The 115343-nt window shown below is 36.0% G+C and carries 100 protein-coding genes (2 of these 100 only partly in view); 41 read left to right on the top strand and 59 right to left on the bottom strand.

The window, feature by feature from the left end:
• A protein-coding gene (gene tsaD, locus DHU68_RS06220) for a tRNA (adenosine(37)-N6)-threonylcarbamoyltransferase complex transferase subunit TsaD (RefSeq protein WP_108822106.1) crosses the window boundary here: on the bottom strand, positions 1–601 show its 5' portion. The gene continues 416 nt to the left of window position 1, outside the view; the window shows 601 of its 1017 coding nt (coding positions 1–601); its start codon is at positions 599–601; the stop codon falls past the left edge of the window.
• 180 nt (positions 602–781) lie between these two features.
• Between tsaD and DHU68_RS06215 the strand changes: the two genes are divergently transcribed.
• Together DHU68_RS06215 and dnaB are read left to right on the top strand one after the other, a co-directional pair.
• Entirely contained in the window at positions 782–1762 is a 981-nt protein-coding gene (locus DHU68_RS06215; RefSeq protein ID WP_108822105.1) for a hypothetical protein, read from the top strand.
• A 111-nt stretch (positions 1763–1873) separates the two neighbouring features.
• A complete protein-coding gene (dnaB, locus tag DHU68_RS06210) occupies positions 1874–3391 on the top strand; it encodes a replicative DNA helicase (RefSeq protein WP_108822104.1) in 1518 nt (505 codons plus the stop codon).
• A gap of 131 nt (positions 3392–3522) precedes the next feature.
• Here the strand turns inward: dnaB and secDF are convergent, their stop codons facing one another.
• From secDF to DHU68_RS06190, 4 genes are all read right to left on the bottom strand, one after another.
• On the bottom strand, positions 3523–6483 hold the full coding sequence (gene secDF / locus DHU68_RS06205; RefSeq protein WP_108822103.1) for a protein translocase subunit SecDF: 2961 nt from the start codon (positions 6481–6483) through the stop codon (positions 3523–3525).
• A 240-nt stretch (positions 6484–6723) separates the two neighbouring features.
• Positions 6724–8373, bottom strand: coding sequence for an AMP-binding protein (locus tag DHU68_RS06200; RefSeq protein WP_108822102.1), 1650 nt, complete (start codon positions 8371–8373; stop codon positions 6724–6726).
• A gap of 50 nt (positions 8374–8423) precedes the next feature.
• The gene (locus DHU68_RS06195) at positions 8424–8978 is read right to left on the bottom strand and encodes a helix-turn-helix domain-containing protein (protein WP_108822101.1); all 555 of its coding nucleotides are present in this window, start codon (positions 8976–8978) and stop codon (positions 8424–8426) included.
• Positions 8971–9912, bottom strand: a complete 942-nt coding sequence (locus tag DHU68_RS06190) for an RluA family pseudouridine synthase (protein ID WP_108822100.1) — start codon at positions 9910–9912, stop codon at positions 8971–8973. Before DHU68_RS06190 ends, DHU68_RS06195 begins: the two co-directional genes overlap by 8 nt.
• 244 nt (positions 9913–10156) lie before the next feature.
• Here DHU68_RS06190 and fabD point away from each other — a divergent pair, with 244 nt between their 5' ends.
• The 5 genes from fabD to DHU68_RS06165 all read left to right on the top strand — a co-directional run bounded on the left by fabD (position 10157) and on the right by DHU68_RS06165 (position 15645).
• Positions 10157–11038, top strand: coding sequence for an ACP S-malonyltransferase (gene fabD, locus DHU68_RS06185; RefSeq protein WP_108822099.1), 882 nt, complete (start codon positions 10157–10159; stop codon positions 11036–11038).
• Between the two features lie 87 nt (positions 11039–11125).
• Positions 11126–12082, top strand: a complete 957-nt coding sequence (gene rfbD / locus DHU68_RS06180) for a dTDP-4-dehydrorhamnose reductase (RefSeq protein WP_108822098.1) — start codon at positions 11126–11128, stop codon at positions 12080–12082.
• Between the two features lie 106 nt (positions 12083–12188).
• Positions 12189–13769: a peptide chain release factor 3 gene (locus DHU68_RS06175; protein WP_108822097.1), complete on the top strand. Its 1581-nt coding sequence runs from the start codon at positions 12189–12191 to the stop codon at positions 13767–13769.
• A 2-nt stretch (positions 13770–13771) separates the two neighbouring features.
• Positions 13772–14527, top strand: coding sequence for a lipopolysaccharide kinase InaA family protein (locus DHU68_RS06170; RefSeq protein WP_108822096.1), 756 nt, complete (start codon positions 13772–13774; stop codon positions 14525–14527).
• 11 nt (positions 14528–14538) lie between these two features.
• Positions 14539–15645: a glycosyltransferase family 1 protein gene (locus DHU68_RS06165; protein ID WP_108822095.1), complete on the top strand. Its 1107-nt coding sequence runs from the start codon at positions 14539–14541 to the stop codon at positions 15643–15645.
• Here DHU68_RS06165 and DHU68_RS06160 read toward each other — a convergent pair.
• The 6 genes from DHU68_RS06160 to ileS form a co-directional block, all read right to left on the bottom strand.
• A complete protein-coding gene (locus tag DHU68_RS06160) occupies positions 15634–16680 on the bottom strand; it encodes a glycosyltransferase family 1 protein (RefSeq protein ID WP_108822094.1) in 1047 nt (348 codons plus the stop codon). The two genes, DHU68_RS06165 and DHU68_RS06160, sit on opposite strands and share 12 nt — an antisense overlap.
• Before the next feature lie 51 nt (positions 16681–16731).
• Positions 16732–17022 (bottom strand): hypothetical protein, encoded by a 291-nt coding sequence (locus tag DHU68_RS06155; RefSeq protein WP_160111087.1) that lies wholly within the window; start codon positions 17020–17022, stop codon positions 16732–16734.
• Between the two features lie 2 nt (positions 17023–17024).
• Entirely contained in the window at positions 17025–17981 is a 957-nt protein-coding gene (locus DHU68_RS06150) for a DUF4296 domain-containing protein (RefSeq protein ID WP_108822092.1), read from the bottom strand.
• 5 nt (positions 17982–17986) lie between these two features.
• Positions 17987–18631: a lipoprotein signal peptidase gene (locus tag DHU68_RS06145; protein ID WP_108822091.1), complete on the bottom strand. Its 645-nt coding sequence runs from the start codon at positions 18629–18631 to the stop codon at positions 17987–17989.
• Between the two features lie 86 nt (positions 18632–18717).
• Positions 18718–19098, bottom strand: a complete 381-nt coding sequence (locus DHU68_RS06140; RefSeq protein ID WP_108822090.1) for a TraR/DksA C4-type zinc finger protein — start codon at positions 19096–19098, stop codon at positions 18718–18720.
• Between the two features lie 60 nt (positions 19099–19158).
• Positions 19159–22569 (bottom strand): isoleucine--tRNA ligase, encoded by a 3411-nt coding sequence (gene ileS, locus DHU68_RS06135; protein WP_108822089.1) that lies wholly within the window; start codon positions 22567–22569, stop codon positions 19159–19161.
• Positions 22570–22843: 274 nt separating this feature from the next.
• Here ileS and DHU68_RS06130 point away from each other — a divergent pair, with 274 nt between their 5' ends.
• The 3 genes from DHU68_RS06130 to DHU68_RS06115 all read left to right on the top strand — a co-directional run bounded on the left by DHU68_RS06130 (position 22844) and on the right by DHU68_RS06115 (position 29028).
• Positions 22844–25174, top strand: a complete 2331-nt coding sequence (locus DHU68_RS06130) for a carboxypeptidase-like regulatory domain-containing protein (RefSeq protein ID WP_108822088.1) — start codon at positions 22844–22846, stop codon at positions 25172–25174.
• Between the two features lie 322 nt (positions 25175–25496).
• Positions 25497–27800 carry a glycoside hydrolase N-terminal domain-containing protein gene (locus DHU68_RS06125; RefSeq protein WP_160111085.1) on the top strand — a complete coding sequence of 768 codons (2304 nt, stop codon included), beginning with the start codon at positions 25497–25499 and terminating at the stop codon, positions 27798–27800.
• Positions 27801–28554: 754 nt separating this feature from the next.
• On the top strand, positions 28555–29028 hold the full coding sequence (locus DHU68_RS06115; RefSeq protein ID WP_108822085.1) for a bacteriophage terminase small subunit: 474 nt from the start codon (positions 28555–28557) through the stop codon (positions 29026–29028).
• Positions 29029–29073: 45 nt separating this feature from the next.
• Here DHU68_RS06115 and pflA read toward each other — a convergent pair whose 3' ends face one another.
• Positions 29074–29796 carry a pyruvate formate-lyase-activating protein gene (pflA, locus tag DHU68_RS06110; protein WP_108822084.1) on the bottom strand — a complete coding sequence of 241 codons (723 nt, stop codon included), beginning with the start codon at positions 29794–29796 and terminating at the stop codon, positions 29074–29076.
• A 91-nt stretch (positions 29797–29887) separates the two neighbouring features.
• Positions 29888–32119, bottom strand: a complete 2232-nt coding sequence (gene pflB / locus DHU68_RS06105; RefSeq protein ID WP_108822083.1) for a formate C-acetyltransferase — start codon at positions 32117–32119, stop codon at positions 29888–29890.
• Positions 32120–32610: 491 nt separating this feature from the next.
• Here pflB and topA point away from each other — a divergent pair, with 491 nt between their 5' ends.
• The 6 genes from topA to DHU68_RS06075 are packed head-to-tail and all read left to right on the top strand — an operon-like array spanning position 32611 to position 38565.
• On the top strand, positions 32611–34953 hold the full coding sequence (topA, locus tag DHU68_RS06100) for a type I DNA topoisomerase (protein ID WP_108822082.1): 2343 nt from the start codon (positions 32611–32613) through the stop codon (positions 34951–34953).
• Between the two features lie 37 nt (positions 34954–34990).
• Positions 34991–36370 carry a sugar transferase gene (locus tag DHU68_RS06095; protein ID WP_108822081.1) on the top strand — a complete coding sequence of 460 codons (1380 nt, stop codon included), beginning with the start codon at positions 34991–34993 and terminating at the stop codon, positions 36368–36370.
• A gap of 10 nt (positions 36371–36380) precedes the next feature.
• Positions 36381–36929: a nitroreductase family protein gene (locus DHU68_RS06090; RefSeq protein WP_108822080.1), complete on the top strand. Its 549-nt coding sequence runs from the start codon at positions 36381–36383 to the stop codon at positions 36927–36929.
• A gap of 5 nt (positions 36930–36934) precedes the next feature.
• On the top strand, positions 36935–37276 hold the full coding sequence (locus DHU68_RS06085) for a hypothetical protein (RefSeq protein WP_108822079.1): 342 nt from the start codon (positions 36935–36937) through the stop codon (positions 37274–37276).
• A gap of 3 nt (positions 37277–37279) precedes the next feature.
• The gene (locus DHU68_RS06080; RefSeq protein ID WP_108822078.1) at positions 37280–38047 is read left to right on the top strand and encodes a Rossmann-like and DUF2520 domain-containing protein; all 768 of its coding nucleotides are present in this window, start codon (positions 37280–37282) and stop codon (positions 38045–38047) included.
• Positions 38044–38565 (top strand): HAD family hydrolase, encoded by a 522-nt coding sequence (locus tag DHU68_RS06075; protein ID WP_108822077.1) that lies wholly within the window; start codon positions 38044–38046, stop codon positions 38563–38565. The genes DHU68_RS06080 and DHU68_RS06075 overlap by 4 nt, the downstream gene beginning before the upstream one ends.
• Positions 38566–38614: 49 nt before the next feature.
• On the opposite strand, the gene DHU68_RS06070 is transcribed toward DHU68_RS06075, so the two are convergent.
• From DHU68_RS06070 to proC, 6 genes are all read right to left on the bottom strand, one after another.
• Positions 38615–39706: an LptF/LptG family permease gene (locus DHU68_RS06070; protein ID WP_185117492.1), complete on the bottom strand. Its 1092-nt coding sequence runs from the start codon at positions 39704–39706 to the stop codon at positions 38615–38617.
• Positions 39707–39725: 19 nt separating this feature from the next.
• On the bottom strand, positions 39726–40856 hold the full coding sequence (tgt, locus tag DHU68_RS06065; RefSeq protein ID WP_108822075.1) for a tRNA guanosine(34) transglycosylase Tgt: 1131 nt from the start codon (positions 40854–40856) through the stop codon (positions 39726–39728).
• Between the two features lie 13 nt (positions 40857–40869).
• A complete protein-coding gene (locus DHU68_RS06060; protein WP_108822074.1) occupies positions 40870–42213 on the bottom strand; it encodes a hemolysin family protein in 1344 nt (447 codons plus the stop codon).
• Positions 42214–42311: 98 nt separating this feature from the next.
• Entirely contained in the window at positions 42312–44213 is a 1902-nt protein-coding gene (locus tag DHU68_RS06055; protein ID WP_108822073.1) for an ATP-dependent DNA helicase RecQ, read from the bottom strand.
• 43 nt (positions 44214–44256) lie between these two features.
• Positions 44257–45984, bottom strand: a complete 1728-nt coding sequence (gene recJ, locus DHU68_RS06050) for a single-stranded-DNA-specific exonuclease RecJ (protein WP_108822072.1) — start codon at positions 45982–45984, stop codon at positions 44257–44259.
• Positions 45985–46275: 291 nt separating this feature from the next.
• A complete protein-coding gene (proC, locus tag DHU68_RS06045; RefSeq protein ID WP_108822071.1) occupies positions 46276–47061 on the bottom strand; it encodes a pyrroline-5-carboxylate reductase in 786 nt (261 codons plus the stop codon).
• Positions 47062–47305: 244 nt separating this feature from the next.
• Here proC and DHU68_RS06040 point away from each other — a divergent pair, with 244 nt between their 5' ends.
• The gene (locus DHU68_RS06040) at positions 47306–48760 is read left to right on the top strand and encodes an amino acid permease (protein ID WP_108822070.1); all 1455 of its coding nucleotides are present in this window, start codon (positions 47306–47308) and stop codon (positions 48758–48760) included.
• 74 nt (positions 48761–48834) lie between these two features.
• Here the strand turns inward: DHU68_RS06040 and DHU68_RS06035 are convergent, their stop codons facing one another.
• Both DHU68_RS06035 and DHU68_RS06030 read right to left on the bottom strand, forming a co-directional pair.
• Positions 48835–50370, bottom strand: a complete 1536-nt coding sequence (locus DHU68_RS06035) for a family 43 glycosylhydrolase (RefSeq protein ID WP_369831332.1) — start codon at positions 50368–50370, stop codon at positions 48835–48837.
• 113 nt (positions 50371–50483) lie between these two features.
• Positions 50484–51833: a DUF1080 domain-containing protein gene (locus DHU68_RS06030; protein WP_108822068.1), complete on the bottom strand. Its 1350-nt coding sequence runs from the start codon at positions 51831–51833 to the stop codon at positions 50484–50486.
• Positions 51834–52142: 309 nt separating this feature from the next.
• Here DHU68_RS06030 and DHU68_RS06025 point away from each other — a divergent pair, with 309 nt between their 5' ends.
• Positions 52143–52862 (top strand): MBL fold metallo-hydrolase, encoded by a 720-nt coding sequence (locus DHU68_RS06025; RefSeq protein ID WP_108822067.1) that lies wholly within the window; start codon positions 52143–52145, stop codon positions 52860–52862.
• Positions 52863–52894: 32 nt separating this feature from the next.
• The gene (locus DHU68_RS06020) at positions 52895–53275 is read left to right on the top strand and encodes a VOC family protein (RefSeq protein ID WP_108822066.1); all 381 of its coding nucleotides are present in this window, start codon (positions 52895–52897) and stop codon (positions 53273–53275) included.
• Positions 53276–53279: 4 nt separating this feature from the next.
• On the opposite strand, the gene aroB is transcribed toward DHU68_RS06020, so the two are convergent.
• The 11 genes from aroB to DHU68_RS05965 form a co-directional block, all read right to left on the bottom strand.
• Positions 53280–54335: a 3-dehydroquinate synthase gene (gene aroB / locus DHU68_RS06015; RefSeq protein ID WP_108822065.1), complete on the bottom strand. Its 1056-nt coding sequence runs from the start codon at positions 54333–54335 to the stop codon at positions 53280–53282.
• 107 nt (positions 54336–54442) lie between these two features.
• Entirely contained in the window at positions 54443–55411 is a 969-nt protein-coding gene (gene fmt, locus DHU68_RS06010; RefSeq protein ID WP_108822064.1) for a methionyl-tRNA formyltransferase, read from the bottom strand.
• Between the two features lie 50 nt (positions 55412–55461).
• Complete coding sequence (locus DHU68_RS06005; RefSeq protein WP_108822063.1) at positions 55462–56754, bottom strand: hypothetical protein; 1293 nt, start codon at positions 56752–56754, stop codon at positions 55462–55464.
• Positions 56755–56782: 28 nt separating this feature from the next.
• Positions 56783–58582 carry a chloride channel protein gene (locus DHU68_RS06000; RefSeq protein ID WP_108822149.1) on the bottom strand — a complete coding sequence of 600 codons (1800 nt, stop codon included), beginning with the start codon at positions 58580–58582 and terminating at the stop codon, positions 56783–56785.
• Positions 58583–58733: 151 nt separating this feature from the next.
• Entirely contained in the window at positions 58734–59807 is a 1074-nt protein-coding gene (gene leuB, locus DHU68_RS05995) for a 3-isopropylmalate dehydrogenase (RefSeq protein ID WP_108822062.1), read from the bottom strand.
• 4 nt (positions 59808–59811) lie between these two features.
• Positions 59812–61827 (bottom strand): LTA synthase family protein, encoded by a 2016-nt coding sequence (locus tag DHU68_RS05990; RefSeq protein WP_108822061.1) that lies wholly within the window; start codon positions 61825–61827, stop codon positions 59812–59814.
• Positions 61828–61858: 31 nt separating this feature from the next.
• Entirely contained in the window at positions 61859–63367 is a 1509-nt protein-coding gene (locus tag DHU68_RS05985; protein ID WP_108822060.1) for an alpha-isopropylmalate synthase regulatory domain-containing protein, read from the bottom strand.
• Between the two features lie 30 nt (positions 63368–63397).
• Positions 63398–65863 carry a glycoside hydrolase family 127 protein gene (locus tag DHU68_RS05980; protein ID WP_108822059.1) on the bottom strand — a complete coding sequence of 822 codons (2466 nt, stop codon included), beginning with the start codon at positions 65861–65863 and terminating at the stop codon, positions 63398–63400.
• A 14-nt stretch (positions 65864–65877) separates the two neighbouring features.
• Positions 65878–66471, bottom strand: a complete 594-nt coding sequence (leuD, locus tag DHU68_RS05975) for a 3-isopropylmalate dehydratase small subunit (protein ID WP_108822058.1) — start codon at positions 66469–66471, stop codon at positions 65878–65880.
• 19 nt (positions 66472–66490) lie between these two features.
• Positions 66491–67885 carry a 3-isopropylmalate dehydratase large subunit gene (leuC, locus tag DHU68_RS05970; protein WP_108822057.1) on the bottom strand — a complete coding sequence of 465 codons (1395 nt, stop codon included), beginning with the start codon at positions 67883–67885 and terminating at the stop codon, positions 66491–66493.
• 34 nt (positions 67886–67919) lie between these two features.
• A complete protein-coding gene (locus tag DHU68_RS05965) occupies positions 67920–69410 on the bottom strand; it encodes a 2-isopropylmalate synthase (RefSeq protein ID WP_108822056.1) in 1491 nt (496 codons plus the stop codon).
• Positions 69411–69742: 332 nt separating this feature from the next.
• Here DHU68_RS05965 and DHU68_RS05960 point away from each other — a divergent pair, with 332 nt between their 5' ends.
• Together DHU68_RS05960 and DHU68_RS05955 are read left to right on the top strand one after the other, a co-directional pair.
• Entirely contained in the window at positions 69743–70477 is a 735-nt protein-coding gene (locus DHU68_RS05960; protein WP_108822055.1) for an HAD family phosphatase, read from the top strand.
• A gap of 76 nt (positions 70478–70553) precedes the next feature.
• Positions 70554–70991: a DUF937 domain-containing protein gene (locus tag DHU68_RS05955; RefSeq protein WP_108822054.1), complete on the top strand. Its 438-nt coding sequence runs from the start codon at positions 70554–70556 to the stop codon at positions 70989–70991.
• A 41-nt stretch (positions 70992–71032) separates the two neighbouring features.
• Here the strand turns inward: DHU68_RS05955 and DHU68_RS05950 are convergent, their stop codons facing one another.
• From DHU68_RS05950 to alaS, 5 genes are all read right to left on the bottom strand, one after another.
• The gene (locus tag DHU68_RS05950) at positions 71033–71911 is read right to left on the bottom strand and encodes a glycerophosphodiester phosphodiesterase family protein (protein WP_108822053.1); all 879 of its coding nucleotides are present in this window, start codon (positions 71909–71911) and stop codon (positions 71033–71035) included.
• Positions 71912–72001: 90 nt separating this feature from the next.
• Complete coding sequence (locus DHU68_RS05945; protein ID WP_108822052.1) at positions 72002–73114, bottom strand: Gfo/Idh/MocA family protein; 1113 nt, start codon at positions 73112–73114, stop codon at positions 72002–72004.
• Positions 73115–73119: 5 nt separating this feature from the next.
• The gene (locus tag DHU68_RS05940) at positions 73120–74343 is read right to left on the bottom strand and encodes an MFS transporter (RefSeq protein WP_108822051.1); all 1224 of its coding nucleotides are present in this window, start codon (positions 74341–74343) and stop codon (positions 73120–73122) included.
• A gap of 162 nt (positions 74344–74505) precedes the next feature.
• Entirely contained in the window at positions 74506–76191 is a 1686-nt protein-coding gene (locus DHU68_RS05935) for a B12-binding domain-containing radical SAM protein (protein ID WP_108822050.1), read from the bottom strand.
• Positions 76192–76298: 107 nt separating this feature from the next.
• Positions 76299–78917, bottom strand: a complete 2619-nt coding sequence (alaS, locus tag DHU68_RS05930) for an alanine--tRNA ligase (RefSeq protein ID WP_108822049.1) — start codon at positions 78915–78917, stop codon at positions 76299–76301.
• Between the two features lie 179 nt (positions 78918–79096).
• Between alaS and DHU68_RS05925 the strand changes: the two genes are divergently transcribed.
• Together DHU68_RS05925 and DHU68_RS05920 are read left to right on the top strand one after the other, a co-directional pair.
• A complete protein-coding gene (locus DHU68_RS05925) occupies positions 79097–80068 on the top strand; it encodes a M23 family metallopeptidase (protein WP_108822048.1) in 972 nt (323 codons plus the stop codon).
• 8 nt (positions 80069–80076) lie between these two features.
• Entirely contained in the window at positions 80077–80427 is a 351-nt protein-coding gene (locus DHU68_RS05920; protein ID WP_108822047.1) for a MerR family transcriptional regulator, read from the top strand.
• Between the two features lie 39 nt (positions 80428–80466).
• Here the strand turns inward: DHU68_RS05920 and DHU68_RS05915 are convergent, their stop codons facing one another.
• The 6 genes from DHU68_RS05915 to DHU68_RS05890 all read right to left on the bottom strand — a co-directional run bounded on the left by DHU68_RS05915 (position 80467) and on the right by DHU68_RS05890 (position 89102).
• A complete protein-coding gene (locus DHU68_RS05915; protein ID WP_108822046.1) occupies positions 80467–82017 on the bottom strand; it encodes an MBOAT family protein in 1551 nt (516 codons plus the stop codon).
• Positions 82017–83456: a LysM peptidoglycan-binding domain-containing protein gene (locus DHU68_RS05910; protein WP_108822045.1), complete on the bottom strand. Its 1440-nt coding sequence runs from the start codon at positions 83454–83456 to the stop codon at positions 82017–82019. The genes DHU68_RS05915 and DHU68_RS05910 overlap by 1 nt, the downstream gene beginning before the upstream one ends.
• Before the next feature lie 7 nt (positions 83457–83463).
• Positions 83464–84903, bottom strand: a complete 1440-nt coding sequence (locus tag DHU68_RS05905) for a GDSL-type esterase/lipase family protein (protein WP_255412459.1) — start codon at positions 84901–84903, stop codon at positions 83464–83466.
• Positions 84904–85054: 151 nt separating this feature from the next.
• The gene (locus DHU68_RS05900) at positions 85055–85444 is read right to left on the bottom strand and encodes a hypothetical protein (protein WP_108822044.1); all 390 of its coding nucleotides are present in this window, start codon (positions 85442–85444) and stop codon (positions 85055–85057) included.
• Between the two features lie 48 nt (positions 85445–85492).
• Positions 85493–86401, bottom strand: a complete 909-nt coding sequence (locus DHU68_RS05895) for a DUF3316 domain-containing protein (RefSeq protein WP_108822043.1) — start codon at positions 86399–86401, stop codon at positions 85493–85495.
• Positions 86379–89102, bottom strand: coding sequence for a DNA gyrase/topoisomerase IV subunit A (locus DHU68_RS05890; RefSeq protein WP_108822042.1), 2724 nt, complete (start codon positions 89100–89102; stop codon positions 86379–86381). Before DHU68_RS05890 ends, DHU68_RS05895 begins: the two co-directional genes overlap by 23 nt.
• Positions 89103–89513: 411 nt before the next feature.
• Between DHU68_RS05890 and DHU68_RS05885 the strand changes: the two genes are divergently transcribed.
• A complete protein-coding gene (locus tag DHU68_RS05885; RefSeq protein WP_160111084.1) occupies positions 89514–90455 on the top strand; it encodes an FkbM family methyltransferase in 942 nt (313 codons plus the stop codon).
• A 214-nt stretch (positions 90456–90669) separates the two neighbouring features.
• Here the strand turns inward: DHU68_RS05885 and DHU68_RS05880 are convergent, their stop codons facing one another.
• The 8 genes from DHU68_RS05880 to DHU68_RS05845 all read right to left on the bottom strand — a co-directional run bounded on the left by DHU68_RS05880 (position 90670) and on the right by DHU68_RS05845 (position 99247).
• The gene (locus DHU68_RS05880) at positions 90670–91413 is read right to left on the bottom strand and encodes a hypothetical protein (RefSeq protein WP_108822040.1); all 744 of its coding nucleotides are present in this window, start codon (positions 91411–91413) and stop codon (positions 90670–90672) included.
• Between the two features lie 27 nt (positions 91414–91440).
• Positions 91441–91623, bottom strand: coding sequence for a hypothetical protein (locus tag DHU68_RS05875; RefSeq protein WP_108822039.1), 183 nt, complete (start codon positions 91621–91623; stop codon positions 91441–91443).
• 646 nt (positions 91624–92269) lie between these two features.
• Positions 92270–93301 (bottom strand): DUF3871 family protein, encoded by a 1032-nt coding sequence (locus tag DHU68_RS05870; RefSeq protein ID WP_108822038.1) that lies wholly within the window; start codon positions 93299–93301, stop codon positions 92270–92272.
• 130 nt (positions 93302–93431) lie between these two features.
• Positions 93432–93701, bottom strand: coding sequence for a hypothetical protein (locus DHU68_RS05865; RefSeq protein ID WP_108822037.1), 270 nt, complete (start codon positions 93699–93701; stop codon positions 93432–93434).
• A 192-nt stretch (positions 93702–93893) separates the two neighbouring features.
• Positions 93894–94520, bottom strand: a complete 627-nt coding sequence (locus tag DHU68_RS05860) for a helix-turn-helix domain-containing protein (RefSeq protein WP_108822036.1) — start codon at positions 94518–94520, stop codon at positions 93894–93896.
• Positions 94521–94785: 265 nt separating this feature from the next.
• Positions 94786–96948, bottom strand: coding sequence for a DEAD/DEAH box helicase (locus tag DHU68_RS05855; RefSeq protein WP_108822035.1), 2163 nt, complete (start codon positions 96946–96948; stop codon positions 94786–94788).
• A 44-nt stretch (positions 96949–96992) separates the two neighbouring features.
• Positions 96993–97733, bottom strand: coding sequence for a hypothetical protein (locus DHU68_RS05850; RefSeq protein WP_160111083.1), 741 nt, complete (start codon positions 97731–97733; stop codon positions 96993–96995).
• Between the two features lie 692 nt (positions 97734–98425).
• Positions 98426–99247 carry a S24 family peptidase gene (locus DHU68_RS05845; protein ID WP_108822033.1) on the bottom strand — a complete coding sequence of 274 codons (822 nt, stop codon included), beginning with the start codon at positions 99245–99247 and terminating at the stop codon, positions 98426–98428.
• 98 nt (positions 99248–99345) lie between these two features.
• Between DHU68_RS05845 and DHU68_RS05840 the strand changes: the two genes are divergently transcribed.
• From DHU68_RS05840 to DHU68_RS05770, 16 genes are all read left to right on the top strand, one after another.
• The gene (locus DHU68_RS05840) at positions 99346–99543 is read left to right on the top strand and encodes a hypothetical protein (protein ID WP_108822032.1); all 198 of its coding nucleotides are present in this window, start codon (positions 99346–99348) and stop codon (positions 99541–99543) included.
• The gene (locus DHU68_RS05835; RefSeq protein ID WP_108822031.1) at positions 99540–99728 is read left to right on the top strand and encodes a hypothetical protein; all 189 of its coding nucleotides are present in this window, start codon (positions 99540–99542) and stop codon (positions 99726–99728) included. The genes DHU68_RS05840 and DHU68_RS05835 overlap by 4 nt, the downstream gene beginning before the upstream one ends.
• Positions 99725–99874 carry a hypothetical protein gene (locus DHU68_RS14160; RefSeq protein WP_160111082.1) on the top strand — a complete coding sequence of 50 codons (150 nt, stop codon included), beginning with the start codon at positions 99725–99727 and terminating at the stop codon, positions 99872–99874. Before DHU68_RS05835 ends, DHU68_RS14160 begins: the two co-directional genes overlap by 4 nt.
• 103 nt (positions 99875–99977) lie before the next feature.
• A complete protein-coding gene (locus DHU68_RS05830) occupies positions 99978–102113 on the top strand; it encodes a DDE-type integrase/transposase/recombinase (protein WP_108822030.1) in 2136 nt (711 codons plus the stop codon).
• Positions 102114–102124: 11 nt separating this feature from the next.
• Complete coding sequence (locus DHU68_RS05825; RefSeq protein WP_108822029.1) at positions 102125–103048, top strand: AAA family ATPase; 924 nt, start codon at positions 102125–102127, stop codon at positions 103046–103048.
• Positions 103049–103077: 29 nt separating this feature from the next.
• A complete protein-coding gene (locus tag DHU68_RS05820; protein ID WP_108822028.1) occupies positions 103078–103722 on the top strand; it encodes an ATP-dependent serine protease in 645 nt (214 codons plus the stop codon).
• A 13-nt stretch (positions 103723–103735) separates the two neighbouring features.
• The gene (locus DHU68_RS05815; RefSeq protein WP_108822027.1) at positions 103736–103924 is read left to right on the top strand and encodes a hypothetical protein; all 189 of its coding nucleotides are present in this window, start codon (positions 103736–103738) and stop codon (positions 103922–103924) included.
• Positions 103905–104354, top strand: a complete 450-nt coding sequence (locus tag DHU68_RS05810) for a hypothetical protein (protein WP_108822026.1) — start codon at positions 103905–103907, stop codon at positions 104352–104354. The genes DHU68_RS05815 and DHU68_RS05810 overlap by 20 nt, the downstream gene beginning before the upstream one ends.
• Complete coding sequence (locus tag DHU68_RS05805; RefSeq protein ID WP_108822025.1) at positions 104351–104545, top strand: hypothetical protein; 195 nt, start codon at positions 104351–104353, stop codon at positions 104543–104545. The genes DHU68_RS05810 and DHU68_RS05805 overlap by 4 nt, the downstream gene beginning before the upstream one ends.
• Positions 104546–104553: 8 nt before the next feature.
• The gene (locus DHU68_RS05800) at positions 104554–105075 is read left to right on the top strand and encodes a host-nuclease inhibitor Gam family protein (RefSeq protein ID WP_108822024.1); all 522 of its coding nucleotides are present in this window, start codon (positions 104554–104556) and stop codon (positions 105073–105075) included.
• A gap of 142 nt (positions 105076–105217) precedes the next feature.
• Complete coding sequence (locus DHU68_RS05795) at positions 105218–105445, top strand: hypothetical protein (RefSeq protein WP_108822023.1); 228 nt, start codon at positions 105218–105220, stop codon at positions 105443–105445.
• Positions 105442–105909: a helix-turn-helix domain-containing protein gene (locus tag DHU68_RS05790; protein ID WP_108822022.1), complete on the top strand. Its 468-nt coding sequence runs from the start codon at positions 105442–105444 to the stop codon at positions 105907–105909. The genes DHU68_RS05795 and DHU68_RS05790 overlap by 4 nt, the downstream gene beginning before the upstream one ends.
• Before the next feature lie 3 nt (positions 105910–105912).
• On the top strand, positions 105913–106509 hold the full coding sequence (locus tag DHU68_RS05785; protein ID WP_185117491.1) for a hypothetical protein: 597 nt from the start codon (positions 105913–105915) through the stop codon (positions 106507–106509).
• Positions 106493–106678 (top strand): hypothetical protein, encoded by a 186-nt coding sequence (locus DHU68_RS05780; RefSeq protein WP_108822021.1) that lies wholly within the window; start codon positions 106493–106495, stop codon positions 106676–106678. The genes DHU68_RS05785 and DHU68_RS05780 overlap by 17 nt, the downstream gene beginning before the upstream one ends.
• 11 nt (positions 106679–106689) lie before the next feature.
• The gene (locus DHU68_RS05775) at positions 106690–106971 is read left to right on the top strand and encodes a hypothetical protein (RefSeq protein WP_108822020.1); all 282 of its coding nucleotides are present in this window, start codon (positions 106690–106692) and stop codon (positions 106969–106971) included.
• A 73-nt stretch (positions 106972–107044) separates the two neighbouring features.
• Entirely contained in the window at positions 107045–107329 is a 285-nt protein-coding gene (locus DHU68_RS05770) for a hypothetical protein (RefSeq protein ID WP_108822019.1), read from the top strand.
• A gap of 37 nt (positions 107330–107366) precedes the next feature.
• Here DHU68_RS05770 and DHU68_RS05765 read toward each other — a convergent pair whose 3' ends face one another.
• From DHU68_RS05765 to DHU68_RS05730, 8 genes are all read right to left on the bottom strand, one after another.
• A complete protein-coding gene (locus DHU68_RS05765; protein WP_108822018.1) occupies positions 107367–108203 on the bottom strand; it encodes a DNA adenine methylase in 837 nt (278 codons plus the stop codon).
• Positions 108204–108387: 184 nt separating this feature from the next.
• Complete coding sequence (locus tag DHU68_RS05760) at positions 108388–108846, bottom strand: hypothetical protein (RefSeq protein ID WP_108822017.1); 459 nt, start codon at positions 108844–108846, stop codon at positions 108388–108390.
• Positions 108843–109340, bottom strand: a complete 498-nt coding sequence (locus DHU68_RS05755; RefSeq protein ID WP_108822016.1) for a phage virion morphogenesis protein — start codon at positions 109338–109340, stop codon at positions 108843–108845. Before DHU68_RS05755 ends, DHU68_RS05760 begins: the two co-directional genes overlap by 4 nt.
• Positions 109341–109463: 123 nt before the next feature.
• Positions 109464–112064: a DUF935 family protein gene (locus DHU68_RS05750; protein WP_108822015.1), complete on the bottom strand. Its 2601-nt coding sequence runs from the start codon at positions 112062–112064 to the stop codon at positions 109464–109466.
• 42 nt (positions 112065–112106) lie between these two features.
• Positions 112107–112523, bottom strand: coding sequence for a phage protein Gp36 family protein (locus tag DHU68_RS05745; RefSeq protein ID WP_108822014.1), 417 nt, complete (start codon positions 112521–112523; stop codon positions 112107–112109).
• A complete protein-coding gene (locus tag DHU68_RS05740; protein ID WP_108822013.1) occupies positions 112507–112794 on the bottom strand; it encodes a hypothetical protein in 288 nt (95 codons plus the stop codon). The genes DHU68_RS05745 and DHU68_RS05740 overlap by 17 nt, the downstream gene beginning before the upstream one ends.
• Before the next feature lie 5 nt (positions 112795–112799).
• Positions 112800–114422 carry a hypothetical protein gene (locus DHU68_RS05735; protein WP_108822012.1) on the bottom strand — a complete coding sequence of 541 codons (1623 nt, stop codon included), beginning with the start codon at positions 114420–114422 and terminating at the stop codon, positions 112800–112802.
• Entirely contained in the window at positions 114422–114874 is a 453-nt protein-coding gene (locus DHU68_RS05730; protein WP_108822011.1) for a DDE transposase family protein, read from the bottom strand. Before DHU68_RS05730 ends, DHU68_RS05735 begins: the two co-directional genes overlap by 1 nt.
• A gap of 140 nt (positions 114875–115014) precedes the next feature.
• On the opposite strand from DHU68_RS05730, the gene DHU68_RS05725 reads away from it, so the two are divergent.
• A protein-coding gene (locus tag DHU68_RS05725; RefSeq protein WP_160111081.1) for a hypothetical protein crosses the window boundary here: on the top strand, positions 115015–115343 show its beginning. The gene runs 694 nt beyond the window's last position; only the first 329 of its 1023 coding nucleotides appear in the window; it begins with the start codon at positions 115015–115017; its stop codon lies off the right edge, out of view.

The raw sequence follows: 115343 nt of genomic DNA, 5'->3' as shown, positions 1-115343 counted from the left end.
ATTTAAATTTAGTAGGGTCTCCTTCTTTTGCCAATCGATCGACAACCGGTCCTCCAGGATAACCCAAGCCCATCACTTTTGCACATTTGTCAAAAGCTTCACCTGCAGCATCATCAATTGTCTGTCCTATAATTTCCATTTCGTTATATGCCTTCACAAGGATAATCTGAGAATTTCCTCCTGAGACTAACAAGCATAAAAAAGGATATTTAGGTTGATTATCATCATCCTTACTTTCCTTTATGAAATGAGCCAACACATGTGCATGAAGGTGATTCACTTCTATCATAGGGACATTCATAGCAGTAGAAAAGCCTTTTGCAAAGGAAGTTCCAACAAGTAAAGAGCCCATCAAACCGGGACCACGGGTAAAAGCCACAGCTGTAATATCTTCTTTAGATACTCCTGCTTTTTTCAGAGCCTGATCTACTACGGGAATTATATTCTGTTGGTGTGCACGTGATGCAAGTTCCGGCACTACCCCTCCATAACTTTCATGAACTTTTTGACTCGAAATTACATTGGAGAGTAATACTTCATCTTGAATAACCGCTGCTGCTGTATCGTCACACGACGATTCTATACCTAATATTGTTATCATATTTTCAATCTTTACAAATAAATGAACCCATCAATATTTTTATAGATAAGTATATTATTTATACTGTCTCCTTCTTAAAATAATACATATCTTTATTCGTTATTAACAGGTACTCAAAAGTGATACAAAATTATAAAATATATATCTTCTTAGCAAAGAAGAAATCTTAAAACGGACGAAATGAAACATTTTACTTATCTATTGACATTCATCATCATATCTACCATTGCCTGTACTGGAATAAACAAGCAAATACAACACGAAAGTAATCCTCCCAAAGAGATTCTAAGACTAGATAAAGACTTGTATAATTACATACAAGCACCATCTAGCATTAAGGAGGATTCTCTGATAAAGAAATATCCGGAGTTAATACCCGCTCTTGAAACTATTATCAGTAGCGACAACTCTGAAACACCTTTCAGAACCATGAAGGAGTATTTCTCACATCCGATGCTAATGAAGATATACAGTGATGCTATTGATACATTTGACAATGTTTCAATTTATGAAGAGCAACTAGGTAGAGCAGAAGGACTCGTTATACAACATCTTCCCAATAGACAATTGCCTCAATTTGCAATGCATATCTCCGGATTTAAGGAGAATGTAATTGTATTAGATAATCTGATTTCTATTTCGATTGATAAATACTTAGGCAAGGATTATACGGGCTATAACGATTTTTTCAGGCAATATGAAAGACAACAAATGCAACCTATATATATAACCCGAGATTATCTCAGAGCATGGCTTATGAGTGATGTTGTAAAAATAGAGAATAAAAATCTTCTTTCGGCAATTATAACAGAAGGGAAAATATTATATGCAATATCTCAACTTCTTCCGGATATGAGCGATGAAAATATTATAGGATATACAAAAGAACAATACCAATGGTGCGAACAGAATAAAAAAGATATCTGGAAGAAAATAATCAATCAGGAGCATTTGTATTCTGAAGATCCTCTCCTTATTTCATATTATTTAAATAATGCTCCGTCAAGTAGTTCTATATCTCCCGAGTCACCAGGTAGAGCTGCTGCCTGGATTGGATGGCAAATTGTAAAAGAATATACGAAAAAGAAAAACAGTAGTTTACAAGAGATCATAGAAGCCAATCCTCTTACCTTATTCAAGGATAGTAAATTCAATCCATAAAAGATTAATTGGCTCAGCATCTTAGTTATTAACAATACTGTTGATAAATAAAGTAGCCAAATAAAGCAGATTTAGCTTATCTTTGAAAGAAAAATAGAGAAGGAGTAAATAATGGCTGGTAATACAACAAATAAAAATCAAGGGAAGAGAAATACAAAGGAGACTATCCTTGTTCCTGACATAGGAAAAGTACAACCACAAGCAAGAGAATTAGAAGAAGCTGTATTGGGCGCACTTATGCTCGAAAAGGATGCTTATTCACTAATTAGTGAGATTCTAAAACCTGATAGCTTCTACGATCCTATACATCAGACTATATACAGAGCAATAGTGAATCTTGTTTCGCGACAAGCCCCTGTAGATATGTTAACTGTAGTGGAACAACTTAAAAAAGAAGGTGAGCTAGAAGCTGTTGGCGGACCTGTATATATAGCGCAATTGACAGATAAAGTTGCTTCTGCTGCACACATAGAGTTTCATGCCCGAATCATTGCTCAAAAATATCTGGCTCGGGAATTAATCGCTTTTTCCTCTACTGTAACGAATAAAGCTTTTGACGAAACTTCTGATGTTGACGATTTGATGCAGGAAGCAGAAAGTAAGCTTTTCGAAATTTCGCAACGAAATGTAAAGAAAGATGTTACTCAGATTAATCCCGTTATTAAAGAAGCGCTACACCTTCTAGAAATTGCAGCAAACAGACCTGAAGGTTTAAGTGGTCTGCAAACAGGATTTACTGATCTGGATAAAATAACATCGGGATGGCAGAACTCTGACTTAATTATTATTGCTGCTCGTCCTGCGATGGGTAAAACCGCATTCGTACTCTCGATGGCTAAGAATATGGCTATTTCATATGGTTATCCGGTAGCCCTCTTTTCACTCGAGATGGCCAATGTACAGTTAGTAAACCGTCTTATTGTAAATACCTGCGAGATTGCAGGGGAGAAAATTAAGAACGGGCAGTTACTGCCTTATGAGTGGGAACAACTAGACTTTAAAATAAAAGAGTTATATGATGCTCCTCTATATATTGATGATACTCCAAGTTTATCGGTATTTGAACTTAGAACTAAAGCAAGGCGGCTGGTTCGTGAACATGGCATCAAGATGATAATAATCGACTATTTGCAGCTGATGAACGCTAGTGGTATGAATTATGGAAGTCGTGAGCAAGAGGTAAGTATGATTTCCCGTTCGTTAAAAGGATTGGCTAAAGAGCTTAACATCCCTATTATTGCACTATCTCAGTTGAATCGTGGTGTAGAAGGCCGTGCCGGAGCAGAAGGAAAGAGACCGCAATTATCCGACCTTCGTGAGTCCGGAGCTATTGAGCAGGATGCCGATATGGTTTGTTTCATACACCGACCTGAATATTATAAAATCTTGGAAGATGATAGAGGAAACTCTCTTATCGGGTTGGCTGAGATCATTATAGCCAAGCATCGTAATGGTGCTACAGGCGATGTATTATTACGATTCAAGAGTGAATTTGCCCGTTTTCAGAATGTTGATGATGACTTTAATTTTGGTCCTGGTCAGAACTTCTCATCAAAAATAAATGAGCCAAGCTCATCTCCGGCAGATCTCCCTCCTATGCAAGGAGGAAATGATTTCGTACCTTTTTAGAATAAGATCTTCCTTACAATAGAAGCAGGCTAGCGAAGTAGGTAGCCTGCTATTTTTTTATAGATGAGCTATATTTATATAAAAAAGGCCACTCAAATAGACTGGCCTTTATATTTTAGATATTCTGTATATTATTTAGCAGAATCTCCTTTAAGTTGTTTTTTCTTCAACATTATCCACGCAATAGGTGAAGCAACGAACAATGAAGAATATGTACCTAGTAATACTCCAATTAGGATAGCAAATGTAAAGCTACGAATAGTATCGCCACCTAGTAAGAATATGATAAATACTCCCAACATAGTACTTAATGAAGTATTGATAGTACGACCTAATGTTGAGTTCAATGCCTCATTGATAACTTCTGTAATAGAACGTTTAGGATAAGTTGTTCTAATCTCACGGATACGGTCAAAGATAACAACCTTATCATTGATAGAGTAACCAACAACAGTTAGTACCGCAGCAATAAACGATTGGTCAACTTCCATTGAGAATGGTAAGATCTTGTACAAGATCGAATATAACAAGATAACCATGATTGCGTCATGAGCAACAGCAATTAAAGTACCAACAGAGAATGCTACATCGCGGAAACGAATCAATATATATAATCCCATACAGATTACAGCAAATAAGACTGCAATAGTCGCATCTTTTTGCATATCTTCTGCAATGCTCGGTCCTACTGTTTGAGAACTTAGAATATATTGATCAATAGTAGCTCCAGGAGCCATATAATCTTTCAACGCTGTTGTCATCTTTCCTAAGATCTCAGCTTCTGCTTCATCAGATGTATTCTCAATCAGGTAGTTTGTAGTAATACGCATTTGAGACGATCCTGCAGCCTGAGAAGCTGATCCACTAGTAAGAACACGTACTGTTGATCCATCAAACACAGCTAATAAAGCTTCTTCAACATCCGAAGTTTTCACTTCTTGGTCAAATTTAACCAAATAGTTACGTCCTCCTGTAAAGTCGATTCCTCTATTCAGTCCGTTAAAGAACATTGAAACTGCACCTGCAACTAAAACAAAAGCTGTGAAAATTACAATTTTTTTAGTTAATCCCAAGAAATCAATTTTAGGACTAATAAATAGATTTTTAGTGATAGATGTTGTAAATGTAAGATTTCTGAACTTACCTCTGTTCAACATGAAATCGTAGAATATACGAGTAAGGAATACTGCTGTAATAAATGATGCAACGATACCGATGATCAATGTAGTAGCAAATCCTTGAATAGCACCTGTTCCGAATGCGATCAAGATAGCCGCTGTGATTACAGATGTTACGTTAGCATCGAAGATAGCAGAGAATGCATGTTTATATCCATCCATGATGGCTACTTTCGTATTCTTACCTGCACGTAATTCTTCTTTCGCTCTTTCATAAATCAGTACGTTCGCATCCACTGCCATACCTAACGAGAGCACAAGCCCCGCTATACCCGGAAGTGTCAACACCGCCCCAAAGGAAGCCAGTATACCTAGAGTAAAGAACAAGTTTATCAATAGAGCTGCGTCTGCAATTAGACCAGGAATTAGTCCATAAGCCAGACACATATATAGAAGGATGATAACTAATGCAAGCGCGAAAGAGATCAAACCTGCTTTAATCGCTTCTTGTCCTAATGAAGGACCTACAACGTCTTCTTGAACGATACGAACTCCGGCTTTCATTTTACCAGATTTCAATACGTTTTCTAAGTCTTTTGCATCCTCTACAGTAAAGTTACCTGTAATCTGAGAACGTCCTCCTTCAATTTTTTGATTAACGTTTGGAGCAGAGTATACATGACCATCTAGAACGATAGCGATGCTCTTTCCAATTTCCGCACCTGTAATAGCAGCCCAACGTTGAGTACCTACAGAGTTCATCTGCATGTCTACTTCCCAAGCTACACTGTTTTGAGATTGGTCAGCTTTAGCCGAAACAACCACTTCTCCATCCAGAGCCGGTCCTTTTTTGATACCATCTCCACGAAGAGCATATAAGCTGATTTGAGTTTCTCTTTGGTCTTCAGCTTTGAAGCCCCATGCAAATTTCAAATCGCTTGGGTAAACGTCTTTGTATTTATTTAAAATAGTATTAACGGCAGCTGTGTCATTTTTGTGTACCAATCCTACAACAGCTCCCATTCCTCCTGTTATGAAGTTTTCATAAAGTGGTTTTGTAAATCCTAGGTTAGAGATTGGTGCTACAGCGACAGAGTCAACTGTTACAGCAGTAGAATCTATAGTAGAAGAATTAGATGAAACTAAAGCTTCTCTTGAACGCTCATTTAAAGCACTCAAATAACCACTTATTTCATTAACACTATATGTTTTCCAGAATTCTAGGTTTGCACTACCTTGCAATAGTTTGCGAACACGATCCGGTTCTTTAATACCTGGTAGTTCGATCATGATACGTTCAGCACGATTATCTAATTTTTGAACGTTAGGAGCAACAACTCCAAAACGGTCGATACGCTGACGTAATACATTGAATGAGTTATCTGCTACACTTTGTAATTCTGCTCTAAGTACAGTAACAACCTTATTATCGTTATCTGTTGGAGCAATTTGATCTCTTAATTTTGTACTGAAAACACCAGCTAATTTATCGTTCCCGTTAGCCGATTTGAATTTATCAACGAATATAGAGATATAGTCACGATTACTTCCTTTTGTGTTTTCTTCAGAAGCTTGTTTCAACGCAGTATTGAAAGCCTCATTGTCAGGATCACCTAACGAATAAAGCACTTCAGCAGCATCTACTTCAACTATTACACTCATCCCTCCTTTTAGGTCGAGACCTAAACCGATTTCTTTCTCACGGCACTGTTTAAGGGTATAACCCATATTGTCAGATCCGAATGTCAACCAGACTCTCTCTGTAGACATTGAATCTAAGTAATGGTTATATTCTCGGTTGTACAACTCACTGTACAAATCATCGTTGTCATTCGCATTCGCCGAAGCGTAGGCAGTCGCATATTCTACAGCCTTATTTTCGTAACTTCTGGTAACGAAAGTAAAGGACAAGTAAAAAAGACATACCAACGTAAGGAGAATGGCAAACGTCATTACAAAGCCTTTGTTTTGCATCTTAGATTTTACTTTTTTATTATTTAACTTATTCTTATTTTATTTCTTACAAACACAAAGAAAACGGGAAATATTCTGCATGGTCATTAAAACACTTAAGGCCAAGCAAAGACATATACACATTTTCAGGCGTGCAAATATAATCTTTTATTCTTTACTATTCATATAATATATAAAGATTTTATCCTATTAAAACAATTAGGATATCAAGCAAAAAGACCATTTTATCAACCAACAAGATTAATGTTGTTTGCGAATTTCCGCTCTTTTTATTTTCCCGCTAATCGTTTTAGGCAACTCGTCCACAAATTCGATAATACGTGGATATTTATACGGAGCGGTAACCTTTTTAACATGATTCTGAATTTCATGTTTAAGATGATCATCCGCCTTATCTTTATAATTCTGAGACAAAACGATTGTGGCTTTCACCACTTGTCCTCTAATATCATCAGGAACTCCTGTTATAGCGCATTCTACAACAGCCGGATGAGTCATCAGTGCACTTTCAACTTCAAAAGGTCCGATACGGTAACCCGAACTTTTGATCACATCATCGATACGACCTACAAACCAATAGTAACCGTCTTCGTCTCTCCAAGCCATGTCACCCGTATGGTATATATTATCCTTATAGACTTGCTTTGTCAGATTTTCATCTTTATAATATCCCATAAACAAGCCCAAAGGTTTCCATCTGTCCGTTTTGAGAACAACCTCTCCTACTTCACCATCCTCTACAGGATGCCCATCGGCTGCAATCAGACTCATGTCATAAGCCGGATTAGGGACACCCATAGCTCCAGGTTTAGGATCCATCCAAGGGAATGTTACTATCGTAGGCGTCGTTTCTGTTTGCCCGAAAGCTTCCATCATTTTTATTCCCGTAGCTTTATAGAAAGCTTCGTAAACCGATGGATTAAGTGCTTCACCTGCTGTTGTCGCATATTTCAAAGAAGATAAATCATACAAAGACATATCTTCACGTATCATAAAACGATAGATAGTAGGAGGTGCACAGAATGATGTTATTTTATAGTCTTGTATTAGTTCTAACATGGTAGCAGGGTGGAACTTCTCATGATCGTAAACCATTACACACGCACCAACGATCCATTGCCCATACAATTTCCCCCATACAGCCTTTCCCCAACCGGTATCTGCAACAGTAAGGTGCAGACTATCTTCGTTCAGGTTATGCCAATATTTAGCTGTCACAATATGTCCTAGAGGATAAGTAAAATTATGGATCACCATTTTAGGATCGCCCGTAGTACCTGAAGTGAAATAAAGCAATGATATATCTTCATTTGAGTTTACTCTCTCAGGTCTGATAAATGGTTTTGCATTATCCAATCCTTCTTTAAAGCTCAACCAACCTTCACGCAATCCCTCTCCGCATGCAATACGATGTTTAACAGATGGCGATTCGTTCATTGCATCATCTACATGCTGCATTATTTCTTTATCTGCAACACACACAATTGCTTTTATATCAGCAGCATTGTTCCGATAGACAATATCTTTCTTGGTCAGTAAATGTGTAGCAGGGATAGCTACAGCGCCAATTTTATGCAGTGCTATGATCGAAAACCAAAATTCGTAACGACGTTTAAGGATAAGCATCACCATATCACCTTTACCAATGCCCAATGACTGGAAATACGATGCAGCTTTATCACTTTCGTCTTTTATCTCTTTGAATGTAAAATCAATGTGTTCACCTTGGTCATTAACCCAACACATTGCTCTTTTTTCAGGGTTTATTTTAGCCCATTCATCTACTATATCGTATCCAAAATTGAAGTTTTCAGGTATTTCGACATGGAAATTTTCTTTAAAATCTTGAGTAGATGTAAAATGAGTTTGTTTTAAAAATTTCTCTAACATGAGTTAGTATTTAGTATTATATTAGTTCTATATCTTTGGTTGCTCAACAATTACAACACAACTGCTATAAATCGGACTTTCTTTCCGTCCAAGGCTTTCATTCCATGAGGCAATTCCGAGTTGAAATAGATACTATCACCTTCCTCCAGAATCAAGTCTTTTCCATTTATTTGTAGAAGCATACGTCCTTCGAGCACCAGATTAAATTCTTGTCCGACATGGCTATTCTTATTAATTTTAACGGTTTCGTCTTTAGGTTCTACCGTTACTTCAAAAATTTCTGCTTTTTTCTTATTAAAGCCTCCTGCCAATGATTGATATTTATAAGCTTCCACACGATTTACAGCAGGCCCTCTTCCCTTGCGGGTCAAGAAATAACTACTCATACGCGGCTCGTCAGCAAACATTAGTTCAGACACATCTATATTATGCTTAGAAGCTATAGATTTCAGCAAACTAATCGTCAAATCTTTTTCACCAGCTTCATACATCAAATACTCAGACAAGGGAATATCGCACGATTGAGCAAATTCCTCTACAGACATATCCAAAGCTTCGCGAAGACCTTTCAGTCGTTGGCCTATTTCTTCTATATCCTTACTCATTATTTATTGTTTTATTCGTCTCTTCATTTTTCACTACAGGCGTAGTCACCAATTGTTGCATCATCTTTGGCAAAGTCGTTTTGAATTCGAGTATTTCACCTGTAGTAGGATGCTTCAACACGATCTCTTTAGCATGAAGTGCAATACGCTTTATAGGATTATTGCTTGCTCCATATTTTTTATCTCCGACAATGGGATGTCCTATCGATTGCATTTGTACACGCAACTGGTTTTTCCTCCTAGTTTCCAGCTCAAAATCAACCATTGTATATCTTCCAATAGTTTTCACTGCGCGGTAATGTGTTATCGCCTCTAATCCTCCATTATCTGTAGAAGACGCAAACATTACAAAGTTTTTATTTTCGGTCAACCAAGACACAACAGTTCCCTTATTTTCTCTTAGTTTCCCTTCTACAACACCTGTATAAATAAATTTTTGAACTAGCAATCCCCAGTTTTTCTGGAACATTTCTTGTAATTCTGCACTCTTGGCAAAAATCATCAATCCCGAAATTTCTCTATCTAAACGATGAAGGACAAAAACACGTGAATTCTTATTTCTTCTTTTCACGTACTCATTCAGTACACCATAAACTGTACGCTGCTTCTCTTTATCTGTAGAAACAGATAGAAATCCTACTTCTTTATCTATTACGATTAAATCATCGTCTTCAAAGATTATTTTCAGACCTGTTAGTTTCTTTTCTTTTCTGGTCTGATCAAATTTCATCACAGCAACCCAATCTCCTGGTTTCAGTTCTTGATCAAACTGAGTTACCAACTTTCCATTAACTTTTATTTGTTTGTGGCTTAATAGAGATTTAATTGCATTTCTGCTTTTTCTTACTTGTTTATCGATAAGGAAGTCTAGCAATACAGCCGGACTTGACACTTTAATTTCCTGTAAAACTTTATCTTTAGGTAATCTTCCCATTGGTTTCAATATAGTATAATATACAGCGACAAAGGTAAGTGTTTTTATTTGAAGCTTATTGCCATTTTTGTTTTAAATATAAAAGCATGTATAAAATAATAGACCATTTTTTACAATAAAACGGACGATATGCTGATAAAAAGTTTTGAACGAAAACAGATAGAATAGACAATAGTCTGCTTTTTTTTACTAATTTTGCAGGCTGAAATTTATTGCTTATTAAACTATATAATAAATATAAGAAATGAAAGCATTTGTATTTCCAGGGCAAGGAGCTCAATTTGTAGGAATGGGAAAAGACCTTTACGAAACGTCTCCTCTAGCCAAAGAAATGTTTGAAAAGGCAAACGAAATTCTTGGATTTCGTATCACAGACTTAATGTTTGCCGGCACTGATGAAGATCTTCGCCAAACAAAAGTTACACAACCTGCAATATTCCTTCACTCTGTTATTTTAGCTAAAACGATGGGTGAAGAGTTTAAGCCAGATATGGTTGCCGGACACTCGCTTGGTGAATTTTCGGCTCTAGTTGCAGCAAACGCATTATCTTTCGAAGATGGTCTAAAGCTTGTATATAAGAGAGCATTAGCAATGCAAAAAGCATGTGAAATGAACCCGTCAACAATGGCTGCGGTTCTTGCTCTTCCAGACGAAAAGGTAGAGGAAGTATGCGCTACTATTACAGACGAAGTAGTAGTTCCTGCCAACTACAACTGTCCGGGACAAATCGTAATTTCAGGTTCTAATGCGGGTATTGACAGAGCTTGTGAGTTATTACTTGAGGCTGGTGCCAAACGTGCATTAAAGCTAAAAGTAGGTGGAGCATTCCACTCTCCTCTTATGGAACCTGCAAAAGTAGAGTTATCCGAAGCTATCAATGCTACAACAATATCTACACCAACATGTCCTGTTTACCAGAACGTATCAACTGTAGGCGAAACTGATCCGGATACAATCAAAGCAAACTTAATAGCTCAGTTAACAGCTCCTGTAAAATGGACTCAATCGGTAGAACATATGGTAGCCGATGGTGCTAATGAATTTATTGAATTAGGACCAGGAAACGTATTACAAGGATTAGTTAAGAAAATAGCATCTAACGTTATTACAAGCGGAAAGCAATAACACTAATATACTAGATAAATTTAATGAGCTATAAGGTTAGTTATCTCAATAACTTACTTATAGCTCATTGTCATAAAAATAACAGATATGGCTTTTTTTACAGGGAACAAACCAAGCGATACACAAGACAACAAGTCTAAGAATGTATTTCTATTCGAACTGACACCTAAGAATATCCTTATCACCGGAGCAAATGGTCAATTAGGCAACGAGATAAGAAGAAATGTAGCAAATCATGAAAACAACTTTCGTTTCTTTTTCACTGATGTTGCAGAATTAGACATTACTAATCTTGAAGCGGTTGAACGTTTCATCAAAGAAAACAATATTAGCTATATCGTGAATTGTGCTGCTTATACAGCGGTTGACAAAGCTGAAGATGACATAGAACTTTGCTATAAAATCAATAAAGACGCTGTCATCAACCTCGGTGTTGCAGCTTCTAACAACAATGCTAAGGTAATACATGTATCGACTGATTACGTGTACGACGGAACAGCAACAGCGCCTTACTCAGAAAATGATGCTGTTAATCCACAGTCTGTATATGGTAAATCAAAATACGAGGGAGAAGTAGGATTACTCCGAGTTTGCCCAGAAAGTATCATCATGCGTACGGCATGGCTGTATTCCATATTTGGGAATAACTTTGTGAAAACAATGATTAAATATGGCAAAGAAAGAGATTCTTTAAATGTTGTTGCAGACCAAAAAGGAAGCCCTACGAATGCAGGTGACTTAGCTAAGGCTATCATTCAAATACTAGATTACAGCGAAGCTAAAACCTTCGAGAAAGGAGTTTACCATTACTCTAACGAAGGAGCTACTACTTGGTACGATTTCACAGTAATGATACACAAGTATGCCGGTATTACAGATTGTAGGGTAAACCCGATCACAACAGATCAATACCCTACAAAAGCTACAAGACCCCAATATAGTGTATTGGATAAAAGTAAGATAAAAGATACGTTCAAAATTAGTATACCCAAATGGGAAGATAGCTTGGCGATTTGCATTAAAGAGCTATCTGAAATAAATTGAATAGAAAGTTTAAGATAAAATAAGGAAGCATACCCTATTGCATGAAGATAAGGTTGTGCTTTCTTTATTTTTTTTAGTATTTTTGCGTCTCCATTAAAAATCAACAATGAGCGAACTAAAGAAAGAGATTCTTAAAAGGCGAACTTTTGCCATTATAAGCCACCCCGATGCGGGTAAAACTACTCTTACAGAGAAATTATTATTATTTGGAGGTGCTATACACGTAGCAGGAGCTGTAAAATCGAATAAGATAAAGAAAACAGCAACATCCGACTGGATGGAAATAGAAAAGCAACGTGGAATTTCCGTAGCAACCTCTGTTATGGGATTCGAATATAACGATCACAAAATAAACATTCTGGACACACCCGGTCACCAAGACTTTGCGGAAGATACATACAGAACACTTACTGCTGTAGATAGCGTTATTATCGTCGTAGACTCAGCCAAAGGGGTGGAAATGCAAACCCGAAAGCTGATGGAGGTATGTCGTATGCGTCGTACTCCTGTTATGATATTTGTCAACAAGATGGACAGGGACGGTAGAGATCCGTTTGAGCTACTTGATGAACTGGAAGAGGAATTAAAAATTAATGTTCGCCCTTTAAGCTGGCCTATCGATCGTGGTCAAAGCTTTAAAGGAGTTTACAATATATATGAAGAATGCCTAGATCTATACACCCCTAACAAACAAAAGGTGACAGAATCTATCGCATTTAAAGATATAAGCAGCCCCGATCTCGAAGGACATATAGGGAATAAACTTGCAGCTAAACTGAGAGAAGACATTGAGCTTATCGAAGGTGTGTATCCGGAACTGGATATAGAAACGTACCTCAAAGGAGAGATTGCTCCTGTATTCTTCGGCTCTGCTCTAAATAACTTTGGAGTAAAGGAACTTCTTGATTGTTTTATTGAAATAGCTCCATCGCCAAGACCAATAGAAGCAATAGAACGCGTAGTAAGACCAGAAGAAAATGCTTTTACAGGATTTATTTTCAAAATACATGCGAATATGGATCCAAATCACCGCTCATGTATTGCCTTTGTAAAAATATGCTCCGGTAAGTTTGAACGTAATATGAACTATAAACATATACGCTTGAACAGGCTGATGAAATTCTCGTCTCCTACAGCCTTTATGGCGCAGAAAAAAGAAACTGTGGATGAGGCTTTTGCCGGCGACATTATCGGACTTCCAGATACGGGGAACTTCAAGATTGGAGATACGCTTACTGCCGGAGAAGACTTACATTTCAAAGGTTTACCTAGCTTCTCTCCTGAAATGTTTAAATACATCGAGAATGCAGATCCGATGAAAGCGAAGCAACTTCAAAAAGGAATCGACCAGCTTATGGACGAAGGGGTAGCACAGTTATTTGTCAATCAGTTTAATGGTAGAAAGATCATTGGTACAGTTGGTCAACTACAGTTTGAGGTTATTCAATATCGTCTGCTACATGAATATGGAGCACAATGTCGTTGGGAACCTATAAGCCTTTACAAGGCTTGCTGGATAGAAAGTGATAACTACGAGCAACTTCAGGACTTCAAAAAAAGAAAGGCTCAATACATGGCTGTTGACAAAGAAGGACGTGATGTGTTCTTAGCCGACTCTGGCTACGTACTATCAATGGCTCAACAAGACTATAGTGATATTAAGTTCCATTTTACATCTGAATTTTAACAATGACAAGCTATAACCTGATATTGAACGAAAAATATAAACATCTCGAAGGTTTTATTAAAGACCTTCCTTCCTTGTTTATGGAATCAGGTGAGATAATTTATTCAGGTCGTAATCTGATCAAAATATTTGAAATAAAAGGCTTGACTGTAAATGTAAAAGCTTTTAAGAAGCCTTTCCTCATTAATCAGATAGCCTATTCTACCTTCAGAAAATCAAAAGCCAAACGATCTTTTATTTATGCTTCGATGCTGAAAGAAAAGGACTTTGAAACTCCTGACCCGATTGCATTCATTGAGTTTAGAAAATTTGGTCTTCTCAAAGAAGCTTACTATATATCATTGCATGAAGAGTTTGATGGTATGCTAAGAGAACTTGTAAGAGGATCTCTGAGCGATCATCAGGAACTTATTCAACAATTTGCCAACTATACAGCACAACTACACGAAAGCCAGATACTTCATCTTGACTACTCTCCTGGAAACATTCTTTATAAAAAAGAGAATAATAAATATATATTCTACCTCGTTGACTTAAATAGAATGCGATTTAACAAATCGGTTGGGCTAGACAAAGCTTGCTTCAATTTCAGGAGGCTATGGGGCAGCGATGAAATGCTCACTCTTTTTGCTAAAGAATATGCAAAAGCCAGAAGGATGGATGAAGCTAAATGTATAGAGAAAACATTGAAGTATCACAAAAAGTTTTGGGACGACTATCGTAAAAAACGCTCTGACGCAAGTCCGTACAGAGGTTAAACTACAAGGATATGAAAATAGGATTTGATGCGAAACGAGCTGTGTCTAATTTTACAGGATTGGGCAATTATAGCCGCTTTGTAATATCTAATCTTTTAAAGTTTAACCCGACCAATACATATGTGCTTTTTACCGAAAAACTTCCCAAAGTTCCTATAAAGCATATACCTCAAAACAGTGTAAAATTTGCTATAAAAACGACGCGTAAACCTTTCTGGAGATCATGGGGAATTATTAATAGTATCAAAAAGAATGATATTGAAATTTATCACGGGCTAAGTAATGAGTTACCTTTTAGTATTAAGCGAACCAGTCTAAAAAGTGTTGTTACAATACATGACCTAATCTTCATTAAATACCCGAAATTTTACCCTGCTATAGATCGATTTATTTACAATATAAAAGCAAAGTATGCCTGCAAAGTTGCTGACAAAATTATTGCTGTCAGCGAATGTACCAAAAGAGATATTATAAAACACTATAAAATTCCTGCACCAAATATTGAGGTTGTTTACCAAGGTTGTGCTTCTGTTTTCAAAGAAAAAGTCAGAGATGAGCAGAAAATCAAAACCAGGAACAAATATAATCTTCCAGATGAATTTTTACTTTCTGTTGGGAGTATCGAAGAACGAAAGAATATATTACTAATCGTAAAAGCACTTAAACTAATTCCTGACATTCACTTTGTAGCTATTGGAAAGCAAAGAAAATATGCTCAGGAAGTCATTAAGTACGCAAAAGAACATAATCTATCTGATCGATTACATATAATAAGTGATGTTCCTTTCGAAGATCTTCCTGTTATAATGCAATCTGCTACCATGTTCATATATCCGTCATTGTATGAAGGTTTTGGCATCCCTATCATAGAGGCATTACATTCAGGTATCCCTGTTATAGGAGCTACTGGATCGTGCTTAGAAGAAGCCGGAGGCCCCCACTCTATCTATGTAAATCCTCATAACGAGGAGGAACTAGCATATGAAGTCAATCAATTGCTAAAAGATGAAGACAAAAGAAAAACGATGGTAGAAAAGGGACTAGAGTATGTACAACGTTTTTCGGATGAAGCTTGCACAAAAGATATGATCGAAGTCTATAATAAGTTATTTTCCTAGCACCTTTTTATAAACATTGTAATAATCGTCTGCACATCTATCCCAACTAAAGAAAGATGCATGCTCTTTTATCGCAGCATACCTATCATTAGCTGTATAATCGCTCATCCCTCCTTTAAAGATCTGACGCATGTGGTCAATATCGAAATTATCAAAGAAATAAGCATATTTCCCTCCAACTTCGGGCAATGAAGTCAACGAAGAAAGAAAAACTGGTTTACCAAAATACATGGCCTCAATAACAGGTATTCCAAATCCTTCGGCTAGGGATGGGAACATAAATGCAGTACAGTTTTTAAAGTACCAGCATTTGTCTCTATATGGTATTGTTCCTACTATTTTCACCCGATCTTCAACATTAAAAGACTTCGCAATATCTAGTATTTTTTCTTTATAGTCTTTATTCGTTTTACCTGCTATAATTAATTCAAAGTCTTTACCAACAAGTAGCCCCGGCAATACATGGAAATTCTTTTTTGGAATAACTGTTCCTATAGAAAACAGAAACTTTTTAGTTGGTTTATAAGATGGATTATCAAAATTCTCAAAATCGAGTATCTGGCAACCATTGTAAATAACATCAATAGGCTTATCTCCTACTGACAGATTTTCTAAAATATCTTTCTTTACATAGTTAGATATAGTTACAATGCGGTCTACTCTATCAATATTTTTTTGTACGAGCTTCAAATAATCTTTAATCCGACTATTTCTTCCTTGTTTTTCATAAAGGAAATTCAGATCATGGATTGTCAGCAGCCTTTTTATTTTTTTATTACCGGAAATATATTGAGAAAGCTGATCTGTTGTATGCATCAAATCTGCATTCAGTCTCGCAGGAAAAAACTTATGTAATTCTTTTTGAGTAATCTCTTTCCTATCGTCTCCAAAAACACCACTACAAGACGATGGCAGATAATAAATTAAATTTTCTTTATTTATCTTTTTTTGTAAAGCAAAACCTAGTTGATAACAATATTCATAAAGCCCTGTGTAAGGATGCTTCATTCGTTCACAATCTAAAATAATATTCATATCTACAAAGGTTATATACTAAAAAATAGTATCAGGTAAATATTCGGATTCTTACTTTATAAAATCCTCAATATGAAACATTTTATATTTTTTATTCGAGGATATTTCTACATATTCCTGCTTTAAAGTAAGTTCTTTTATTTTATCCAATGAGATTTCGGTAAAAGCTATATTCACTCCGACAAAGAGTAAAATACCGGAATAAAATTCAGTCCGCTCTATTTCTTTTTCAAAGGGAAAAACATCTGTAATATGATGTTCCTCATCCATTTCTACAATGTAGTTCTTGAGTAAAATGTCTGGTTCGATATAGACATAATGTGAAAAATAACGGGTTCTCACGATTAATTTCTTTTTATTCTTTCACTATCTCTACTACGCTTCAATATAGGACTTTTATTTACATCATCTCTTGATAGTACAGGAATATCGTCTTCGCTTTTAGAAGTATCAAGACTCTTAGTTTCTGTACTATTTATATCTTTCCTTACGGACTCTATTGAACCCTGATTGGGTCTAATCCGTTCTCTTCTTACAGGCTCTTTAATGACAGAAGGAGCCATTATATCATCATCGTAAAAAATAGAATCTGAATAAGAGACATTATAGAATAAGACATTGGAGGTAGCTCCTTCTACCTTGTTTCTCATATATATATATCCTGACACTTCTTTCAGTAAGCTATCCGGAAGTTCGGGCTTCTTTAATACAGTTCTTGCATTCTCGTCTATAGAGAATGTATTTCTGATTAATGTATCTTTGTATGTATAATATATTGCAGCTTCAACATCCTGAAGCTTATTTATCCCCTGAACATTGAAAGCAATATTAAAACTTTTCATATCCAAAGTCTTTCTTTTAACAGAGTCTATCTCAAAAGAAATTAAAGGTGAAGATTCTGTCAGATAGAAAAACGGAGGAATTATATATTTACTCCAATCGCGAACATTCTTATTTAGGTGATTGCGACGGGCTTCAACAGTATCATAGTCTGTTTTAAGTCTTTCGGCAACCTCATCGTTTATATCAATGTAAATATTGATATTATCAGAATACCATATTAAAGATGAATCTAAGTCCGCCTGAGATATTTTATGCTTTTTTAGAATACCTTCTATTACCTGATCTTTCTTATCGTCTGAAGTAAAATCAGTATTCATTTTAAAAACAGCTTGTGCTAATTGAATATCATATAATACGTCTGTCATTTTTTCCTCCGACAAGACATAGCTAGGTCTCCGACTGCATGCAGTCAGTAATATGAAAGAAAAAATTATCGTATATATGAGATAGCGTTGCATTACAATTAAGCTTGTTCTTTTTTCTCTAAAGATAGAGCCAATGTCTTACGATAAAATATTAATAATAAAGCAATCCCTACAGTAATTGCAGAATCAGCTATATTAAATATCGGGCTGAAGAATATAAAGTCTTCTCCACCCCATTTAGGAAACCAATCGGGGAAAGTTCCTTCTATTAAAGGGAAATACAACATATCTACCACTTTACCATGCAACCAGCTTGAATACCCTTCTCCTAGAGGCACAAAAGATGCTACATGTCCTTGATAGCTTGCTGAAAATATTTCTCCATAAAAAACACTATCAATTATGTTGCCGAAAGCTCCGGCTAAAATGAGTGCAATACAAGCAACATACCCTTTCTGGTATCCTTGCTTAACCAATAGATGAAGATAATATCCGATAAAACCGATAGCTACAATACGAAACAGTGTCAAAAAGAGTTTTCCTGCCGATTTAGCTTCTCCGCTTCCCAGTTCCAAGCCAAAAGCCATCCCCGGATTTTCTACAAAGTAAATTTTAAACCAACTAAACACCTCTATACTTTCATAGAGAGACATATTCGTTTTTACCCAAATTTTTGATACTTGATCTATAACTATAACCAATACTATAACCAATATAGCAATCAGTCCTCGATTATCTTTCATACTTAGTTTATATCCTCAAAGAAAGCGAAGAAAAAACAGTACTACATTCAGACTATTTTTTCTTCCTTTCTCAATTTTTATTTTAATTATCTTACTCCGCTATTTTTAGCTTCAATACTTAATGTAGCATGCGGTACTGCTCGTAAGCGCTCTTTAGGAATTAGCTTACCTGTTTCGCGACAAATGCCATAAGTTTTATTTTCGATACGAATAAGAGCAGACTGTAAGTTTTGTATAAACTTCATTTGACGTTGAGCCAAACGACCTGCTTCTTCTTTCGATAGCGTAGATGCTCCTTCTTCCAATACTTTAAAAGTCGGAGATGTATCCGCAACATCATTACCGTCAGCATTAGTCATTGCTGCTCTTAGCTCTTCATATTCCTTTTTAGCTTTGTTGAGTTTTTCAAGGATAATGTCACGGAATTCAACCAGTTCCTCATCTGAGTATCTTGTTTTTTCTGCCATAACTTCAATTTTTTAATACGTTAACACCCTGTTTTATTTTTACTAAGATAATTCTTTTTATCAGACTTTCTCAATATTGATCTGTAAAATATAATCATCCATGTCTATATCTTGACCATTTTTCACATCTGTCAAGATAATCTCGTCAGCAAGAACTTGCGACGATATGTAGTATTTAAAGTCTGCAACTGTTTCTCTGATTTGTTCTTTATCTGATATTTGTATTTTTATTCTGTCTACAATATCAAAACCACTCGATTTTCTAATATTCTGTATACGGTTTACCAATTCACGGGCAATACCTTCTTTTCTCAAATCGTCTGTAATAGTAACGTCTAGCGCAACTGTCAGTTTTCCAGCATTTGCAACCAACCAACCCGGAATATCTTCTGATATGATCTCAACATCTGCCAATTCTATTACAGCAGATTGTCCATCAATATCAAACTTGAATGTTCCTTCTTTTTCGAATTGAACGATATTTTCTTGAGTCATATTCTGAACCTCAGCTGCAAGCTGTTTCATTATCTTACCATAACGAGGTCCTAGCTTTTTAAAGTCCGGTTTAACTTTCTTCACCAAGATACCGGCTGCACTATCCACATAGTTCAATTCTTTAACATTCACCTCCCCAAGAATCAAATCGCGGACAGCTTCTATATCGTCACGTTGTTGTTCGTTCAATATAGGCACCATTATTTGAGTAAGCGGTTGGCGAACTTTGATGCTCTCCTTACGACGCAATGCTAATACAGCTGAGGAGATATCCTGAGCTATCTGCATACGCTCTTCTAGTGTTTTATCAATCACACTTGCATCATATTTAGGAAAATCGGCTAAATGAACTGACGAAGCCTTATCTCTTCCTGTAACAGAAACTAGATCTGTGAATAGCTTATCTGCATAGAAAGGAGCGATAGGCGCCATTAGTTTAGCTACTGTTTCCAAGCAAGTATATAGTGTTTGATATGCTGACAATTTATCTGGAGTCATTCCCCCACCCCAGAAACGTTTTCTGTTCAGGCGAACATACCAGTTACTCAAGTTGTCGTTTACAAAATCTGAAATCGCACGACCTGCTTTTGTTGGTTCATACGCCTCGTAATACTCATCTACATCTTTTACCAATGTATTCAATAAAGAAATAATCCAACGATCGATTTCTGGCCGTTGCGACATAGGTATTTCATCTTCTGCAAATGCGAATTTATCTACATTGGCATACAATGAGAAGAATGAATATGTATTATACAGTGTTCCGAAGAATTTACGACGAACTTCTTCAACCCCTTCTATATCAAATTTCAGGTTATCCCAAGGCGAAGCATTTGTAATCATATACCAGCGCAATGGGTCTGAACCATATTGTTCGATAGTGGAGAATGGATCAATTGCATTACCTAAACGTTTAGACATCTTCATACCATTCTTATCTAAAACAAGACCATTAGAGATCACATTTTTGAATGATATGCTATCTTTAAACATGGTAGATATAGCATGCAACGTGAAGAACCATCCACGAGTTTGGTCTACTCCTTCTGCTATAAAATCCGCAGGGTAAACCTTATTAAATTCCTCCTCGCTTATGTTCGGATAGAACACTTGCGCAAATGGCATTGCCCCTGAGTCGAACCAAACATCGATCAGGTCAGTTTCACGTTTCATTGGCTGACCAGAGTCTGACACTAATATAATATCATCTACATACGGACGATGTAGGTCTATTTTCTCATAATTAGCTTTATCCAAATTTCCTATTTCGAAGCCTTTCCAAGGTATTTCTTTCATGAAGCCGGCATCAACAGCTTTCTGCATTTCTTCGTACAGTTCTTTTACCGAACCAATACATTTCTCTTCTTTTCCATCTTCTGTTCGCCAGATTGGAAGAGGTGTTCCCCAATAACGACTACGGCTTAGGTTCCAGTCCTGAAGGTTTTCTAACCATTTTCCGAAACGACCTGTTCCTGTCGATTGAGGCTTCCAGTTGATTGTATTATTCAGCTCAATCAAACGTTCACGAGCCGCTGTTGTACGTATAAACCAGCTATCCAAAGGATAGTAAAGAATTGGTTTATCGGTACGCCAACAGTGCGGATAGTTATGCACATGACGTTCTATTTTAAATGCTCTGTTTTGCAGTTTCAACATTACACTAAGATCTACATCCAGTGTGGCTGCATCAAAAGGCAATGTTTCATCGTATTCATTTTTCACATAGCGTCCTGCAAATTCTTTGTATAGATCAACGTTTACTTTTTCTTTTACAAAATCAGCATCCAGTTCTTCTATAGGGAAGAATTTACCCGTAAGGTCAACCATAGGGCGAATATTACCGTCCTTATCGATTAACAACATAGCAGGCACATCATTAATTTTAGCTACTTTAGCATCATCTGCTCCGAATGTAGGAGCAATATGAACTATCCCTGTACCATCTTCAGTAGTTACAAAGTCTCCAGGTATCACACGGAAAGCTCCTTCACCCGGATTTACCCAAGGGATTAGTTGCTCATACTCCATACCTACCAGATCTTTTCCTTTATACTCTGCTACAATCTTGTAAGGGACAAGTTTATCCCCCTCTTTATAATCTTCCAAAGCAATATCTTTTGCTTTTTCGTTAAACAGACTATAGAAAAGAGATTTAGCCAGTACTACCGTTATTGGCTTAGCTGTATATGGATTATATGTTTGTACAGACACATATTCAATCTCTGGTCCTACAGCCAATGCTGTATTGGAAGGTAATGTCCAAGGTGTAGTAGTCCATGCCAAGAAGAAAGCTTCTCCAAACTGAGCCATTTCTTCTTTCGGATTCTTCATCTTGAACTGAGCCACACAAGTCGTGTCTTTTACATCACGATATGCACCGGGTTGGTTTAGTTCGTGTGTACTAAGTCCTGTTCCCGCAGCAGGAGAATATGGCTGTATAGTATATCCTTTGTACAGATATCCTTTTTTGTATAATTCTTTTAGCAAGAACCAAAGTGTTTCTATATAGCGGCTATCGTAAGTGATATAAGGGTCTTTCATATCTACCCAGTATCCCATCATACGAGTAAGGTTTTCCCATTCTCCCGTATACTTCATCACTTCCTTGCGACAAGCATCGTTATATTCCTGAACAGATATTTTTTTACCAATATCTTCTTTGGTTATACCAAGCATTTTTTCTACTCCCAGTTCTACGGGTAGACCGTGAGTATCCCATCCCGCTTTACGGTTAACAAGAAAGCCTTTCATCGTTTTGTAACGACAGAAAATATCCTTTACCGAACGAGCCATTACATGGTGAATACCCGGCATTCCATTTGCTGAAGGCGGACCTTCGTAAAAAACAAATGACGGTGCGCCTGCACGTAAATCAAGACTTTGTTGGAATACATTTTCTTTATCCCATTTCTCTAATATTTCTTTATTAATATCAGATAGATTGAACTTGTTATATTCTGAAAACTGTTTAGTCATAATGAGTATAAAACATGCTTTTAAAAATTGAGGACAAATATAGTGAAAAGTTACGAGTTATATAATAACTGTATTAAGTTTATTACCACTGTATAGCTACCCTTCAGGTCTGAAAACACTACTATATATAGCTTATAGCAATCGAGGTTAAAATAAAACGAAAATAAGTTACTTTTTTTGTAACGTTTATTAAGACTTCTTCGTCATACTTAATGAATGTTGCAATATCATACACTTTATTTTCATTATTTCTTAATCAATAAAAAACACAAATATGTATTTCAGATTAGTCATATTATCTATTCTTTGTATTGTTTCAGGAACTACTTTTTCTCAAAGTGAGATAAAAGGAATTGTAATAGACGATACTACCCAAAAAGAAATTGAGTTTGCCAATATAGCATTGCTAAAACAAGATTCTACTTTTATAGCCGGAGTGTTGTCTGATGAGCAAGGTGTATTCTCGATAGATAACATCGACAAAGAACAATATATCTTATCCATTACCTATGTTGGTTACGAAAAAAAATACAACCCCATACAAGTTACAGGCGAAAATGTAGATCTAGGAAAGATAAAACTAAAAACATCAGATGTTGCTCTAAAAGATGTTACCGTAACAGGAAATGCAATCGTACAAAAAGCTGACCGCAAACTCATAGTCCCTACCGAATCACAGATTAAAGCTTCAAACAATGGTGTATCTCTTTTACGCAATCTCCAACTCTCTCGTATTATCATCAACCCAATAAACAATACAATAACAGTGCCAAATGGCGATGCAGTCCAACTTAGGATGAATGGTCGTGAAATTTCGATAGAAGAAATAATGGCTTTAAATCCTTCAGAGATTATCCGTATAGAATATCATGACGATCCTGGGATGAGATATGGCAATGCTCCTGCTGTGATAGATTATATCACCCGTAGAAATGAGTCGGGTGGAAATGTATCTGCCAATCTTGCAAATGTACCTTTCTACAAAATGGACTTTGGAGAAAACTTCGCTTCTGCTAAACTTAACAACAAGAAATCAGAGTTCAGTGTTAATGGCTATTGGAGAAGAAGAGGGATTAAATGGAATCGCGAAAATCTGGAAACTTATAATTATCCAAACAAAACATTAGAACGAACAGAAGAGGGACAACCGACAAAATACAGAGAATACAATCTAAATCTGGCGCTTAACTACAATCTGACCGAAACAGATAAATATATGTTCAATGCTAAATTAAAGAATAATAACAATGATATTCCAAGCCAATTTTCGGACAGAGAAAGTAAGATGTATTCACTCGAAAACGAAGATCCGATTCATATTTCAGACCATTCTACATGGCGAAGTAATGCTCCTTCGTTAGATTTGTATTATCAGCATAATTTAAAAAGTGAACAATTGCTTATATTCAATGTAGTAGGAACCTATATAGATTCTAAATCGGAACGTTTTTATTTAGAAAAGAGACATGATATACCAACTACTGATATAACTTCTATCGTAAATGGAGATAAATATTCTTTGATATCAGAAGGAATATACGAAAAAGGACTAAAAAACGGTAAAATATCAGGAGGTCTGAAACATACTCAAAGTTATACGAAGAACATATATGAGGGTAATGTATCTTCCGATGTTAATCTGAAATTTGCAGAAACGTACGGATATGTAGAATATCAGCTTCGTAAAGGAAAATTCAACTATACTTTTGGTGTAGGTGGTACTCGCACTTACAATAGCCAAGGAGGCAGCAGTAATGAAGATTATACTTTCCGCCCTACATTACGAGTGAGTTACAATATCAATGACAATGCATATATACGCTACAACGGATTTATCTCAAGTTACTCGCCTTCTTTATCCGACCTCAACAATGTGGTACAAGATATAGACTCTTTGCAAATAAGAAGGGGAAGCCCTAATCTGAGAACTGTAAAATACTTCTCGAACAGTATAAATGCAGGATACAGTAAAGGAATGATCGGATTAGAGTTTATGATGCGTTATTCGTACGATCATAGACCTATAATGGAAAGTATTTCGTTAGAAAACATCAATGGAGTTGATAAATTTGTTCGTACCAATATGAACCAGAAAGGTTTTCACCGTTTATACTCTCAGTTGAACATAAAATTGAAACCCTTAGGTGATTATATTTCCTTATCTGTTGCCCCTAGCGTAAACCGCTTTATCAGTTATGGAAACGAATACACACATACATTCACCAACTGGCGCATTTATGCATCTTTAACTGCAAACTATAAGAAATGGTTCTTAAACGTAGAAGGTTATGGACGCTGGAGAAGTTTATGGGGCGAAACATTAATGAGTGGAGAACGATTCCATACCGTAATGGCTGGATATAATACCGACAAATGGAGCTTAGGAGTAATGGAGATGAATCCATTCACCAAAGAATATACACAAAACACGCGTAATTTATCTGCACTGACTCCTAATATTTCGAAGCTACATACTGATAATTTACGCCAATTGTTTGCTATCAATTTTTCAATCAACTTAAACTTTGGGCGTCAATACAAAGCAGGTAATAAGCGATTGGATAATGACGACTCTAATGCAGGAATTATGTCGGGTACAAAATAGTTAGTTACTATTTCTAATAACGTTACCTCTCCTAGTATTTTTTATTTGGAGAGGTTATTTTTTGTAGTATTTGCCTGAAAATAGGTATATTTATCCAATCAATTTAACCTTTCATATTTATACTATTAAAAATCACGCATGATGAAATATCCTTTTTTTCAGAATATCCTTTCTATTTATATCAAGTTTCTTTTACTCATTTTCTCTTTCAATACAAGCATCCGACTCTATTCCAGCTTCGGTACGCACAAGTGAAATTACTGCAGAATGGATTGACAGAGCAGAAATAACAAGTACAGCATCTAAATCTCGAGGACAAGACTTGCTTTGGTATCAACAGCCGGCTAGAATATGGGAAGAAGCTCTTCCTCTTGGAAACAGCAAACTAGGGGCTATGGTTTTCGGAGGTGTAGCTGATGAAAGAATACAACTAAACGAAGCTTCTCTTTGGGATAGATACCCTTTCGAGAGAAACAATCCTACTGCATTAGAAAACCTACCAGAAGTACAACGCTTACTTTTCGCTGGAGAGAACAACAAAGCTGTAGAATTAGCCTCTAAGCATATGATGGGAATACCTGAAAGAATAAAACCCTACCAATCGCTTGGAGAAATATGGTTCGACACTCCACATATGAAGGTACAAAGTTATGTAAGAGGTCTTGATCTATCCACAGCCATATCAACTACAAACTATTCCTTTAATGGGAGAAAATATACACGAGAAAGCTTTATATCGCCAATCGATGACATATTGATTATAAAATTCACGACAGAAAAAGGAGGAAAAATAGACTTTTCCTTAACAATGAGAAGGGCACAGGATGCTCAATGTATTGCGGATCCTAATAATAATTCGATTCTACTAACTGGGCAAATAGACTGCAAAGACAATAATAGAGAACAAAGAGGGATGAAATTCGCTGCTCAGGTAAAAGCTTTTGTCAAAAAAGGGAAAATTGATATAGATAACGGGATTATGCACATTAGTAATGCGGAAGAAGTAACCTTATACGTTAGCGGAGCAACAAACTATCCCGGATTAAAAAATATGCTTAACGGATCTGATCCATCTATAGACCCTGTAATAGTATGTTCTCATAAAATAGATAAAGCAACAAAGAAATCATACGCACAACTAAGAGATGATCACATAAAAGAACATCAAAAATATTACAATCGTGTTGATCTGAATTTAGGGAATGTTGATAAGAATATTCTAAACCTACCTACAGATAAAAGAATACAGCTAGCCAAAGAAAAAGGTAACCCAGACAATGACCTGATTGCTACTTATTTCAAATTCGGACGTTATTTACTTATATGCAGTTCGAGACCAGAGACAATGCCTGCTAATCTACAAGGAATGTGGGCATGGCAAATGAATCCGCCTTGGAGTGCCGACTATCATACGAATATCAACTTACAAATGAATTACTGGCCTGCTGAAATAACCAATCTCTCGGAAATGCATTTACCTCTATTCGACCTGTGTGAAGCCTTAACAATACCAGGAAATAGAACCGCCAAAACTCTTTATGGAGCCAATGGTTGGGTAGTTCACCATCTGACCGATATATGGGGTTTTACTGTTCCGGCCGATGGACCGCAAGGAATATGGCCTATGGGGGCAGCATGGCTTGCCCAGCATCCTTGGATTCATTACACCTATACAGGAGATAAAAAGTTTCTGAAAGAAAGAGGCTATCCACTGATGAAAGGGGCAGCAGAATTTATTTTAGACTTTTTGGTTGAAGCCCCTGAGGGTACAGCAAATGCAGGTAAATTGGTAACTAACCCCTCCTACTCTCCCGAGAATGCTTACTTTCTGCCAGATGGTACACAATCGGTATTTACCTATGGGGCAACTATGGACTTACAGATTATAAACGATTTATTGACTCACTGTATTGAATCGTGTGAAATACTCGATACCGATCATGCTTTTAAAACCCGTTGCCTAGAGACTCTTTCACGTTTGGCTCCTATACAAATAAGTCCCAAAACCGGACGTATTATGGAATGGGCTGAAGATTACAAAGAAGTGGAGCCTCATCATCGCCACACATCCCATTTATTCGGATTGCATCCCGGAAATCAGATTACAACTCTAGCCACTCCTGAATTAGCTGAAGCCGCCCGCAAAACACTAGAGGGGCGCGGCGACGGTGGTACAGGCTGGGGGCTTGCATGGAAGATTAATATGTGGAATCGCCTACAAAACGGAAATAGAGCATATAAACTCTTATCTACTTTATTGACAGACAAGACCTATCCTAACCTATTTGACGCACACCCTCCTTTTCAGATTGATGGCAACTTCGGGGCAACAGCTGCCATTGCCGAAATGCTACTACAAAGCCAATCAAAAGGAAAAGACGGGGTGTACACGTTGCAATTACTACCTGCATTGCCTGATACTTTTTCTGATGGAGAAGTAAAAGGTTTATGTGCTCGAGGTGGGTTTGTTGTTGATATCAAGTGGACCAACAAGCAAGTTAGTGAAGTAACTATCGTTTCCCGAAACGGTGGAAAATTACATATTACTGATGGAGTAAATAATTACTCTGTGATGACTAAAAAAGGAGAAAAAATCAATTTAAATCATCAACTTAAGAGGGAATAAAAGAGAATAAGCAAGCTTTCAATATATTTCTTACGATTTCCTTAAAACCTCGTAAGGTATATTATGAACTTCAAGTATAATTCATTTATAAATAAAATACACGAATCATAGAAATAGTTATAATTATAGCAAGGACTACAGCCGCAATTATAGCTATGCATTTAGCAGACTTTTTTCTATTCGAAATCATCATTATAACAAATAAAACCATAAGACATACAAATAAAATATGGCTAGCTATTGTAATGGGAAATAATTGTTCATCTGAAATCATTTGATAAATGTATAGAAAATAAATAATATGAACGATATAAGGAAAACTATAATTAAAATAGTAAAGCCCGCAAAATCACTTCGCAGACTCACTAAAGTTTGAAAATTTCACACACAATAACACTATATTCAAACCATCATTTACTAAACATCATATATCTAAAACTTATAGCTGAAACAAAAATATAATAACAAGATGAATACGAAACATCAATATAGTGCCTAATGCTGTCAATAATTAATATATTTGTGTCTATATCTGAAAACACCAATAAATTTAAAAGTCTATAAAAATAAATTTCAACCAACAGATAAATGACGGATTTGTAAAACCTACTAACGTAGTTAATGAAGACACAAGAGCTTCAAAGACATCTTTTCTGAAAAGGACTTTAGATATTTAAACCATAGCTGTATTCAAATAACCTACAAGACACTTCTTACGATTTCCCCACATCTTTATCTATACAATAAAAACCTTATGGCAAAGTATAGCGAAAGATTGGTCATGAAGATCGTAAGATTGATAGAAGAAGATGTGTATACAATAACAGAGATTTGTAATGCTCTGAACATTTCGAGAAAAACCTTTTACGAATGGCGCAGCGAAAAAGCAGAATTTGCACAAGCGATTGACGAAGCAATGGAGATCAGAGACGAAAGGCTGGTTGAGATGGCTCACTCAGCGCTGAAAGAACGACTAAAAGAGACGACCATACAAGAAGAGATCATTAGCTACGAAGTAGACAATGATAATCCTTCCGAGTTTAAGGTTAAATCTAAATTGGCAAAAATACGCAAGGTATTGCCAAGTATAGCTGTCATTCGATTTGTATTGGACAAAGATCAAAGGCGAAGAGAGGAAAAAGCAAGAATACGCCGAATAGAAGCAAGTAAAAAGCCGTCCGGCTTCAGAGGGTTCTCTTCTCCTTTTTTAGAGATGTATTCGGAATAAAGAAAAACACCAGAATCTGTCACCTTTGTCACTTTTTAGTTAAAATCAGACGGGAAGATTGTATTTTTTGAAGATATTTTCGGCGATTTCAATTTCTTCTCTTGTGGGCGGTTTAACCTCTTTTAGTTTGTAGTCCTCTCCTATCTCTTCCCATTTGTGAATACCCATTTGGTGGAAAGGAAGAATATCTACACGCTCTATAATGGTGCTGTATTGCGATACATATTTAGCCCAGTTATCTAAATCCTCTTCATCATTGGTAAATCTGGGAACCAGTACATATCTGAGCCATACGGGTTTATTTATAGAAGATAGATAGTTAAGAAAATCAAGAGTTGGTTCCAAAGGCTTAGCCGTTAGCTCTTTGTATGTATTAGGATTTATATGTTTTATGTCTAACAACACAAGGTCTGTAAATTCCAGTACACTCTTTACCTTATCGTTGAGAATAAAACCCGAAGTATCTACAGTGGTATGAATCCCTTCTTGCTTGCTGAGCTTAAACAATTCGAGTACAAACTCAGGCTGCAAAAGAGGTTCTCCTCCCGAAACGGTTATACCACCCGTTCGAATGAAGTTCTTTACTTTCTGCACCTCACTAAAGGCTTCTTCAGCTGTAAGCTCATGTGTTGTATTCTTCATACTCCATGTATCGGGATTGTGGCAATAAAGGCAACGCAGCGGACAACCTTGCAAAAAGAATACAAAGCGGATACCCGGACCATCTTTAGTACCAAAAGACTCGAAGGAGTGAATACGACCTTTCATTGTTCGATTGTTTAAGTAAAAAATAAAGACAGACAAAGATACAATGAAATCATTTATCTCTGCCTGCCCCGATATTATTATTGATGAAATATTAGAATGAAGTTGTAATCGTTCTGTTTATAACATCCAATTGTTGCTCTTTAGTTAGCTTAACGAAGTTAACTGCATAGCCCGATACACGGATAGTCAACTGAGGATATTTTTCAGGATGATCCATAGCATCGATCAACAGATTGCGGTCAAATACATTTATATTCAAGTGGTGACCGGTTTGCAAGAAGTAGCCGTCCATCAACCCTACAAGGTTTTTAGCTTCTTCTTCTCTGTTCTTACCTAGCGTATTTGGTGTAATGGCAAATGTATAAGAAATACCATCATTAGCATGTTCGAAAGGAAGTTTAGCTACTGACGAAAGCGATGCAACAGCACCTTTGGTATCGCGTCCGTGCATAGGGTTTGCACCCGGAGCAAACGGAGTACCACCACGACGTCCGTCAGGAGTATTTCCTGTTTTCTTACCGTAAACTACATTTGATGTAATAGTCAATACCGACTGTGTAGGAATAGCTCCCTTATACATCTTACGTTTACGTATTTTGCTCATGAATTTCTCAACGATTTCTACAGCAAATTTATCGGTCCTTTCGTCGTTGTTACCAAATGGAATGTATTCGCCTTCAACAATGTAGTCTACTGCATCTCCGTCAGCATCTCTCACTACGCGTACTTTGCCGTATTTGATAGCTGCAAACGAGTCGGCAATAATAGACAGACCTGAAATACCGAATGCTTGTGTACGAACGATATCAACATCATGCAAAGCCATTTCAAGTGCTTCGTACGAATATTTATCGTGCATATAGTGAATAATATTCAGAGCTTTAACGTAAGTCTCTGCAACCCAGTCCAGCGTGCGATCAAACTTCTCCCACACTTCTTCGAAGTCAAGATATTCGCCAGAAACTTTTTCGACCCAATGTCTAGGAAGGACTTGCGCTTTTGTTATCTCATCCTTACCTCCGTTGATTGTATACAACAAAGCTTTAGGAAGATTTGCTCTAGCACCGAAGAATTGCATTTGATGACCGATACGCATTGGAGATACACAACAAGCGATACCATAGTCGTCACCTAATTGAGGGCGCATGATATCATCATTCTCGTATTGCAGCGAAGATGTATCGATTGAAACTTTGGCACAATAACGTTTCCATGTTTCAGGCAGGCGCTCACTCCACAGGATTGTAAGATTTGGTTCCGGAGCCGGTCCTAGATTGTATAGTGTATGAAGCATACGATAACTGTTTTTAGTTACCATAGACTTGCCGTTGTTTGTCATACCACCGATTGACTCTGTTACCCATACAGGATCGCCAGAGAACAATTCGTTGTATTCGTTGGTACGCAAGAAACGTACAATACGCAGCTTCATGATGAAATGGTCGATCATCTCCTGAGCATCTTGCTCTGTGATAACACCTTCCTGCAAGTCTCTTTCGATAAAGATATCAAGGAAAGTGGTTACACGACCAAGGCTCATAGCAGCACCATTCTGGTCTTTGATAGCACCAAGGTAAGCGAAGTAAGTCCATTGAATAGCTTCTTGAGCATTTTTAGCAGGTTGCGAAATATCGAAACCATAGCTAGCAGCCATACGCTTCAATGCTTTCAGAGCTTCAATCTGAGAACTTAATTCTTCACGCAGACGAATAAGATCATCTGTCATCACAATAGGATCACATTCCTTAAATCTTCTTTGACGTTCTGAAATTAAGCGGTCAACACCATAAAGTGCTACACGACGATAGTCTCCAATAATACGACCACGTCCGTAAGCGTCAGGAAGCCCTGTTAATAAACCGTTACTTCTTGCACGACGGATACTGTCGGTATAAGCAGCAAAAACACCTTCGTTGTGAGTACGTCTATATTTAGTGAATATTTCTTCAGTAGTTTTATCTAAGTCATAGCCATATTCAGCAAGGCTTTGTTTCACCATACGAAGACCTCCGTTCGGAAAAATTGCTCTTTTAAGAGGTTTATCAGTCTGAACTCCGACTATTTTTTCTAAATCTTTATCTATATATCCAGCTCCATAAGCATCAATCTGAGAAGGAATACGAGTTTCGGCATCATAAACACCTCTTTCCTTCTCTTCTAGAAACATTTTACTTAGCTTATTCCAAAGTGTGGTTGTTGCTTGAGTAGGGCCTTGTAGGAAACTTTCGTCCCCTGTGTACTCTTTGTAGTTTTGCAAAATGAAATCATTTATATTGATTTCTTCTTGCCATTTTGTACCTTTAAAACCTTTATACGCGTCCATTTTTTGTATTTTAAGTTATACCTTTTTCAATTAATAATTAGAGCAAGACTCTCACTATCCATAAAACAGGAGTGTCATCTCATCTAACAATGTTATTTTTCAGGTATTTCGTTAAGGCCTGCAAAAATACAATAACACAAGCGTATAAACAATAGCAACCGAATCTTCTTACCATGAAAGTCTGAATAAAGAATAGGTACCGCACCTATCACCCATAAATTTTATCTATCAATCAAAGAGAAACAAGAAGCAATATAGAATTTAAAAGAAATAGAAAAGTTAGATCTATATCTTATTTATATTTCACAGAAACTAGATATCATTAAATAGAAATACTTTAAATTACACATATAATAGATATAAACCATAGCAGAAATAAATTTTATTTTAGTTATTTAAAACAAAATCATTACTTTTGCCGTTCATGAGAGTATTCTGTCAAGTAGATTTAAACTATTTGAGTAGCTCTAACCAAGATAAGTAAAAGATATATGCAAAAAAATTTAGTAATTGTCGAATCTCCAGCGAAAGCCAAAACCATTGAGAAATTTTTAGGGAAAGATTATAAAGTCATGTCTAGTTATGGACATATACGAGACCTTAAAAAGAAAGACTTAGGCATAGATATGGAGGATAATTATACTCCTATATATGAAGTTCCGGCTGACAAGAAGAAAATTGTAGACGAGCTCAAAAAAGCGGCAAAAGAAGCTGATATTGTATGGCTCGCTTCCGATGAAGACCGTGAAGGAGAGGCTATTTCTTGGCATCTTTTCAAAACATTGAAACTGGATGAAAACAAAACTCGAAGAATCGCATTTCATGAGATTACTAAAGAAGCCATTTTGCATGCTATAGAAAACCCAAGAAAGATAGACATCAATTTAGTTGATGCACAACAAGCCAGACGAGTATTAGACCGTATAGTAGGATTTGAGTTATCGCCTGTTTTATGGAAAAAAGTTAAGCCAGCACTGTCTGCAGGACGAGTACAATCTGTAGCTGTGCGCCTGATCGTGGAAAGAGAGCGTGAGATTCAGGCTTTTCAGACCGAAGCATCATATAAGATTACTGCCGTTTTCATAAAAGAAGAAAATGGTATTAAATCTGAAATAAAAACAGAATTAAATAAACGATTAAAGACAAAAGAAGAGGCTTTAAAATTTCTTGAAAGCTTAAAAGATGCTAACTTCAGCATAGAAGACATAGAGACTAAACCTGTTAAGAAATCTCCGGCTGCACCGTTTACAACTTCAACATTACAGCAAGAGGCTTCCAGAAAACTAGGCTTTCCTGTATCTATGACTATGATGGTTGCCCAAAAACTATATGAATCCGGAAAGATTACATATATGCGTACAGACTCTGTCAATCTATCTGGTCTTGCCATTAATTCGGCGAAAAAAGAAATTGAATCTGCTTATGGAGAGAAATACTCTAAGGTCAGAAAATTCTCAACAAAATCTAAAGGGGCGCAAGAGGCTCACGAGGCTATCAGACCAACTTATATGTCTGAGCATACTATATCTGGCACTGCGCAAGAAAAGAAACTATACGATTTAATTTGGAAAAGAACGATCGCCTCACAAATGGCTGATGCTGAACTAGAAAAAACAACCATATCGATAAACATATCGAATAGTAAAGAATTTAGATTTACTGCCGTAGGTGAAGTAATTAAATTTGATGGGTTTCTTCATGTCTACCTAGAAGGTACAGACGACGAAACAATTGATTCGGAGACAAGCTTGTTGCCTTCTGTTGTTAAGGGAGAAAGTGTTGACATGCAAGAGACTAATGCTACTGAGCGTTTCACTCAACGTCCTAGTCGTTATAGTGAAGCTGCATTAGTTAGAAAGTTGGAGGAGTTAGGAATCGGACGTCCATCTACTTATGCTCCGACAATATCGACTATACAAAATCGTGAGTATGTTGAAAAAAGTAATATAGAAGGAACTAAACGAGAATACAATGTCTTGTCTTTGAAAAAAGGTAAGATAACAGATACAAAAAAGTCAGAAATAACAGGAGCTGATAAAGGGAAATTAATACCTACTGATATAGGAATTGTTGTAAATGATTTTCTTACTGAATATTTCCCCGGTATTTTGAATTATAACTTTACAGCTAACGTTGAAAAAGAATTTGACCTTATTGCTGAAGGGGAAATAAACTGGAGTAAACTTATTGATAACTTTTACAAAGTATTCCATCCTGTTGTAGAAGCTGCAACAAATATGCAGACAGACCATAAGATAGGGGAACGTATACTTGGTACAGATCCTAAATCGGGCAAGCAAGTTTCTGTGAAAATCGGTAGATTTGGCCCTATGGTTCAGATAGGAGTACAAGAAGATGATGACAAACCACAGTTTGCCGGACTTCAAAAAAATCAATCGATAGCAACAATTACACTAGAAGAAGCGCTCAAACTGTTTGACTTACCCCGATCAATCGGAGAATTTGAAGGAAAGGAAGTCAGCGTTAGCTCAGGGAGATTTGGCCCTTATATCAAACATGATGGCAAGTTTGTTTCTTTACCAAAGGAATATGATCCTTACAGTGTAGATTTAGAAGCTGCGATTCCTTTAATTCTGGAAAAAAGAAAGAAGGAAGCAGAGAAACTAATAAAAACTTTTTCAGAAGAACCTGATTTGCAAATACTAAATGGTCGTTACGGTCCTTATATCTCTTACAACAAGAGTAACTACAAGATTCCTAAAGGCACTGTTCCTGAAGATATAGACTACAAAACAGCGATGGAAATTGTAAATTCGACCGAAACCAAGACTAAAGGGAAGTCAAAAACCAAGAGTAAAGCAAAAAAGAAATAGCCCTTACTGTTTATAAACACAAATTACAATACAGTAGATGAATAAGTTCTTAGAAAATATATTCGGATATAGAGGATTCAAGATTTTGACTCCTCTATTCGATTTAGTTATAATATATGGCGCAATTATCTTATCGTTTGACCTGTTCAAAGACTCTTTGGATAATTTCTCTGAGAACTGGTTTGCTTTCGTTGCCATCTCCCCATATATTGGATTAAGTTATATTATTATTAGTCATATATTTGAGCTTGATAAACCTAAGGATTTTACGTTCTTTGGTATTGGCTATACGGTTGTTTTAGCTATTATAACTCAACTATTTGTTACGATGGCTATAAGCTTCCTTGCCAGAGAATTTGCTTTCCCTAGAAGTATATTATTAACAAGCTCTGCAATTCAAGCTTTCTTAATCACACTCTGGCACCTCTTTGCCAGCAAAATGTATTTTAAGGTCAACAAGAGTAAATCCGTCTTGGTCGTTGGTTATGAAAAATCACAGCCACTTGCTTATAAGTTATTAGAATCTAGAGGTATGTGGTCACACATAAAACATGTATGTGCGCCTAATTATCCTAATGTTTATGAATTAATCAAAGAGTGTGATATTACATTCCTAACTGAAGATGTAGAAGAAGAATACAAGCAAAAGATTATTCTCTACTGTATAGAAAATAATTATACTGTTTTCTACCAACCTAAAAGTTCAGAAATATTACAGTTTAATGCTAACTTTCTACAGATAGACGATTCTCCCGTATTGGATGTAAGAGAGTTAAATATCTCTCCTAGCAGTGAATCTTTAAAACGGTTTATTGATGTTGTTTTAGCAGGTATAGCATTTATTATTTTCCTTATTCCGGCAACAATAATATATTTAATTCTAAAGATTGGAGGAGGAACTGCTTTCTATGTACAAGAAAGGGTAACTCGTAACAATAAAATATTTAAGATTTATAAGTTCAGGACAATGATAGAAAATGCTGAAGCGAAATCAGGTCCTGTTTTAGCTCAAGATACAGACAAACGCATCACTAAGATTGGTCGTATTTTAAGAGCAACCCGTCTAGATGAAATTCCTCAAATATTCAATATCCTTATTGGAGATATGAGTATTGTTGGCCCACGCCCTGAAAGGCCTTTCTTTGTAGAGCAATTTCAAAAAGAAATGCCTGAATACAATCTTAGACATAGAGTAAAAGCAGGATTAACCGGATTAGCTCAAGTACAGGGGAAATACAATACTTCTGTTCAGGATAAATTAAAATATGACCTTTTGTATATCAATGGCTATTCGCTTGCCTTAGATATTAAACTCGTAATGCAAACAATGAATATACTTCTTCGAAAAAGCAGTACAGAAGGATTAAAAACAGTTACAGAACTCGAAGAAGAGGTAGAGAGTCTTACCAGAAGATAATCATACTAAAATGAAAGATTTTAAACAACTTATAATAACGAGACGCAGCACGCGAAAATTTACTGATGAACCGCTAGAAGCAGGACAAGTAGAACTAATTCTTAAGTCAGCATTAATGTCTCCTGCATCCAAGAGTTCCAATCCTTGGCAATTTGTTTTGGTTGAAGATAAAGAAATGTTAGAAAAATTATCTTTAGCTAAGAAGCATGGCAGTAAACTTATAGCCGGATGTACGTTGGCTGTAATAGTGCTAGCTGATCCAACAAGAAGTGATGTCTGGATCGAAGATGCGTCAATAGCATCAATAATGATGCAATTACAGGCTGAAGATTTAGGAATTGGCAGTTGTTGGGTTCAAATAAGGGAACGTTTTACCGATGCTGATACTCCATCTGACGACTATATTCGTAATCTGCTCGATATTCCAGCTCAATTGCAAGTGTTATCTGTCATTGCTTTTGGAAACAAAGCTCAAGATCGTCCTCCTTTCGATGAAGAAAAACTACAGTGGGAAAAAGTCCATGTAGGAAAATTTAATATAAATCAACTAATTGATTAAAATATATGTCTACTTCTTCTAAAAGCAAATCAAATGATAGATTATCTTACGGAATATCTATTTTGATTTTTGGTATATTATTTCTTCTTGATAAAATAGGGATACTTGCAAAGATTCCATACAGTGAAAAATTTATAAGTATTGGCTCTTTTCTTCTGATCGGAGGAATAGTATTCCTTGCAACTCAACCTAAAAAAATTCTAGGCTGGATATTCTTAATTGTCGGCATTTTGCTGAATGCTGATTTATTCTTTGGTTGGATGGCCAATTATTCCAATCTCATTGTACCTATAGCTCTTATCGCAGTCGGTATAGCTATGGTTATAACTTCGAAGAAAAGTAACTAATAAATGAAAATTGTCTTTATAGGTGCAGGAAATGTGGCAACACATCTAGCGACAGAACTCTATAAAAAATCTTTTAATATAGTTCAAATATACAGTCGCACACTAGAGTCTGCATCCGAATTGGCACTGAAAGTAGAAGCCGAAGCAATTACTGATATACATTCGGTTACAAATAATGCTGATTTGTACATCTACTCGGTCAAAGACTCTATTCTAGAAGAAATTATTGCAAAAACACCTAAGCATCAAGGTATAGCTATACATACTGCAGGAAGCGTGCCTTTAGATATTTTCAGTAAATACACTACTGATTATGGAGTGCTATATCCTTTTCAGACATTTAGTAAAAATAGAGATATTGAATGGAATACTATTCCTCTTTTTGTAGAAGCATCTAATAAAGACGCTTTAGACAAAATAAAAGGACTAGCCTCTACCCTATCTTCAAAAGTATCAGAATTAAACTCTGAGGATAGAAAATATATACACTTAACCGGTGTATTTGCGTGTAACTTTACCAACCATATGTATGCGCTATCTGAGCTATTCTTAAAGAAGATTAATCTACCTTTCGATATTGCATTACCTCTCATTAATGAGACTGCATCGAAAGTAAAAGAGTTATCTCCTAAAGATGCTCAAACGGGTCCTGCCATCCGATTTGATGAGAATATTATCAATAATCATTTATCTCTTATAGAAGACCAAGACATCAAGGATATATATAAGCTGGTGAGTGAGAATATACATAAAATCAATAATAAATCATGAGTTCTATAAACTACGATCTTACCAAAATAAAGTCATTCATTTTCGATGTGGATGGAGTTCTCTCTCCTAGTACTATCCCATTATCCAAAGAAGGAGAGCCAATGCGTATGGTCAATATAAAAGATGGATACGCAATTAATCTGGCAATAAAGAATGGTTTTGATGTAGCTATCATCACAGGAGCAGACACTGAAAACATACGAGTTCGCTTCAGTAAATTAGGAGTTAAGGAAATATACATGAAGTCGAGAATAAAAATTAATGATCTGAACGACTACATGCAGAAAACAGGTTATAAAGCTGAAGAAATTCTATACTCAGGTGATGATATACCTGATTATCAAGTTATGAAGGCTGTGGGTTTATCTGTTGCTCCGGCTGACGCTGCCTTTGAAATTAGAGGCATTGCTAAATACATATCTCACTTAAAAGGTGGAGATGGCATAGCTCGCGATGTTATAGAACAAGTGATGAAAGCCCAAGGTAAATGGATGGGTGAAGAAGCTTTTGGTTGGTAACATCTTAGTTGTATAAAATAAAGAATTACAGAAGCATCTAGTTTATATCTTAATTAGGTGCTTTTGTATATAGGAAGCCTGCTATAAAAGCAAAAACAACATTTGGTATCCAAACAGCAACCCATGGCGCCATAGCACCTGAAACTGCAAAAGAAGAGCTTACTGTTTGAAATAGAATATAAGAAACACTCAATCCAAGACCTATACCAATATTAAGCCCCATTCCTCCTTTTACTTTTCGGGCAGAAAGGGAAGCTCCGATCAATGTCAGTATAAATGCAGATAATACAGAAGCAAAGCGTTTATGAAACTCTATTTCATATTGAGTCAGACTCACATTACCAATATTAGCTTGCCCTTTGGACTTCTGTCTCTCGATATATTTATACAACTGAGGAGAAGTCATCTGTTCAATATCTTTCACCGATGCAAGGAAATCGCTCGGAATAACATTTATAGTAGTATCAAGTTCTGTACCTGTAGTTATAACTTCTCTCATCCCTTTGAACTCCCTAATCATATAATCTTTGATAGTCCATTGGTAGGCGCTATCATATTCTACTCTAGAGGCAATTAACCTGGATACTAATTCTTTACCTTCAAATTTATCCAAAGACAAGTTCTTTCCCAAGCGAGTTGTATTGTCATAGCTATCCATGTATAAAATGACATCTTCCTCTACTTGCATTTGAACACTGGAAATACGTACAACACTCTTATCCTTTACATATTTATTTTCAAATTGTATACGTGTTGTATTAGCCGGAGGTATAATAAAACTATTAAGTCCAAAAGAAAACAGAGCAATTATTCCTGCCGAAATCATATATGGTTTCATCAAGCGCTTAAAGCTCATACCATTCGACAGCATAGCTATAATTTCTGAATTATCAGCGAGTTTGGATGTGAAGAATATAACGGCAATGAATACGAACAAAGCACTGAACAAGTTCGTATAATAAGGAATAAAATTTAGATAATATTCAAATATAATGGCTTGTAAAGGAGCTTTATTATTAAGGAACTTATCTAGTTTTTCGTTAATATCAAAAACAACAGCGATCGAAATGATAAGCATAATGGAGAAGATGTATGTCCCCAAAAATTTCTTTATTATATACCTATCTAATATCGATAACATACTCAATCTCTATTAATTCTTAAATACGACGTGAAACATCCTCTATAATAGAGTTTTTCCATGCAGTAAAGTCTCCCGCTATAATATGTTTTCTAGCTTCTTTTACCAACCATAAATAAAATGACAGATTATGTATAGAGGCTATTTGAAGAGCAAGAATTTCGTTTGTAATAAACAGATGACGAAGATATGCTTTTGAATATAAAGTATCAACAAAAGAGGTTCCATTCTCATCTATAGGAGAGAAATCATTTGCCCATTTTCTATTCCTCATATTCATGATACCATTACGAGTAAATAGCTGACCGTTACGTCCATTACGCGTTGGCATAATACAATCAAACATATCTACACCTCGTTCTATAGCTTCCAGAATATTAGCCGGAGTACCTACTCCCATCAAATAACGGGGTTTATCTTTTGGCAAGATTTCGTTCACCACCTCTATCATTTCATACATCTTCTCTGTAGGTTCACCTACAGCCAACCCACCAATGGCATTTCCTTCAGCACCTTTAGAAGCTACATTCTCTGCAGCTCTCTTGCGTAAATCAGGATATACACAACCTTGTACAATCGGAAATAGTGCTTGTTTATAGCCATAAGGACATTCTGTTTCCGAGAATCTTTTTATACAACGATCCAACCATCTTTCGGTCAGCTCCAATGATTTCTTTGCATATCTATAATCTGCATCACCTGGAGTACATTCATCGAAAGCCATCATTATATCAGCGCCAATAACTCTTTCTATATCCATTACAGACTCTGGAGTAAAGAAATGCTTTGAACCATCGATATGAGACCTAAATATAGCTCCTTCTTCTGTCAGTTTTCTATTCTCAGCTAGAGAAAAGACCTGAAAACCTCCACTATCGGTCAGGATAGGTTTAGACCAACTGTTAAATTTATGTAGTCCTCCTGCCTGCTTCAGAATATCTAATCCTGGACGCAAGTATAAATGATATGTATTTCCTAAGATTATTTGAGCTTGGATATCTGTCTCGAGTTCGGTCATATGTACAGCTTTTACGGCTCCTTGTGTGCCTACAGGCATGAAAATAGGAGTTTCAATCTGTCCATGGTCCGTGGTAATAAGTCCTGCTCTAGCCTTTGATTGGCTATCAGTATACTGTAATTCAAAATTCATTGTATATTATCTCCTAGATCTGCTCTGTTTTGGGTTGATCAAGATTTTCTTCCTCTGCTCTTTCAACCAAATCTCTTATTTGTACAACAACTATTGACGTTTTATTTTTCTTCAGAATTTTAAATTCATACCCTTCTGCTTCAAGCATATCATGAATATTTGGAATTCTCCCGAATTTATCAATCAGATATCCAGCAAGGGTATCATATTGTTTCTCTCTATCAATAGGATGTGGTAATTCGTCATTTATATCCGATATAGCAGCTGTAGCTATTACAGAATAGGTGTCATTTCCTGTCTGTTCAACAAATGGAATTTCATTATCATATTCGTCTTGTATCTCTCCTACAAGCTCTTCTAAGATATCTTCCATTGTTATTACCCCCTCAACACCACCATATTCGTTCAACACCATAGCTATTTGTTGATGTTTCACTTGAAATTCTTTTAATAATTGACCAATACGTTTTGTCTCGGGTGTAAATGATACAGGACGTACTATAGCACGGATATCAACTGTCCCATTAATACGCATTTTCTTCAAAATATCCTTCAGATGTACAACTCCAATAGTATTATCAATATTATCTTCGTAACAAGGAATACGAGAGTACCCTTCTTCAATTACAAACTCCAGTGTTTTTTCATCATAGTCGTTAACATCTATTGCCACAACCTGAGTGCGAGGAACCATTATCTGACGAGCAGTACGCTCTGAGAAATCAAATGCATTTTGAATAATATCAAATTCGGTCTCATCTACATTGCCACTCTCCTTAGCCTGATCAACAAGATATCGGAGTTCGTCACTAGAATAAGCTTCTTGTTCCGTTACGGCATGTAGTCCTATTAGCTTTAATATAAAATTGGCTATTCCGTTCAATGCCCATATAAAAGGACGACAAATCCAGTAGAAAGCATGAAGAGGATATGCAATAACCAAAGTTGTTTGTTCTGATCGTTGAATTGCCAATGATTTAGGAGCTAACTCTCCTAATACAATATGTAACATCGTAATTATAATAAAGGCTACCGCCAAAGAAATTGTAGATAACAAAGCAGGTGCCAATGACAAATCGAACAATCCTAATAATTGTCCAATCATTTTAGATACAATAGGCTCTCCAATCCACCCTAAAGCTAGGCTGGATAAGGTTATACCAAACTGAGTAGCTGCAAGATATGCATCAAGATGTGTTACTATATGCTTAGATAAGGTTGCAGATTTATTACCTGCCTGAGCTTTTAACTCTAATTGAGAAGACCTTACTTTAACGATGGCAAATTCTGCCGCAACAAAGAATCCATTTAAAAATACAAAAAAGAAGGTAATAAATATACCGAGAAATATGTCCATATTTTTGTGTAAATGATAATGCTACAAAGATAATATAATTGTCTATTTATTAACAAAAAAGAATTTAAACAATCATTTCATTATGCCGCTTTTTTATTCTATTTAAGTTTTATTTTATTAAACGTGATCTCTATTTCACTTTTATCGACCATAAAACGAATCACTTCGATCACAATTTCAGATGGATATTCCTTTAGCGCATTTACTATATACTCTACCTCTTTAGCCTCTCCACCTTGGATCAGATCTCTGATACGACCAGAAATCTTATCAAACTCAATATTATTTATGCCTTTTTTATTTCTTGATCGGCACACATCACAGTGCCCACATTCTGAAGAAGACTCTTCTCCAAAGTAAGATAGTAACAAGCGACTTCTGCAATAGATTGTTTGCTCTGCATAATTACTCATAGAAGCAATCCGTTTTTCAAAACGCTCCTTTCTGTCTTCATTTACAGCTTTAGGAATCAAGACAAATTTTGTATCTATTCTAGGTTGTTTATAAGCTACAAGTGGTGTTTTTTTATGTGGGATATAATCGATAATTCTACGCTTAGAAAGAGATTTAAACATTTCATACACATCACCCCTACTCGTTTCCAATCGTTGAGCGATTTCCTCTTCATTTATAGTCGCATAATTAGTAAAAATACCAGTATATAAACGAAGAGTAGTATTTACAAGACGTTCGTATTGTTTATCAAACTTATAGCTATAAAGATCATCTCTATAAACAAGAAACATTAGACGCGAACGATTATCTATTTCGTCTGTATATTCTATATACCCCGCCAAATCCAAGATCTTCATTGCATTATGTGTAGGCAAAATTGGCAGTTTATATATTTTACAGAACTGATGAAGATTGAAATCAAATATACTCCCTACTCCATACCCTTCTGCTACTTGAAAAAAATAAGCTAGAGAATCATAAACATGCAAAATAAAATCTCTTTCCGGAAATTCGTTTTTTATTCGTCTTTTTAGTTTTGCACTATCTTGCTTATTGTATAATATAATTGCATACGATTTATTCCCATCTCGCCCCGCACGTCCGGCTTCCTGAAAATATTCCTCAATAGAGTTAGGCAAATCCATATGAATAACGAATCGAACATCAGGCTTGTCAATTCCCATCCCAAAGGCATTTGTACAGACAATAACCCGTATTGCATTTTCTTTCCAAGATATCAATTTTCTATTCTTTTCGGTATTTGTTAGTCCTGCATGAAAATAATCGACCGACACATTTTGCTGTGAAAGAAAATCTGACAATTCCTTTGTTTTCTGCCGACTTCTAACATATACTATCCCTGAACCTTTTACACGTTTTATCAGGTTAACAAGCTCCTCTTCTTTATTTTCTGTATTGTGAACTACGTATGCTAAATTATTTCTTTCAAAGCTTTTCTTAAAAACATTTTTCTCTTTAAAATGAAGTTGATTTTGAATATCGTCTATCACCTCCGGAGTGGCTGTGGCTGTTAACGCTAAGGCCGGAACCCCAGGAATATATTGACGAATATCGGCTATTTTCAGATAGGAAGGGCGGAAGTCATATCCCCACTGAGAGATACAATGCGACTCGTCAACTACAAGCAGACTAATAGTCATCTTATCCAACCTACTCAAAAACAGTTGTGTCGCCAATCGTTCAGGAGAAACATACAAAAATTTATAATCTCCAAAAATTGCATTATCCAATGTGGTCTGAATCTCCTGCCGAGTCATCCCTGAATATATAGAAAGTGCCTTAATGCCTCTATCTTTTAGATTCTCCACCTGATCTTTCATCAAAGCAATAAGCGGAGTTACGACAAGACAAAGACCTTCCATTGCCATAGCCGGCACCTGAAAGGTCAGTGATTTACCTCCACCTGTAGGCATAAGCCCTAGGGTGTCTCTTTTCTGAAAAACAGAATGAATTATATCTTCTTGCAGGGGACGAAATTCATCATACCCCCAATATTGTTTTAGTATTTTATGAAAAATATCCATTCAGTCAAACCATAAGTTCTTTACATGGCTATATAGTCATGCGTTAGTGCATCTGGCCTGTATCAATATCTTTTATATATAACTGTATATTTGTTTTCCCATTATGAGTATTCTCCTCCAATGTATAACAAATATCAAATGATTTTCCATTCTTTACCATGTCATAGCTATCACTCTGACGAAAAGCAATACCATTTGCTGGAGTAGAAGATGTATCATCTATCATTTCCAACTTGAGATGAACATTATTTTTACCTACGAGTTTACTTGTACCATAGTCTTTTACACTACGAGTTACAAAAATTGGATTCAAATTTTCCGGACCAAATGGAGCAAAGCTTGCCAAATCTACCATAAACTTTGCATTTATATCCTTAAATCTCAATTCGGCATCGATATTTATTTGCGGTCTCATCATTTCCGGAGCTATCATATCAATAGACAAGGTTTCAAAACGTTTTTGAAACTCATTCAAATTATCTTCTTTCAATGATAATCCGGCTGCATATGTATGCCCACCAAAGTTTTCAAGAATATCCTTACATGATTCTATTGCTTTGTAAACATCAAACCCCATCACTGATCGAGCCGACCCTGTAATCAAACCTTGAGATTTTGTCAGAACAATGGCCGGACGTAAGTATTTCTCTGTCAACCGGGAAGCGACAATTCCAATTACTCCCTTGTGCCAACTTTCGTTATAAATGACAATACTTTTCTTCTTCTTCATGTCTATATTTTCATCTATAAACTGTATTGCCTCTTCGGTTATTCTTTTATCTAACTCTCTACGATCATCGTTATAATGGTCGATATTCGCACTTTTCTCGCGAGCATCTTCTATCGTATTAGCTAACAGCAAGTCTACAGCCTCTTTACCTTTCATCATACGACCAGAAGCATTGATGCGAGGCCCTATTTTAAAGATAATATCATTAACTGTTATGCCTTTATAAGTTAGTCCACAAATATCTATTATACCCTTCAGCCCTAGACTTGGATTTGAATTGATTTGTTTTAGACCATAATATGTCAAAATCCTATTCTCTCCTGTAATAGGTACAATATCAGATGCAACACTTACAGCAACTAAATCAAGCAAGTCCGTTATTTCAGAAAAATCTAGCCTATTGTTTTGAGCCAAAGCTTGTACTAGCTTAAACCCAACTCCACAGCCCGACAAGTGTTCATAAGGATAAGTCGAATCCTCACGCTTTGCATCAATAACAGCTACCGCATCAGGCAACACATCATCTGGCATATGATGGTCTCCGATAATGAAATCTATTCCTTTTTCTTTGGCATAAGCAATTTTTTCAATCGCCTTTATACCACAGTCTAAAGCTATAATTAGTTTCACCCCTGTTTCTTCTGCATAATCTATTCCTTGCTCAGAGATACCATATCCCTCATCATAACGATCGGGGATATAATAATCTAGATTAGTCGTAAATTTTCTTAGAAACTTATACACCAAGGCTACTGCTGTAGTACCATCTACATCATAGTCTCCGTATATCAAAATGCGTTGTTTGTCTCCCAGAGCTTTTTCTATTCTCTTTACTGCCTTATCCATATCAGGCAATAAGAAAGGATCGTGAAGATCTTTTAAGCTTGGGTGAAAAAACTTAAATGCATCTTCTTCTGTTGATATTCCTCTCTGTATCAATAGTCGGCAAAGCTCAGGACTTATGCCTAATTTCTTAGCGAGCTTATCTTTTTGCTCTTTTTGCTGGGATGTTAGGTCTTCGTAATTCCATTTGTAAATCATTATATATAGTTTTTCTTTCTTCTATCTCAAAGGGGAGCCTACAACAACCTTACGTGTATCAAGCAAAGTCTAATCTAATCAGCACAATGAGCTAAAAGCCCCCTATACAGAACAATCCACCTTCTCAAAAAAGCGGATTATTACCAATATGTAAAGATAATACATATGAACGAAATTATTACACTCAGTATCTTTTTTTATTAATTTCGATATTATAATAATCTATAAAATAAAGATGTATATAACTTCATTCTATAGCTATCATGAAAATGCGAGTCTTATTCTTTACATTTATTTTACATGACTTGCCTTAAGCCCTTTTATTACGGAAGAGCTAAAGCCTGAATGCTCCATTTCGTTTAACCCCTTTATTGTAATACCTCCAGGTGTTGTTACTTTATCGATTTCTACTTCCGGGTTTGTACCATTGGCCTCCAATAAATCAATTGCCCCTCTCAAAGTTTGAAGCACTGCACTTTTTGCATCTTCTGGATAAATACCCATTTCAACACCACCTTCCATCGCTGCTCTTATATAGCGGAAAGCAAAAGCTATTCCACACGAAGTTAAAGACGTCAGAGCCGGCATCATTTTTTCCTCCACAAATTCAACTTTACCTAACTGGCTAAAAAGCTCAAATATCCAGTGACATTTTTCTTCATCTGCATTTTTAGATGCTATATATGTCATACTTTGGCGAACAGCGATAGCCGTATTGGGCATTACCCGAAAAACAGGTTGTCCTTGCCTAGTCCATTTTTCCAGATCATCCAAAGATACGTTTGCTGCAACAGAGGCGATCAATTGCTCTGGATTAGTTAAATATTTTTTATAGGTATGAAGAATCTCCTCAACCAACCATGGTTTTACTGCAACAATGACTATATCAGCATAGGATAATGAGGTGTAATCAGCAACTACAACATTCAACTTCTCGCTTACTTTTTTTAATCGATCAAGATTTCTCCCCCTATGATCGATAACTGTAATAGATACAGGATCTATACTATCACTCATTGCAAGACCACAAGCTATAGCTCCCCCCATATTTCCGGCTCCAATAATAGAAATCTTCATGCTTTTACTCTTTATATATTACAAACGAAATTAATAATTTCAGAAAAAGAAACCTAGAATAATTAGATAATTTTTGTCATCCGACTCACACTAAATATGATAAATATGAGACAATATTTTCTATTCAATTTAGTAATTGAACAAGACTAAGTTCTATTTTAAACAAGACTTTTGTTACAAATAAAACACTTTTGCATAGAGAATCATTCTATTTTCTTTACTTTTGCATAAATTTTTCAAAATTATGATAGAACGATTATTCAAAAAGAAAGATATCTCCGCTATTTTAAGTGAATCTACTGAAAATATAAGCGGACTAAAAAGGAATCTTTCTTCTGCAAATCTCATTACTTTAGGAATTGGAGCTATAGTTGGTACTGGGATTTTTGTAATTACAGGACAGGCTGCAGCCATGTATGCAGGACCTGCATTAACAATTTCCTTTCTTATCTCTGCAATAGGCTGTGTTTTAGCCGGATTATGTTATGCTGAGTATGCTGCAATGATTCCTGTATCTGGGGGAGTATATTCCTATAGTTACACCACAATGGGCGAAATGTTAGCATGGTTTGTTGGTTGGATATTAGTTCTAGAATACCTTTTTGCGTGCTCGAGTGTTGCCGTTGGCTGGTCTGGCTATATGTTGAGTCTACTTGATGGGTGGGGAATTGCTTTCCCCAAACAAATATCAGGTGCAACATTTGACCACCTTGTAGATGGTAGTTGGGTATGGACTGGTAAGATCATCAATTTTCCTGCAGTATTCATTGTTGGGGTGGTTTCGTCATTTCTTCTTGGAGGCATTAAGCAATCGGCTCTAGTAAACAATATTATAGTTGTCATTAAAGTTTCAGTTATATTACTATTCATTGGCTTCGGATTATCATACATAGACACAAGCAACTGGACACCATATATACCTGAAAACACTGGTGAATATGGACATTTTGGATGGACTGGTATCTTAAGAGGTGCAGCCGTTGTATTCTATGCATATCTTGGTTTCGATGCTCTTTCGACTGCTGCCGGAGAAGCTAAAAATCCTCAGAGAGATATGCCTAAAGGTATATTAATATCATTACTCATATGTGCTCTACTTTATATAGCTGTAACTTTAGTTCTAACAGGAATGGTTAACTATACAGAATTGAATGTAGATGCACCTATCGCTTTAGCAATCGATCGTGCCGGATCGGGATTAGCATGGCTAAGTCCTTTCATCAAACTGGGAGCCATTGCAGGTCTGAGTTCGGTTATTTTAGTAATGATGCTCGGTCAATCACGAATATACTATTCTATATCAAAGGATGGGTTACTTCCTAAAGTTTTCTCGAAAGTACATAGCAAACATGGAGTTCCTCAAAATGCAACGATATTCGCAAGTGTGATAACAGCTATTATTGCAGGACTATTTCCTCTGCATGTATTAAGCGAACTTGTCTCTATAGGAACATTGATGGCCTTTACAATAGTATGTATTTCTATCGTTATACTACGCAGAACTCAACCAGACTTGAACCGCCCATTTAAAACTCCTTTTGTTCCATTTATTCCTCTTTTGGGTGCTGCAATCTGTATCATACAAATGTTATCCCTTCCTTGGAGTACATGGCAAAGACTTATAGGATGGTCTATATTAGGCTTTATCATATATTTCACCTATGGTATAAAACATAGTAAGCTAAACAACAAACAATAACCCTTTAGGTATTATTATAAAGAAGCTCTATCTTGATTAGATAGAGCTTCTTTTATTTATATTATCCGAAGAGATTAATTCATATTTCTCAATTTAAAATAAGAAAACTCAGCAGGACTTTCAGATATTCCATTATGAATTAAACCTGGGCGAGCAACTCTATCCCATCTAACCAAATAATTGAAATCTTTTGCTTCAGCATTTACTTTTACCCAATTCTGACCATCACTACTCTTATAAAAATTAAGCTTACAGCCATTTTGAACTTCTATTCTCAAGAAACAATCTGAGCCCAGAGTAGATTCGTAAAGCAATTCTTCTTTTCCATCTCTAATTGCTTTCAACATGAACTTATCCCCTTCACAGCCCCACATGACTAGATTCTTATCATCTCCATACATTGTCAACCCCTTAAAACTTTCATTCATATTAGCCACCTGAGTTTCATAAGTATAATTAGGCGTAATCGGACGTACACACAATGCAGAACCGAAATCATTGCCCAATTTGCATTCACCACTCAACAAAAGTTTTCCAGCATTTATTTTAGTTTTAACATCAGAATAAACATAATTCCATGTCCAGTTCAGATGTAATTGTTCACCCTCAAAATAGTCTTCAAAGTCTGATATCAGACTTTGTTTTACTCCATCAAAAGGAATCTCTTGCTTAACTTTAGTTATATTTCCCGTGCGAAAGTGTACCCATTCATCAGCATCGACATACATTTCTTGTAAAATAGGTTGCCGCCCCATATAGAAATCATCTCCGCCAAGATAGGCATGACACATATAAAACATACGTCCATCGGGTGTGACAACAGCCGTCCCATGACCTGAAGATATAAATTCTCCTCCTCCACCATGAAGAATTGGATTTCCTTCGTATTTCACATAAGGACCTTTAAAGCTTTTCGATCGAGCGACACATACATCATAATCACTACCTGGACCACAACAACTACGAGAAGCATAAACAATATAGTAATAATCTCCCTGTTTGAAGTGACACTGTCCTTCCATACCTATTCCCTCATCATCTTTCAGTAGTGAAAATATTTCTCCCTCTAACCTTAATCCATCTGCAGATAGTTTACTTCCCACAATCTCGATAGGACGTTTATCCAATCCATAAGCTTTCCAAGTTATATACAATTGTCCTTCATCATCATAGACAAAGGCATCAATAGCTTCAGTTCCATGTTCGATAATAAGACCATGATCAACGTATTCGCTCGTTGGAGTATCTGCTACAGCTACACCTATATAAGAAACATTATCTGATTTTCTACGAGCTGTATAATAACAGTATATTTTGCCATTTTTATGATGATACAACTCAGGAGCCCAAAAGGAATTCACTGTCCACTCCGGCTTTTTGTTAAATATATGTCCGGTCTGTGTCCAATTCACCAAGTCTTTAGACTCAAAAACGGGATAGAAAGGAGCCCATTCGGAAGAGGTGCCCGTTGCATAATACTTTTCCCCTATTCTTATTACAGAAGGATCAGGCATATCTCCTCTAATTACCGGATTATTATAGGTTTCTTTTTCTTGACTCCACAAGTTGAATGTAAGAAGGATACTTACAATAAGTAAAACTGATTTCATTTTCATAAATTAAAAAATCATTGCTTTTAGGTGGTTTAATAAAAATATCTGTAACATGATCGATCAAAATCGTTTATGCTACAGATATTCTACATTTATATTTAAGTATATTTCTATTTTAATTCTTTAATTTTTACATTCTTGAACCAAACTTCGTCTCCATGATCTTGCAACAGGATATTTCCTTCTTTTGCATTTCCAAAATTAGGCCAATCGCGATACTTGCTGTAAGCAACTAAAGCATTCCACATCTGATTGTCTCGCTCATATTCCAAAAGTTTAGCTCCATTCAACCAATGTTCAACATGATTATCTTTTACAATCACAGTTGCCGTATTAAACTCATTTTTTTTGAAAGGTTTATCTTCTGATACTGGAATCAGATCATATAAAGCTCCTAATTTACGATTTCCTTTTACTCCTAACTTTGCATCGGGATGTTTTTCATCATCCAAAATCTGAAATTCACAACCAATAGCAGACCCCTCTCCTTTGTTAAGATCCGGATTTACAAAATATTTAATACCGCTATTTGCTCCTTCTGTTATTTTAAAATCAACTGAAAGGATAAAGTTTTTATATTTTTTCGTAGTTACGATATCTCCTCCGTTTGCAGACTCTGCTCCTCCACTTTTTATAACCTTTAATATACCACCTTCTATTTTCCATCCATTAGCAGGAAAAGTAGCCAACTTGGCACCTCTCCAACCTTCGGTAGTTTTTCCATCCCATAGCAGCTTCCATCCATCTTTAGCTTCAGTTGGGGATATAGAGTTTATCACACAATTAACCTCTGGAGCAGCTTTAGCCTCCGGAGTTTGATATTTTTCTAAATCTGTCGTACAAATACGAATATCTTTCCAACTTATTGTTTTCCCCGCATCTGCTTTATTACCTATAGAATGTACTTGTAGTGCAATAAAACCGCTAGGAGTCATATCATCCCAAATATTTGCACAAGGGATTCCATTTATCCAAGTACGAATCGAATTTCCAATAGCCTCTATTCTCGCCTTATTCCAGACCCCATTTTTAAATGCAGTTTGAGCTTGATTATTAATTGTCATCGGATATAACCATCCTCTGCGAGCTTCATCATAAACACCACCACACCAAGCTCTGTTAGATGGATCTATTTCGAATTGATATCCATGCACAATTCCATTTTTATAGTCTTTTGTACTTAAACTTCTAAACTGTACACCTGAGTTTAAAGCATCATCTACCTTAAAATCAAACTCTAAAATAAAATTGTCATAATTTTCAGTTGTAGCCAAGAAGGTGTTAGGTGTTCCCATCTTAGAAAACCCAACAATAGCACCATCTACAACTTTATATTCAGCTTTTCCATTTAACTTTTTCCATCCTTTTAAATTCTTTCCATTAAAAAGAGGTTTCCAATCTTGAGCAGTAAGTCCTACTGTCAGTAGTAATAAAACAGTTAATAAAATACTTTTTTTCATTTTATTTATATTTGCTATGTAAATATTCTTTTTTGCTAGATCTTTTTCGATGATAACAAACGATAGTCTATCAATTTGACATTGATAAGAATAGATGCTCTACAAAGTAACGAAATAACATCAAAAATAAAAAGTGTGTACGAACACACAAAATATAAAAACAGTTATAAACAGTAGATTATAAACTATTTAAACCTATCAAATCGATATTTACATGTTGCATAACATAAAAATAAGATTAAATACTTTTCATTTATATCTTTGCTAAACTATAAATTGTTTTTTTTGTTATTAAATATAAAGAAAGAGATGAAACTTACATATATTTTCCATAGCGGTTTTGTTTTAGAAAATGACAACTTTTCTATGATTATCGATTATTATAAAGATTCGAATGAGGACAATGATGGCATAGTACATCAAAAGGTACTGAAAAACAATAAGAAATTATACATTCTATGTACCCATTCTCATCAAGACCACTTTAATCCGGAAATATTAGAATGGAAAAAGCAGAGAAATGATATTGTTTATATTTTTTCCAAAGATATTTTAGACAATAAAATGGCAACTGAAGGTGATGCTATTTACATGGACAAATTAGATACTTACAAAGACGGTATCCTATCAATACAGGCTTTTGGATCAACCGACTTAGGAATATCTTTCCTTATAAAAGCTGATGATAAAACTATTTTCCATGCCGGCGATCTGAACAACTGGCACTGGAATGAAGAGTCTACCGAAGAAGAGATAAATGAAGCAGAAAATTATTACAATGATGAACTCACACTCCTATCAGAACATGTACAGCATCTGGATTTAGTCATGTTTCCTATCGATATACGCTTAGGAAAGGACTATATGAAAGGTGCAGAGCAATTTTTAAATACAATTGAAACTGATATTTTTGTTCCTATGCACTTTGGCAACAACTATGGATCAATCGTAGCTTTTGCCGATTTTGCTATCCAAAAACGATGTAATTCTATCAGTTGGAAATATAAGGGGCAAAGTATAGAATTTTAAATAAATTATTAACACTATAAATCATAGTCACAATGGACATAAAAGCAAGATTTGATCATTTCAATATTAATGTAACAAACCTAGATAACAGCATTGCTTTCTACAAAAAAGCACTAGGTTTTAAAGAAATACGTAGAAAAGAAGCAGGTGATGGCTCTTTTATTTTGGTTTACTTAGGTGATGGAGAAAGCCCGTTTTCTCTAGAGTTAACTTGGTTGAGAGATCACCCTCAAGCATATGAGTTAGGAGAAAACGAAAGCCATCTATGTGCCCGTGTTCCGGGAGATTACGAACAAATACGCGAATACCATAGAGAGATGGGATGTATCGCATACGAAAATCATGATATGGGTCTTTATTTTATTAACGACCCAGATGATTATTGGATTGAAGTATTACCTCTTAACTTGTAATAAACTAAAGACCAACACTTTCCCTCAAAAAATCAATCGAATCGTAAATATCTTCTTTTGTTGCGGTTCGGTTGATTTCTATTTTACCAACATCTGACAGGAATGTAAAATTGATCATATCCGATTCATTCTTCTTATCGTGCTTCATGTATTCATACAGACGATCGTAGTGATTGCAATCGTAGAAGAATCCTTCATAATTGTCTCTGATAAAATAAACGGTCTTATATAGTTTTTCTTTAGGGAAACCGCAATATTTCAACGAAAGGTATAATTCACAAACAAGCCCCCACGCAACGGCATATCCGTGTTGTATAGGTCTATTTATGTCATAAGAGAGACTTTCGAAAGCATGTCCGATTGTATGTCCCAAATTCAAAGCTTTGCGAATACCTCTTTCAAAAGGATCAACCTCAACAATACGTTCTTTCACAAGAACTGAATTTACGACTAACTGTTTCAACCTTTCAAAATCAACTTCCTCCATATCGAAAGAAATCACATCTTTCCATGTTTCATCACTATCAATAAGTCCATGCTTAATCATTTCAGCATAGCCTGATAGTAAATTTTGAGCATCGAGGCTTTTGAAAAATGCAGAATCGATCAGCACTGTCTCAGCCGGAGCAAATGCCCCTATCTCATTCTTTAGTCCGTTGAAATTTATTCCTGTTTTACCCCCAACAGCAGCATCTACTGCACCAAGCAAGGTTGTCGGTATATTAATACATTTTATGCCCCTCTTAAAGCTTGCAGCAGCAAAACCTCCTATATCTGTCAACATACCTCCACCCAGATTGATAAGCAAAGAGTGACGAGTAGCTCCATTTTCTGAAAGGTATTTCCATATAGAAGCTAACTGTTCAATATTTTTATTGTTATCACCAGCCTTGATTACAATTTTCCCGGCTTTGGCTATTTGTTCATTATCTTGAACCAAAGGATAGCAAAGCTTTTCTGTATTCTCGTCTGTAAGAATAAACAATCGGTCAAATGATAATTGACTTAGAATATCTGTTAAATCTTTATTTAGATCTGTGGATTTTATAACTTTTTGCATAAACTGCTATTTTAACTAAAAGGTGACAAAAGTAACAGATTTTACTGTTGTTATTATCATTTAATGTTTCTATATGACTATATCTAATCTATTATAGATAAAGAGGTTTATTTAAAATAAGCTCCTTCTTCAAACTTGTAACCTCTTAAGACTTCATCTATTTTCATTGCTCTTTTACCTGCAAACTGAATCTCTGTTATACTTACAAGCCCATCGCCACAACCAACATGCAGATAGGTTTTATTATCAGTCTGTATTTGTCCGACAGGTATTGCTTTCCCTTCTACAACTTCCGAAGCAAATATTTTCACCATTTGAGATTCCTTATCCGGAATATATAACTCAGTCCACGCCGCAGGATAAGGAGACATTCCTCGAATCAGATTATGCACATCTTGTGCAGATTTACCCCAATCGATACGACAAGTTTCTTTAAATATTTTTGGTGCGGGCTTTAAATCTTCCTCGTTTACATAGAATTGGTCCTGCGATATTGCATCTACTTTATTATCTAAGATCAGATCTACGGTCTGACAGACAAGTCGTCCTCCAATATTCATTAATTGATCGTAGATTTTACCTACATTATCGTTCTCTCCTATTGGTATTCTTTCTTGTAGAATAATTTTACCTGTATCTATTTCATGCGTCAAGAAAAAAGTTGTTACTCCGGTTTCTTTTTCTCCATTTATGATAGCCCAGTTGATAGGTGCTGCTCCACGATACTGAGGAAGTAAAGATCCATGCAGATTGAATGTACCATATTTAGGCATATTCCAAACTACTTCGGGTAGCATACGGAAAGCTACTACAATCTGAAGATCTGCCTTTAAGGCTTTTAATTCATCCAAAAAAGATTCATCTTTCAATTTTTCGGGTTGCAGCAAAGGTAGATTTTGCTCCAATGCATATTTCTTTACTGCCGAATATTGAATCTTATGACCTCTCCCACTTGGCTTATCGGGCATTGTTATTACCCCAACTATATTATAATTGTTTTCTACTAAAGTACGTAGACTCTCTACCGCAAAGTCTGGTGTACCCATGAAAACAATACGTAAATCTTCTTTATTCATTCGTTATCCCCTAGTTTTAATAATATAATTAAGAAAATCCCCACATTTTCTTACCAGTCGTTTGTTCCGTACAGGTTGAAATATTTGATTATATTTCCTTTATTATCCAATAATACATATTTTGTATTATCCAATGTCATCATAAATTTATCTCCGGCAAATAATGCATCTTTATAAAAATACTGATACCTGTCATTCTTGGTTTCCACAGCTTTCGACCACAATAAGTCGCCATTTTTAGCATCCAAACATTGCAATACAAGCCCCGATTCTTTAGACGCATTTGTTGTTATACAAATAAAAACATAATCATCATTGTAATAAAGTATCTCCGGATTAAAATACACTCTTCCGGGAGTCAAATCAGAATAGGAAATCATTCGTTTAACATAAAGCTTCAAATCAAGTTCTCCTGTTCTAAAATCTTTATCCCATCTGGCACGATATCCTTTATCTTGTACACCTCCTACATTATCATTATAAACAACCTTCAAAAGCTTAAATTCTTCTGCAGCATCCATCTGCATAGAAGAACTACCTCTTTCTGAAAACAAATAAACAATACTTTCCTTTGCATTTGGTGTTAACGTATTATCATCGGATGTGTATTGGTACATCTTATCTGTAGCAAAACTTTGCTTTGTTATTGGATAATAGAAATATTCTCGCCCCATACTGGTCATTACCTTTATAGCATCACCGTATAAGCTGTAAATATCTGCACTCACAATACCCGAAGTGTATAAAGAATCTCCTTGAAACATAGTATCTGTAACATCTGTAACTTTTAACTCTTTATCGTCTACAACAAGTATTCGCTGGTCGTTAGCTACTATATATGTTTTTCCATCCGAGAATCTCTTCACATCAGTACTTGATATACTTATCTTGTTTAAATTTAAGAGCTGTTCAGTTTTTACAACCTCCTCTGTTTCCGGATCTAAAAATTCATAATAAACATCTCTCGGAGCATCTCCCATACCAGTCTGAGTCAATACTAATATATAGAGTTTATCATTTACCTTCACTGTTGTATTTATTTCCGCTCTACCCTTAAAACGTGATTTTGTATTTAATGATGATTTGGAATCAAATAATTGGGGAAGAAGGAATATTAACAAAAAAAGAGCTACTCCAATTACTGTAGCCCACAAAGCCTTCTTAGGACTTACTTGTGGTTGAGTTGGAGTCTCCACCCTATGGGTAACGTTTATATTTACATCATCATTATCAAGATAGTAATTTGCTCCACAGTTCTTACATTGATAATAATCATCTTTTAACTGCTTTTGATCGGCACTTCCACATTGTGGACATTGTATAGCTTTTATTCTTTTAGCCATATATTTATATGAAAATAAAGTTGTGTGTTTACTCTTCTACAAAGTTTTCGGCAAGAACCTCTCTGTAGACATCTAATATATTCGATTTTGAAATAAATCCAAGATATACATCATTCTCATCCACGACAGGGAGATTCCAAGCTTTTGTCTCATCAAAAGATTTCATAACCGTCTCCATAGGCATTCCAACAACAATAGTTGCCGGTGCTGAAGTCATCACTCTCGATACGGTAAATCGACTGTATAGCTCTGGTCGGAACATAATGTTTCTGATATTATCCATAAGAACAATTCCTAAGAAACGATTCTGATCGTCCACGACTGGAAATACATTTCGAGGTGATCGAGAGATAACTTTCACCATATCACCTAAAGTCATCTCGGGGTGAACTTTTTGGAAATTAGTTTCAATCAGCTCCTCAATATCCATCAAGGTTAAAACAGCTTTATCTTTCTGATGTGTAATCAATTCTCCTTTTTTAGCCAAACGCATAGAGTATATACTATGAGGCTCAAATATTTTAATAAAGGTATAAGACGAAATAGAGACAATCATCAAAGGCAATAACAGTTCATATCCTCCTGTTAGTTCTGCGATCAAGAATGTTCCTGTTAACGGGGCATGCATAACTCCCGCCATAACTCCCGCCATTCCCATCAATGCAAAGTTATCTTCAGGTAAGAAAGGCATATAAGAAGAAAGAATACCTGAGTTGTTTAAAGTGAAGGAGAACACAAATCCTGCAATACAACCAAGGAACAAAGACGGAGCAAATATCCCCCCAGTTCCACCACCACCATTAGTCGCACTGGAAGCAAATACCTTCATCAATAACACACCTGTAAGAAATAGTATGATTGTCCAACGGTAATCTTCGAACTTAAAGAACATACTATTTTCTATGATAGATGAATAGTCTTTCGAACCACTAATGAGAAGATTTATTGTATCGTATCCCTCTCCATATAGCGGAGGTAAGAGGAAGATTAATATACTTAGCATACTGGCACCCAAGGCGAATTTTTTCCAGTAAGTTAATTTCCTAAATATATTTTCTATCCAATTCATCGCTCTGGTAAAATACAGAGAAACAATACCACAAAATATACCTAATAAAATCACATATGGAATACGCTCGAGAATGAAATCGCTTGAATGAGCATAGTTAAACATAGCATTGCTCCCCATCGTAATGTATGAAAGAGTAGCTGCTGTAACAGAAGTCACCAAAAGAGGCAAGACCGTAAAAGTTGTAAGATCGAGCATCAATACTTCTACAACGAATACCAACCCTGCTATAGGAGCTTTAAAGATACCTGCAATTGCACCTGCGGCTCCACAACCAATGAGCAGCATTAAGTACTTCTGTTCTACCTTAAAAAAACGTCCAAGATTAGAACCGATAGCCGATCCGGTAAGAACAATCGGAGCCTCGGCTCCTACTGACCCCCCAAATCCGATTGTTATAGAACTGGCTACTATTGAGGTATAAACATTATGCAGTTTTATGAAACTTTTACGCTGTGATATGGCATAAAGAATCTTAGTAACCCCATGACTTATATCATCTCTAACTACATATCTCACATACAGACCGGCAATAAGAATACCGACAGCCGGTGTTATGAGATAAATATAGTTTGCCCCTTCGGACAAAAAATTAGAAGTAAGAAGATCCTGAATTAAATGAATTAATGATTTAAGGACGTAAGCAGCAAATGCAGTGAATATTCCTATAAGGAAACTCACAAACAAAACCATTTGTCTTTCATTTACATTCTGGGTTTTCCAGACAAGAAAATTATTATATAGTTTTTTAACAGACATCATTTTAAAATAGAATTCCAAAAATATAAAAAATATAGCAGATTACTAAATTTTGAACAGCCATTAAAAAAGAATAAATCTTATCTATAAATAAGACAAGGTTGCTACGATAGCAACCTTGTCTTTCATCTATGCAAAATAAAAGAGACGTTTACTGCTCTTTTACATAATTGACAATCCAATCTCCGACTTCGGAAGTCGAAGAAGCTTTAACATCTCCCGAAGCAATATCTTCCGTTACTATACCAGCCTCCATAGATGCAGCTACAGCTCTACGTATCAGGCTTCCCTCCTCTTGCAATTCGAAAGCGTACTCAAACATCATTGCCGCTGACAGAATTGTTGCTAATGGATTTGCGATATTTTTACCGGCTGCCTGAGGGTAAGATCCATGAATTGGTTCAAAGACAGATGTATGAATTCCGATCGAAGCAGAAGGCAACATTCCTAATGATCCTGTGATAACAGAAGCTTCATCGGTCAGGATATCTCCAAATAGATTTTCTGTCACTAGGACATCGAAGCGTTTTGGCCATTGAATAATCTGCATTGCTGCATTATCCACAAACATATATTCGGTTTCAACATCGGGATACTCTTTCTCTATTTCCTGAGCTACTTGTCTCCACAAACGGGAAGAAGCTAATACATTCGCTTTATCGACAACGGTCAGTTTCTTGCGACGCATACGCGCATACTTATATGAAAGATGTAAGATTCTCTCTACTTCTTCGCGAGTATAAACACATGTATCATAAGCTGTATTGCCATCTTCGCTACGTCCTTGAGGACGACCGAAGTATAGGCCTCCTGTTAATTCTCTTACACACATAAAATCTGCTCCCTCAATCAAGTCTGCACGCAAAGGAGATTTATGAATAAGAGAAGGAAATGTTGTTACCGGACGTAAGTTCGCATACAAACCTAGTTTCTTTCTCATTGCCAAAAGTCCTTGCTCGGGACGTACTTTAGCAGATGGATTATTATCGTATTTAGGATCTCCTATTGCACCAAAAAGAACCGCATCTGAAGTCATACACAGTTCGTGTGTACCTTCAGGGTAAGGATTACCTACTTGATCGATAGCCGTAGCCCCTACTAATCCATATTCATAAGACAAATCATGTCCATACTTTTCACATACGGCTTCGATAACACGCAAAGCTTGTCCTATTATTTCAGGACCAATCCCATCTCCGGGAAGAACAGCAATATTTAACTTCATATCGTTAGTTATTTTTTAAAATATATTTTACACCTCTAATCATTGATGTTGCATAGTTTTTCATACTATCTGCCACAGCTACATTTTCCTCCAAAATATTTTCATATGTTTCATCATCCAGTCTATATAAAAACTCGCTATCGTAAGTAAAATCATAATTATAGAGATAATCGTTACTCATACAGGCAAGTTTGCTGTCTGATGTGAAATAGATATACTTTCTTTCCTTAGATAAGACATCTACTCCAAACGTATTATATGTTGGCGTTTTTCCTAACAAACCCATTATTACAGGATAAAAATCTATTTGCCCCATTAATGAAGAGTTATGCTGAGGCATACCCTCAAACAGTGGTGAATAGATAATCAGAGGGACATGGTTAAGAGACAATGGGTAGTTATATTCTTGGAGGTCTGACGAGAAATTACGTCCATGATCGCCCAAAAAGACAAAGATCGTATTATTAAACCACTCTTTTTCACTGGCTTCTTTCATAAAGTTCTTGATACAATCATCCATATATGCAACAGCCCTTTCGTCCTTATTTACTGATACATTTTTAAACTGTTCGGTATAGATATAAGGAGGATGATTACTGATAGTTAGAATAGCAGTCATAGATGGAATATTTTCTTTCGATATAGAATCTATCTTTTCCAATGCATTTTTCAATAAATCTTCATCAGAAATACCCCAAACACTGGTAGGCTTCGCATCTGGATAATCTTCAAGGCCATACACTTTATCTATTTCATTTTGAACAGCGAAATAGTCAAAGTTTTCATATGTTTTTGTATGTGTTACAAACATTTGACTATAGTATCCTTGGTTTTTCAGTTCATTAGGTAATCCGTATAATGTTAATGATTTTTTTCTCAACTCATCAAACTGATCCATTGCATATTTTTCAAAGTCCAACTTCATATTTGTTTTCGTTGTCATAACTTTGTCAAAGAAAGCTGGAAGACTATATAGTGCTGATGTTATAGCTTGGTTGGTATGCGTACCTTGTGAATAAAACTTTTTGAAAAAATATGATTTATCTTTAAGTTCCTGTATATAAGGAGTAACAAAATCTCCATTTTTACCTTTCGTTTCCAAATATTTACTAGAAAACGACTCCATATACACAATAACAATATTTGGTCTATTCATTATAGTATCATTTTCAACAGCCTTATTTATATATATATCCTTAGATATATCAAAACCTAATTCTTTACCAATATTCTTTATTGCAGTTTCTTCATCTATCAATCGATCTATTTTCATCGAAGCAGGCAAGTCTGTAAGAAAGAACACAGGATTCATCACTGCATTACAAAGGATAATTTCACCACAAAATATAGAATGCTTTCTTTTTAATCCTCCAGGGAAGAATCCATAAGTACCTCCTACAAAAAAAAGAAATAAAAAGACTAAAACAGCACTGTTTATGAGATAATATTTCCCATTATATTGCTTATCTTCTTCCTCTCTTATTGTAAGCTTATACAGCCTGGTAAACAAGAATACATATAAAGAAAACAAGCAAACAAAAGATAGAATATAAATTAGGTATGATGATTCTTCTGCTACCATTCCAAAAGTTTCACTAAAATATTCAAACCATTGAAAAACAGAAGTATCAATATGTTTATTGAAATACAAATAGTATGGTATATTTGCCATAGAGATTGCTAATATACCAAATCCACATACTATATAATATATCAGAATTATTTTTAATATCACCTTATTCAATCGTCTGAACTGTGCAAACAAGAATATGACTATCAGCGGAATTAAAGAGATATAACTTGCTATTACACTATCAAATCTTAAACCTCTACGAAAAGCTATTAGAATATAGAGCTGTTTTATAGAACTATCAATAGCATCGACAGCATCCCAATTAGAAATAAAAAAGGCACATCTGGAAAGAAACAAGAAAAAGAGGATAGCCAAATAAGCTACCAATATAAATAATAGACATCGAATAAACTTGTCATTAAGAAGTCTCTTTATATATCCTTTCATATTAATTATCCAAAACTATACTTGATATTCCTTACATATCTTCTATAATATTCAACATCTTTTCTGTTGCTTTTACAGCAGCCTCTGTCTGGTCGGCATCAAGACCTCTTGTTTTAAAGGTTTTTCCTTTGAACTCCCAAGTTATAACAGTCTGCACTAAAGCATCAGTACGTCCTCCTGGTGGAATATAAACCGTATAGTTCGTTAATGTCGGTGTTGGTTTATTCAGACGTGTATATATTTTATAGAGAGCCTTCGAAAATGCATGGTATTGTCCATCTCCCGGAGCTGTCCACTCATGTTCTTGTCCATCTATCTCTATTTTTACGGTTGCAGTAGGTCGTAATCCTTTAGTCAATACAAAAGCAAAAGAGAGTATCTTGATACGTTTCTCTTTTTCATTATTTTTCAGGACATCTGCAATAATGTATGGAAGATCATCTTGAGTTATAATTTCTTTTTTATCTCCTAATTCCGTTACACGATTGGTAACTTTCAGCATATCTGGCTCATCTAAATCGATACCTAAGGCCTCGATATTCTTACGAATATTCGCTTTACCCGAAAGCTTTCCTAATGCATATTCGCGAATACGCCCAAAGCGTTCCGGAAACAACTCGTTGAAATACAGATTATTTTTATTGTCTCCATCTGCATGAATTCCGGCACATTGAGTAAAGACATTTTCTCCTACAATAGGTTGATTTGCTGAGATGACCTGCCCCGAATAAGACTCTACCATACGACTTACCATATTGATAGATTCCTCTTTGATAGATGTTTTCAGATTTAACTGATCGTGAAATACGGCTATAACACTTGCTAATGAAGCGTTACCAGCACGTTCTCCAAGACCATTCATCGTCGTATGAATACCCTTCACTCCTACCTCGGCTGCAACCATCGTATTGGCTACCGCCAAATCATAATCATTATGTGCATGAAAATCGAAATGGAGATCAGGATAGCGACTGATCATTCTACGACAAGTTCTCCACGTACTATGCGGATTTAAAATTCCCAATGTATCGGGAAGCATAAATCGTTTGATAGGTAAATCTTTCAGTCCATCCATCAAGAAATAGACATAGTCTTCGGAATGTATAATTCCATTCGACCAATCTTCCAAGTATATATTAACTGTAATGCCTGACTCATTCGCATACAAAACCTCTCGTTTTATATCTTCCAAATGTTGCTCCGGAGTCTTTCTGAGCTGTTCTGTTACATGCTTATAAGAGCCTTTTGTCAGCAGGTTTATAGTCTTGCAACCAGCTTTTTTTATCCAATCTACAGACTGCCCTTTATCTATAAAACCTAGAATCTCAATCTTATCTATATTATCAGTTTGGCGAGCCCAATCCGCAATTTTCTTGACTGCCTCAAATTCGCCCTCCGATACCCGTGCTGAAGTAATCTCTATACGATTAACCCCCAGTTCAACGAGTAAGTATGTTATGCTCATCTTCTCTTGTGTAGAGAACGAAACTGTAGCTGTTTGTTCTCCATCACGAAGGGTTGTATCCATTATTTCTATCATAGGCTTTTCTTTTTGAAACGATACCAGTAACTAGTTAGCTGTATCAAATTTTACTTGCAAAACTCCTACTGCATTATCTTTTTTAGGTGTCATATTAAGACGAAGCTCCTTTATTATGAAAGAGTCTCCATCGGAATGAACCAAATTAAATTGATCTTTCAGCAGACTATAAGAGTCTGTAGAATAGAGAGGAAAAGCTTTCCAATCTCCATTATTATCCTTAAATTCTAAATTCCACGATTCTGGAATCTGAACACCACCTTTATCATCATACCAGTAGACAGAAAAAGCTTTCAGATCTGTTGGTTTTTCAAATGTAAAATCAATCGATTGTTTTTTGCCTTTTTGATTCCATGAAGTCCAACGTTCAATTTCATTATCGAATGAATGTTTTGGGTATTTTCCATTTACAATAGATAATACATCCTCACCTCCATTCGTATGCGAAGCTTTAACGTCTGATAAGATTAAAGGCATAAAGTTCAGTCCTTGTTTAGCAACATCCTCACTCTCTGCAAACCAGATATTCATAGAAGAAACACCTCTATTATTCCATGCATAGTAGGGAACTAATGTTAATTCAGACTCATGCACAACACCCTTATTATCGAGATATTTAGCTGGAATACCTTTTATAAAATCTATCCCTTTTAATAGACTCGACTTTTCCTTAGTTATTACTGGATTAGCTTCTATATTTTCAATAAAATAGCGATCTGTACCTCCTTCATTATCTATACCTTCAGCACAATACACTAATGGACCACGAGTGATAGCAACACGTCCGTTATCTGCTTTTACTTCCTCTATTGCATGAGAATAACGAACCGGCATAGGCAATCTTAGTTCTACCACATCTCCTTTTTTCCACTTTCTATTGATAGAAAGAAAACCTTTATCTAATAAAAGATCATTTTGTTTCTTCCCATTAATATTAACCTCCCATCTCTGTACATTATTGTCTATATAATTATACAGTTTACCCGGTACAAATTGAGATCCTGTCCATGTAGGAATTCTCATTTTGAGCGCGAACTTTTGATTCTGTTTCTCAGGATTGACTGTTATTTTAATAGTTTCATCAAAAGGATATTCCGTCTCTTGAACCAATGAAACTTTTCCTGATTTTAGTTCAAAGTCAGTAGAACTCCCTGTATAAAAAGCACAATAAATTTCATTATCAGTATGAGCATACATCAGACCCGAAACCTGAGGTACCAAACGCGCCATATTGGTAGGGCAACAAGCTGTTCCAAACCAATGAGAACGATCGACCATACCTGAAGATTCGAGAGGATTGACATAAAAGAATTTATTCCCTTCAAGGTTCACTCCCGCCAATACATTATTCAACAATGAAACCTCAGCCACATCCATATATTTCCCATCTTTCTCTAATAAGAACATGCGATGATTGAAAAACACATTACCTACAGCGGCACAAGTCTCATTATATGCTTCTTTATTCGGTAATTCATATTCTGGACCAAAGCCTTCAATGCCATGAATAGCTCCCAATCCTCCCGTAATATGCATACGCGTATCGACAATATTGTGCCAAATCTCATCAAGAGCAGGACTTAGTGTAGGATCATTAGTCTGAGCCCCTACATCTGCCATAGCTGAATAAAGATAAACTGCACGAACCGAGTGTCCTACCGCTTCATCTTGCTCTCTAACGGGTGCATGCTGTTGAGCATATTCAGGAGACATAGTTCCTTCTCCATCGGGAATATAAGTTACGCCTCTAACATCAACAAATTTCTTTGCCATATCAAGATAAAGAGGGTTGTTTGTTACACGATAGAGTTTTACCAAAGCTAATTCTATCTCTTGGTGCCCCGGAGCCTGATTGACAGGAATTCCATTATTATAATTCGGATCACCCTCGAAGAATACTTTGTTTATATGTTTAGCACTCTTCTCTGCAATATCAAGAAGATTCCTCTTTCCTGTTGCCTGATAATAGGCAGCAGCTGCTTCATACAAATGTCCGACATTATATAATTCATGACTATGGACTACCCATGAATAGGGTTTATCTCCCATTCCGGCACCACCCCACAGAGGAGCAGTCTTGTATGATCCTGTTATGTGTGGAGGATATAAATATCCGTCTTTTTGTTGAGCTTCTGCAATTATAACAGCTATATCATCTATTTGCTTCTCTAGCTTAGTATCTCTTTCCATCTTCAAGAGATAAGCAGCACCCTCTATCACCTTAAAAAGATCGGATGTGCTAAATCTGCTATCGGATGGTAGCGGACTTTCTGTGCCTTTCAAATAATTTGCTGTACGCCTAAGGTCCTCAACAGCTATCTCTGTACGATCAAAAGCGACAGGCACTAAAACGTCCTTCTGTAGTTTTATCCGATTACTCCAAAACTCATCATGAAGGTTTACTTTGTCAAAAGATACTGGAATCAGTTGCTGGGAATGACTGCTTAGCGTAGCTATTCCCAGTAAACAAAAGAGAGATAGTATTTTTCTATTCATAGATACAATATGTCTTATTGAAATGAACGTTCTTCTTCAAATTTCGTGGTCAGGTCTTTTTTAGATAATAAATAATCAATATCATCTAACCCCATCAACAAACATTCTTTTTTATAAGGGTTGATCTCGAAGTTTTCAGTCTTATCTGTTTCGTTATTCGTTATAGTTTGCTTTTCAAGATCGATTGTCAATGTTGACTTCGGATTATTATTTACACTGTTAAATATTTCAGATAGAAACTCTGGAGAAACGATTACAGGAAGAACCCCGTTGTTCAATGCATTATTTTTGAAAATATCAGCGAAAAAACTAGATACCACAGCCTTAAATCCATATCCTGCTACTGCCCATGCAGCATGTTCCCTACTCGATCCGCTACCAAAATTTTTTCCTGCAACCAAGATCTCACCACTGTAGGTAGGATTATTTAAGACAAAGTCTTCTTTCGGACTTCCATCCTTATTATATCTCCAGTCTGCAAAGAGATTATCTCCAAAACCATCCTTATTTGTTGCTTTAAGGAAACGTGCAGGTATAATTTGATCTGTATCTACATTCTCGATTGGTAGAGGTACATATGTTGATGTTAATGTTTGAAATTTTTCCATTTTTATTTGTTTTTGATGGTTAGAAATTACGAGGATCTGTTATTTTCCCGGTCACGGCAGCAGCAGCAGCTACCAAAGGACCTGCCAATATAGTGCGTGCACCTGGTCCTTGACGTCCTTCAAAATTACGATTCGATGTAGATACTGCATATTTTCCTGCAGGAACTTTATCGTCATTCATAGCTAAACATGCAGAACAACCCGGTTGACGAAGTTCAAAGCCTGCGTCTTTTAGGATATCATATAAACCTTCTTCACGAATCTGTTTTTCTACCATCCAGCTCCCTGGAACTAACCAAGCAACAACGTTATCAGCTTTTTTCTTTCCTTTTACAAAGTTAGCAAACATACGAAAATCTTCAATACGACCATTGGTACAACTGCCTAAGAAAACATAGTCGATTGATTTCCCTTCAACTTTTTCTCCCGGTTTGAAGCCCATATAATCCATCGATTTTTGGAAAGATATACGACCTGCTTCATCAATATCTTCAAGGGTTGGGATTGTATCATTTATAGCCATTCCCATACCAGGATTGGTTCCATAAGTGATCATTGGTTGTATGTCCGCTGCATCAAAGCTTAGTTCTTTATCAAATTTAGCACCTTCATCCGTTTTCAACGTTTTCCAATAGGCTAGTGCTTTATCCCATTCCTCACCTTTAGGAGCAAATTCTCGACCTTTAACATAAGCAAATGTAGTTTCATCCGGAGCAACTAATCCTCCGCGAGCACCCATTTCAATACTTAAGTTACAAAGAGTCATACGCTCTTCCATCGACATATTGCGAACAGCTTCTCCCGCATATTCGACAAAATAGCCTGTTGCTCCTCCAGTTGTCAATTTAGAGATCATGTAAAGAGCCAAGTCTTTAGCTGTCACACCTTCCCTTAATTTTCCGTTAAAGGTTATGCGCATCGTTTTAGGACGGGTTTGCAAAATACATTGAGAAGCTAATACCATTTCCACCTCGCTAGTACCAATACCGAAAGCGATAGCACCAAAAGCTCCATGTGTAGAGGTATGGCTATCGCCACAAACAATAGTCATCCCAGGTTGAGTAAAACCATTCTCAGGTCCAATGATATGAACAACACCATTCTTTTGATGACCTAAAGGATAAAACATTTTTATTCCAAACTCCTCTGCATTTTTAGATAAGGTATCCAATTGATTCTTTGAAATGGCATCCTTTATAGGTTGATCCTGATTTATAGTCGGTGTATTATGGTCTGCTGTTATTGTTGTCCTATCTGGGCGAAACACTTTCAAACCCCTTGTTCTTAACCCATTGAAAGCTTGAGGGCTTGTCACTTCATGACAAAAATGACGATCTATATACAACTGCGTAGGCCCATTTTCTACAGATGACACGGTATGTGCATCCCATATTTTGTCGAATAATGTTTTCATATACTATATTTCTTCTTTTATTTTTATACTCTAATTAAATCGTGAATTTATTGACTGCGTTGATAAATGCCTCAACAGAAGCTACAACTATATCTGTATTTGCCGAGAAACCGTAATAAATAACTCCCTCGTGCGATACCTGCATATGTACTTTTCCTGTATCATCACTACCTTTGTTTATAGCCTGAATAAGGAATTCCTCGATAACCATTTGTCGTTTTATGATTTCTTTTACAGCCTTAATCCCTGCATCTACCGGACCATTACCGGTGGCCGATGCCTGGAATTTCTCCCCTGCAATATCCAAACCGACTACACCTATACATTTTACACCGATACCTGAAGTTACCTGCATAAAATCAAGTTTGATACGATGCATCTGATTTGTTTCTTTTCCTGCCAAGATTAAGATATCTTCATCTGTTATATCTTTCTTCTTATCTGCCAATTCAAGGAAACGTTGGTAAATTTCAGCAAGCTGATCTTCGGTAACTTCTATATTCAGTAAGTTTAGTCTATTCTTCAATGCCGCGCGTCCACTACGTGCAGTTAATACAATTGCATTATCATCAATACCAACTTCTTTCGGATCAATAATTTCGTAAGTTGATAGATTTTTCAACACGCCATCCTGATGAATACCTGAAGAGTGTGCAAATGCATTGCGCCCCACAATTGCCTTATTAGGCTGTACTGGCATATTCATTAGGCTTGAAATCATACGGCTTGTAGGATAGATTCGCTGAGTATTGATATTAGTCTCAATATTCAATTCTTTGTGGCTCTTGATTGCCATTACCACTTCTTCCAAAGATGTATTTCCGGCACGCTCCCCTATTCCGTTGATTGTAACTTCTACCTGACGGGCTCCATTTAATACTCCCATGATAGAGTTAGCTGTAGCCATACCTAAATCTTGATGACAGTGTGTAGAAAGAATCGCTTTCTTCATATCCACATTATCTATCAAATATTTAATTTTTGCTCCATATTCAGTAGGAAGGCAATAGCCAGTAGTATCCGGAATATTGACCACTGTTGCCCCTGCATTAATTACAGCCTGAACAACACGAGCTAAATATTCATTATCGGTACGACCTGCATCTTCGGCATAAAATTCAACATCTTCTACAAAACGTTTCGCATATTTCACCGCTGCTATAGCTCTTTCTATAATTTCGTCTTGTGTAGAATTGAATTTATATTTTATGTGATACTCCGAAGTACCTATACCCGTATGTATACGCTTATTCTTAGCATATTTAAGCGCTTCGGCTGCTACTTCTATATCTTTTTCTACCGCACGGGTCAATGCACATATTGTAGGCCATGTAACAGCTTTGGAGATTTCCACTACGGAATTAAAGTCTCCTGGACTTGAAACCGGAAATCCTGCTTCGATTACATCAACACCGAGCGATTCGAGTGCTTTAGCTACCTCAATTTTCTCAATTGTATTCAACTGGCAACCAGGAACTTGTTCTCCATCTCTCAATGTGGTGTCGAAAATAAATAATTTGTCCATAACACTTTATTATTATATTAATATTTAATTTATATCAAACAAAAAAGCCTTTCTCATCTACCTAAGAGTGAGAAAGGCTTTGCTTTATCCTTTATACTAGTAACTACATAGCAATACTCACCCCAAAGTTTTTCCAGAGGATAATGAGTGAGCTAAGAATAATATTACTATGAGTTGACATATCGTTTCAATTATACAATTGACAAAGTTATTCCATTTTTTCACAAATACAAATAAAATGATTTATTTTTTGTTTTTCTGTATCAAATTAACAACCTCCTGTTTTAAAAATATATCCCTATATTTGCAGACAATATTATAGATCCATAATAATGATTACTATTTTAAAAGACTATTTGAACAAACATGACCTGTCTCATTTCGATCTTAAAGCTGTTCTATTCGATATGGATGGTGTTCTGTTCGACTCTATGAAATGGCATGCCAAATCGTGGAAAGAAACAATGGATGATTTCAATCTGGCAAGTACTACCGAAGAATTTTACCTATATGAAGGAATGGTAGGACGCAATACCATAAATCATATCATGAAAAGAGAAAGAGGAAGAGATGCAACTGATGAAGAAAAGGAACAGATGTATAAAAGAAAAACGGAACTGTTCGTGAAATACAATGACGGAAGTCTTATCCCTTATGCATATGATTTTGTAAAGAAAGTTCATAATAGTGGTTTGAAATGTGTTGTTGTTACTGGATCGGGACAACCTACGCTAATCAATAAAATCAACGATAGTTTCCCTGAATTATTTGATCCTAAGTGTATGGTAACTGCATTTGATGTTAAGCACGGAAAACCTCATCCCGAACCATACTTAATGGGTCTGGAGAAATCTGGAAATCTGAAACCCAATCAGGCTATTGTTATAGAAAATGCGCCAAGAGGAGTTGAGTCGGCTGTTGCTGCAGGTGTTTTCACCGTTGCCATAAATACAGGTCCAATAGATGATAAAGTATTGTGGGATGCCGGAGCCAATATTGTTTTACCTTCGATGGAGTCTCTTTATAATGAATGGGAAAATTTATACAACAATATTATTGCCCTATAGAAAATATCCGTATCTTGCATTAAACAAAATAAATATTTAAACGTTAGAATCTTATCACAAATTTAATTTTCAAATTATGCTAGACAGTATTATTAATCTTGTAAAAGAAGAAGCTCTTAAGAGCATTACAAACAATGCGGATGTACCTGCAGACAAAAAAGAGGCAGCTATAGAAACTACTACTTCGAGTATTGTTGATGGTATCAAAAACCAGCTTAGTGGAGGAAATGTATCTGACCTGATCGGAATGTTTACCGGAGATTCTAAAGCGAGTAATTCACTTACTGATTCCATCCAAACATCTGTAATATCTTCCCTCATCGAAAAAGTGGGACTAAGTAAAGGTGTAGCCAATACTATTGCTACAACTGTTATCCCTGCTGTAATGAGCATGATTTCTCAAAAAAACAATGACTCAGGAGACTCATTCGATATTGGCTCTATCATAGAATCTGTGTCGGGTGGTAAAAAAGGAGGACTATTGGATGCCATAGGGAGTATCTTTGGAAAATAAAACAAGAAGGAGCTTTAAACTAAAGCTCCTTTCTTTTTATATTACTCTGACAGCACCATCCAAACCTCAATAGGAAAGTCTGATTCTATTATATCTGGATTTTTCTTTATTTCTTCTCTATAAGCAGCATCGCGTTCGTCCGTCTTTTTCTTTTTATCATGAGTAGGTGCAAAAGAGACCATACATCTTACCCCATTCGCATGAAGTTTGTCGACAATGTGCATATTTTTATTATCAATTGTTGCCCCTACATACGCAATCATATTCTGCCAAGGCACACCTGATATTGCTAAATCTTCATACTCTTTATCATTACGAGCAAAAGCAGACATCATTATATCAGGCAATCGGTCGTAGTAGTAACGAGCTTGAGCTCCAGTATGTACTGTCAGCATAACATGATTTTCAGCTTTATGTTTTTTTATTAGTTCAACAATCCTCTCCATCGACACATCTTTCTTGTCCAAATTGATAATAGTTTTTCCTTTGCTCCACTTTATAACATCTTCCAACAGTGGTATTTTATAAGGAGTAATATTCCCTTCACTATCTTTCAAGCGTACATCTTGTAATTCTACCCAAGTATAATCTGCTAATCTACCTGTTCCTGTAGTCGTTCTGTCTAATGTTTCATCATGCATCAGAACAATTACTCCATCTTTCGTTAAGCGAGGATCTATTTCGAAAAAAGCAGATATTTTACTCAGTACGTTTTCAAATCCTTCGATACTATTTTCAGGAAAACCTTTCTCTCGTCCTCCTCTATGTCCACTCAAAATAATTGAATCATCATTTTTAAATTCAAAAAAAGATTGTAGTTCTTTTTTATTTTCAAATGACAGGTAGTTATTATTCTGAGCATATACATGACACAAGGAAGAAAGATAAAACAATATTGCTAACAAGATAATCTTATTCATAATTTCTCTATTTTCTATTATTAAAAAAAGAGGCTACCCAGACATTCCGGAATAGCCTCAAATTATATTAGGATATTTCTATGGCCAATATCATTCGACATCTACCCATGCCCCAATTTTGGAGCTCTTCAAGCATGCTTCTACAACTTTCATTATATATGTTGCATTTTCGAAGTTAGAATATGTTACTTCATTCTTATAATCGCCATTGAATATAGATCTGTAAAACTCTTTGAAACCATTAGCAAAAGCATCTGCCCAGCCTACTGGATGACCAGAAGGCAGAGTAGCATATCTGCTCACACTAGGATCCAAAACATCTGCCGATGCAAATATTTCAGCTAATCCGTTTTCTCTGGTTCCAATAACCAAACGATCCGACTGCTCCTGATTCCATCGCATTGAGTATTTCTCACAATCAACAGAAACTAACAACTGATTTTTATAACCAGCACTAACCTGAGACACAACCAATGATCCTTGTGTACCATCCTCTAAACGGAAAATAATTAGCCCTCCATCTTCGGTTTCAACTTTAAAATCTTCAGTTTTATCTCCTGATACTTTTTTACGGATAGGATGTGCAATAAAATTATGAGCATATACTGATTCAACTTTTTTTCCTGTGATCGTTTGAACTGTATCAAACCAGTGAGAACCTATATCCGCTAACGCTCTTGACTCTCCCCCATCTTTTGTTTCAAGTCTCCAATTAAAATCAGTATCATACATCAACCAATCTTGAACATAATGACCATGAATCAAGAGACAACGTCCTGCATCTTTTTTTTGCATACGAACTCTCATATCTTGCACCATCGCATTGTTACGATAGTTGAAATTAACGCCATTAGCCAGTCCTTTTGCTTTTGCCAGCTGAGTTAATTCTTCACCCTGTTCTACTGTTATAGCCAAAGGCTTTTCACTATAGACATGAATTCCGTTTTCAAGGGCATATTTATTTATTTCGTAGTGAAAAACGTTTGGTGTACAGTTATGCAATACATCCAAGTTTTCAGCCGCTATCATTTCCTTATAATCAGAATAGGCATTAACTCTAAAATAGTTTTTTTGGGCCTCCAGTAAATCTTTGTTACTCTCTGTTATAGCCACTAATTCTATTCCTGGGATTCGCCCTATTGCATCTGCATGTAGTTTTCCTATCATGCCTGTACCAACAAGTCCAACTCTTAATTTTCTCATAGTTATTAATTATTATTTTTTTCTTCCAAAAGATTATCTGTATTCTTAAAGAACATTGTAAATAAAACAATTATTATTAAAGTAAACACTGCCGAAATTCCAAATACGATACTCCAATCTGCAGTATCTTCAAGTCTATAGTTGCCAATTAAATATCCATTAACAAGCGTACCTATTAGATACCCAACCCCCCAAACTAGGAAAGACAAAAACCCTTGAGCTTCTGCTCTAATCTCAGCAGGGGCGACTTTATCTGTATACACTTGTCCTACGACAAAGAAGAGTCCGAAAATAATACCATGTGTAAGAACTCCTATACTATACAACCATGGTTGTCCGAATTCAACTCCTAAATAGAACGACAAATAACGAAGTAGCATGGCAATCAAACCGAAAAGTAAAGTTTTCTTAAAGCCACACTTCATCAAAATAATTGTTGTTACAAATAAGAATATCATCTCTACCGCTACTCCCCAATTCATAGTAACAGTAATATTTTTAACATCTACATCAGAGAAGAATGTAGAACCATACACGTGATATAAATTAAAAGGAATAATGGCTAAGAATGTTAGAAAGATAAAGATATTATAGTTCTTATTCTTTAGTATAGACAAAGTTCGCAAACCGAATATATCCATCAACGAGAATTTACGTTTATTCTCTGCCGGTGGTGTATTTGGTAAGGTTAGATTTAATATAGCAGCTATTATCCCCGCTCCTATCCCACAATACATAGGGAATACACTTCCATCAAAAACATCCAAATGGAAAACATATATTGCAACTAAACTAAAAGCTCCTGAGGCAAACCAACCTATAGAACCAATTAAGCGCATTCTCGGAAATTGTTCAGCCGGAACGTGTGTCATCGCTATAGAGCTTGTCAAACTCCAAGTTGGCATATAACACAGCATTGTTAAGGTTACGGTTATCATTAATCCTACGAATGTTGTTTGCTGCGTTGCAACAAAGAGGCACAAGGCTGTCAATAAATTTAATGCTGCTAAGACTTTTTCAGCCGCAAAGCGTCTATCGGCTAAAACTCCTATAATAGAAGAGGCCATAGAACCAATAGCCATAGCACATAAGATAAGTGATACTTCACCCATACTCAACTGAAGTGATTTTTCGAGATAAGCAGCAAATGGAACCCACCATACTGCAAAAATGAAATACTGCATAAACATCATTATGCACAGCTTAATAAAGACTTTTTTGTTTTCCATAAAATAGATTCAAAATTTATAAGGTATTATATTTTTCAAGCAACAACATACTCTATATGTTAATTTCATCTTATAGCAACACTGATATTATTATAAGATTTTATAAATAAATGCTTTTCAGTATTATTTTAGCACAGGCAAATTTAACAAATAAAAGTGAATTTAATCAACACATTTTACATATTGAACCGAAAGACGATCTATTTTATCATTTTTTAGCAAAAAGATGGTTAATAAGAAAGTATTTTCTGATATATAATCTACAGCTGTTTGCTTTTCTATAATGTTTCTGGTCAAATTATATTTCTTGAGAAAATCTTTATCTTGCCCTATTTGATAAAGCAATTGTTTTCTCTTTTTTTTATCAATTTGCTCTTCCCAAAAACCTTGAGGTCTTCTAGTAAAATTGTTATAGTAATCTTGTCGTAAAAGATTGAATAAATCAATGCCTTTTGATAATAAGAAAGAATGCAGGTATCTAAACAAATCCTCTAATTGATATCCTCTGTGTGGTAAATTATGAGATTTATAATATTGCCCTATTTCATCAAACAGTTCGAAATATCGACCTTTATATTCATTATCAAATAGGGTATTCATTGTTAACGAAAAACGCCCACTATTCCAAAATTTCTCCAATGCATGCTCTGCCTCATGTATACGTCCAAGATCTTCTTCTGAAATATCAGCATTATATTTAATCTCATAAGGTGCTTTTGCTTCGTATTCATAACCATACTGAGCTGCATTTTTACGGAGATTCGTACCTCTCAACATTTTCAGAAAGCCTAATTGTACCTCCTTAGCTCCTAAGCTAAATACATCATTGAACGACTTGACAAAACGATCGAGAGATTCATAAGGTAATCCTGCTATTAAGTCCAGATGTAAGTCAATACGTTCTCCATCCATCAGTTTCTTTACATTATCGTATAGCAAAGGAAAGTTTTGCTTCCTTCTCACAGCTATATTAGTAGGCTCGTAGGTTGATTGTATTCCAACTTCAAATCTAAAATACTTTCCCGGTAAATTTGTGTTTAAGTAGTCGATCATATCCTCTTTGAGCAAATCAGCATAAATTTCAAACTGACAACTCAGATTCTCACGATGATTTTTTATCAAAAAATTGAAAATACTATATGTATGTTCTTTATTTAGATTAAATGTTCTATCCAGAAATTTTATTTGTTTAGCATCACTATTGATTAAATAACCTAGATTACCTAGAGTGTAATCCATTGAAAAATAACGAACACCTTTTTCTAAAGAAGACAAGCAGTATTGGCATTGATAAGGGCATCCTCTCGATGTTTCGAAATATACCATTCTATTTTTCAACTCATCCCTATCTCTCTCTAAACTATAAGGAGATGTTAATTGCACCAGTTTCTCCAGATCAGCTTGAACAATGACTTTGCTAATGTGCTGTTTATTAGAAACTCCTTCTATTATTGCATCTTTATTCCCTTGCTCTATAACAGAAAGAAGCTCTCCTAGTACAAATTCCCCTTCTCCACTTATAATATAATCAACACTCCAATTATCTAAAAAGAATTCAGGTTCATAAGTAACTTCGGGACCTCCGAGTATAATTATCAGATTCGGCTTTCGTCCCTTAAGAATAGATATAAGTTCTCTGGTTTGTTCTACATTCCATATATACACCCCTATTCCTAATACATCCGGCTCTTGTACTAATAGCTCTGTAGCTACAGTCTCCAGTTTTTCCTTTATTGTATATTCTACAAAATCGATATCAAACTGATCCTTATTTGCTACATACAGCCAACGAAGGGCTAAAGATGTATGAATATATTTGGCATTTAATGTCGTAAGAACTGTCTTCATTTCTTTATTTTCAGAGAACAACAAAGATAATAACTTAATTTGTCTATTTTAAACAAAAGAGGCTAGTTTCAAAACCAGCCTCTTTTGATATAATTGACATGAATTTATTATTTAATCTTTTCGATTATAGCCTCTAATGCATTTGACAAACCTTCAATATTTTTACCACCGGCTGTTGCAAAATGAGGTTGTCCACCACCTCCACCTTGGATATGTTTAGCTGCATCTCTGATTATTTGAGAAGCATTCAATTCATGATCTTTTACAAGATCGTCAGTGATCATCAATGTTAACATTGGTTTATTTTCCGCATCTGTTGCTCCTATAAATACTGCATTTTTAGGAAATTCTCCTTTTATTTGGAAAGCAATATCTTTAGCTATATCAGCTGGAATAGAACCATTAAGAATGAAAGCATCAATTCCATTGATTACTTGTTTTTTCTTAATCACTTTTTCCTTCAGTTGCACAGTCTTTTCTTTCACATATTCTTCCATTTTCTTTTTCAACTCTGCATTCTCTTCAAAGAATTTATGCAACGTCTGAGTCAGATTAGGAGCATTATTGAACAGTGAACGAATTTCTGATAAAACTTCTTGTTGTGTATAGAAATAATCTTCACAAATTTCAGCAGTGATCGCCTCCACACGGCGGATACCTGCAGCGATAGAACTTTCATTTATAATGCGGAATGAACCAATACGTCCCGTAGATGAAATATGAGTTCCCCCACACAATTCTATCGAATCACCAAATTTGATAACACGTACATCGTCACCATATTTTTCGCCAAACAATGCCATTGCACCCATTTCTTTAGCCTCTGCTATAGGCATATGACGCATTTCTACACGAGTTATATTTTCGCGAATTTTAGCTGTTACTATACGTTCTACTTTTCTGATCTCTTTATCTGTCATCTTTTGGAAATGAGCAAAGTCGAAACGTAGAACTGTTGGTGAAACATATGAACCTTTTTGCTCTACATGGCTACCCAATACTTCTCTTAAAGCTTCGTGCAATAAGTGAGTAGCAGTGTGATTACACTCTGTAGCTGTACGATTTTTGATATTAATACGGGCTACAAATCCAGCTGTAACATCTTTAGGCATCTTCTTAGCTAAATGAACAGCTAAGTTGTTTTCTCGTTTCGTATCAAATATCTCGACTTCTTCATCACCATTAATCAGCCAACCACTGTCTCCTACCTGACCTCCCATTTCGGCATAGAAAGGAGTACGACTTAACACAATCTGGTAATATTCACTATTCTTTTGTTTTACTTTTCTGTAACGAAGTATCTCTGTGTCACATTCAGTAAAATCATATCCAAAGAATTCTTGTTCTCCATCTTTAACTGTAACCCAGTCGCTTGTTTCTACAGCTGCAGCATTACGTGCTCTGTCTTTTTGCTTTTGCATTTCTGTATCAAAGCCTTTCTGATCGACTGTCATATCATTCTCACGTAAGATTAATTCTGTCAAATCAAGAGGAAATCCATAGGTATCGTACAAGGTGAAAGCATCTGCTCCGCTCAATATCTTTTCGTTTTTCGATTTAGCTTCTGCAATTTGCTTATCCAATAATTTTATACCTGTATCAAGTGTACGTAAGAAAGACTCTTCTTCTTCTTTGATAACTTTTTCGATCAACGTTTGCTGTTGAACTAACTCAGGATAAGCTTCGCCCATTGTTTCTATCAGGGCTGGAATCAGTTTATACATGAAAGATTTATGCTGATCTAAGAATGTATAGCCATAACGTACTGCACGACGCAATATACGACGAATTACATAACCGGCTTTTGCATTAGAAGGCAACTGCCCATCTGTTATAGAAAAAGCAATTGTACGAATGTGATCTGCTATAACTCGCATTGCTATATCTTTCTTCTCATCCTGACCATAAACTGAGCCGGACAATTCACCTATAGCTTTAATAATAGTTTGGAAAACATCGGTGTCATAATTCGAAGTTTTGCCTTGTACAGCCATACACAGACGCTCGAATCCCATACCTGTATCAATCACTTTTGCTGGTAGTGGTTCGAGTGATTTGTCTGCTTTTCTGTTATATTGCATAAATACAAGGTTCCAAATCTCGATAACTTGAGGATGGCTTTCGTTTACTAAAGTCAGAGCATCTACCTTTGTCCGTTCTTCATTAGAACGTAAATCTATATGAATTTCAGAACATGGACCACAAGGACCTGTATCTCCCATCTCCCAAAAGTTATCTTTCTTATTACCATTAATGATTCTATCTTTAGGTAAATACTTCTCCCAATAGCCTGCAGCTTCATCATCACGAGACAACCCTTCTTCTGGACTACCTTCAAAAACTGTTACATACAAACGGTTCGTATCTAATTTAATCACTTCTGTAAGATACTCCCAGGCCCATTCTATCGCTTCTTTTTTGAAGTAATCGCCAAATGACCAGTTACCTAGCATTTCGAACATAGTGTGGTGATAAGTATCATGTCCAACCTCTTCCAAATCGTTATGCTTACCACTTACACGAAGACATTTCTGAGAGTCGGCCACTCTGGGATATTTTATAGGGGCATTTCCCAATATTATATCTTTAAACTGGTTCATTCCCGCATTGGTAAACATCAATGTAGGGTCATCTTTTATAACCATGGGAGCCGAAGGCACAATCTGATGTCCTTTTGAAGCAAAAAAGGATTTGAAAGATTCGCGAATTTCTTTAGAAGTCATCATATTTTAAATTATCTATCAACAAATTAGCAAAGAGGCAAAGTACATTAAATTTATATCTTTACTAATTTTAATATCGTTATTTCCTTATTTGGGTTTCTTAATATATACAATTTGCAAAAATAGTTCAAAAACTTTACTTTTGTCGAACTTGTCAAAATAAAAATACAAGTTAGCAGCGAATGAAGCGAAAAGTATATTATAGATACAATCCGCAAACCCTTACTTATGACAGGATCTATCCTAGTATGACGGATAAGATCATTACTATTTTCAGACATATGATATCTGGAATAGTAGTTGGTATAGCTGCAATATTTATTATTGTTTACTTTTTTGGTACTCCCTGGAGTATGGAGCGGGATAAGAAAGACCGCCTTAAGGATACACAAATAGAAATTTTATCGAAAAGAGCTGACGAGATGGCTGCCGTGTTGCAAGATATTCAACAACGTGACGATAACCTGTATCGTGCCATCTTTCTTTCCGATCCTATTCCCTCTTCTATCCGAAGTTCGGGAGTTGGGCCAAACAGTAAATATGAATATTTATCCGAATTATCAAATTCTGACCTGATTATACAAACATCGAAAAAGATGGACTATATAGCAAAGCAACTATACATTCAGTCCAACTCGTTTGACGATGTTTTAGAAATGGCCAGAACGTATAAGGATAAACTGCAACATATTCCAAGTATACAACCTGTACCAAGCAAATTCTTGAAACAAATGGCTTCGGGATATGGCTTAAGAATTGACCCTCATTATGGAACAATAGCATTTCATAGTGGGATGGACTTCTCTGCCAATATAGGAGTTCCTGTTTATGCTACAGCCAATGGAACAGTTTCGTATGTTGACTGGAAACAAGGTTATGGAAAGTGTATCATAATAGATCATGGATACGGGTATGAAACCTTATATGCCCACCTCAACAAATACAATGTTCGTGTAGGGCAAAAAGTTATCAGAGGAGAGCAAATTGGAGAAGTAGGAAACACCGGTAAATCGACAGGACCTCACCTACATTACGAAGTTCTGGTAAAAGGTCGCCCCGACAATCCGGCAAGATATTACTTCAACGATTTAACTCCGGAGGAATACGACAAGATGCTTCAAATAGCTGCCAATCATGGGCAAGCAATGGATTAATATTTTCTATGAAAAAGATAGATTTCGAAAATAGCAATCGTCTATACTACTCTATAAAAGAAGTTGCTGCTCACTTCGATGTTAGAGAATCTCTTCTGCGTTTTTGGGAAACGGAATTCAGTTCGATCAATCCCCGAAAGACGGATGGAGGAGTAAGACAGTATACCCGCAAAGACATAGAAGATATCTCACTTGTTTATCATCTGGTAAAAGAAAAGGGCATGACCTTGGAAGGTGCAAGACAGACCTTAAGTCATAAAAAAGATGAAATAACACGTAAACTTCAGGTGATAGAAAAACTTGAAGGGATAAAAAAAGAGCTAGAAAGCCTTGAAAAAGAATTTGACAGCCCAAACTGATATTGTCCTTTTCATTATAAAATTAAACAACTCTTTCCTTTAGAATTGGAAGTAGATAAATGGTTGAGGCCCGCTAGATGCTGTAGCAAATACCAGCCAGAATACTAATCCTGCAATTGTTGCTTTTCCAACTAAAGGAATAGCATTGAATCCCGATTTTACAGAATTAACAAAATTCTCCGGTAGGAAATGCATTATATACCCTATTGCTATTAGAATAAATACATTTTGATACCCTTCCAAAACAACTAACCATTCGTTAGGAGAGAAAGTCAATTTACTTATATTCGTTATCACATCAGCAGCAGATTCGAAGCTCGAAGCCCGGAAGAATATCCAACAGAATGCGACAAAATGAAACGTCAGTAATATACAGACTATTCGTGTAAACCAATTATCCGGAACTTTTATAATCTTCTTAAAGAACCTTTCTACAACAAGGATAGCTCCATGTAAACCTCCCCATACAACAAATTTCCATGATGCTCCATGCCACAATCCACCTATTAGCATAGTCATAAATAAGTTAAAGTAGGTTCTGATCTTACCTTTGCGGTTCCCTCCCATAGAGATGTATAAATAATCGCGCAGCCACGAAGATAATGACATATGCCAACGACGCCAGAACTCTGTAATTGACTGAGACTTATATGGAGTAAGAAAGTTTGGAGGAATCTTAAAACCCATCAGTAAAGACAATCCTATAGCCATATCAGAATAACCAGAAAAGTCGCAATATATTTGCAGTGTATAGCCATACACCGCCATTAAGTTCTCGAACGATGAATAAAGCATTGGAGCATCAAAAACTCTATCTACAAAATTTGTTGAAATATAATCGGAAATAACAGCTTTCTTTATTAATCCTATCAAAATAAGAAATATAGCCATTCCTGCCTCTTCCTTGGTAAGCTTAAGTTTTTCTTTCATCTGAGGAAGAAAATCTTTGGCTCGAATAATAGGCCCTGCTACTAATTTGGGAAAGAACGTAATATAAAAGCAGAAATCCAATAGAGAGTCAGCTGGCTTCATCTCTTTTCTATACAAGTCTACACCATAGCTTATAGCCTCAAACACAAAGAATGATATACCAATAGGTAGAATTATATTCTGCAAGGCAAAATCACCATGAAGCAAAGCGTTTAAGTTTTGTATAAAGAAATTAGTGTATTTGAAGTAGGCTAACATCAACAGATTACCCACTATAATAATAGTCAAGTATATTTTCTGTCTCGATTTACTTTTCGATTTGTACATTGCCACAGCCAACAGATGGGTGACGACCGCACAAATAACTAATAAGACAAAATAATTGAGTGTAAAGTGAAAACCAAACAGGTTTATATCCATTGTGTCTCCACCAGCTAAGTAATAGAAGTAAAGAGAAAATGCAATAAGGTAAACTTTTCTGAAATGATCGTGGTTCTTACTTAATATATATATAGCATATACAACGAAAAAGAAACCTAAGAAAAATGCGCTATTGAATAATAGACGATGCTCCGGATTGAAAACCAATAGTGGTGAAACCTCATCTATGATCTTATTTATATAGTCTGGTAAATAAAAATTACCTAATCCCTCTAACATTATATTTCTGTTGTTTTATTGTTTTTCTTAAAATTATTATATGCCGACAAGAAATCAGACATAAATAATTCTCCTTGAGCTTGATATCCATCCACTGTATAGTGAACCTTCCTGCGATCCATCATTCTAGCAAACTGTCCTTTAGATGCTATTCCTGATGCTCCTCCCATGCGTGTATACAAGTCCCAGACTGGCAAATAGTCTAATCCCATAAGTGCTGTACTATAATTGGATATATATGTATTTACACGTGTACGTCTGAACATTGAAGGGGGCGGAGTCATCACCAAAACTATAGCATCTTGATTTTGTTCTTGTATATTTCTTACAAATTCATTTAACTGATATACATATTCAGATTCAGACATTTTTGCAAAAGACTCATTTGTACCAAACGAGAGAATAATCAGGTCCGGATCCAACACAGGTAACTGCTTAAAAAACAAGGGGTATTTAGCATAATCTGACATTTGAGCTCCATTCACACCAATAGTATGATAAATAACTCCCGGTTTGCTGTTCTCTATTACTAACCCGTTTAATGTATATTGAGACTGATTACCTTTTGGGGCAATAGTAACCCTATTTAACAAAGATTCGCTTGTGTATGATGAAACAAATGGACTTGATATCATTTCTACACAATTCATACTGTCTAATTTTATATTAGCTTTCTGCGTTTTAGGAGTTACCGATTTACCAACTACAGGTATTTTTAATCTTTGGTTTGTTCTGATCATATTAGATTTCAACCCATTTGCTCTTTTCAACTGAGCAACAGTTACCCTATATTTTCTTGCAATGACAGACAAACTTTCACCGCTTTTCACTTTATGATAATTAAAACCTGTAGAGACACTACTTCCCGCTACGTTTGACACTAATAATGGCTCTACTGAAATTGACATTTGAAATTGAGGTTCTTCTGTTGGATATATTACCTTAACTGTATTAAATTCATATCCATCCTCAACCGTAAATTGTAGAACACAATCTTGTAGAGGAGTATACAATGCTATTCCACTCAGTCCTACCGCAACGTCCGACACTGGCGATACATTTCTCTGACTTTGCCAGACAGCATTGCTTTTATATTTCACGCAACGTGGACCATTCGTTTTTATTAATGAATAAGGAAAAGTTAAACCAAAGCCTCCATTACCAAACTTATACTGTAAGCCTTGGCGAATTGTATTCGTAAAAAAATCGGCTTGAATATGAGAGTCTCCAATATGAACTATATTCACTTTGTTACCTTTATTCGTCTCCAATTCATAGAGTTTCTCAAAAAGGGGAAACAATAAAGCTTGATTAGCAAAAACATTTGCACCTTCTTCCATACTGTTCTTATCTGGTTCCTCTTTAGCATAAGCATTTTGAGTAGAACAGATAAGAAGTAATATAAAAACTGAGTAAAATGTTTTTTCTAATTTATTCATTATTAAATTACTCTACTGTTTGATTTTCTTCTTTATACTTATTATATCCTTTTAGAATCTCATCATATATAAGTTTCGCTACTTTTCTTGATCCCGATGCATTGAAGTGTGTATAATCTTTTCCAGCAAGCCCATCGTCCACCCAAGTTATCATAGAGCCATCTCCTCCCATTAAACTATATAGATTGATGTAACCTGAATTAGTTTTACGGGCATAACTCTTTTGCGCTTTTGCCAGAGGCAACACAGCAGGATCAGTCTTCATCTCTCCATCTATTTTGGTTGCCTTATCAGCTGTAGAGATGATAAGGAAGTCTGCATTTGGAAAACACTTACGAAGATTATTCACAACAGTTGTCATATTCTTATCATACCAACCATAATTAGTTGATCCGTAGCCTAAAACATTTGCACCATAGTGCAAGACAATAAGATCGTAATTAAATATATCGTCAAAGGCATTCATCAGAGAAGGATTCAGTATCGACAAAGGAAGCCCCGAATTTCCTCGGATAGAGAAATTATCCACATGCACCCCTACTCCATTATCGAAGCTAAACCCATAGATAGGAATTGAATCAGACTCAAGAAAGTCTACTTGTAAAGATTTCACATTCTGAGGAGTAACGGTAAGTGTATTCAACAATCTTGTAGGGTTAAGCTCTTTTGTATAAACAGAATCTTTGCCTACTTTAACTGAGATATATCCTCCATTATTGCTCGAACGGCCATAAAATAATGTTGGTTTGTTCAGCATTGTAGAATGTCTTTGACCTTGTGCTCTGTATTTTACCCAATGTGAATCAACTGTATCGTTTGCAAAGAATACTTGTCCGTCTATACCAAAAGGAGCTAAAGGCTTCTTTACTTTTACAAAAGATTGTGTCTGCCATTTTTTCGAATACTGGTGAGATACTGATCCCCTTGCTCCGGCAGATAAGGATGTGATAGAAACGAATCCAACACCTTGCCCTCCATACGTATCTTGAAACAAACTACGAACATCTTGAACGATAAAATCACCATCGTTCATAGAATCTCCAAAATATCCTATTCTAACCTTTCTGGATTTATCATTTTCAAGGGCTTCCAGCTTCGCATAGAAACGTTGAAGATTTTGATATCCTTCAGCACTAAGTGATGGATCAAAATTTGCATCAACATTCATTGTTATCTGTATACTGTCCTTTGTACCAACCCTTGTCGAATCTGATGTTACTATCTTAAGAGTATCTACATTGAGCGTATCTAATGCAGTTTCAAGATCGATGGTATCACTCTGAGCAATAAGCGCCATACTATCCATCAGGATATTTTCATTTACAACAACCTTTTCAGGAAAAAGTCTGGATGGCAAGACATTTTTGAAAATCAAGAAAATCACAATAGATAAAACAAGAAAAAGCATTGTTTTACCAAAATATGATTTATCTGAAGAAGAACTCACTGTCAGCAACTTATATTTTATTTATGATTATTAAAGCCTTTTATAAAAAGTAATGCAAAGCTAGTGACTTTATCCGAGATACAAATCTGAGATAATAGTTTTTTAGTTATATTTTATTTAATAAATACTGTTTTGGTTGATCAACCTTGATCTACTCTGTAGATTGCAAAACCTCTTTAAGCTGATCTGGAATATAGATAAAACCAAAAGCACCAAATCCTACAACCTTAGAAGTTCCTTTATCCTCAACACTAATAGTAGAAAATAAGAAATAATTTGAATAATTCATATATGATTCCAAGATCTGATCTAGCAAAGTATCCACATGAGGAGTCGATTTTTCACTAGAATATTCACTAACTCCTATAGAAGAGTCTACAATCTCTACTATTTTATTTTTATATCTTTCTTTGCTTGGATTGGTTATAATAGCAATGAGTAATATTAGGATAACGATATATCTCTTCTTAAAAAGATTTACTTTCCCCTGTGTGTTTTTTCTTTGCTCGTAGCGATTCTCTATTTCTTTAATATCTCTCATCAATTTCCAATATTTATAAAGTAAAGTTTGTTCCTTTATATTCCCTTATCAAAAAGTTTCCCAATATTTATTCTTGGCTTTACCTTTCGATTTTTTCACTCCTTCAATAGGAAAACCAATAACAAAACTGTTTGTATAGTGATGCGTTTGTATATTTTGCACTTTAGTTTGATACCAAGAACCTAAATACCCTACTCGTAACGTATATGTGTTTATCGGAATATCTACTGTTATGTAATTACGCAAAGCTCGTTGATTGTGTAGGGAGGCAAAATTAACCACATCTACAGTATTACCTAAAGATATTTCGTAATACGACTGCCCATATCTAGGAGAAAACAAGACTCCCATAAATGGTGTATCAAGCTGCCATCGTATTCCGCAATGATTTAACTTATAAGAAGCCTGTAGCGAAAGATTCAGATTAGAATAAGCCCGAGCAGTAGCTGGATTATTTCCATTACGTTCATTATAAAGCACACCCGCATTAATGTCCCATAAACCGCCTATTCCAACTCTTAATCCATTGGAGTTATATACTCGATAATGTCCTCCTAAACTATAACTAGCAAGAAACCAATATTCAGATGCATTCTTTGAAGGATTATCTCCTTTGGATAAATCAATTTCGAATAACTGTTGTTTGTAGAATTTATAATCGAACCATGTCGTCCTCCTCATTTGTTCGTACATCAGATGAATAGAGAAACCTTTATATTCTAATGGCGACAGGTACGTATCATACATATTAGCTGTACCAATAGATGCCGATAGAGTATTGTTTGTTTTTAGTTCAGGAAAAATCAAAGAGTCTATATTTAATGGCTCTGACAAAAGAGAAGTTCTTCTTTTTTGTAGTAACTCGTTACTTATCTTTTGTTGAGCATAGGATGCGCACATCACAAAAGAAAGAAATGAGAATAAACATATTATTTTACTCTTGCCCCTCCTTTTCATTACCCTTGAATAAAGACTGTTGTCCTGTTATTTCATCTATAATATCTGAAATAGGCCGATTATCCACATCTTCATCTTCATCATCTATTTTCACCTCAAACTTCTTCTCTTCTTCTTCCTCTGGTTCAGGAAAACGGACAGGCTCCAATTCTTTAATTTCAGCAATTTCGAATGTTGACAACCGTTTACCTTTAGCTTTAAAACCTTTGACTGCGATAAATTCATCTGCATCAATCTCTAAAGCCTCTCTAAAACTATCTTTTCCTCCAAAAACAACTTGAATCCGAGGATACACTACATCTGTCAAAATTTCCAGTTTAGAAGCAGGATTTTCACCTAAAAAGTTTTGTTTTTTATTCGATGCTTCAAAGGTAAAACGCTTCAGATACATATATTGCTGATCAGCGTCAAACAATACAGCTGTCCAGTTCTTATTCGAGTTAAATTTCTCTATGCGTATAATTCCTCCTTCGTAATGATTTGTCACCTCAAAACCAGTCGTATAGAATTCTCCATTCTTATGGACAACTAATATCTGATCTTCACTTTGGAATTCGCCTAAATAATTACCTCTACCATCATAGTTCAGACGCAAAACATCCGGATCGAACCACACTTTACGTCCTCCCAACGTAGATGCTCCTTTTTGTTTAAGAGAAATCTTATGTACCTCAGCTTTGGTCAAAATATTACCCATAGACTGACGACCTTTGATAGCTATCTCGCTAAAATCCTTTTCAAACACCAGTATCTTTTGACGCGGTTTAGGTTTCAGTATAACTCGTATTGTTTCAGCCTCTCCATTTGGATTGGCACTAAAATACAACACCTTAGAACCATTTTCACCTTGCGTTACATCATATTCTTTATCACGTGTGATACCAGTTACTGCAAAACGCTTAATGTATGCAGCTCCTAACTTCCCATGTCTATAGACAACATTATAGATTGTACGTTTATCGTTACGACGGAATACATATAAATACAAGACATTCTTGCCAACGAACATTTTATCGCTTACCTTCACTATCTTATATTTACCATCTTTATAGAAGATAATAATATCATCTATATCAGAACAGTTGCAAACAAATTCATCTTTCTTTAAAGCAGTTCCGATAAATCCTTCTTCTCTATTGATATAAAGCTTTTCGTTCGCCTCAATGACTTTTGTTGCCTCTATCGTATCAAAGCTTCTTATCTCTGTTTGACGAGGGAAATTTTTACCATATTTATCTTTCAACATTAGATACCAAGAGATTGTATAATCGACAATATTTTCAATATTATGATTTATTTCCTCAATCTCTTCTTTATATCTTGCGATTAGATCATCTGCTTTATCAGAATTAAACTTGAGAATACGTCCCATCTTTATCTCCATCAATCGAAGAATATCTTCGCGAGTAACTTCTCTAATAAAAAGTTCAATGAATTTAGAGAGACGTTTATCGATATGATCAATAGCAGCATCCATATTCGGTGCATTTTCGAACTCTTTATCTTTATAAATACGCTCCTCTATAAATATTTTCTCTAATGAAGCAAAATGCAAACTCTCGTGTAACTCGTTTCTCTGAATTTCCAGTTCCAGTTTCAACAAGTTCAATGTATTATCTGTCGTATAGCGTAGAACATCACTAACTGTTAGAAAATACGGTTTATTATCTTCAATTACACAACAGTTTGGTGATATACTAATCTCGCAATCTGTAAAGGCATACAGAGCATCAATAGTCTTATCCGAAGACACTCCCGAAGCCAAATGAACATGTATCTCAATGTTCTGTGCTGTAATATCATCAACCTTACGGATCTTTATTTTACCTTTATCATTTGCTTTGAGAATTGACTCTACAACCGACGATGATGTTCTTCCGAAAGGAATATCACTAATCACCAAAGTTTTATTATCCAACTTTGATATTTTAGCCCTAATCTTTACTGATCCGCCACGCTCGCCATCATTGTACTTACTTACATCGATATATCCTCCCGTTTGAAAATCAGGGTATATTGTAAATTCTTCACCTTGAAGATGCGACACTGCAGCTTCACACAACTCATTAAAATTGTGAGGAAGTATTTTGGAAGACAATCCTACAGCAATACCTTCAGCACCTTGAGCCAATAGTAAAGGGAATTTAACAGGAAGAGCAATCGGCTCCTTGTTACGCCCATCATAAGAAGGCTTCCAGTCGGTTGTTTTAGGATTAAAAAGAACTTCTAATGCAAATTTAGATAAACGAGCCTCGATATAACGAGGAGCAGCAGCTCCATCACCTGTAAAAATATTACCCCAGTTACCCTGACAATCGACAAGCAGGTCCTTTTGTCCGAGTTGCACAAGAGCATCCCCTATCGAAGCATCTCCATGTGGATGGAATTGCATCGTATGACCAATAATATTTGCAACCTTATTGTATCGCCCATCATCCATCCGTTTCATCGAATGCAAAATACGACGCTGCACAGGCTTCAAGCCATCTGCCATATGAGGAACAGCACGCTCTAAAATTACATAAGAAGCATAATCCAAGAACCAATTTTGAAACATTCCAGACAAATGTAACTGACTATCAATCCCTTCTTTTACGGGAACTTTATAGTCAGAATGGGAAGACTCATCTCCTTCATCTTCCACAATAGGATCTTCATTATTTAGGTTCTCAGGTTCTTCAATAATATCTTCAGGAAACATATATTGTAATCGTTATTAATAGGAAAAAACTCGTCCAAAGATAGCTTTTTCCATTCGGAATTCAAAATAGATAGGACTAGTATAATATGAGAAAAAAATAGTAATTATCCATATGTATTATTTAACAAAACAGGATTATTTATAATATATAAATAAAATATAACTCGATGAAAATAACTACATTTACGCTTTCATCAAATTTCAAACCTTATGATAATCAATGAAAAATATATTTCACAACGCATTACAGAACTAATTAAAACAAAGCAAAGCTCTCAACGGGTTGAGCAAGTTAAACAAGATAAATTATATAGAATAAAGCTACTTTTTCCAAAATGGCTTAGAAGTTTTATTTTCCACCCTTTCAACCCAGCCTATTCTATATATTTACAAAATAAACAAAGCAAGAAGTTGAATAAAAACAACTTCATACAGCTTGAACAATTAAACCTATATGCGACTAATTTTATTAAATACATATTCCTAAACAAAGTCGATTTTGACACTAGCTTATATTACAAGAAAGAAGATGAAGACGCAATTGTTGAATTTATAGATAATCGTATAAAGTCATGCCTTAACGGGTATAATACTATTCCAGTTACTTCACCAGAAGTGAAAGAAGCTATTGAATGGGATATTAATACTCGGAAAGCAGTTAAAGCAACAAAGAAAGGCTACTGTTTATCATTAGACCATACAAAGTACTACTTACCATACAACAATTTTGCTGAAAATGTATTTCTCCACGATTATGGACTAAAGTACCTACCTCAAGAAACAATCAACTATATAAAAGATAAAGATTTTCTAGACATTGGGGCTTTTATAGGTGATAGCGCTCTCCTTTTCTTAAAAAAATACAGTCCACGACAGGTATATGCTTACGAACCTATCAATTCTAATATAGAATTACTGAGTAAAACTCTAGTGAACAATACTGTCAACGATATTCAGATAGTAAAAAAAGGAATTGGAGACAAAGAAGATGTCATTGATATACACTTTGACCCAACCGAGTTATCTAACAGTTCGATCAATAGTGAGGTTACAAATAACCTTTCAGAAACACAAAGAGTACAAATATCCACGATAGACAACGAATGTAAAAATCGAAAAACAGGCTTGATCAAGATGGATATTGAAGGTGCTGAATTTTCAGCAATTTCAGGAGGCATGGAGACGATAAAAAGAGATAAACCTGTTTTATTAATATCAATGTATCATACAGGAAAAGATTTTTTTGAGATTCCCCCACTACTCAAAAAGATTGTCCCTGAATACAAATTCCGTTTTATGAATCTTAGGCTATCTCATCCATTCTTCGAAAAAGTTCTAATAGCTCACATCTAAGCATCCATAACATCATTGTAACATGACAAGGTTATCCTAAATAAAGAAGCAGCTAATAGAAATATTAGCTGCTTCTTGGCGGTATGGACGGGACTCGTCTAAAATAAATTAATATCTGTAAATCAACACCTTGCTATTAGTCAATAAAACTAGTTCTCACTATTTCCCCATTTATACATCTTTTGATTATAAAATGGCTCTCTAGATTATAATCTTATTTTTTTGTTTTCAATTTGAAGTTTCCTAATTCTTTGAGTGAAGGACTGATCCGAGATAATTTAATAAGCCAGTTATCTTTGTCTAGATTTCCTATAAATTTCACATCATTATTATACATGACTATTTCATTCTCATTCCTTTTAAAATACATTATTTCAACTTCCTTATTTTGAAAAACTGTGTCTGATCTTTCTGATATAACCTTAATTGTTTTCACATATTCATCCAAATTGTTATTTTTTAATTCTATAATTAATTTACTTTCTAAAGGTCGTTCTGTTGGATGGTAGAAGATTCCATTATTTTTCACACTCAAAGTATAGTCCCCTCTTGGACTAATACACTCTTGATTTGGAATTATATACCTTTTAAACTCATTTTCTACTTCTTTTATTGATGAAATAGAATAAACAAGATTATTATATGCACAATTAGAGTTTTCAAATTTTAGAATTTCATCATAATATGTAATATCTCCTTTTTTGGTTATTTCTATATTTTTTATTATAGGATTATTATCTACATTATAACTAACAAGAGGAAATGCTCTTAAAATATCATTGAATGACATGTGAAAATTTTCTTCTGTTACATTATCTGATGGTTTTAAATCCGTAGATACCCACTCTGTTCCTGATAATATATTATCCTGATAATCATCTTCATTCTCCGAGTTACAAGCTGTCAGAGCAATAGTAAAAGATAGATACAAAGTTAAATTTTTGACTAATTGTTTCATTTTATTTGATTTATATTTAATCTAAAGTTACTTTTTTAATAGCTTCCACCCAAACCATATTGATATTAGGACAAAGAGTATGATAGAAAACTCTTTGTTACTTTTTAGAAAATCCCCAAGTCCATATATTATAGCTATGATTATCAGGGCTATGATTATCTGCCCAAAACAAGCTAAGCTTTTGTTGTCTTTCTCTTTATCATCTTTCATAATTTTCTTTTTTTTAAGCCATACTTATAAAAGAAGATGTGGCATTCACTTGAATGAGCCCAAGGCATTACCACATACCTAAACCACAAAACAAGGAAGCCACACCTATATAGTGTAGCATTCACTCATTTACTGCTGTGGTTTATCTTTAAAGTGGTAATTTTAGGACTTCACAAGTAAAAAGCAAATACTTCTTTTTTATATGTCTTAGTTTAACTTATATATTCATTCACAATTATTTAATTTCTGACTGTCTACAAAAATACAAGTTTTTAGTAGATATAAGCCAAATTTGCAACTGCTTTTTTGAAATATAATGTTTCTAAGCCATATCTAATAGGTGTGGCTAATTGAAGGTTTAAAAGGGATATAATAATAAAGGCTTCCCTTTGTTTACTGTATTATTTTTTGCTGTCTGTATCCAATAAATAGGATATAAGAATAAAGCATATAATCCATCCTAGAATAGTTAATAATAGTTCCATAATTCATTAATTAAAAAGCCCCATCCATTACTGAATGAGGCTAATACAACAATAATAAAAGAAAAAGGCTGATTTAAAATCCTTAAATAGGAAGTAATTACATCCTTTTCTTTTTTAACACTCACTTACCTTTACTAATCTTAGATATAAGATAAGTGATATTACTCTATAAACCATCTATATTCACTATCTCCATTCAATGCCTTATTTATTCCCATTGCTAAGTCTGTAGCATTTAAAGATCTATCCAATAGATTATCTATATAACTACTTTTATTAGCTGTAGTGAATAGATTATAAACTTTCCATAGGCTAATAGCATTTGATCCTTCATCTATCCTAAAGTTTTCATCATTATAGTATGCTTTGGCTACAGTATTTATATGAGTGTCTCCAAATTCCATAATAGGTAGTAATTTTTTATCTCTATTTGGTAAACAATGGTAAAGTTTTGATTTTCCTATTAATTGGGCAAACTGATGTTCTGAAAGATATACATTTTGAAGATTACTCATCTTTTCTAAATGTTCTCTTACATTGTATTGTTTGAATAGAGCTAGTATAGCCTTTTCTAATTCCAATTCACTCATAACTCTTAATTCTGATTGATAACCATCTGTAGATATACATAGATTGCAACAAACAAGATTTCTAAATCCTATAAAAATCTTGAACTTTTCATAAGTCTTCTTGCTATATAAATTCTCGTGATTATAAGCTCTAACTCCTCCAACTGTTAAATTAAGCCTATTACCATCTATTATTTGATAGATTGATGGTACTTCTATACAAAATGCCATTCTTTCATAATAAATGGTTTTATCTGTTTCTAATAGCTCATTTATTGGTTTATGGATAGCTTCTGGAATCCTTCCTTTAATGACATGAGAAACTCTTATTTCTGGCTTAGATATTGGTTCTGAAGGGAAAAAGATATTAACTGCATTCCACATAGTTTCAATGAAATTATAATGACTAATAGTAAGTTCATTGTCTTTTGAAAAAACAGGAATTATGCAATCATTTTTTAAGCTGAATAGATCTATTTCTTGAGTATTTGCTTCAATAAAATTCTTAACATATTTTACCTCTTTAGCTTCTGTAATATCAATAATTATAGGTTCTGTATACTGTATAGGGAATATAGAGTGTATATTATTGTTCTGAAGTGGCAAAAGTTGTATTGTTTCCATCGTAAAATTTATTTAGTTATTAATTCACTCACTTACATCTTGTCCATAAATAGAAATCTAAGTGAGATATAAAATAAAATGCAGAAAGACTTTAATTCTCTCTGCATTCTGAAATATTTATTACTTCATTTTATAATGTAGCTATAGTCATAGCTCTGTTTTCTCCTTTTTGATGTAAAAGATAAAACATTTCTCCTGTAGTAGGTAGACATACTTGAGAAATAACAGGGTTAGTCAATTCTCTAGTATCTAATTTCTTAGAAACTGCACCTGTTTCAATTCCAAAAGTAAAAAAACATTTACCTGTCTCTTCATTCTTTTTAATTTCAATCTTATTTACTTGGTGGTTCTGCTTAAATTGACTTATGCTCCAAGTATCTAAAAATTTTAATCCATCCATAAATCTAATAATATTATTGTTGTACAGGGGGACTATCCCAACTCTGCAAAGTATGGAGGGGGTATAGTTTGTTTATATAGAGCTTGTGGATATATAGAACTTTTTGAAAAAATAATATTTTTTCTTTCAATTTTCTAAAGAGTAGAAATAGTTATGTTATACTAATATAATCAAAGATTGTATTACTTTCAATTATTGTCTATTTATGTTATTATGTGTTGACTCATACACCTTTGTATTTAGCTCTTTAGTTCCTAACCAACTGCAATTTAAAACTATACCTCCATCAAAATCTTCATGCCTATCATTTGTAATATCTTCTGAAAGAAGTTTTATATAGCCTTTCTCAATCAAAGCCTTTTCATATTTCAAGTATGTTTTACTGCTTAATTTTAATCTTTTGGCTATCTCACTTTTAGAAAATCCAATATTAAAAGAGTTATTTACAGTCAAAGAGTATAGTCCAATCATTATACCCTTTTCAGAAGGAGTAAGATTTGTATCTTCCAATATTTCTTTACTTATTATTTTAAAATTGGTTATAGGTTTAGATAATATATATTTATTCCTTTTTCTTATCAGACTATTTGAGAATTCTATATATTCCTCTATCTCACAGAAATTTGATTTTCTTAATCTTGTGAGAAACTTATCTTTTATATAAGCAAAGGAAAGTCCTGTAATTTTAGCTAATTGTTCTCTTGTAGAATTAGTTGTATAATCATCCTTAGCTGTTAAATATAGACAAGTAAGAGTGTATAAATCTCTAGGGGTGAATATTCCTCCTGCTTCATTTGGGATAATAGTATAAGACTTCATCTCATTTAGTTTTACAGGGTGTGTAAAACATATGCTATACTATATTACCTACTTACTTATATATAATACTATAATTAAATAGTAGGTAATATAGTATGACATACAATTGGGATACCCTTTGTTAAATGAAATCTTTGAATCTATCCTTCTAGATTAAGAAGGCATTTCTTTTGAAAAGTCTATTTTGTTGAAATATGATACAAAGATAAGTAAAATATCTGAACTTTGCAAATATTTAGCCGCTTAATTGCCTGTATATCAGTATTTAATATAAGCAAAAGTGCCTTGATAGATTATTGTCTTCTTTGCTTATTATAGTAATTTTTGAGTCAAAATTAAGAGGGTTTTCTCCTTCTATAAGGTAGCCATTACCTGTAGTTCTTCTTGTCTTAAAATAAAGATTAAATAGAGCTACAGCTTTCCTTGGAGTAATAGATTTATGAAAATGATATTTAATTATCGGTGCTAATTTATTATATATATCTTCAGAACTAAATATTTCCCCAAGTACAAATTCTTTTCTGATATCTATTCGCAAGGGATGGTTTTCAGCTAAACACCAAAACATAGTGCCATTTTTAAGATTCTTATATGCTTTGGCATTTTCAGATTTAATTACATCTAGCAGGTCTAAAAGTTTATTATGTTCTATATATCTGTAAAGTCCTTGATACCATTCTAATACCTTCTTTTTATTCCTCTTGCTATTTCTTATTTCTATATTCAATATATTATCAAATCTTGGGTTTTCTAGCACTTCTAAAGGGATTCCCCTTAATTCTTCAATAGTTTCTTCTAGCTCTCTATCATAACTATTTCTGAAGCCCTCTAGATTGCTGCTTTCAATTTCCAACTGAAATTCATCCAGAAGGTTTTGTTCTTCTAAGTTTACATTGTGTCCTTCTGCAATAAGCCTATCTTTTAGAACTGTAGGGTGTGATTGAAAAATAAATTCCACTTCTTTTCTTTCTACAAGATAATCTATATTTAAATAAGCAGGTACAAGCTTTTTTTCTATATCATATCTTGTTAATTCTACAGAATAATCTTTAAATGGTTTTTCTATAGATTTTTCTTTTATTGCCATTTTCAGAACAGAAAATAAATCCTCCAAGTCATTATCTCCTTCAGAAAAATAAGTTGCTGAATTATGAAATTCAACCACTTTGGATGCTTTTTTTAATAACTTATACCTATAGCTATCTAAATAGTATGCTCCATAAGTAAAATTGGTTGAAGTTGTATTAAAAATAATAGTATCACTCAAAATTCCATTTGGAATTCTACATCTTCCATATATTTGAATGATTTTATTGATACTAAGAGCTTGATAACACTTAATAATGTTAGATACAGTTATTAAATGGTAACTATCTTGGATATCTATTCCAGAGAAATAAGTACAGGTTATAAAATTAACTCTTCTAGGTAAAGTATTGTCTACATTCAATTCTGAGTAAAATTCTTCGCCTATATCATTCTTACTTGTTTCACTACATAGAACTGCACAATTTTCATTAGTTAAATTTAATAGGGAAATGATATTTTTGATCTGTAATATTGAATTATAAGCAATTAATATTTTATCAGTAGAATATTTTAAAATCTCATTTTTTACACTCAAATTTACATTTGAGGAGTGTAGTAAAAGTATATTTCTTTGCTTACTATTTAAATCATTTATGCTAAATCTACATTCTTTTTCAAATAATGGATTTGAAAAATTACTAATAGTTGCAGATACAAGACATCTTTTCTTGATATTAAAATTGAAATAATAGTCTATAACATCTTCTAACTTTGGTCTGTAATTACTGTCTGTTTGCAGTATGTCAATTTCATCAACCATTAGAAAAAAGTTGTTATAAACATCAAGACTTTCATCTTGAAGACATTTTATGAGCTTTCCAAGGCTGTCAGCTACTACTATAAATTTTTTATAATGAAATCTATTATTCTGAAGATGTCTTTTTATGCTTTGTGGAGAAGTAGAGTTACCCCTGTTATCACAGTTGCTACCTACATATAAACAATTGTCATTATTCAGAACCTTGTTTTTAGCTAGTTGTCTAGTTGGAACTACTATAATTGAAGATCTTTCAGCTTTTATTTCAAGTGTTGTAGCCCCAATTCCAGTTATTCTTTTGTCTACAATGCCATGAGGCATTCTATCTATAAATTGAGATAAGTAATGTCTTGGAGACTCATCATTAAAAATAGTATTATGTGTTCTAAATAAGCTTTCATGTATAGAGGTTATATAAGCATCAGGATTAACTCCATTTAAAGTCTCAATTCTATTTTCATCCAATATGTCTTTTAACTGATTCTGAACAATATTAAGCCCTTCTTCTGAAGATGATATATCTTCATTATTTGTAGTAGAATATGTATTTAAATTACTGAAAATATTGTTTTCTGAAGACATAATGTATCAAATAGATTTATTGTTTATTATAGATGTAAGTGAGATTAAATATATTTTCTTATCTCAAATTGGAATAATTGGGGCTGTGAATTTAAATATTTTTCAAATGTCTTTTTGGATTGAGGTAAAATATGGAGATTTCCATTCTTGTCTAAAGTTAGATTACTAATTTGATCATCTTGTATAAGCTTTGATATTACACTTATATTTAACCCGAATCTAACTAATTCTATAGTTCTTGAATCAGTTGTTCCATAAATATATTGATTGTAATATTTTGTGTCGATAATTTTAAAGTCGTATAGAAATACTATTAATTGAGTTAGTTTATAACTGACAAAGTCTTCTTCCATTTTTAATTTAACAATAGCTAGATTCACTAAATATTTTGTGTTATTTATATACTTACCTAGATCAATATATACATTTTTAGGAAGTTTTGTTTTTTCATCCTTATCATTAATGTATCTTTCTGTATTTCTAATTGTTTCTCCATAGGAATAACCTATATATAATAGTCTATCGTCTTTTTCTGGATATTTAGCTTTTTCTTTGAAAAATTCAAGTGTAGATTTAATTCGTTCTTTTAAACTTTGCTTCTGAACAACTAATAGATAATTGTTATAATAGTTTCGAGCTTTCTTATGTTTTAACCTCTCAAGTTCATAATCCCTGATATTACTTTCATTTTCTTTTATGAGTATTTTATAAATTATATCTAAGACTTTATCTTCTTTATTAAATTTACAGTAGGCTTTGTTTTTAAGTATAATTTTAATTGCCAAATCTATATCTTTAAAGTACACATCTATAGAATTTTCTACAAGATATTTTTTTAATACTTCCTCTTCTGAGTTTGCTTCTTTAAGAACTAAATTTGATGATTCTATAATTTGAATATTTTCCTCTCGATGTTCCTCTTTAGCTTTTTCTTTTAAGGGGGTAAGAACATAAAGTACAAACGGCGAAACGTTTTAAATATGCAAAACAATCAGATAAACAAATAGTTATATACTTTAGAGATAACGCGCGCGAAAAAACTAAATGCGCAATATCGCGTAATTCGCGCGTAATAATTGAATGAATAGAGGGGCTTTTATAGCCTCTTTTTTTATTTGGGTATGGAATAGGGTGCAAAATGGGCTTATGATACTGTAAAACGGCTAAAATAGGCTTAATCTGAGCGCTCATAGATATAGTTTAAATGCGGTTTAAATACCTTTTAAATGATGTTTATTTGCTGGTTTGTTTTGAATGTATGAAACTCTAAAAATACATTAAGTACGTAGTCTTGTGCGTAGTTTTCTACGTAGTTTTTGAATTTTATAACTATGCTAAGATATATAAAACTAAATGTTTTTGGCTTATAGTATGGCTTTTATACCCCCTAAGAACATTAAAATATAACATCAAAAAGTTATATAAATAATTGAATGCTAGTTGTATATGTGAATATTCTCGCTTTTAGTATTGAAGTTTATATCTTTCCCGTGTTTTTGAGTATTTGCTTGATACTTTCCATATCGCTTTCTAATGCCTCTAAGCGGTTAGAGTAAGTTTTATTAATATTTGTCATATCCTTAGAAAAACGCCACTCTACATGATAGATATTTGCAAAGTCTTCGCCTGGTACTTCAAAGTCCCTAAAATTCGCTTTATCTGTATTGTCTGACATGCAGACTATCGTACCGTTATTGTGTAAATTGTTCTTTACTCTTTTGACATAAGAAGTACCCGAACGATCTACAATAAAATAAACTTCACCGTCTTTCAGGTCTACCCATTCATCAAAAGACAAAAGACGCATTATCATAAAGTCTTGATTCAGCAAGGTAGGAGACATAGATTCGCCGTTTACCCTACCACAGTAATAATTGCCTGTTCGCTTTTTGAGCATATAGATAGGAAATTTTAGCTCTCCCAATTTTTCGGGATGGTCGTGATTAAAAAAGCCATGCCCCGCTGCCGCAGATACATCAACTATCGGTATAGAGATTATATCGTCTGATATGTATGAGTTTATAGATTCTTGTAATAGGCTTATTTTTTTTGCCTGCGTTGGTTCTTTTACTATTTCATATTTTAGCATATCTCCCTCACCAGTTATAAGCCAATTTATATTAAGCTCAGGATAAGACGCGACAATCTTCGCTAAAAACACATCCGATACTGCACCTTTTAGCTTATCCCCATCTAAAAAACCTCTTTTTATACCCGTTTCTTTCAAAAACATCGCAACACTAATACCTTTTGTATTAATATATTGCAAGATTCTCTCCTTTGTTGTTGCGAAATTCATCGTAAAATATTTTTAATTGCGAAATTCATCGCGTATATTTGCAATGTGCTTCAATTTGAAAACGCTATAAAGGTAATGAAAATTTTAATTTTTAAGATATGAATGAAATAATCGTACCACATGGAACAAGAGATAAGCTTGTCAAGCTCTTTAAAACAAGCTATCCAACAGTAAGGGCTGCTTTGAGGGGCGATAGTAAAAGCCTCTTAAGCTTACGCATCCGAAAGGGGGCTTTAGAAAACGGGGGCGTAGAAATAGTTGTAGTCGAAAATAACAAGAAACAGATAACACTATGAGAACAAAGAAATTAAAAATAGATACTCTTTACAAGTTCGTGAAAGATGGTAGTAGACAAACGATTAAGTTTTTAGGTATGGACGAGGACAAATACAAGTTTACACCTGCTAGGTCAAACGGCGAGCAGTTCGGCGTAGCTAATGGATTAACAGAATATGAAGTATTGAAATATGTACAAGCATGAAAAAAGAAAAGCACTTAAACCCCTTTGTGGCTCTGCTTATAATCATACTGCTATATGCTTTTGCTTCAACGATGGAAAACAGAAATATAGCAGAAGACAAGCAAGCTCAAATAGATTGTAGAGTACAAGATACAGAAAGTAATTAATCAGCCCGATATGGGCGGCGGGTGTGTGGTGTATTGGCGCACATAGTAACACTAAAGAGGCGGTTCGAGTCCGCTCACACTCACAAAAGTAAAAATTTGAAGTATGGAAACATATAACAATACAATTTGCATAAGTACATTCTTGTTAATCCGCTCGGAAGACAACCCAAACGGACTGATGTCAAGAAATAATTATGATTACTACATAAGACGAGATAAGCTACGAACTGTTCGCCCTGGGGGCGGTGAGGGCAACCACTCTCTTATTGCTTTTGATAGTTTACCGCCTAAATATAAAAAGATGGCAAAAGAACGTTTTGGAGACCCTAAAGTAGAGGCTGAAAAAGCGGGCTTGCTCAAAAATATAGAGATTAAGTCCGAAGCTGTCAATTATTTCAAAACTCATATTATCGAATATGAAGACGGTAGAGAGGAACGATTGCCCGACGAGGTGCAAGAGTTATACGTTAATAATGCGGCGGTACTGGATGCGCTAAAACTGGCATGGGACAAACATGTTATTGCCAGCCGCAGCAAAAGCAAAAGACCGCTAACGGGCGAATTTTGGAAAAATGCGGCTGACGCAACACAACGATTGCTTGCTGAAAAGAAAGTAATTCACGATCTACCCAAAAACCCGCGTCGTCTGCAAACTAAGCTACAAGACTATATAAAAGAGGGTTACGAATGCTTAATCAGTAAGAGATGGGCGAATACTTATTCTTTGAAAATAACAGAAACGGCGGGCGACTGGCTTGTAGCGCGTTTCTCGGCGCGAGTACCCGAAATAGTTACCCTTGAGCAGCTACATGCTGAATATAACCTTAAAGCTGATTCAAAAGGATGGAAAAAGGTAAAAAGCTCTAAAGCTATACGTGACTTTTTATATAGACCCGAAGTAGAGGAAAGATGGTACGCCGCAAGATACGGCGAACTGGAATATAAAGAGAAATACGGACGCCAGCACAGACGTAAACAACTGACTTGTCGCGATACTATTTGGTACTCTGACGGTACGAAATTAAACTATTACTACCAGGATGAGAACGGCAAGACTAGAACTTGCAACGTTTACGAAGTTATCGACGCTTACAGCGAGTGTTTTCTTGGTTATCATATCAGCGACTCAGAAGACTATGAGGCTCAATATTTCGCCTTTAAAATGGCTTTACAAACATCGGGCTACAAACCTTACGAGCTGAAATATGACAATCAAGGCGGACATAAGAAACTCGAAAGCTCTGATTTGCTTAAAAATCTTGCCCGTCATGCCATTACGACAGCGCCGTATAACGGAAAATCTAAGACCATAGAGTCGGCATTCTACCGCTTTCAAGCTCAGTTCTTGCATAAAGACTGGTTCTTTACGGGGCAAAATATTACAGCCAAAAAGAAAGAAAGCCGAGGTAATGAAGAGTTTATACTAGCTAATCAAAAGAATTTGCCAACGCTTGACGAAATAAAAGCAGTTTACGCAAAACGTCGCGAAGAGTGGAATAATGCACCACACCCAAAAACGAAGATAGCCCGTTGCGAAATGTATCGCACCAGCGCGAACGAAGAAACTCAAGCTATCGACTGGCTGGATATAATTTCTATTTTCGGAATTACCACGAAAAATCCTGCAACATACCGAGCTAGTGGTATTGAAATTCAAGTAAAAATAAATGGTAAAAGTCAAAAATTCGCATTTGAGGTGCTAAATGCTGAGGGCATGCCCGATATGGACTTCTACCGTAAAAATATAGGACGCAAACTTTATACAAGATACTGCCCCGACGATATGAGCATTATATCGCTATACGAAAAAGATGCTACGGGCGCTATGCGCTTTGTTACGATGGCTCAAACATTTATTGAAATTGAGGGGGCTATGCAGAACCAAACAAGCGAAGACCTTAGCTTCATTCGTCAGATTGAAAACGCAAATAAAAGAATGCGCATAGACAGTGAGCGCGAACGTAACGAGCTGCTTGCTACTCATAATATGCACCCGAACCAATACGGGCTTAAAGTTGCCCCTCTCAAGGGTGTAAACACAAGCAAGGCTAAAAAGGGCAAGATAGATATAGGCGAGCTACAAAAAGAGGTTAGCAACATGACTGTTTTAGAAGAGCAGAAAAAAGCTGAGAAACGAGCTATAAAGAAAGCCGAAAAACAACGAGCCAAAGAAAAACTATCCGAGCAAGAAGACTTCTACAAGTCAAGAAAAGCATTATTACAAGCGTCAATGAACTAAAAATTTAAGATATGAACAAAGAAACTCAAAAAGCAATTATGCAGGCTTTGAAAGCCTATGCCGAAGACAAAGGACTAAGCCAGGAGCAACTGGCGCAAGTGCTTAATATGAACGTAAGCTATGTAAATGCCATGCTTAAGGGCGAGTTTACAATAGGAAAAACAGCAATTAAAGACAGTTATTTCGAGAAAGCGGCTAAAGCTATCGGTTACACTTTTAAGCGTGTGTATTGGGAGCTTAAAGAGACCCCCGAATATACACAACTTACGACCGAAATGCTGGACGCTAAAGTAAGTGGCAGGGGTAAAACGCTGATAGGCGACACGGGTTGTGGTAAAACATACTCTTATAGTGATTTTATGATGAATTACCCGACGCACAGCTACGGTATAACTGTAAGCAGCTTGCATAAACTAAAAGATATAATCAACGAGCTTTGCGACCTTTTGGGCGTAGATACGACGGGCAGCTATGTGAGTCGATTGAAGCGAATAGCAAACCGCTTAAATGTCCTCAAAATGAACGGGGCAAAGCCCGTTATTATGATTGACGAGGCTGAGAACTTGACAATACCTGCTCTTAAGATGATGAAAGCCTTATACGATGCTTTGAAAGGTATTTGTCCGATAGTCTTAATCGGTACGCCACAGCTTGAGAAAAAACTAGATGTACTCAACGAAAAAGATATAGAGGGCATACCGCAATTTATTCGCCGTATCAAAGCGGGCATACGTCATATAAAATCGGGCGAAAAGAAAACAAGATTTAGCCCGTTCCTGGCTGGGTTGCAAGATGAAAACTTAGCAACTCTATTAATCTCTTTGGCTGACAACTACGGCGAGCTTAACGACTACTTAGAATACGCTTTGCAAGAAGCCGACAGAATGGGCGAACCATTGACCGAGGAATTATTCAGAAACTTATTTGATTTATAATTAAACCCCATTTAAAGAGCATTTAAACTATGGCTAAAAAGGCAACAAGGCAAAGAGCTACGTCTATAACCAACTTTCTAAATATGACTTTTGAGGTAATCGAATTTACTGGCGAGTGGTTGCTTGCTTTCGGTCGCCCAGAGAAAGGCGGTATATGGTACGTTGGCGGTCGTCCGACAAACGGAAAGACAAGCTTTGTCGTGCAACTAATCAAAGCGCTTGCCCTATTAGGCTTAAGAGTACGGTTTTACAATTTTGAAGAGCAGGAAAGCATAACCATGCAAAACACAATACGCATGGTAGGGCTTGCCGAAGTGGCGAGAAATATCGTAATGATTAACTCTTTGATTGATTATAAAGAGCTAAAAGCAGAAATAGCCAGTACCCGCAACGACGTGATCGTGATAGATACTATACAAAAAAGTGGTATTACTGCTAAGCAAGTCGAAGAGCTGCGCGAGCTATTTCCCAGCAAACTAATCATATTCGTTTGTCATGTTCAGCCAAACGGATTACCCGACAAACAACCCGCAAACCAAGCTTACAGAGAGGCATCACTTAAGATATTTTGCGACCGCTTTCGGGCTATCTCTCAAGGTCGCTACTTCGGCGAGCGTGGTTACTTCAATATTTGGAAAGAAAAAGCCGACGAGTTTTGGGCGGTAGTGGAATAAAAAAAGTGAAAATATGAAAGACTTTGAGGACTTAGTTAAAGAGCTTAGAAGAATTAAAAACATACCCCTATTAGAGCAACGAATGATTGAGGGCTTAGCTTATAAAGCAGTTGAAAAATATGCTTTTCAAAATATGCTTACTCGCGCTCAAGTCATAGATGAATTAGAAAAATATATAGAAAATGAAAACAACGACCAATAACCCTCATGCTTGGTTTTTTGCTTCTATGCAAAATATACAAGGCAATGAAGAAAGAGACGAGGTACGCAAGGCGATAGTCTTCGACTACTCAGACGGTAAAACTGACAGCCTGGTCGAACTCTATACAAAGTACCCGCGAGCTTATCAGCAGATGCGCCGCGATTTCAGCCAAAAGAAAAATACTGACAGCGCAACCCTCGACAAAGCTCGTAAACGACTGATGGCGGCGATATTTAAGAACCTGGAACGCCGAGGCTATAAACGAGATATTGAGTATGTAAAACGGGTAGCCTGCAAAGCGGCAAACGTCAGCCACTTTAATAAGATACCGCTCGAAACGCTCAAGGCTCTTTATCGCAGATTCGGCGAAAAAAATGCGGCAATGCACAACAACTGGGCAGACCAAATACTTAAAAGTATATCAGCATGAGAAAGACAATACAAGAAATAGAGCAAGAAATAGCATTTTACGAACTCGTTCTATCGTGCCGAAACGTGGATAAATATACATGGAACGATACAGTTAGTAAATACAACGCCGCAAAAATCAAGCTTAGCCAAATGAAAGGCGAGCAACCTCAAGTAATACATTACAACCCCGAACATATAATCAATAAATAATTTTAGTTATGGCAAAAAGAGTAAAGAAAACAATTTTAACAAACATCTCAGACGAGAAAATGAACGAAGCGCTTGCGATATACGCGAAGTCTCACGCTCAGATAGCGAAAATAAACGCTGACTTAGATGTAAAATTCACAAAGTTACGCGACGAAAAAGCTGACGAGCTGATAAAATTAGAAACTGAAATGAGCGAAGCTTACGACCTGGTACAAGCTTATGCCCTGGAAAATAAAGACACTTCATTTTTGAAGAAAAAGAGTATGGAGCTTTCGCACGGCGTTATTGGTTTTCGCACGGGTACGCCGAAGCTTAAGAATAAAAAGGGCTTTACCTGGGCGGCAGTTACCAACTTATTAAAAGAGTTTCTACCCGCTTATGTTCGCTCAGTAGATGAACCAGCAAAAGACAAGCTACTGGCAGATCGTAACGAAGAAGCTGTCGCTCCTCTACTTGAAAAGGTAGGTGTTGAAGTGGTACAAGACGAGACCTTTTATATAGAGCTAAAAAAAGAAGACAACGAGGGATAGCCATGAAAGCGAAGATAAACAAAACCGTAGTATTTACCTGGCTGGCTATCCTGGTTGGAAGTGCGGCGTTTTGGGTCTTGATGGTGTGGTTTGTTCTTCGGCTTCTAAATGTGATTAATAACTTTTTAAACGGTGTATAATTATGGCAAAGAAAGAATTAGCAATAAGGCTATTAGTTGAAGAAAAAGAGGTAAATAAAATGTTTGTGCTTTTGGGGCAAGATGTTTTATCTCAAGATGAACTAAATAAGAGATTCTTTGAACGTGAGCCTCTTCTTTTTGATGTTGAAACGTTGGGCGATGAAGCTTTGCCTATAATAATGGCATTTACGGCAATTATTGAAGACGATAACCAATCTAAAAAAGAATGATAACCGAATTTTGTAAAATATTAGGTATTAAAGAGGCTGACGTTTTAGGTCGCAGCCGACAAGCTGGCATAGATATCGCCCGCCACGTCTATTTTTGGCTGATGTATCAAAGCGGGTACTCTTATTCAAAGATAGGACGCTTGAACGGTCGTAATCATGCAACTATAATGAACTCGGTAAAGGTTGTAAATAACGCTATTGAAGTAAAAGACCGCCAGGTATTGGATGTATGGGACAAAGTAAAGCATTTGAGAGCCAGTAAAACAGAAGCAACCGAATTATCATCGTCTCGTTTCTTTGTTTGTCCTAACTGTAACGGGCGATGTAAGGTTGTGGTATTTGAGGACTTTCTAGGCTTAGAGCCGCCCGAAATGGACGAATGCGAAGTATGCAATGGAACGGGCAAGATTAAAGCCCGAAAGGTTACGAGATATAGAGGTAATACGATAATAATAACAGAATGATATATGAAAGTAGGAACTAAAAGCGTATTGTTTGGCGCACATTGTTTTTTTATACACCCTATCTTTTTATTTATAGCTTGGTGTAAATTATACGGGTTCCCGTTTGACCCTCGTTTGTGGGTTGCGTTTTTTGTTCATGATTTGGGCTATATAGGTAAACCAAACATGGATGGCGAAGAGGGCGAAACTCATGTAGAGTTAGGAGCTAAGATAATGGGCTTTTTGTTTGGTAAAACGTGGGCTGATTTTTCGCGCTATCATTCAAGATTCTACGCGAAAAAAGATGGAGTTAAGCCCTCAAAACTTTGTATTGCTGATAAGTTTGCGATATGCTTAGAACCCGCCTGGTTCTATCTATTACGAGTTAATCTAAGCGGCGAAATTAAAGAATATATGCGACTTGCTGGCAAGGACAAGTATAAGGGCGAAACTTTAAACAGAGATGAATTTATGAACCTTGATACTGGCACACAAAGAGGCTGGTTTAATTCTATGACTTCTTATATGCGGCGTTGGGTCGCTGAACATAAAGACGGGAAAGAGGACACTTGGACGCCTCAACAAAATCAAAAAATAATAGAATATGAAAGCAAAACGTAACAAGATGCACTGTATTATTTACCGACTACGAAAATCGGGGGGGGTAAAAATTGATACAAGAAATAGAAATATTATTTATAAGTATCAGCAAGATGAAGACAAGATGCAAAACAAGCAGATAGTAAGGTTATGTAAAGAATTTGGTTTTGCCCGCCAGGCAGAAATTTAAAAGTAAAAACGATGAAATATATAATATTTAAAGATGAAAAAAGCGGTTTGATTCAACCCGTTATATTTGGAGAGCATACAACGCATTCGCAGATTAAGTTAGAGAGAGCGAAGCCTATTAGCGCTGGTTTCTTCTATATGGATGCCGAGAAAGGTATTTGTATTCATGGAGAGTCAGACTCTTTAAGCCTTAAGCCCAAAGAGGGCGACGAAATGTATTTGTTGTTTGTGATTATTGGAGCTGGCACGTCCTCTTTTATTGACCTGGATAAAATAGAAGCGCCAGAAAAGTAAAAAGCCTCTCACTCGTCCGAAGATTTTGTAAAAGGCTGCACCCAACAGCAAATATAGGCAAAATCTTGGATATATGGCATATAACAACAGAAATAAATTACTCATCATAAAAGCAGTACAAGAGCTTGTTTTGGCAGGACAAAAACGAGGTGCTACTCAAAAGTGGGTTTATGAAAATGAGGTTAAACATATCCATCCGATGTCATATTCCACATTTAATAATTATCTGAGTGTTAATGTCAAGCTTGAGCAAGATAAAACAGAAAAAAGGATAGCTGAAAAAAAGGAAGCTAAACGAAAAGAAGAGGAAAGAAGAAAAGCCCTGATGGGCGTTCAACTATCAATTGAGTTTATTTAGGTTAGTAGCCCTGGTATAATGCCAGGGCTATTTTGTTTTATCGCTTATACATCATTATATCAGTATAGCCGCCTTGATTATTTACTACATTTCTACGCTCCACTCTCTTAGCCCCAGTAAATGGGCTATCCATGTTATAATTGATATTAAACCAATCCAATAGTTCGACGATCTGACTCTTATTTGAAGTGAAATAAACGAAGCTTGAGCCTTTTAGCGTTCCTAAAACATCTAAATAGTCGGCAAGTTTCCAATAATTACTATAAGTTGAGACGTCAGTTGAAAGATACGGCGGGTCTATGATGAAGACAACGCCCTCAATATTTTTGTATCGCTCATATAATACCCGATAATCTTGCCGCAATATATCTAAGCCCTCAAGATACCCGTCGGCTGGCTCGTAGTTGCTTTTTCGTACCGTATTATAAAAGCGTTGCTTTGCCAGTTCCTCGAAGCTGTTGGCATAGTTGCCCGAAAATAGCAGCGAACCCGAAATAGTTATATAATCAATATAGCCGACTTTCTGCTCTTCAGCTCTTATTCTGTCCTCAAGCCGAGCCTTTACGGCGTCGCTTATTCGTTTGTCTTGAGGTTCATCTTTTGCCAGCTCGCGCAAGTCCTCAAGTAATAAGTTGGTCTTTGGTATATTCTTTATTCTCTGATGGTAGTTGTCAAAGTCGTTGTATATAACCTGGCATTCGGGTAATACTTGCTTTGCCGTGTGAGATAATAAACCGCTACCCCCGAAGAGGTCTACAATTATTTTTATCTCTTTTGTCTGATTCATTTCTATTAAAGCCTTTTTGTAAGACTCAACAAAGAAACGTTTTTGCCCCTGAAATGGTAGCGGGGCGGCTTTGTAGATTCTGCTCATGTTTTTAAATACCTTTTAAATGTTAGTTAAATGTTGATTAATTATTACTTTTGTAGTCTCTCACAATCATAAAAAAAGAGCGCGTACACGTTCTGAGCAAAGGATATATAAATAGCCTCTGTCGTAGTGTGTACGCACTTTTAATTTAGTGGTAGGGTGAGAGCTCCACTAATAAGGCAGGGGTTTATTTGTCTGCCGTGCTGTCCTCAAATTCTGTCCCGTAAACTATCTGATATACAAAAAGGTCGGGGTGTGTAAGTTCGCTTGCCGTCTTTCTGCTCAAGGGGTTAAAATGCCCATCCGTAAAGCCCTGCAATTTCTGTTGTACTTTTGCTATCACGTCGTAAGGCTCTAAGCCCTGGGCGCGTACCTCTTCGGGGGCGTTGGCTGCTGTTCGCCCCATACTCAGAGGGTCGAAAGCCAGCGTTATCGTTATATTTGCTTTACAGTCTTGTGTCGTATCGGTTACGTCGGTTGTAGATGTTATACCAATGCGAACCAGCATACAAGGATAAGTAACGGGGTAACGATCATTCTCGCCTTTTTTCTTAAGTTGCCCTTTATCCCAGTCGAACCAGCGTATAACATCGTTATCTATCAACTCTTTTGCTGGTATTAATAAGTCTTCAAATATTGTCTTCATTTTGTCATTATTTTAATGATTTCGCGTTTAATCTTACTTTCAATATTCGTCTTGAGTAATACAGACTTGCCCATAAAAGGACGGGCAGGCATTTGAAAAGACTTTTTACCGTATATCTTCGCCAGCTTGCCGAACTGATGGACGTGTCCGTATGCTGTCGGGCTGGTTACGCGTACCCCTCTGTCTGTATGCTTATATGACAAACTGTTCGCCAGCTCGCCCGTCTCGCCCGATAATATTTTAGCAGTCGTTCGGGCTTGCGAGAACTTGCCCGTTTGCCCCGAATGTCCGTACCATGCGCTTTGCTCGTCGCGGCGCTCTACGTCGTCCCATTTTACAAGCTGCTCGTCGGTAAAGCCCTCATTGTCGAAAGACTCTTTATAGTGGTTCGTAGCTTCAACTCCCAAAATGTCTTTAATGTCGTCGCCCTCTACAAAGTCTTTCAATTCTTTCATCTTTTGAGGGAAAAGGCGGGCAAATTCTTGTATATTCATAAATAAGCCTTTAACTATTGATTGTTTGACAATTAAATACTATATTTGTGTTGTTGAGAGACTGCGACGCTGTTCGCGGCTCGCGACCCCAACAAAGGAGAGTGCTAACGCGTTTTCCTTTGTTTATTTTCTGGCAAAACGTTCTATCAGCTTCGCCACTTCAAAATACAGAGGCTTGCGCCCGTTCCTTATCAATACGATTGTATTAATATTTTTAGCTCTGCCCTCTTGTAATGCAGCCCTAAAGCCACTATATAACTCTTTTGACGGGTACTCTTTTTCAAGTCTTATAATTACCTCGCCTACGCCCTGCTTGTTGGCGTCGCGTATCGACCTCTGTATCGCATTTTTACCGTTTTCGGTTACTGGATGTTTGGCGTCAGAGAATAAGCCAGTCGCCAGGTTAATAGCGTCGGGGTTCTTTACACCCGTTGCTGTTCCTGGTCTGAGCAGTTTATATTTGCCGCCATTATCAGCCATGATGCTATACGTTGTCAAGTTCTTAGCCCGCTCGTTTCCTTGCTGCTTTACTATCTCAAGAATGCCGCCCTCTTTGCCTATATAAACATCCTTAAGCGCTTCGCTTTCCTTATTCAATCGTTTGCCCTCTTCGGCTACCTGGTCGCGCAAATTGACGTCCGTATGTTTGTAGTACGGCGTTTCTTTTGTATTTAGGAACTGAGCAGTTAAAGCAGGGTTGTTGATAAATATAGGATTGATACTTGAGGGCATTATCGGCGCTTCTGTCGCCTCTTTATCCGTTGGTCTTACCCAACAATCGCAATTCCAGTCCGAGGGCGGCAAAAGCCACGCCCAGGCTGGGTGGTTAATGGGTAAAATGACGCCTACATACTCAAGATGAACATGTCGCGGGTTGGCTGCCCTGGTCGGCATATACTCAAGGTTCGGGTATAAGTGGGCAGTCTTCTCGTATTTCTTGAGGTTCGCAGCCGTGCGCGCCGCTCTTACTGCCGTGTTATACTCTGTTTGTAACCACTGAACATTATATTTCTCAGAAATTTGCAAAGCCCGCTTTTTGAACTTATAAAACGGAACAAGATTACCCTCTTCGTCATAGAGCAAAGCCGCTATTTCTTTCGTTTGCTGATGGTTTTTGAAAGCAGCAAATACGGCGGTATTTTCTTTAAACTCATTGATGAAGCCCTCGTCTACGTCGTTACGCGTCAAAGAAGTATCAACGGCATGTTGCAGGGCATCGTTTGTGATGTCAAAGAGTTTCTTATTTACCAGCTCTTCGCCTTTGCTGCCGTACACCTCTTGCAAAGCTTCATTTATCAACTTGTCAATATTGATACTATAACCATCGCCCAGGCTAACGTTTCCCGTTAAGCGCCTCGTCCATGTCCTTTTGAAGTTGTGATATGCCCCGCTCCACTTCGTCGGGGCGTCCGCGAAAAAAGCGCCTAACGTTTTGTCCCATAGTTGAAGTAAGAAGTTACGATCGCTCAGCTCTTCGCTTTCCTCTTCTTTGGTCTTCGCCTCGTTTGTTTCGGGCTTATCTTTAGAAGCTGGCTTTTTATCTTTGCTGGTCGGTTCTTCTTTTTTTTCTTCTTGAGGCTCTTCGGCTTGCTGCCTTTCGCCTGCCAGCTCTTCGCCATCCTGGGCGGCGGGTATACTATATTTGTCATGTACAAAGCTTGCGGGTATGCGTATTATTTTGGTAAGGCTGATAAGCTCGTCTACTGTTATGGCTTCGGCAGCACTCGGAAAGATAAACTTACCCCCCTTGACGTTAAAGCCTCTTTGCTCCAAAAGCGGCTTAACGTAGCTGTTTAGTACCCGTTCGGTATATCTTAAGTCTGACTTATTGATGCCCTCTTCAACTTCTTTATGAACATCGCCCAGGGAGCGCGCCCCCTTAGTTCCTGCAATGGTCGTTAATGTTTGCCCCAGTACGGCAATTAACATTTCTTCGTTACATGCCTGCCTAAAGTCATTAAACGAAACACCTGACGAACCGTTACCCGTGTTGTTTACAGTCTCTACGTCGGTTTCTTTGGGTATCACACACCAGGGCGCAGACCCCGCATTCTGTAAAGCCTGCTCTAATAATATACGGCTTTGCGGGTCGTAGCTTGAGTATTTACCGATTCGCTGCGGCATGCCGAATATTTCGAGCCATTGCGCATAATCGCCAAAGCCCCCGCGTTTCCAAATGGCATACGGGGCAGTCTTTAAGAAAATACCAAAGTCTCGCTTAGCTCCTAAAACAAGTAAATGTGGGTCTGCCAGGTAGTCAATACCCCGCTCGTCCGAGTCGTTTATCAATATCGTTTGATTATCTAAATTGATATGCTTGAACGGCAGTATATCAACATGAAAGCCGTTAGAAAAATCGAACTCGACAGCGCTACGCCCGTAAGACTTCGTACTGATTATACCCGTCAATAAAGTTTCCCATGACAAGCTTTGCATCAGCTCGTTAATTTCGTCGCTGGTCTCTCCATCGTCATACTGAAATGTCAGTTCTGAGTTAGTTACAGCTTCTACCCGTTTTTCCCAGGAACGCCCCAGCGTGGTATCTATCAGCAAGTCGTCGTATAAGTCGAACAGAGCTTTTACGCGCCCAGCATCGGCAGACCGCAACGCATTACGCCATGAGCCGACGTCCGAGGTCGAGCGGTTAGGCTGACGTATAACCAACTGGCTGATAACTAGCGGCAGTTGTTGCTGATTCTTTTTTATGAGTGTCTTATTTGCCATCTTGATAGCGTTGAATTAAGTTTAAATAAAAGAGTCTGCGACTCAAAAATGTTGCTCTTTTTTCGGGTTGCTCCCAAACTTTATAATACCCGCAGCATTGCCCCCGCTTTCATCCTCTTTGACTGGCAAGTCGGGGTCTATGTCTCCTTTTTGTACACCTCTGAACCAGGCAATCGCTTGATTGTATCGTTTTTCTCTCAAGCCGAGTTCATGCCCTGCATTGCACAATATCAGAAAGTGCCACACCGCAATATCTTTTACCCATATCAAAAGCAAAGGGTTGCGTTCGTTGCCAACAGCGCCGAAAGCCTTATCTATATCGTAGGCTTTTAGATAGCCTTTCGCTTCGACTAAAGCCCCTTGTATGGCTGCCGTTAGTATGGTCTCATCGTCGCGCTGAATAACTTTTATATTCTCAGCGTATAGATGGGTCTTCATTTCTTCATTTGTCAAAAACATAGCGTTCGGGGTTTAAAGTGTCATAAAAACAAATGCGGTCGAAGTCTTCGCCAGCTTTCAGCTCAGAGCGAAAAAGCCCCTCTTTAATTCGCTTTCTTATCTGCGATCTGTCCCAAACTTTGTACTCATAACCAAAGAAGAAAACACGGTAGCGCTTGCCGTTTTCTTTATGCAGTCTGTCAGCTTCTTTAATAGCTTTGCGTAATGCACCTGGGCGACCTTTGAAACGGATATACAGCTTGAGAAAAGCGTTTTTAATTTTTGTCTTCATAATCGTTAAAATCTTTTATTGTTAGTTGGTTTAGTCCCGAAGCTGATCGCGTCGGGAACTAAAGTGCTTAATTTCTGATTGGCTATAAAATACCCGCCCTCTATACAATCCACACCATCGGCAGGGGCAGACAATCGAGGCGTTACCATCTTGAATTGCTCTTCAAGTCGTTGCATGTGTGGATTGTTCTTTTCTGCTTCGTTCAGTATCAAGTTGCCCATACGGTTAAGCGGTTCAAGATTACCCTCTATACGGGCGAACTTGTCGGGTTTTCGACGCTCATCGGGTGTTATATTGATTATCTTATTATACTTGCTCCTAGCTTGAGCAAAAAGAGGTATAAATACTTGTTCGTAGAATGGATTTTGTAAAGTATTATTTTCTATGTAGTTATATACTTGGTTGCGCTCGACTACATACTTATCTATAAAATAAAACCAATCTACAAACTCGGCGTTGGTAACCCGATCTAAGTAGCCAGTAATAACGTATAGTTTGCCCTCGTATAGTCCGACAAGAAAGCAGGCTTTATTTGAGTTTGCCTTAGCTTTTGTGTTATTACTTGGCGACGGGTCGCTATAATTGATTAAAAAAGGAAACTTATTTAGCGGCGGCACCTTGCCCCAGGTTATCTCTTTGAAAGTATCGCCCTCAGAAATGGGGTTGTTATAACATTCTTTTTGTACGGCTGACGCTGAGACTTGCGATTGTACGATGTCGATTTGCTCTTCTGAGTTTTTCTCAAGCCAAACGCTCGTACCGTATAAAAAATCGTTTTTAGGGTCGGGCTTGTTTATATTTACCATTCGGATATTTTTAATATCCCAAATACCTAGTCCTTTTTTTACCTTTCCTTTTGTTTCGTCATGTACTATTTTAGAAAGTTCTCGCGCTTTATTGCCTGCTCGAACAATACAACAGTCTTTAGCTATAATATTGCCCGACCAAATAGTAAGTAAAGGTTGCGACCAGGAACGGGTAAAATATAGAGCGGTTTCCCACCATTCCCACTTTTTATTAATAGTATCCAGGTTGCGGCAGTCTTCGTCTGTATCAAAGTCATCGGGTAAAAGTATGTCGGGGCGAATGTCATCGACGCGAGTACCACGCGGCGACTGCCCAGCGCCTAAAGCCCGAAAAGCTGCCCCTTTCTTAGTAATAAATTCGCCATTTTCCCATTTTAGCCCCTTTTGCTTACCATAGTAAAACTCGATGCGCTTATTACCCTCAAAGTTGGCTTTGTATGGCGCTAGTAGGCGTTCGGCGTTATCGTAGCTATTCGATACTAAAAGGACGTTTCTTTTCTTGCCCGTTAGCGTCAGATACATAACAATCATCATAACAGTCGTAGACTTTGCCAGCTCCCTAGCCCATGACAATACGGCATAAAATTCGGGGTTGTTGATAATCAAAAGAATGATAGTTATTTGCCACTTTGCAAACTTCGATTTTGCATAGTTCGGAAACATCTCATACATCCACTCAATCGGGTCGGCTTCTAGTTCCTTACGCTTCTTTTCGCGCTCGGCGTAGCTCATGTTTGAGTCTATGGTCGTCTCGGCTTGTATGTTTTGTACATACTTATCCCAGTCTAAAACTGCTTGTTTATCTGCTTGCTTTTTTGCCATTACTTAAGCCTTTCTTTTATAAAAGCATCGAAATACATTGTTAATTCTTTGGCTTTCTCAAGGTCTGACAAGCGCAGCCAGTCAAGGAACTGTTTTGATACGCTGATAATATCGTTTAGCCCCGTCTCTGTTTCTAGTTTTTGAATAGCAGACGCAAGCTTCGTTATTATATCAGCTTCGGCAGTTGTAGCCACACGCTCGGCGATAGGGCGCTCTAATATTTTTTCTTGTTGCAGTTGTAGTTGTTGGTATAGCCTGGCTAGTTGCTCTTCGCGCGTGATTGTAATAGATGTTTTCAGCAGTTGCCAATTTTCACTATTTACCCACTTGCTGATAGTTGCGGGGCGAACTTCCACGCGTTCGGCAATCTCAAGCTGAGTAAGATTTTCTTTAGTGAATAGCAGCTTAGCCCATTCTTTCTTTTGGCTATTTGTCAGACTTTGTTTTGCCATACCTTTTTTACACAAAACTAGCCCCCTAAAAGATGCTAAAAAAGAAAAGTTACAAGCGTTAAAACAATGATTACAAGTGTTGTAATATTTTTTGCGAAGCCCTTTTTTTGCCTTTTACTTTGTCCTAAAACATGCGAAAAATGGCAAAAGATAAAGAGTCTCAAAATAACAATACGCATCGTTTCGTACTACTGGACGAAAGCGTAGTAACCTATGGTTTTAGAGTATTGGTTGCGGGCGTGGATATATCGCAATTTCAGCGTAACCCCGTTTTCTTGAGTTATCATTTCGACGATAAGCTGCCGATAGGTCGCTGCTCCAACGTATGGAAAGAAGACAAGCAGATACTTATAGATGTAGAGTTTGACGAGGCAGACACAGACCAGGAAGTACAACGCATCATTGGCAAGGTAAAGAGAGGCTTTATTAAAATGGTCTCGGCTGGGCTTGCTGATTTGATATTCAACGA

This window comes from Dysgonomonas sp. Marseille-P4361 (assembly GCF_900343125.1).
Classification (GTDB): domain Bacteria; phylum Bacteroidota; class Bacteroidia; order Bacteroidales; family Dysgonomonadaceae; genus Dysgonomonas.
The sequence above is the reverse complement of the archived record's forward strand: the minus strand, read 5'-3'. Positions and strand labels throughout refer to the sequence as shown.

Coding starts and splice junctions, on each gene's coding strand:
- DHU68_RS06215 (WP_108822105.1), top strand. CDS start 782: ATGAAACATTTTACTTATCTATTGACATTCATCATCATATCTACCATT.
- dnaB (WP_108822104.1), top strand. CDS start 1,874: ATGGCTGGTAATACAACAAATAAAAATCAAGGGAAGAGAAATACAAAG.
- secDF (WP_108822103.1), bottom strand. CDS start 6,483: ATGCAAAACAAAGGCTTTGTAATGACGTTTGCCATTCTCCTTACGTTG.
- DHU68_RS06200 (WP_108822102.1), bottom strand. CDS start 8,373: ATGTTAGAGAAATTTTTAAAACAAACTCATTTTACATCTACTCAAGAT.
- DHU68_RS06195 (WP_108822101.1), bottom strand. CDS start 8,978: ATGAGTAAGGATATAGAAGAAATAGGCCAACGACTGAAAGGTCTTCGC.
- DHU68_RS06190 (WP_108822100.1), bottom strand. CDS start 9,912: ATGGGAAGATTACCTAAAGATAAAGTTTTACAGGAAATTAAAGTGTCA.
- fabD (WP_108822099.1), top strand. CDS start 10,157: ATGAAAGCATTTGTATTTCCAGGGCAAGGAGCTCAATTTGTAGGAATG.
- rfbD (WP_108822098.1), top strand. CDS start 11,126: ATGGCTTTTTTTACAGGGAACAAACCAAGCGATACACAAGACAACAAG.
- DHU68_RS06175 (WP_108822097.1), top strand. CDS start 12,189: ATGAGCGAACTAAAGAAAGAGATTCTTAAAAGGCGAACTTTTGCCATT.
- DHU68_RS06170 (WP_108822096.1), top strand. CDS start 13,772: ATGACAAGCTATAACCTGATATTGAACGAAAAATATAAACATCTCGAA.
- DHU68_RS06165 (WP_108822095.1), top strand. CDS start 14,539: ATGAAAATAGGATTTGATGCGAAACGAGCTGTGTCTAATTTTACAGGA.
- DHU68_RS06160 (WP_108822094.1), bottom strand. CDS start 16,680: ATGAATATTATTTTAGATTGTGAACGAATGAAGCATCCTTACACAGGG.
- DHU68_RS06150 (WP_108822092.1), bottom strand. CDS start 17,981: ATGCAACGCTATCTCATATATACGATAATTTTTTCTTTCATATTACTG.
- DHU68_RS06145 (WP_108822091.1), bottom strand. CDS start 18,631: ATGAAAGATAATCGAGGACTGATTGCTATATTGGTTATAGTATTGGTT.
- DHU68_RS06140 (WP_108822090.1), bottom strand. CDS start 19,098: ATGGCAGAAAAAACAAGATACTCAGATGAGGAACTGGTTGAATTCCGT.
- ileS (WP_108822089.1), bottom strand. CDS start 22,569: ATGACTAAACAGTTTTCAGAATATAACAAGTTCAATCTATCTGATATT.
- DHU68_RS06130 (WP_108822088.1), top strand. CDS start 22,844: ATGTATTTCAGATTAGTCATATTATCTATTCTTTGTATTGTTTCAGGA.
- DHU68_RS06115 (WP_108822085.1), top strand. CDS start 28,555: ATGGCAAAGTATAGCGAAAGATTGGTCATGAAGATCGTAAGATTGATA.
- pflA (WP_108822084.1), bottom strand. CDS start 29,796: ATGAAAGGTCGTATTCACTCCTTCGAGTCTTTTGGTACTAAAGATGGT.
- pflB (WP_108822083.1), bottom strand. CDS start 32,119: ATGGACGCGTATAAAGGTTTTAAAGGTACAAAATGGCAAGAAGAAATC.
- topA (WP_108822082.1), top strand. CDS start 32,611: ATGCAAAAAAATTTAGTAATTGTCGAATCTCCAGCGAAAGCCAAAACC.
- DHU68_RS06095 (WP_108822081.1), top strand. CDS start 34,991: ATGAATAAGTTCTTAGAAAATATATTCGGATATAGAGGATTCAAGATT.
- DHU68_RS06090 (WP_108822080.1), top strand. CDS start 36,381: ATGAAAGATTTTAAACAACTTATAATAACGAGACGCAGCACGCGAAAA.
- DHU68_RS06085 (WP_108822079.1), top strand. CDS start 36,935: ATGTCTACTTCTTCTAAAAGCAAATCAAATGATAGATTATCTTACGGA.
- DHU68_RS06080 (WP_108822078.1), top strand. CDS start 37,280: ATGAAAATTGTCTTTATAGGTGCAGGAAATGTGGCAACACATCTAGCG.
- DHU68_RS06075 (WP_108822077.1), top strand. CDS start 38,044: ATGAGTTCTATAAACTACGATCTTACCAAAATAAAGTCATTCATTTTC.
- DHU68_RS06070 (WP_185117492.1), bottom strand. CDS start 39,706: ATGTTATCGATATTAGATAGGTATATAATAAAGAAATTTTTGGGGACA.
- tgt (WP_108822075.1), bottom strand. CDS start 40,856: ATGAATTTTGAATTACAGTATACTGATAGCCAATCAAAGGCTAGAGCA.
- DHU68_RS06060 (WP_108822074.1), bottom strand. CDS start 42,213: ATGGACATATTTCTCGGTATATTTATTACCTTCTTTTTTGTATTTTTA.
- DHU68_RS06055 (WP_108822073.1), bottom strand. CDS start 44,213: ATGGATATTTTTCATAAAATACTAAAACAATATTGGGGGTATGATGAA.
- recJ (WP_108822072.1), bottom strand. CDS start 45,984: ATGATTTACAAATGGAATTACGAAGACCTAACATCCCAGCAAAAAGAG.
- proC (WP_108822071.1), bottom strand. CDS start 47,061: ATGAAGATTTCTATTATTGGAGCCGGAAATATGGGGGGAGCTATAGCT.
- DHU68_RS06040 (WP_108822070.1), top strand. CDS start 47,306: ATGATAGAACGATTATTCAAAAAGAAAGATATCTCCGCTATTTTAAGT.
- DHU68_RS06035 (WP_369831332.1), bottom strand. CDS start 50,370: ATGAAATCAGTTTTACTTATTGTAAGTATCCTTCTTACATTCAACTTG.
- DHU68_RS06030 (WP_108822068.1), bottom strand. CDS start 51,833: ATGAAAAAAAGTATTTTATTAACTGTTTTATTACTACTGACAGTAGGA.
- DHU68_RS06025 (WP_108822067.1), top strand. CDS start 52,143: ATGAAACTTACATATATTTTCCATAGCGGTTTTGTTTTAGAAAATGAC.
- DHU68_RS06020 (WP_108822066.1), top strand. CDS start 52,895: ATGGACATAAAAGCAAGATTTGATCATTTCAATATTAATGTAACAAAC.
- aroB (WP_108822065.1), bottom strand. CDS start 54,335: ATGCAAAAAGTTATAAAATCCACAGATCTAAATAAAGATTTAACAGAT.
- fmt (WP_108822064.1), bottom strand. CDS start 55,411: ATGAATAAAGAAGATTTACGTATTGTTTTCATGGGTACACCAGACTTT.
- DHU68_RS06005 (WP_108822063.1), bottom strand. CDS start 56,754: ATGGCTAAAAGAATAAAAGCTATACAATGTCCACAATGTGGAAGTGCC.
- DHU68_RS06000 (WP_108822149.1), bottom strand. CDS start 58,582: ATGTCTGTTAAAAAACTATATAATAATTTTCTTGTCTGGAAAACCCAG.
- leuB (WP_108822062.1), bottom strand. CDS start 59,807: ATGAAGTTAAATATTGCTGTTCTTCCCGGAGATGGGATTGGTCCTGAA.
- DHU68_RS05990 (WP_108822061.1), bottom strand. CDS start 61,827: ATGAAAGGATATATAAAGAGACTTCTTAATGACAAGTTTATTCGATGT.
- DHU68_RS05985 (WP_108822060.1), bottom strand. CDS start 63,367: ATGATAGAAATAATGGATACAACCCTTCGTGATGGAGAACAAACAGCT.
- DHU68_RS05980 (WP_108822059.1), bottom strand. CDS start 65,863: ATGAATAGAAAAATACTATCTCTCTTTTGTTTACTGGGAATAGCTACG.
- leuD (WP_108822058.1), bottom strand. CDS start 66,471: ATGGAAAAATTTCAAACATTAACATCAACATATGTACCTCTACCAATC.
- leuC (WP_108822057.1), bottom strand. CDS start 67,885: ATGAAAACATTATTCGACAAAATATGGGATGCACATACCGTGTCATCT.
- DHU68_RS05965 (WP_108822056.1), bottom strand. CDS start 69,410: ATGGACAAATTATTTATTTTCGACACCACATTGAGAGATGGAGAACAA.
- DHU68_RS05960 (WP_108822055.1), top strand. CDS start 69,743: ATGATTACTATTTTAAAAGACTATTTGAACAAACATGACCTGTCTCAT.
- DHU68_RS05955 (WP_108822054.1), top strand. CDS start 70,554: ATGCTAGACAGTATTATTAATCTTGTAAAAGAAGAAGCTCTTAAGAGC.
- DHU68_RS05950 (WP_108822053.1), bottom strand. CDS start 71,911: ATGAATAAGATTATCTTGTTAGCAATATTGTTTTATCTTTCTTCCTTG.
- DHU68_RS05945 (WP_108822052.1), bottom strand. CDS start 73,114: ATGAGAAAATTAAGAGTTGGACTTGTTGGTACAGGCATGATAGGAAAA.
- DHU68_RS05940 (WP_108822051.1), bottom strand. CDS start 74,343: ATGGAAAACAAAAAAGTCTTTATTAAGCTGTGCATAATGATGTTTATG.
- DHU68_RS05935 (WP_108822050.1), bottom strand. CDS start 76,191: ATGAAGACAGTTCTTACGACATTAAATGCCAAATATATTCATACATCT.
- alaS (WP_108822049.1), bottom strand. CDS start 78,917: ATGATGACTTCTAAAGAAATTCGCGAATCTTTCAAATCCTTTTTTGCT.
- DHU68_RS05925 (WP_108822048.1), top strand. CDS start 79,097: ATGAAGCGAAAAGTATATTATAGATACAATCCGCAAACCCTTACTTAT.
- DHU68_RS05920 (WP_108822047.1), top strand. CDS start 80,077: ATGAAAAAGATAGATTTCGAAAATAGCAATCGTCTATACTACTCTATA.
- DHU68_RS05915 (WP_108822046.1), bottom strand. CDS start 82,017: ATGTTAGAGGGATTAGGTAATTTTTATTTACCAGACTATATAAATAAG.
- DHU68_RS05910 (WP_108822045.1), bottom strand. CDS start 83,456: ATGAATAAATTAGAAAAAACATTTTACTCAGTTTTTATATTACTTCTT.
- DHU68_RS05900 (WP_108822044.1), bottom strand. CDS start 85,444: ATGAGAGATATTAAAGAAATAGAGAATCGCTACGAGCAAAGAAAAAAC.
- DHU68_RS05895 (WP_108822043.1), bottom strand. CDS start 86,401: ATGAAAAGGAGGGGCAAGAGTAAAATAATATGTTTATTCTCATTTCTT.
- DHU68_RS05890 (WP_108822042.1), bottom strand. CDS start 89,102: ATGTTTCCTGAAGATATTATTGAAGAACCTGAGAACCTAAATAATGAA.
- DHU68_RS05880 (WP_108822040.1), bottom strand. CDS start 91,413: ATGAAACAATTAGTCAAAAATTTAACTTTGTATCTATCTTTTACTATT.
- DHU68_RS05875 (WP_108822039.1), bottom strand. CDS start 91,623: ATGAAAGATGATAAAGAGAAAGACAACAAAAGCTTAGCTTGTTTTGGG.
- DHU68_RS05870 (WP_108822038.1), bottom strand. CDS start 93,301: ATGGAAACAATACAACTTTTGCCACTTCAGAACAATAATATACACTCT.
- DHU68_RS05865 (WP_108822037.1), bottom strand. CDS start 93,701: ATGGATGGATTAAAATTTTTAGATACTTGGAGCATAAGTCAATTTAAG.
- DHU68_RS05860 (WP_108822036.1), bottom strand. CDS start 94,520: ATGAAGTCTTATACTATTATCCCAAATGAAGCAGGAGGAATATTCACC.
- DHU68_RS05855 (WP_108822035.1), bottom strand. CDS start 96,948: ATGTCTTCAGAAAACAATATTTTCAGTAATTTAAATACATATTCTACT.
- DHU68_RS05845 (WP_108822033.1), bottom strand. CDS start 99,247: ATGAATTTCGCAACAACAAAGGAGAGAATCTTGCAATATATTAATACA.
- DHU68_RS05840 (WP_108822032.1), top strand. CDS start 99,346: ATGAATGAAATAATCGTACCACATGGAACAAGAGATAAGCTTGTCAAG.
- DHU68_RS05835 (WP_108822031.1), top strand. CDS start 99,540: ATGAGAACAAAGAAATTAAAAATAGATACTCTTTACAAGTTCGTGAAA.
- DHU68_RS14160 (WP_160111082.1), top strand. CDS start 99,725: ATGAAAAAAGAAAAGCACTTAAACCCCTTTGTGGCTCTGCTTATAATC.
- DHU68_RS05830 (WP_108822030.1), top strand. CDS start 99,978: ATGGAAACATATAACAATACAATTTGCATAAGTACATTCTTGTTAATC.
- DHU68_RS05825 (WP_108822029.1), top strand. CDS start 102,125: ATGAACAAAGAAACTCAAAAAGCAATTATGCAGGCTTTGAAAGCCTAT.
- DHU68_RS05820 (WP_108822028.1), top strand. CDS start 103,078: ATGGCTAAAAAGGCAACAAGGCAAAGAGCTACGTCTATAACCAACTTT.
- DHU68_RS05815 (WP_108822027.1), top strand. CDS start 103,736: ATGAAAGACTTTGAGGACTTAGTTAAAGAGCTTAGAAGAATTAAAAAC.
- DHU68_RS05810 (WP_108822026.1), top strand. CDS start 103,905: ATGAAAACAACGACCAATAACCCTCATGCTTGGTTTTTTGCTTCTATG.
- DHU68_RS05805 (WP_108822025.1), top strand. CDS start 104,351: ATGAGAAAGACAATACAAGAAATAGAGCAAGAAATAGCATTTTACGAA.
- DHU68_RS05800 (WP_108822024.1), top strand. CDS start 104,554: ATGGCAAAAAGAGTAAAGAAAACAATTTTAACAAACATCTCAGACGAG.
- DHU68_RS05795 (WP_108822023.1), top strand. CDS start 105,218: ATGGCAAAGAAAGAATTAGCAATAAGGCTATTAGTTGAAGAAAAAGAG.
- DHU68_RS05790 (WP_108822022.1), top strand. CDS start 105,442: ATGATAACCGAATTTTGTAAAATATTAGGTATTAAAGAGGCTGACGTT.
- DHU68_RS05785 (WP_185117491.1), top strand. CDS start 105,913: ATGAAAGTAGGAACTAAAAGCGTATTGTTTGGCGCACATTGTTTTTTT.
- DHU68_RS05780 (WP_108822021.1), top strand. CDS start 106,493: ATGAAAGCAAAACGTAACAAGATGCACTGTATTATTTACCGACTACGA.
- DHU68_RS05775 (WP_108822020.1), top strand. CDS start 106,690: ATGAAATATATAATATTTAAAGATGAAAAAAGCGGTTTGATTCAACCC.
- DHU68_RS05770 (WP_108822019.1), top strand. CDS start 107,045: ATGGCATATAACAACAGAAATAAATTACTCATCATAAAAGCAGTACAA.
- DHU68_RS05765 (WP_108822018.1), bottom strand. CDS start 108,203: ATGAGCAGAATCTACAAAGCCGCCCCGCTACCATTTCAGGGGCAAAAA.
- DHU68_RS05760 (WP_108822017.1), bottom strand. CDS start 108,846: ATGAAGACAATATTTGAAGACTTATTAATACCAGCAAAAGAGTTGATA.
- DHU68_RS05755 (WP_108822016.1), bottom strand. CDS start 109,340: ATGAATATACAAGAATTTGCCCGCCTTTTCCCTCAAAAGATGAAAGAA.
- DHU68_RS05750 (WP_108822015.1), bottom strand. CDS start 112,064: ATGGCAAATAAGACACTCATAAAAAAGAATCAGCAACAACTGCCGCTA.
- DHU68_RS05745 (WP_108822014.1), bottom strand. CDS start 112,523: ATGTTTTTGACAAATGAAGAAATGAAGACCCATCTATACGCTGAGAAT.
- DHU68_RS05740 (WP_108822013.1), bottom strand. CDS start 112,794: ATGAAGACAAAAATTAAAAACGCTTTTCTCAAGCTGTATATCCGTTTC.
- DHU68_RS05735 (WP_108822012.1), bottom strand. CDS start 114,422: ATGGCAAAAAAGCAAGCAGATAAACAAGCAGTTTTAGACTGGGATAAG.
- DHU68_RS05730 (WP_108822011.1), bottom strand. CDS start 114,874: ATGGCAAAACAAAGTCTGACAAATAGCCAAAAGAAAGAATGGGCTAAG.